Origin of the sequence: Rhodococcus sp. IEGM1428 (assembly GCF_050321865.1) — a bacterium.
Lineage (GTDB): Bacteria > Actinomycetota > Actinomycetes > Mycobacteriales > Mycobacteriaceae > Rhodococcoides.
Genome location: NZ_JBNQFW010000005.1, coordinates 112,487 through 226,152, shown reverse-complemented (window position 1 = coordinate 226,152; position 113,666 = coordinate 112,487). Strand labels below are relative to the sequence as shown.

Genomic DNA, 113,666 nt, shown 5'->3' with positions numbered 1-113,666 from the left:
ATTCTGCCCCCTGCAGCGCAGACCTCGTATTCGATTGTCGAGATGGTCTCGTCAGTGGCGCGATGCAACACCGAGGTGATGGTGACCACCGTCGACCAGTCGAAGCTTCCGGTCACGAAACTCAAGGCCGTCAACGGCATTCGATGCAAACGCTCCGCGACGTCGTGCACCACCGATGCATCGCGACGCGTGCCGGTCATCGTCACGGCCAAGTCGCACAACGCGCCGCGGACCGTCTCGCCCGGATCGCCACCGGCGGCTTCGGCAGCCTCCAGTCGCATCTCGAGTACGTCGCAGTACGCGAGTACGGTCCCGGCCCTGGCAAGGTTCTCGTGGACGCGGTTGAGCGCGATGACGTCGAGAAACCCCGCAATGCAGTCATCGACCGGTGGCGTTTCCGCCACGCCCCACCCCCCGGTATCGAACATGCATTCGATCTTACGAGAGGGGTCCGACAAGAAAATCTCACGCGCATTTGGCGTCAGGATCGGTACGACTACAACGTGGCCCCAGCCTCGGCAATCATGGAGTCACCGAGAAGTAACGTGTGCCGGGTCGGCCGGGACGAACTCTCGCAGGGCAGCCGCGAACCGTTCGGGCTGGTCTTCCGGAATGAGTGTCCACGAGTCATCGATGAGCACCTGACGTGCATCGGCAAACAACTCTTGCAAGCGGCCGGCATGGATGAGCGGCATCATCGTGTCCTCTGTCGCCCAGACCACGAGGACCGGGCGGTCGAACGTCGAGAGCCGAGAGGCCCACGTCAGCAACGTCTTTCGCGATGGTGTGCCGGTGGCGAACTTCCGCAGATCGCGGCGAATCTCCGCGCTGCGCGTTGCAGGCGCGAACCAGTCGTCGAGCACCTCGTCGGGGATCCCGTGCTTGCTGAGCCCGCCCCATGCGCGCTTGTTGTGTCGAACGAACTTCGTGGCCAGCAGTCGCAGAAACAGCGAGGTGCCACCGGGCACTCGGCACAGCACCGCTGCGGGTCGGGCAGGCAGCGGCGGAAAATTGTCGAAGGCCTCGCATGACGCGAGGACCAAACGTCCGACTCGATCGGCGCGGCCGTCGGAGACGATGAATTGTCCGCCGCCGCTGTCGTTGAGCACCAACGTGACATCGGCGAGGTCGAGCGCCTCGAGAAAGTCGGCGATGATCCTGGCGATGCCGCGCTGCGTGAGGTCGGCCTCCGGTTTCATCGGGCTCCGATGTCCGCCCAACGGCAGCGTCGGAGCGATGCAGCGATATCCCCCGAGGAGTGGGATCACTTTGCGCCACTGTGTCTCGTTCATGAGTAGTCCGTGCCCGAAGACGAGCACCGGACCGTCACCGCCGGTGTCGAGGTAGTCGATCGGTCCAGCCGCCAGGTCGATTCGCTTCACAGATCCTCCACTGGATAGATCGTTCTAGTGAATCGGAAGGTACTCTGGGCCTTTCTCGGATGCAAGGACAATTCATGGCCAACGACACTCGCGCGCGAATCCTCGAAGCGACCGCCGAGCTGTACCGGCGTCAAGGTATGACCGCGACCGGACTCAAACAGATCGCCGCGGCGGCAAACGCCCCCTTCGGGTCCATCTATCACCACTTCCCCGGCGGCAAGGAACAGATCAGCGAAGAAGTCATCCATGCCGAGGGCGTGCGCTACGGCCTCCTTGTCGCCCGTCAGCTGGCCGCCGTCACCGATGTGGTGGACGGGATACCCGAGATCTTCGCCTCGGCGGCAACACTGTTGGTCGAGCTCGACTACACCGAGGCGTGCTCCATCGAGACCATCGCACTCGAGGTGGCCAGCACCAACGAACGATTGCGTCTCGCAACGGAAGCCGTGTTCACCGGCTGGATCGACGGCCTCACACAGTGGTTCACCGAAACCGGCCTGCCGGACGAAGTGTGTCGGAGCCTGGCTCTGGGATGCCTGACGAGCCTCGAAGGTGCCTTCGTGTTGTGCCGCAGCTTGCGGTCCACAGAACCGATGATCGCCGCCGGTCTGGCCGTCCAGGATCGAACGCGCGCGGCTGTGCACGCGGGTACCTAGTGCGTACGGGTCAGGGTTGTACGGGTCAGGGTTGTACGGGTCAGGGCTTGACGGGCGGGTTTCTTCTTGGTGTATCCGGATCGAGCTTCTCGGGATTGAGCACGACCTCGGCCACCATCGGCGTTGTCTCGACGGTCGAATCGCCGTAACGAACGGCCACCGTGTTCGGCAGAAACGCCTCGAGAGCCCTCGGGGTCAGCCACCACAACAGCGCAGTGAACAGGATCAGGATGTTGACCCACTGCATGATCGTTGCGGCATTATCGGACGGAATCACTCGATCGAACACCTGAACGTTCATCACCAGACCGTGCACTGCGATCAACACCCACAGCCGTCGGTAGCGATAGAACACCCACACCGCCGCTGCACCCCAGCACAGCGCCCAGAGAAAACCGCCACCGCCGAAGTACAGATAGAGGAAGCCCCGCATCGTCGCCGACAACGCCATGATGGCCCAGATCGGCAACCTGCCGACGAGCAGCAACACCGGCAGCGCCACCAGTATGGGCTCCTCGCGCAGACCGACGGCCAGCGCGGAAACCACTGCAAGCCAATCGGATTCGACCGAAGCCGGAACCGAGAAGCTGAAGCGGAGCACATCCATCCGAGACAGCACGAGCAGCAATGCCGACGCAGCACCGATTGCAGCGCACCAGGTGATCGCCGCCTCGAGCGCAGTACCGCGACGCATCGGCCATACCGCGGGCAACGTGCGACGCCGAACGAAATACACCGCAGCGATAGCCGCCGCCCCGATCGCCACCTGAACCAGACCGACCGCAAGGTCCATCCATTGATCCGACAGTGTGAGTACGGGCGCAGGCGCATTCGGCTCGCGGAAACGCCACAGCGCACCCACCAGACCGATGAAGTAGACGATGCCCCAACCGGCCACCAGAGCCAGAATCGACACGGCCGTGCCGACTGCGGTCAAGCCACGTCGACGCGAGTGAGCCGCGGCATTCGCATCCAGACTGCTCGCCACCAGGTCACCACCATCCAATCAGCACCGCATCGCCTGTCATCGAACAGCTGTCGACCCCCGGACTTGTTTATCATGCGGGGGCCGAAAATTCAGTACCGTCGCAGCGACGTCGGTCACCGTCGACCATCGCGGTCCGGTGTGTCGGTCGGATCCTCGCGTCCGAAAATGTCGTCGCGTAACTCCCCGACAATTCCGCGCCTGTCGGTGGCACGCCGCGAGTCCCATACGTCCACCACAGCGAGGACCATCAGGACACAGCCGAGTGGGCCGCCCTGGAACCAGAACACCCGCAGGTCCCAGAAGAACAGCGCCAACACTGCGCCGACGACAATCATGACGATGCTGCGCGCATCGGTTGCCCGAAATTTTCCTGCACTCATCACGCATCCTTTCCTCGGGTCGACCGGGGCCGACGTCACACCAGGTTCATCTCGACCGCCGCATCTGCGACCAGCAGCGCACCCACGACGATCAGTACCGTTCCCACCACGTCCTGGCTCCAGCGTTCGACGCTGTGCATCAGACGCCACAGAATTGACGAAACCAGTTGCGATGCAGCGACTCTGACGGTGAGGAGAACCAGAGCCGGTAGCAGGGTGACGAGTACGTAGACCGCGAGAATCGCGACCGAGAATGCCCATCCCCGTGCGGATGCGGCCACCGCCTCGATCGCGGCGAAATACGGCAGCATCGTCGACACCTCGACCGCGCCCACTGCAACAGCGAGGAGGACCACCCCTCGCGCACTCGCAGGTGCCCGCATCCACCACGCACCACTCGGGCGTCGACGCCGTCGGTCGCAGACGAGCCCCGCGAGCAGAACGACACCACCCACGGTGATCCGCACCCACGCATGTCCAGGTACGGCATGGGTCATAAGGGCAAAATTCACATCGTTGAACACCGTCAGCAGCGCGATCCCGACTCCGAGATACAGCAGCCCCAGCACGCTCAGGTGCAACAGAACCCCTCGAACCCGGAACGACGGCCGCATCATCATCCACAGCGGGACGACGAGCGTGCCGGCACCGATGCTGTCCACCAGCGCCAGCCCGACCACGTTAAAAAACACAGCTGTACCATAACATTTATTTCACACATCTGTGTCGGAAAAATCCATACGTGCTAGAACAGACCGATGCCGAAGATCGTCGACCACGAAGCTCGCCGAGCGGAGATCGTCGCCGCCGTCTGGCGCGTGATCGAGCGAGCGGGGATGAACGGGGCGACCGTGCGCAGCGTCGCCGCCGAGGCCGGCGTCTCCCCCGGATCACTGCGGTACTACTTCTCCGACCAAGGAGAACTGGTGCTGTTCGCAGCCGAGGCCATGACGCAGCGCATCGTGCATCGGTTGGAAGCACACCCCACCGAGGGTGCCGGACTGGCGCGCGCTGTCCGAGTCCTCGAAGAAATGCTCCCACTCGACGAGAACCGCCGCGTCGAGGCGTCGGTATGGCTCGAGGCGATCGCCCGAGCCCGATTCGACGACCGGTTGGCCGCCCTCAAGACCGCGGGATGGTTCGGGAGCCGGTACCTGTGCCGACTCGCGTGGGCGCACCTACGCGATCTGGATCTGCCGAACTCGCCGCAATTCTCGTTCGGAAGCGACGCGGACGAGTATGCCGTCGCCGAACTACACATCTACGTCGACGGGCTCACGCTGCACGCAGTGACGTATCCCGAACAACTCCCATCCGACGAGGTGCGCCGACTGCTGCGGTACTACCTGACGACGCGGCTCTAGCCGGTCTTCGCAGCCGCGACGAACAAGGCCCGATCCGTTACTCGAGGTAACGTCGATGGGATGCATGTGTCCGACCGTCTCACCGACCACGTTCCCGAGCGATGGCTCGAGCCCCTCGTCAAGCACGCCGAGGCTCTCAAGTTCCTCATTGTCGGAGCGATCACCTTCGTCGTCACCGTCGTACTGTTCTTCGGCCTGAAGTGGACGATCCTGCAGGACAAGCCGGTGACAGCGAACGTTCTGGCCGTGCTGATCGCGACGATCGTGTCGTACATCCTCAACCGGGAATGGTCGTTCACCGCCCGCGGCGGACGTCGCCGTCACCACGAGGCAGCGCTGTTCTTCGCCGTCGCCGGAACCGGCCTGGCAATCAACCAGCTACCGCTGTGGGTGTCCAGTTACATGCTGGATCTGCGCGCTCCGAACGTGTCCTTCCTCACCGAAAACATCGCCGACTTCGTCAGCGGCTCGATCATCGGCACACTGCTGGCGACCGCGTTCCGATGGTGGGCAATGCGCAAGTTCGTCTTCCCGGAACCGGTGAATGTTGTCCCCGATTCTGCGCCTCTGACCGTTTACGGTGGACGGCATGGCGACCTCTAGGACCCTCGTGCTGATGCGGCACGGCAAATCCGGCTACCCCGACGGCGTTCCCGACCACGAGCGACCGTTGGCGCCGCGCGGCGAACGCGAGGCGGGACTTGCCGGAGCCTGGATTGCCAAGCACGTCGGCCGCGTGGACGCAGTGCTGTGTTCGACGGCCCTGCGCACTCGCGAAACCCTGGCCGCCACCGGCCTCGGTGACACACCCACTCGGTTCGAGCGCGACATCTACGGCGGATCCGCAGACGAGATCATCGACGAAATCCGTCTCGCCGACACGTATTTTGACGACGTGACGGTATCGACCTTGCTGGTCGTCGGGCACGAGCCCGGAATCCCTTGGACTGCACTCGAATTGGCGGCAGACGATGACACCGACGTCGCCCGCGAGGTTCGGCACCGCTTCCCCACTTCTGCGATAGCAGTGCTCACCACCGAAAAATCGTGGGCAGAGCTCGCAGCAAGCTCGGCCACGATCACCGAGTTCTGCATCCCGCGCGCAGATCAGTAGTCAGTGTTTATCGGAAGTCAGTGCTTTAGGTAATCAGCGGTTCCTGAGGTACAGGTAGCCGGCACCGCCTGCTGCGATCAGCAGAATCAACGCGGCGGGGAACCCGAGCAGCCACCACACCACTGCCAGCACCACCAGCGCAGGTGCGGCGGCGATCAATGCGATGCCGGGATTTTCACGAACCGTCTCCAACGCGGACTGTGCGTGCACTCTGTCGATCTTCTTGCCTGCCATGGCGGACTCCCTGGTATTGCCTACGTGTCCTGTATGCGTGATTCCACAGTAGCGCGTTCGGCTACGACTTTCGGTGGAGCGCAGGGTCGTACCTTCGGCCGAACCACCAGCTACGACGCCTCCGCGGGGGTATCGCGCGCACGTCGGCTGCGGTGAGATCGGGCAATGAACAATCCGATTCTGATCACGATCGCGGTCTGCGAAGTCGGCTTCTGGGTACTGGTGGTCGGCGGACTGTGCCTGCGCTACCTGGCCCGCATGAGACGCGCCAGCACGATCACGCTCGCCCTCCTCCCGATACTCGACCTAGTCCTCGTCGCGGCGGTGGCCCTGGATCTGCACCGCGGCGGCGAGGTCGAATTCGCCCACCGTCTCGCCGGCATCTACCTCGGCTGGACCGTCGTATTTGCACGCTCCACCGTGGCTTGGCTCGATGTGCGATTCGCGCACCGATTCGCCGGCGGCCCCGCACCGGTGAAGCCTCCCAAGAGCGGCCCGCAGGCCTACCGCAACGAGATCCGAGGATTCGTGAAGTGGCTGTGCGCAGCGGCGATCGCTCTGGTGATCACCTACGGACTCGCGTACACCGTGGCAGACTCGGAGCAGGCAGCAGCGCTGAAGACCGTGATCCAACCGCTCGGCGTCATCACGTTCTTCTGGTTCGTGACCGGACCACTGTGGGTTCTGGGTTCCAAGAACACAGACTCGAAAGATGCGAGCTCGAAAGATACTGCAGGAGAACGGAGTCGACACTGATGCTGGGAGGTTCGCGGGTGCCGGCTGGTTCCACGATGCTGCGCAGGTTCAGACCCGCGTGGCGGCCGCTCAATCCCGCCGTACTGCCGATCGAAATGCTGCTTGCCACCGTTGTCTACGCCGGGTTCCAGCTCTCGACGGGCATGGTCGGTGACACCAGAGACGAACTCGTCGGCAGCCCAGCCCTGATCGCGGTGAGTGTCGTCGCCATCATCGCGATGACTGCTGTGACGTGTGCACGCCGGTCGTTTCCCGTCACGTCCTATCTGACGGTGGTAGCCATCAGTGTCGCGCTGATTATGGTTCTGCCCGACCGCACTCTCGGGTTCACCCCGCTCTACTGGTTTGCCATCGCCGCGTTGGCCATTCGGGTGACCGGGCTACGCCTGTTCGCACCCCTCGCGCTCGGGCTGATCCTCGAAATCGCCGTCAGCGTCGACACCCGCCTATCCTTTCCGGATGCCGCAGCAGGCCCCGGTGGAACGATCGGCGTGGTGGCCGAGCAGGTGGCGAATCTGATCATCAACTACACGGTGCTCATCGCACTCGGAAAATACATCGCGCGCAACCGGACCCAGGAACTCGAGAACGAGGCGGCACTGAGCCGAGCCGAACTGGAACACCGGCAACAACTGGATGCGGCACTGGACAACGAACGAAGAACCATGGCTCGCGAACTCCACGACGTCGCTGCCCACCACCTGACCGGAATGCTCATCCAAGCCAAGGCTTCCAAGACTCTCATCACGAGCGACCCCGAGCAGGCACGCGAACTACTCACCGGCGCAATCGGTCACGGCCAGCGCACCCTCGACAGCCTGCGCCAGATCGTCGGCATCCTGCGCCCGAGCACCACCGACGACGGACATGGGAACAACAGCGCACCGCAGCCGATGATCGCCGACATCCCCGGTCTGATCGAGCAATCACGAATGTCGTTCGCGTCCATCGAGACCGACATCGGGGTAAACACCGCCGGAGACACGGGGGACACCGACAGCAACATCGACACCGACAGCGCTGTGCAATTGACGTGCTACCGCATCGTTCAGGAGGCGTTGTCCAATGCCCGACGCCATGCGCCCCACTGCGATGTGACCGTGCAGGTATCCGATCGTTCGTCGGTCATCGAGGTGACCGTGAGCAACACGATCACCTCGGACGCCTCCGGCCGGAGTGAATCGGCAGGGCAGGGTTTCGGCATCCCGGGAATGCAGGAGCGAGCCGCACTGCTCGGAGGGACCCTCGACGCCGGATTGTCGGCCGACGGAACGGCATGGTCGGTGCGCGCTCGGCTGCCTGTCAACGGAAAGATCTCCCGACCCACAGAGCTGATTGCATGATCGGGGTGCCGGCATGATCACCGTCCTGATCGCCGACGATCAGCCCGTGGTTCGACAGGGATTCGAGCTGTTTCTGGCCGGCCATCCCGACATCCACGTCGTCGGACACGCAACCTCGGGAAAGCATGCCGTGCAACAGGTTACGGCCCTTCGCCCCGACGTCGTACTGATGGACATCAGGATGCCGAACGGAGACGGGCTGACCGCAACACGGGAGATTCTGGCGCGGTTCGACACCATCCGCATCATCGTCGTCACCACGTTCGACCTCGACGAGTACGTGTTCGCGGCGCTCGACAGCGGTGCATCCGGCTTTCTGCTCAAGGACACCGATCCCGACGAGCTCGCCGACGCAGTGGTCACCGTGGCCGGCGGCGGTGCGGTGCTCTCACCCCGCCTGACCCCGCGTCTGATGACGGAGTTCGCCCGCCGGGGCGCGCCGAGTCGACCCACTTCCGTTGCACCACAACATGACCTGAGTCTGCGCGAAATGGAAGTGGTGCAACTGTTGGCGCAGGGCCTGGGCAACAACGACATTGCCCGGGCCCTGCAACTCGAACAGAGCACGGTCAAAACTCACGTCGGGAACATCTGTCGCAAACTCGACGTCAACACCCGAGTCCACGTGGTGATCTGGGCCTACCGCAACGGTCTGGTGAGCAGCTAGGCTGCCTTTCGCTCCTCGTCATCCGCAGTCTCACCGGCGCGCTCGACCAGCGAGGCAGAGTGGTCGGTGTACTGGAAGTGCGGTCGCTTGTCGCCGATGTAGGAGGTCATCCACGACACCACGGCAACATAGCGGTTTCGGAAGCCGACCAGGTACATCAGGTGCACGGCGAGCCACATGAGCCAGGCGATCGGTCCGGACATGTCGACCTTGCCGAACAACCGTGCCACAGCACTGAATCGGCCGACGATCGACATGCTGCCCTTGTCGGTGTACTTGAACGGCGTCCCGGCGTCGACCTTCCCGATGATCATCTTCGCGACGTGCCTGCCCTGCTGCATCGCCACGGGCGACTGTCCGGGGAGCTTGTTCAACGACGTCACGTCGCCGATCGCGTAGATGTCCTTCGCCGAGCCGACCGTCAGATCCTCGTGCACGAGAAGGCGTCCGGCACGGTCGGTTTCGCATCCGGTGCGCTCGGCGATCGTGGCCGCCAACTCGCTCGCCTGAACGCCTGCCGACCAGATGACGGTCTTGGCCGGGTAGGTACGCGACGTCTTGGTGTCGACGTCCTGCACCGTCACGACGTCGTCGGCGATGTCGGTGACCATGGCCCCGGTGACGACGTCGACGCCCGACTTCTCGAGCTTCGTGCGGGCGTACGCGCTGAGCTTGCCGCCGAATGCGGGCAGAACTTCCTTGACACCGTCGACGAGGGTGACCGTGACGTCGCCCGGTTCGATGTCGGGGAACGAGCCGGCGAAGTAGCGGTGCGCGAGATCCCTGATCTGGCCGGCCAATTCGACGCCCGTCGCGCCTGCACCGACGACGACGAAGCTCAGCAGTTCCTTGCGGGCGGCGGGATCGGTCGTCATGTGCGCGGTCTCGTAGCAGCTCAGGATCTGCTCACGGAGCGCAATCGCATCGTCCACGGTCTTGAGCGCGAACGTGCGGTCCTTGAACTCGTCGCGACCGAAGTACGCCTGCGTGGCACCCGTTGCGACGATGAGCCGACCGAAGCCGATGGTGTGGCTCTCCCCGGCACCGATGTAGGTCACCTGGTGTGCCTCGGGATCGACGTCGACGACGCGACCCAGACGGACGTCGGCGGAGTCGTACTGCGCGAGGATGCGTCGGATCGGCGGGGCGATCTCACCCGTCGAGAGCATTCCGGTTGCGGCCTGGTAGAGCAGCGGCTGAAAGAGGTGCTCGGTGGTGCTGGAGATGAGCGAGAACGTCACACCGGCCTTGCCCAGAGACTTGGCAGCAGCCAACGCTCCGAATCCCGATCCCACGATGACGACGTCGTACGTTTTCACAGCACATCCCTTTCTGAGCGCAAGTCCTTTTCCAAACGAAGAACTACCTCCATGAAACTCCGACCTCGGTGGTCTATCAACGCGAAAGTTGGAATAGCATCCATGAGTAGAACTCATGAATGGAGACGCACGTGGAACTGCGACAGCTGAAGTACTTCCTCGCGGTCGGGGAAGAACTGAACTTCTCGCGTGCCGCCGAGCGCTGCTACGTATCGCAATCGGCGATCAGTTTGCAGATCGGCAAGCTGGAACGAGAAATCGGCGAGCCGCTGTTCGAGCGAACCTCACGTGTCGTTCGATTGACCGTTGTGGGAGCACAATTGGTCTCCATCGCGCGGCACATGGTGGAACTCGAGCAAGCCGCTCTGGCGTTGACGGCGCGCCGCCGAAACCAACTACGCCTCACCGGAAACATGACCTTCGCCGCGAACGCCATCGCGGCCATCGTCTCGGTGCGCGAACATCATCCCGACGCCGAGATCGACTTCGTGCTGAAACGATTCGCAGAACAGATCGAAGCGGTGACGTCCGGGGACTGTCAGGTGGCGCTCATTCGCGGCAGCGTCGAACGTTCGGGACTGCACGTGACCGAACTGTGGACCGAGGATCTCGTCGTCGCGCTCGCCGAGGGGCATCCGCTGGCCGGCGAGGACAATCCGAGCCTGCGCCAACTCGCCGACTACCCGCTACTGTTGCCCAAACGCAGCGAGCAGATCCTGCTGCACCGGGTGATCGAACGCGAGATGAAACGCAGCGGGCTTCCACTGACGTTCGGGCCGCCTGTCGCGTCGGATCACACCGCAAGCGCCGAACTGCTCAACCATCCGCAATGCTGGACGATTCTGTACGCCAGCATCGCCGACAGCACGCCCAAGACCGGTCTCGTCTTCCGCACCGAGGCCGACCGAAGACTGCAACTACCGGTCTCGGCGGTGGTCGACGCCACCGAGCCAGTGACCGACGTCCAACGCGACCTCGTGGCAGCCCTGGCGGCGACGGCACCGGTTCAGCCTGTTCAACCCACGGCACCGGCGAGCTGAGCGAAAGCGGCGTCCGCGTCGAACAACTCTGCGCGATCGTACGTCGATGTCGAAGCCATGATCTCGTTCGCGCCCGTGCGATCGATCAACTCCTCCAGCCGCGGGCGCACCTCCCCTGCGGTGCCGAGAATCGTCGACGCGAGCGAGTCCTCGATGCGGCCCCTCGTCCGCGGCGTCCACTGCGAGTCGTCGATGGCCGACGCCGGCTCCAGGGCCGGAAATTCGCCCTCGCGCCGCGACCTGGCCATGGCCCACGCCTCCGGCAATGCGAGCCTGCGCGCGTCGGCGGTATCGGCTGCGATCGTCACGTCGAGCGAGATGATCACGTACGGTTCAGGATTGGCCGGCGAGGGCCGAAAACTTTTGCGATACATCGCCAATGGGTCGGTCTTGTGCAACACCGGTCCACCGACGACCACCGGAAGCCCGGCGCGGGCCGCGACCTCCAGGCCCGCACCGGTCGCGAGAACGAAGACCGGCGGAGACGCGGTGACGGGGCGCGCCGTCACCGGTGCCGAACCGTCCAGATACGAACGCAATTCGGCGATGTCGGCATCGAAGGTATCGGCGTGCTCACTGCGTAGAGCTGCGCGTACCGGTTCGGTGAACCCGAGCGAACGGCCTACCCCGAGATCGATCCGGCCGGGAAAGAGGGACTCCAACATCAGGAATTGCTCGGCCACGATCAGCGGCTGATGGTTGGGCAGCATCACTCCCCCGGATCCGACGCGGATGCGTGAGGTGCGCGACGCCACCGCCGCAGCCAGTACCGCCGGAGCGCCCGACGCGATGCCGGGTACACCGTGATGCTCGGCCACCCAAAACCGATGCAGCCCTATCTTCTCCGCGTGCATCGCCCGTTCGACGGTATGACGCAGCGCCGACGCGTCGTCCGTACCGGATCGAGTGCGGGATCTGTCGAGGAGGGAAAGCAACACAGCCAGGACAACCACGGGAGCGTCGGGCATATTTCTGAGTATGAGTTGGTGGGTGGTAAAGCACGTCGATGCCGAAGGCCCGGCGCTGATCGGGACGATCATGACCGAACGCGGAATCGACTACACGGTGGTCGCGGTGGCGATTGGGGACTCGTTGCCCTCAGCCGATGCGGTCACGGGGTTGGTCGTGCTGGGCGGACCGATGGATGCGTGGGGCGATGTCGCTCACCCTCACGTGCGGGCCGAACGAGACTTGATTGCCGAGTGTCTGCGACGGGACATTCCCGTGCTCGGGGTGTGTCTCGGTGCGCAGCTCCTCGCCGCCTCGCAGGGATGTGCGGTGTACCGGGGTCCTGTCGCGGAGCTGGGCGCCGGAGAGGTGACCGCGACCGATGCCGGTGTATCGCTCTTCGGAGCAGAGTCGGTCTCGGTGGTGCACTGGCACACCGATACGTTCGACCTGCCTGCCGGGGCGGTGCTCCTGGCGAGCTCGAATCTCTACCGGAATCAGGCGTTCCGGTTCGGCAGCGGTCTCGGTCTGCAGTTCCACGTCGAGCTCACACCTGCCGAACAGACGATGCTCGACGCACACATGCCTGCGGGAACGGCACCGAACGCACAGGTCCTCGGTCGCGTCGCCGAGGGCGGGCGAAGAATTCTCGAAACATTCTTCGACGAGGTGTCATAGCGGACCGAATATGTCCGCAATGGCGCTCATCATTGCTTCATGAACCTCACCATGAAGCTCGAACTCGTCACCCTGGCCGTCACCGACGTGGACCGTGCCAAGGACTTCTACGTCTCGATCGGCTTCAACGCCGACCACGATGCTCGCCCCTGGGACGGCATCCGGTACGTCCAGCTCACTCCCCCGGGCTCGGCGTGTTCCATCGCCATCGGCGAGAACATCACCGATGCCGAACCGGGCAAGGGAGCCGGAATCCTGATGGTCGTGGACAGCGTCCAGGACGCCTACGAACACCTCACCGCGGCCGGACTGACCATTGACCCACCCAAGGACGAGGGCTGGGGCACGTTCGTGTACTTCGCCGACCCCGACGGCAACAAGTGGTCGGTGCAGCAGTTGCCCGCGCAGTCCTAATTGGGACCGAAATCCAACCTCGCGAGGATGCCGCGGTGGTCGGAGCCGGGAATCGTCACGGCCTCGACCGAACGAACAGCCATGTCGGCCACCAGAACGTGATCGATGGCAATGACAGGCGGGTGCCAGGTGTGCGCCGGGTACGTCCTGAGCATGCCGGCTCCGGTTGCCACCGCGGCATCGACGAAACGCCCGTCCTGCAGGTCTCGATATCGCCGATGATCCTGCGTCGCATTGAAATCGCCCGCGACCACCACGGGACCGTCGTCTGCGGGAATCTTGGCCAATAGTTGCCGTAGCAGCCCCAGCTCGCGGACCCATTCGGACGGTTCCCGCGGCCACGGCGGCACGGGATGCACCGCGAACACGAGCGGGCGGCCCGGCATCTCCACCCGCGCCGAGAGCAACTCGGTCACGAAGCCGTCGTGGCGCTGCTGGTCCACGAGCGGGAAGCGGCTGTAGATGCCGGTTCCGTCGCCGCCCGCGGCAGCGCTCACGTACGCATGCGGCAACGACCCCGCGAGCCTGGGGCGAAGTTGCGCGTCCGCCTCGGGCGTCAACTCGACGAGGGTGAGCACATCGGGGCGGTGCTCGTCGACCAGCGCGACCAACGCGTCGAGATCGGCCTGCCCCAGCCAGATGTTGGCATGCAGCACTGTCAGAATCGAGGCGTCGGAGTTCGTTGTCGATCTTCGCCGTAGTAGGGGCATCTGCGTTGCGGCGGCGCTCGCCAGTATCGCCGCGCCGGCCGCCACACCCCACCAACCGAACGCGAAACCTGCGACCACGGTGCCGGGCACAGCGGCGAGCATGAGGACATGTGCCAACGCAGCGGCCACGAGCATCCCCTGTCCTCGCGAGTCGAGGAGGTGCGCCGCGATGCCGACCACTGCCGTGACAAGCAACAACAGAGCCACCGAAGCCGAAACCATGAGCGGAAGTCTGACAGGCAAACCTGAGGCCGAGCTGGGAAGCATCCTCGAGACCGACCGAACCGTTCGCTTTCTCGCGGCAAACACGACAGAATCGACAACGCTGTCCGTGAGTCAAGTAGGGGGACTTTCCGTGAACCGAAGGCAATTGCTGCGGTTGGCCGCTGCCGGAATGCTCGGCGCTGCCGCCGCTCCGGCCCTGAGCTCCGCCGGCCTGCCGGGTTCCGCCCCCGCCGGCGCACTCCCCCTCGGTGCCGACCGAATCCGGTCACTCGTTCCCGAACTGTTCGCCGACCCGCCGCGCCCACCGGATCACTCGTCCGTCATCGTGGTCGGCTCCGGATTCGGTGCCAGTGCTGCGGCCCTCCGCATGGCCCAGGCCGGCACCCAGGTGACCGTGCTCGAGCGCGGACTGCGCTGGCCACGAGACCCCTGGCGCGAGATCTTCACCGCCGACATGACCGCCGACGGACGCGGTCTGTGGCAGCAGACCTCGTTCACCAACATCACCGGCATGCCCGTCGGACCGGTCGACCTCTTCGGCGGAGTCCTCGACACCACCCGCTACGAGAACCTCTCGGTGTGGCGCGGAGCGGCCGTCGGCGGCGGCTCGATCGTGTACACCGGTGTGACCATCGCACCGGACAAGAAATTCTTCGACCTCTCCTTCGGCGGACGCCTGAGCTACGACGAGATGGCCGCCACCTGGTACCCCAAGGCCCGTTCGATGCTTCGGCCGTCGACGATGCCCGAGGACGTGTACAACAGCCCGAACTTCGCGCACTCGCGCACCTGGGACGACCACGCCCGACGGGCAGGATTCACCACGGAAGCGGTCGACGGCAACTGGAACTGGAACGTCGTGCGCGACGAGATCGCCGGCCGGTCTCGGCCGTCCGCGACCGTCGGCGCGAGCACGTTCGGCAACTCCAACGGTGCCAAGCACGACCTGACTCAGAACTACATCCCCCAGGCAGAGGCCACCGGCCGCGCGGCCGTCTGCCACAGCCACCGCGTCGCGGCGATCGGCACCGAGTCCGGGGGCCGCTACCGCGTCGAGGTCGAACGCCTCGACCCGTTCGGCAACGTCGTCGAGACCCGCACCGTCACCTGCGACACCCTCGTCCTCGGGGCCGGATCCATCGGTACCACCGAACTGCTGATGCGCGCCCGCACCACCGGAGCGCTGGCGAATCTCAACGAGTTCGTCGGCACCGGCTGGGGCACCAACGGCGACGCCTCGATGACGCGGTCGCTCGGGCCGATGTCTGCCGGACCGCAGGGTGCGCCCTGCGCATCCCGCATCGTCGACGACTCCGGGCTACCCCTGACCGTCGAGAACTGGTACGTGCCGGGCGTTCCCGTGAACCTCGGATTCATCGGATCCCTCGGCATGACCATCGACCCACTGCGCGGAAACTTCGGATTCGATTCCGCCGCAAACAAATTGACCCTGAACTGGCCCAAGGGTGGCAGCCGCGACACCGTCGAAGCCCTACGCGCAGTGCAGAATCGGATGGCGCAGGCCGGCGGCACCATCGTTGCAGCCGAACCGTTCACCCGCGATGTGGACGACACCTTCACCGCCCACCCCCTCGGCGGCGCGGTACTGGGCGACGCCACCGACGACTACGGCCGCGTGAAGGGTCACCCCGGTCTCTACGTCGTCGACGGTGCACTGATCCCGGGAAGCACCGGAGCGGCCAACCCGTCCCTGACGATCACCGCGCTGGCCGAACGCAACGTCGCACAGATCATCGCCGACGGGCGCTGAGGGACGGGCGCTAGCTCAGCTGGATCTCGGGGCGGCCTTCGGGGACGGTGACCGTTGCTGCGGTTCGCACCGATGCGCCCGGTGCGGAAACGCGGTCGAGAACCCTTACCTCCGAACGCCATTCGGTGTTGGTCAGCGTGCTGCGAAGATAGCCGCGACGAGCGTTGCCGTACTTCACATGCGGCGAACCGTCGGCGATGGCAGCTCCGGCGGAGTCGACATCGGCACCGTCCTTGCCCGACGCTATGGACGTGGTCGCGATCTCGACCCCTTGGATCGGCGACACTTGATCCTGGTAATCGCGACGCAGTTCCGACACGATCGTACGGTGAATGTCGCCGACGATCGACGCCACGTTCTTGGTGCCGCGATCCCTGGCTCCGTCGAGGATGCGATGACGCGAGGCCTCGTACCCGCTCCACGGATCCATGCCGACCTTGCGATCGTTGCCCTGTCCCCGAGCAAGATCGGCGATGACCGTCTGGTGCGCCAGGAAGTTCCACTTCGACGGTGATGCGAACCCGTCGAGGATCCATTGTTCCTGTGCCGCACCGGTGATGGTGCGCGACGGATCGGCCGTCTCGGCATCCTGCGCATGCTCACCGTCTCCGTGCGCCTGATCGCTGCGGTACTGCCGGGTATCCAGCACCGAGAAGTCCACCAGATCACCGAACGAGAACCGTCGATAGACCTTCATGTCCGGGCCCACGGGCTTCAGATTCGCGCGCACCGGAGTGTTCTCCCACCATGCCTTGAACGCATCGGCTCTGCGCAACAGGAACTCTCGCGGATCGTCGTCGTCCTGACTGATCTGCGAGGCCCAGTTGTTGTCCACCTCATGGTCGTCGAACGTCGAGACGAACGGTGCCGATGCATGCGCAGCAGCCAGGTTCTCGTCTGCCTTGTACATCGCGTATCGGTCGCGATAGTCGCTGAGCACCATGGTTTCTCGAGCCGCCGACTCGGTGCGCGGCTCACCCTTTCGGGCACCCTCGTCCTTGATCGCGTACTCGTAGATGTAGTCGCCCAGAAAGAACACCACGTCGAGATTCGAGGCCGCCAAGTCCTGGTACGCGCCGAAGAAGCCGTCCTCCCACTTCTGGCACGACGCCCAGGCGAAATCGAGCTTGCTCAGCGGCTGACCCACTGCCGGTGCAGTTTTGGTACGTCCGACCGGGCTCGCGTGTGGGCCGACGAGGAAGCGATAGAAGTATTCGCGGGCCGGCTCCAGCCCGCGGACGTCGACGTGAATCGACCAGCCGTCGAACTCGGTGGCCAGTTCGACGCCCTCACGGCTCATGTGTGCAAAGTGCTCGTCGGTCGCAATCTGCCACCGCACCGGCACCACGCCAGGCGTCATTCCGCCCAGCGGCGCAAAGGGATCGGTGGCGAGCCTGGTCCACAGCACCACCGAGTCGGGCAACGGATCACCGGAGGCCACGCCGAGGCGGAAGGGGTAGTCGGGGGTCACGACGGACTGCGCGTGCGCCGTGGTTCCCGCGAGTCCAGGAGTGAAGGCGAGCGCCCCTACCAACGCACTCCACGTCAGAAACTGTCGGCGCGTGGCCCCCGCCTGCAAGGAGATGTCCTGACCGATCCGAATCTCATTACCCCGTCTCACCATTGGTCGAGACTGTCGTGCCCGGGCAAACTGCGCCCGTCATCGGTTCGACAGCGAGATGAACTCCGGCGATCTTCCCGATCGAGGACCGAAGCCGTCCGCGATCTTCGGAAGACTCACGGTTATGACGAACCTCGACCGCACCGGATCTCAAATCGACCACCTCAACATCGGCGTCGCCGATCTCGCCGCCAGCGCCGAGTTCTACGGCGCTGCCCTCGCACCGCTCGGGATCACCGAGATCATGCGGGTACCGCACACCCCCGAGGCAAACCAGCTCGCCATGATCGCCTTCGGCTGGGCGGAGGTGAAGCCCTTCTTCTGGATCGTCGACGCACCGGGTTCGGCCATCGGACCGCATACCCATCTCGCGTTCAGTGCCCCGGACCGCGCCACGGTCGATGCCTTCCACACCGCAGCGCTGTCGGCAGGAGCGATCGAACTCCGGCCTCCAGCACTACAGCCCGAGTACCACGCGACGTACTACGGATCTTTCGTGCGGGACCTCAACGGCATAGACCTCGAGGCTGTCTGTCACCACGGATGAACGACCTCGTCGTGATCCGAGGTGGAGGTTGTCGCTGCGGTTGGGGCAGTCATTGCGGTTGGGGCAGCGTCCCATTGGTTCGCACATGGTCACGTAGTCGAGTGAGGATCGACTCGAGAGTGGAGACTTCCTCGGGTGCAATCCCGTCGAAGAACAATCGCCGCACCACGTCGACGTGACCTGCTGCCGACGCGTCCAGAGCCGCTCTGCCCGCTTCGGTGAGAACGGCATCCGTGGCGCGCCCGTCGGTGGTCGAGACCGTGCGATCGGTGAGCCCCCGTGCGGACATCCGGGCGAGGTGGTGAGAGGCCCTGCTGCGCTCCCAGCCGATCTCGGCGGCCAGCTCGGTCACCCGGCGACGCCCGTCGGGACTGTCGGCCAGCGCGACGAGCACCGAGTAGTCGGCCAGGGATAGACCGTGATCCTCGGTCAGCTGGCGGTTCATCTCGAAGGTCATCTGCAGCGACAGCCCCATGTAGGCGCGCCACGCCGATTCCTGGGACGGCGTCAGCCAAGGAGAGTCGGCCGTCGACCGATTACGTGACATGTCATGTTCTTTCTGAGAAGCTTGATCCGGGGTGCAGGCGCAGTAGACCCCGACAACCAACCTTAGGGGCACACCATGGATCGCACGTCTCATGCCGAGTTGGTACGCCGCAACGTCGTCGAGGTGTTCAACGCGACCGACGCCGAACGACGACGCGAGCTGATCGAAGCCTTGTACCACCCGGACGCGGTGTTCTACGACGCCGAGAACACCGCGACCGGACGCGAAGCCGTCATCGACGCGATCACCGCGCTCCTCGCGGACTCCGCCGGCCTGTCCTTCTCCGTCACCGTCGAACCCGCCGTGCTGGGCGACGTTGCCCGCATCTCCTGGGCACTCTCGCCGCCTGACGCCCCGGCCGTCGTCACCGGCCAGGACTTCGCCGTCGTCAGGGACGGCACGATCGCCGAGCTGTACACGTTCGTCGATCAGAAACAGCCCGGCTGACCCGTCAGGCTTGTACGACCCACACCGAATTGCCGTCGGGATCTCGCAGCGCAAACATGGGCGGTACGCCGTCCACCTCTTCCATCAAGTCGTCGAGATCGACGCCGCCGATGGCGGTGAGCCGCGCATGCTCGGACGCGACATCGGGCGTCTCGACGCCGATGGACCCACCGCCGGACGTGCCTCCCATCGGCGGGTTGAGGGCGAGCCGCGCGGTCGAACCGGGCGGTGCCACCTCCAGCCACCGGTACTCACCCTCGGGGCCGAATCGCGAATCACCGCGGACCTCGAACCCGAGCACGCGTGAGTAGAAATCGAGAGCCGCATCCTGATCGGCCACGGAGAACATGGCCACGCCGATGTTCACGATAGAGCTGGAAGTTTGGTTGGTCATACCGGTAACGACTCGAGGAGCATCGAAAACTCATCGCTCCCAGAGTCACAACAACAGAGCCCCGCACCGACCGAAGTCGATGCGGGGCTCTGTTTGTCACGCCTTGCCGTCGTGAGCGGAAACTCGTAGTGGGCTACGAGTTTCCGCGCACGTGCGACGAAGTCGCTCTAGCGGTATTCGTTGGAGAAACCGTAGTCGTCGAGCGGCACTGCAGCACCGGTTCCCTGGCCGAAGCCGTCCGGGCTGTAGTACTGATCGTCGTACGACGGCACCGCGTATGCCGCGGCACGCGCCTCTTCGGTCGGCTGCACCGTGATGTTCCGGTACCGGTTGATGCCGGTACCAGCCGGGATGAGCTTACCGATGATGACGTTCTCCTTGAGACCTATGAGCTTGTCGCTGCGGCAGTTGATCGCCGCATCGGTGAGCACACGAGTGGTCTCCTGGAAGGACGCTGCCGACAGCCACGAGTCGGTGGCCAGCGACGCCTTGGTGATACCCATCAGGACCGGACGTCCGGCTGCGGGCTCGCCACCCTCGGAGACGACACGACGGTTGCTCGACTCGAATTCGCTGCGCTCGGTGAGTGAACCGGGCAGGAATTCGGTGGAGCCGCTGTCGATGATCGTCACGCGACGGAGCATCTGGCGCACGATCGTCTCGATGTGCTTGTCGTGAATCGACACACCCTGCGACCGGTACACCTCCTGGACCTCGTTGACGAGGTGGATCTGCACCTGGCGAGGACCCATCACGCGCAGAACCTCGTGCGGATCGGCAGCACCTTCCATGAGCTGCTGGCCGACCTCGACGTGGTCACCGTCCGCCAAGAGGCGCTCGGTGCCGTCGTCGTGCTTGAAGACGCGCAGACGCTGACGCTTGGAGAGCTTGTCGTAGACAACCTCTTCGCCGCCGTCGTCCGGGACGATGGTGATCTTGTAGAAACGATCGCCGTCCTCGAGCTGGATGCGTCCCGACACGTCCGCGATCGGAGCCTTGCCCTTCGGCACACGTGCCTCGAACAGCTCCTGCACGCGAGGCAGACCACCGGTGATGTCATCTCCGGCGACACCACCCTGGTGGAAGGTACGCATGGTCAGCTGGGTTCCGGGCTCACCGATGGACTGTGCGGCAACGATACCGACGGCCTCACCGATGTCGACCAGCTTGCCGGTGGCCATCGAGCGGCCGTAGCAGGTGGCGCAGACGCCGGTTCCGGTGGTGCAGGTGAGCACCGAGCGAACCTTGACCGACGTGATGCCCGCAGCGAGCAGCGCGTCGATGGCCGGGTCACCGAGATCGTGTCCGCGAGCGACGATGACCGTGCCGTTCTCGTCGACAGCGTCGTTCGCCAAGGTGCGGGCGTACGTGCTGGTCTCGACGTGAGCGTCGCGGATCATCTTGCCGTCGGCGGTCTTCTCGGCGATCGTCGTGACGATGCCGCGCTCGGTGCCACAGTCGGTTTCCCGAACGATGACATCCTGCGAGACGTCGACCAGACGACGCGTCAGGTAGCCCGAGTCGGCGGTACGAAGCGCCGTGTCGGCCAGACCCTTACGAGCACCGTGCGTGTTGATGAAGTACTCGAGGACCGTCAGGCCTTCCTTGAAGGAAGACTTGATCGGACGCGGGATGAACTCACCCTTCGGGTTCGTCACCAAGCCCTTCATGCCGGCGAGCGAGCGAACCTGAGTCATGTTTCCGGCTGCGCCGGACTTCACGATCATCGGGATCGGGTTGTCGTCGGGGAAGTGGGCCTCCATGGCCTTACCGACCTGCTCGGTCGCGTCCTGCCAGATCTTGACCAGTGCGGAGTTGCGCTCGACCTTGTCGAGTGCGCCACGCTGGTACTTCTTCTCGATCTGATCGGCCTGAGCCTCGAAGGTCTCCATGATCTGCGGCTTCTCCGGCGGCACGAGGACGTCGGAGATCGAGATGGTGACACCCGAACGCGTGGCCCAGTAGAAGCCTGCGTCCTTGAGCTTGTCGACGGTCTGCGCGACGACGATCATCGGGTAACGCTCGGCGAGATCGTTGATGATGGTCGACTGACGCTTCTTCGGCATCTGCTCGTTGACGAACGGGTAGTCCGCCGGCAGCAGCTCGTTGAAGAGCACGCGTCCCAGAGTGGTTTCCGCGGTCCATGCCTCGCCGCGGTTCCAGCCCTCGGGGAACAGCTCGTTCTCGATCTCACGCGGCGGGCGCTGCGTGGTGAGACGAACCCGAATCTGCGACTGCACCGTGAGCGATCCACGGTCGACGGCCATCTGCGCCTCGGCCGGGGAGGAGTACGCCCCGAACTCTGCGTGATCGGTCTTGGCGTCGGCGCGCTCGCCGACAGCACCGGCATCGAGACGAGTCAGGTGGTACAGACCCGTCACCATGTCCAGACGCGGCATGGCGAGCGGACGGCCCGATGCCGGCGAGAGGATGTTGTTCGACGACAGCATCAGCACGCGTGCCTCGGCCTGAGCCTCGGCGGACAGCGGGAGGTGGACAGCCATCTGGTCACCGTCGAAGTCGGCGTTGAACGCCTCACACACGAGCGGGTGCAGCTGGATGGCCTTGCCCTCGACGAGCTGCGGCTCGAACGCCTGGATGCCCAACCGGTGCAGGGTGGGTGCACGGTTCAGCAGCACGGGGTGCTCGGCGATGACCTCTTCGAGAACGTCCCACACCTGCGGACGCTGACGCTCGACCATGCGCTTGGCCGACTTGATGTTCTGCGCGTGGTTCAGATCCACCAGACGCTTCATCACGAACGGCTTGAACAGCTCGAGAGCCATCAGCTTCGGCAGACCGCACTGGTGCAGCTTGAGCTGCGGGCCGACGACGATGACCGAACGGCCCGAGTAGTCGACGCGCTTGCCGAGGAGGTTCTGACGGAACCGACCCTGCTTGCCCTTGAGCAAGTCGGAGAGCGACTTCAGCGGACGGTTACCCGGTCCGGTGACCGGACGTCCACGACGGCCGTTGTCGAACAGGGCGTCGACCGACTCCTGCAGCATCCGCTTCTCGTTGTTGACGATGATCTCGGGTGCACCGAGATCGATCAGACGCTTGAGGCGGTTGTTGCGGTTGATGACGCGGCGGTACAGGTCGTTGAGGTCGGACGTCGCGAAACGGCCACCGTCGAGCTGCACCATCGGACGAAGCTCCGGTGGGATGACCGGGACAGCGTCCAGGACCATGCCCATCGGCGAGTTACGGCCGGCCTGGAATGCGGCGACGACCTTCAGACGCTTGAGCGCGCGCAGCTTCTTCTGACCCTTGCCACTGCGGATGGTCTCGCGAAGAGATTCCGCCTCGGCATCGATGTCGAAGGTCTGCATGAGCTTCTGGATCGACTCGGCGCCCATGGCACCGGTGAAGTACTCGCCGTACCGGTCGATGAGCTCGCGGTAGATGAGCTCGTCGACGATGAGCTGCTTGGGAGCAAGCTTGATGAACGTGGTCCAGATCTCTTCGAGACGATCGAGCTCACGCTGCGCGCGGTCACGGAGCTGACGCATCTCGCGCTCGCCGCCGTCCTTGACCTTGCGACGCACGTCGGACTTGGCACCCTCGGCTTCGAGCTCGGCGATGTCGGCTTCGAGCTTCTGCGCACGAGCCTCGAGATCGGCGTCGCGCTGATCTGCGACGGCCTTCTTCTCGACCTCCATCTCGGCCTCGAGCGTCGAGAGCTCGTTGTGACGGAGCTCGTCGTCGACCGTGGTGATGACGTAGGCAGCGAAGTAGATGATCTTCTCGAGATCCTTCGGAGCCAGGTCGAGCAGGTAGCCCAGACGCGACGGCACACCCTTGAAGTACCAGATGTGCGTGACCGGAGCGGCCAGTTCGATGTGGCCCATGCGCTCACGACGCACCTTGGCGCGAGTGACCTCGACGCCACAGCGCTCACAGATGATGCCCTTGAAGCGGACGCGCTTGTACTTGCCGCAGTAGCACTCCCAGTCCCGAGTGGGGCCGAAGATCTTCTCGCAGAAGAGGCCGTCCTTCTCGGGCTTGAGCGTGCGGTAGTTGATGGTCTCCGGCTTCTTGACCTCGCCGTAGGACCACTGACGGATGTCGTCCGCAGTGGCAAGGCCAATGCGAAGTTCATCGAAGAAGTTGACGTCGAGCACGTAACTTCCTTTCCCCGTTATGGGTGTTGTGCTGGAAGAGCAAATGAGAAGAACGCCTGCCGGATCCGCTGTGCGCAGATCCGGCAGACCACTGAACTACTGAGCTAGGTCGTCGACCGTTGCAGCTTCGTTGCGGGAGAGGTTGATTCCCAGGTTGGCTGCGGCACGCTCGAGGTCTTCGTCGTCACCGTCGGCCATCGTGATGGCAGCACCGTCCGAGGACAGCACCTCCACGTTGAGGCACAGCGACTGGAGCTCCTTGAGGAGCACCTTGAAGGACTCGGGGATACCGGGCTCCGGGATGTTCTCGCCCTTGACGATCGCCTCGTACACCTTCACGCGGCCGACAACGTCGTCCGACTTGATGGTGAGAAGCTCCTGCAGCGTGTACGCGGCACCGTAGGCCTGCATGGCCCAGCACTCCATCTCACCGAAGCGCTGTCCACCGAACTGAGCCTTACCACCGAGGGGCTGCTGCGTGATCATCGAGTACGGCCCGGTCGAACGAGCGTGGATCTTGTCGTCGACCAAGTGGTGCAGCTTGATGATGTACATGTAGCCCACCGACACCGGGTACGGGAACGGCTCGCCGGAGCGGCCGTCGAACAACGTGGCCTTTCCGTCGGAACCGACCATCTGCTCGCCGTCGCGGTTGGGAATCGTGCTCTCCAGCAGGCCGGCGAGCTGATTCTCCTTGGCACCGTCGAACACCGGGGTGGCGATGTTGCTGTCGGCCGGAGCCGCCAGCATCTCCTCGGGCAGGCGTTCGGCCCAATCGGGCTTGCTGCCGTCCGCGGCGATCTGCACGTTCCAACCGGTCTTGCCGATCCAACCCAGGTGGGTTTCGAGGACCTGACCGATGTTCATACGACGCGGAACACCGTGGGTGTTGAGGATGATGTCGATCGGGGTGCCGTCGGGCAGGAACGGCATGTCCTCCTGCGGGAGGATCTTGCCGATGACGCCCTTGTTGCCGTGCCGGCCGGCGAGCTTGTCGCCGTCCTGGATCTTGCGCTTCTGAGCCACGTAGACGCGGACCAGCTCGTTGACGCCGGGAGGCAGATCGTCGTCGTCGTCGCGCGAGAAGACGCGGATGCCGATCACCTTTCCGTTCTCGCCGTGCGGAACCTTGAGCGAGGTGTCGCGAACTTCGCGAGCCTTCTCACCGAAGATGGCGCGCAGCAGGCGCTCCTCGGGGGTCAGCTCGGTCTCGCCCTTCGGCGTGACCTTTCCGACCAGCACGTCGCCGTCACGAACCTCGGCACCGATACGGATGATGCCGCGCTCGTCGAGGTCTGCGAGGACCTCGTCGGAGACGTTCGGGATGTCGCGAGTGATCTCTTCGGCACCGAGCTTGGTGTCGCGAGCATCGATCTCGTGCTCCTCGATGTGGATCGAGGTGAGAACGTCCTCTTCCACGAGGCGCTGCGACAGGATGATCGCGTCCTCGTAGTTGTGGCCCTCCCACGGCATGATCGCCAGCAGCAGGTTCTTGCCGAGTGCCATCTCACCGTTCTCGGTGCAGGGGCCGTCGGCGAGGACCTGGCCGGACTCGACGCGCTGTCCCTCGTCCACGATCGGACGCTGGTTGGCGCACGTGCCCTGGTTGGAACGCGCGAACTTACGCATCCGGTAGGTCTTGCGCGATCCGTCGTCGGCCATGACCGTGACGTAGTCGGCGGAGACCTCTTCGACGACACCGGTCTTCTCGGTGATGACGACGTCACCGGCGTCGACAGCGGCACGCAGCTCCATGCCGGTACCGACAATCGGAGCCTCGCTGCGCACCAGCGGGACAGCCTGACGCTGCATGTTCGCGCCCATCAGGGCACGGTTGGCATCGTCGTGCTCGAGGAACGGGATCATCGCGGTGGCGACGGACACCATCTGACGAGGCGAGACGTCCATGTAGTCGATGTCGTCGGACGAGACGAACTCGACCTCGCCACCCTTACGACGGACGAGAATCTTGTCCTCGATGAAGTGACCCGAATCGTCGACCGGAGAGTTCGCCTGCGCGAGCGTGTGGCGATCCTCCTCGTCGGCGGTCAGGTAATCGACATCGTCGGTCACCTTGCCGTCGACGACCTTGCGGTACGGGGTCTCGATGAAGCCGAACGGGTTGACGCGTGCGTACACCGAGAGCGATCCGATCAGGCCGATGTTCGGGCCTTCCGGGGTCTCGATGGGGCACATGCGGCCGTAGTGCGAGGGGTGCACGTCGCGGACCTCGAGGCCGGCGCGCTCACGAGAGAGACCGCCGGGTCCCAGTGCCGACAGGCGACGCTTGTGCGTCAGACCCGACAGCGGGTTGTTCTGGTCCATGAACTGCGAGAGCTGGGAGGTTCCGAAGAACTCCTTGATCGCAGCGACGACGGGACGGATGTTGATCAGGGTCTGCGGCGTGATCGCCTCGACGTCCTGAGTCGTCATACGTTCGCGCACGACGCGCTCCATGCGGGACAGGCCCACGCGGATCTGGTTCTGGATGAGCTCGCCGACGGTACGCAGACGACGGTTGCCGAAGTGGTCGATGTCGTCGACCTCGACGGGAACCTCGACGCCCTCGGGTGCGGTCATCGAGGTCTCACCTGCGTGCAGACGCACCAGGTACTCGATGGTCGCGACGATGTCTTCCTCGGTGAGGGTCGACGCCACGATCGGCTGGCCCGAGTTGAGGCCGAGCTTCTTGTTGATCTTGTAGCGACCGACGCGAGCGAGGTCGTAACGCTTGTCCTTGAAGAACAGGTTCTCCAGCAGGGTCTGCGCCGACTCCTTCGTCGGCGGCTCGCCCGGACGCAGCTTGCGGTAGATGTCGAGGAGAGCCTCGTCGGTACCGGCGGTGTTGTCCTTCTCCAGCGTGGCCATGAGGATCTCGGAGAAGCCGAAGCGCTCCGTGATCTGCTCGGTGGACCAGCCGAGAGCCTTCAGCAGCACCGTGACGGGCTGGCGACGCTTGCGGTCGATGCGGACACCGACGGTGTCGCGCTTGTCGACGTCGAACTCGAGCCAAGCACCGCGGCCGGGGATGACCTTGACGCTGTGCAGGTCCTTCTCGGTGGTCTTGTCGATCGAATGGTCGAAGTAGACGCCCGGAGAACGCACCAGCTGCGAGACGACGACACGCTCGGTGCCGTTGATGATGAAGGTGCCCTTGTCGGTCATCATCGGGAAATCACCCATGAAGACCGTCTGGCTCTTGATCTCGCCGGTGTTGTTGTTGATGAACTCGGCGGTGACGAACAGCGGAGCTGCGTACGTCATGTCCTTGTCCTTGCACTCATCGGTCGAGGCCTTGACCTCGTCGAATCGTGGGTCGGAGAAAGACAGCGACATCGAGCCCGAGAAGTCCTCGATCGGAGAGAGCTCGGTCAGGATGTCCTCGAGTCCGCCGGAGACACCACTGTCTCCGCGGGCGGCGGCACGGTCGCGCCAACTCTGCGCACCTACCAGCCATTCGAACGAATCCGTCTGTACATCGAGGAGACCGGGTACCTCCAACGGCTCGCGAATGTTCGCGAACGAAACCCTCCTCGGGGCTCCCGGTGTTCCGACAACTGCCTTGGTCTGGCTAGAGACTGCCAAGATGCGTCCTTCCAGCACCTCACGCGGGTCGCGCCGTTCCGTCGACTGACAGGACCTGTCAGCTGACACGACATGGCGACCGCCGCTGTATCTGTTTGCTATATGTGGGGCGAATTTCGGCTGGTGCAACCAGACCGAATCCCCATCACAGCGGCCCGAAAAAGTGCTTTCGGGTAACAGCGATCGAGAGGTGGACAGGAGGCAGCCAGCGCAACGTCCAAAGGTACCCCAAATGTGCGCAGAGCGCAACGGGGGCATCAAAAGTAGCACCCGGGGTCCATTCGTGCGCTGACTCGACGAAAGCGTGTCGCTTGCCCGATGCCGCTGCCCTTACGAAACCACTGGGGGTGCTCCTGACGACAAGAGTGAACCGTGCTGCCCCCTTCGTCAAGAGGTTCGGCCCGATCCGTTCTCCCCGAGACGGGTTTTTCGACGGACCCGTCCGGTCGGGGGCGAGGACACCGACGCGCCCCGCCCCCTGCTGTTCACCGGTTCATGCCTACCTGTTGGCCTCTTCTCGTTGGCTTCTTACTGTTGGCCACTACTTGCTGGCCACTACTTGCTGCCCTCTACTTGTTGGCCTCGCGCCATCGGGTGGCCTCGGCGAGAGCGAACCCGTGGACGTCGGCCAGCTCACCCAACTTCTCGACGCTGTCTCCGTCGAGACTGGTGCCGATGCTGCGGAGGTCGAATTCACCCGACAACGCGATCAGCATCGTCTCGGCCATGCAGGCGTATGTCAGGCCCGGAGCCAACCCGTAGGTCAAACCGAAATCCGAACCCGACGGCACCCGCACGATGCCGCCGTCGAACACCGTCACGTCCGGCCGCTCACCGCGCACATCGCGGCCGATGTTCGGTGGCTGTGCAACATCGCAGACGATGGCACCGTCCATCAGATCGGTCGGGTCGATCAGTGCGTGCGGTGCCGACGTCGCCGCAATCACGATCAACGAATCCTGCACCGCAGCAACGGGATCGGTGAAAAACTCGATGTGCCCGGACCTGATCAGATCATCCAGGTCACCATGCACCTCGAGTGCAGCACCGGCGAGGTCCCCCGAGCCGAGTCCGCCCGTCGCACTCGCCACCATCTCCTGCGCCGCCGCCCACAACTTCGGCGCGATGACCGAGCCCTCACCCTGCCGACCGACCAGAGCGATACTGCCGACCTCGCCGGCCAGCTGCTTGCCGATGGTCCGCCCGATGGCACCGGCAGCACCGAGAATCGTCACCCTGGCTTGCGCGACGTCGATTCCTCGTTCGCGGCACACGCGTCGAACGGCCCGCAGACTCGCCGCGGCGGTGAACGTGTTGCCGGTGGTGATAGGCCGAGACGTTGCCCCGAGACCCAACCCGTTCCCGGTGATCACCGACGAGTAACCGCCCAACCCCACTACCGTCGCGCCGCGCGAGATCGCGAGTTCGACGGCACCGCCCACCACCCGCAGCGCCTGCTCGGTCGGCAGATGCAGCAACTGCTCCGAGGTGTAGGGCAGCCCGATCAGGTCACCGTGTGCCGTCGCGTCCCCTCCCCCGACGACCCGACCACTGCCGATGACGAACGACGCGGGGTCGAGCTCGGACGTCGATGCAGCGAACCGGTGAAGCAGATCCTGACGTTCGGAATGATCGAACACCTCGAGCGCAGGATCGAAGGCGGCGAAGAACCCCAGATCCAGAGGGTGCGCGATGAACGCGAACCGGCGATCCGTAGAGCGCACGGCGATATCGGGGGTGCGGCCCGGACGTAGTGCGGTGAGCGAGGGTGGGGTGCCGACGGTCGGGCGACCCAGCAGGTGCCCGAACAATCCGTCCAGGTCCCCTACTGCCGCGTAGCCGAGCGCCCGATCCAACGCGGCCACCAGACGTGCACACTGCGCCGCCGATACCGTCAGCGGTGGCTCGATCCGAATCACCCTGGTACCGAACAGCGTCGGAGCAACCCGGATCCCTTCGACATTGAGCAGGTAGGAGCAGATCACCGCAGTCAGATTGTGTTGCTCGGCAATCGAACCCAGTAGCGACTGACGCCCCACGAAGTTCACGTCCGCAGTCAGCTCGATTCCGAGCAACAAGCCGCGTCCGCGAACGTCGGTGACCACGGACGGATACTTCTCGGCCAACGCACCGAGATCCTTCGTCAACTCCCGACCGAGCACGGCCGCGTTCGTCACCACCGCGCAGTCGTCCCTGGTGAGCTCGTCGATGACTGCGATGCCCACCCGAGCCGCCAGCGCGTTGCCCGCGAACGTCGACGTGTGACGCAGTGCGAAGCTCTCGTCCACCAGCTTCGGCGCACACAACACCGCACCCACCGGCACGATGCCGCCACCGAGCGCCTTCGCCACGGTCAGAATGTCGGGCACCACCCCCTCGTGTTCCGCCGCGAACATCCGCCCGGTCCGGCCGAGACCGGTCTGCACCTCGTCGAACGCGAGGAGCACACCGTGCCGATCGCAGACATCCCGCACAGCCCGCAGATAGCCGTCGGGCGGACACACCACTCCACCCTCACCCTGAATCGGTTCCACGAGAAAGACCGCATAGTGATCCGGCGCGGCCGTCAGGGCCGCATCGAGTGCATCCGCGTCGCCGAAGGCGATGTGATCGAAGCCGGCCACAGGTGCCCCGAATCCACTCTGGTACTTGATGTTTCCGGTCGCAGACAGCGCGCCGAGCGTCTTGCCGTGGAAACTGTTGCCGGTGGTCAACACTCCCAGTCGCCCGGTGTGCGCTCGCGCGAGCTTGAGCGCAACCTCGGTGGCCTCGGCACCGCTGTTGACGAACGTCGTTCGCGTCAACCCGTCGGGAGCGATGCGCCCCAACCGATCTGCCAGTTCACCGGCTGCCGTCAGCACCGAGGGCTGCACGAAAATTGCCTCTCCGCTGCACCGAACATCGTTGATCGCCTGCCAGATCGGCGTGGGGCCGTGCCCGAACGGAAGTGCCCCGTACGCACCGGCGAAATCGAGATAACGTCGGCCCGAGGCGTCGAACAAGACGGTCCCGTCGCCGCGCACGTACTCGCGATCCAGATCGAGGGCGGACAACAATCGGTACAGTTCGGGATTGACGTTCTCGGCGAAGCCCGAGCGACCGGACCTCGATTCCAGCACGGATAGATCGATAGTTGTGTCAGTCATGACCAGCATGCTCCGTTTTCATCGGATCCATCCCTGGCTGTCGAGCGTCGAAATGGTTGTCCCGAACAACCAGGGCTCGTCCCAAGCCAGGACGCAAACGCGATGGTAATCCGGTCGTGCGCATGCGACAGATGAGTACACAACGCACGAAAAAGCCCCGTTCGAGCAGGGCTTCTGCATCGAACGGGGCTGAATCGAAGAGCGGGGCCGAATCCCTGAGCGGGACCAGCGGGTACCGGTACTACTGGTCGTCGATGGCCGACAGCTTCCAGGTGCCGTCGACCTTCTCCATGTTGACCGTCAACGGGCCCTCGGCACTACCCGACGCCACCCCGTCCTGCGTGGCACTGATGTTCACGTTGGCGATCAACTCGGCCTTGTCGTCCTCCAGCCGCGAGACGCCGATGTCGGTAACCATGGCCTCGGTTCCCGTCTTCGTTTGCACCACAGCGGATTTGGTGGTGTCCGCGGTGGAGTTGAACTCATCGAGCATCGACTGATTGAGCACCGCACGGGCGGCATCGAAATCGGCATCGATCGTGTCGGCCTTGTAGGTGTACAGAGTCTGAAGCGCGTCGGTCGCCGCCGAGGTGACTTCCTGGGTGGCTGCAGAATCCACCCAGGCAGCATTGTCGATCGTTGCGAACGGCTTGAACGCCGCTACAGCAGCGAATGCACCGAGCACCACGGCGATGATCGCGACGACGATCACGTGCTTGTAACCGATACCCGACCTCGACGCCTCGGGCGAGGTGACAGCTTGGTCCGCGTCCGCGTCGGAAGCCCCTGATGTCGCGGAGTCGAGCGGAGTGGCGGCCTTCTCGGTGGCGGCCTTCTCGGTGGCGTCGGACTTGGTGGACTCGGGCTTGGTGGGCCCGGGCTTGGTGCCCGCCTTGGCCAGCGAGGGCTTCGAAGTCGCGCTCTTGTCGGCAACGGTCTCGTCGGCAACCGTCTTGTCGGCCGCAGGAGTGCTCGGTGCGGGCGTTGTGATCGCGGTCGTCTCGGTCGTGTCCGAATCCTCGGCGGTGGTCGAACCCGCGTCGGACGCTGTGGGCTTACCGGTGCCGGCAACCTTGCGGCGCACCTTGCTGGTAGTGGTGGGTGGGACGATCTTGCGACGCTGGGGAGGCACTACAGAACTCCTTCGAAACTCACTGCACTACAGACGGAAAAGACACTGCCGGGGAACGTCAGTTGCCACCGGAATCCGGCTGTGGGGCCGGCGTCGCTTCCGCGCTGGGGGTAGCCGCATTCGGGTCGGCTGCATTCGGGTCGGTAGCACCCGGTTCGCTCGGTATGACGGGATTGGTGTTGGGGTTGTCCAGCGAGATCCGCGAACCGATGGGGTCGACCTTGTTGGTCTTCCACACCCCGTCGACCTCTTCCATGGCCAGTCGCATGGTGAGCTTGCTTCGCTCGACGCGGTCGGGCCACGTCGTAGTCGTCTTGATGACTACGAGAGCCTCGGCGGTGTTCTCGTCGGTACTGAGCTCCGTCACCGCGGCATGCAATACCTCGGCCTCACTCTTGGCACCGGACTGACGGACCTGATCGGTGATCCCCGAACGCGTCTGCTCGAGGTCGTTGAGCATCAAGTCACCGGTGATGGACGACTTCATGTTGTCGAACGACTGATCGATGTTGGCAGCGTCGACCGTGTTCAGGTTGACCGCCGCCTGCTGGGCACCGGTGAGGGCAGAGTCGCGAGTATCTTCCGTCGGCTTCTGGCTGAACAACGCCGTGCCCCAGCCGTAGCCGAAGAACACTGCCGCTGCGAGAGCAGCCACGGCGATCACCGTGACGACGGCAAGAAGAATTTTCGCTGTCTTGTTCTGCCCTGGAGTCGCTGGGGACTCCAGGGCTTCGGTGCTCGAGTTCACAATTTCACCCTACTACTCGGTAATATCCGGCCGAACCACTCTCGGACCGACGACAGTGCTGAGCAGCAATTCTTCCGATGTCGCTACTTCGGCGTGACGCCGATGAGCGGTGCCAACTGGGTGGCGATGGGGTTGAGGTTGAGCTTCTCGGGATCGACCTTGGGGTTGAGGTCCCACGGCTGCGGCACGTCCGGATCGGCAAAGACGATTCGATTCGCGCTGCGAACGCCCGTCACGCTGCCCTGTGGGGTTGCACAGTTCGCGTCGAGGTTCAGCGGGTAGTTCTCTCGGGTCGGGTCGAAGTTCGGGTTCTTTCGCTTCTCCTCGTCCAGGATCGCCTGCGAGCCCTCGTAGCCGACCGTGCAGGGCGGCGGGTTGTTGACCTCGAGCAGCAGACCCTGATGGATCGTGCCGTCGTTCGGGACGATGGTGGAGATACCTGCACCGAGCGCAGGCAGGAATGTCAGGAACGGCCGAAGAGCGAGATACCGCGGCTCGGCCTGAGCCGCGACAAGCGCAAGGTTGTTGATGTCGGTCGTCAAGGCCGGCCCGGCTTCGGTGATCAGACCACCGAGCTGATCACCCGCAGCGGTTCCGGTGTCGATGAGCCGACGGATGTCGGGATCGCTGGACTTCAGCTGAGCCGTCACCTGATCCAAGCTGGTACTGAACTCGCGGATCAGATCCGACTGCTCGGACTGTGTGTCGAGCACCGGCACCGCGTCGCGCACCAATGCCAGCGTCTGTGGGAGTGCCTCGTTGCCCGCCTCGGAGATATTGCCGAGCGAATCGACGAGCGATTGCAGATCGTTGCCCTTGCCGTCGAACGCCACCCCGAGCTCGTTGACCACCTTGGTCAAGTTCTCCAGCGGTACCGATCTGACCAACGTGTCGGTGTTGGCCAGCACGTCCTGCACCGGAACGGGAGTCGATGTGTTCGCGGCTGCAATCTGGGAGCCGTCGACCAGGAACGGTCCCTGATCGGTCTGCGGCTGCAGATCGACGTACTGCTCGCCGATCGCGGACCTGTTCGCCACGACGGCCTTCGTGTCTGACGGGATGTCGGGACCGCCGTTGTCGAGCTTGAGTTCCACCTGAACGCCGTCCGGCGTCAACTGCAGGCCACCGACGGTACCCACCGGCACCCCGCGGTACGTGACCTCGGCGTTGGTGAAGATTCCACCGGAATCGGCGAGATTGAGCGCCACCTTGTACTGCCCGAACCCGAGCATATTGTCCAGACGAACGTACTTTCCGCCGACGAAGATCAACCCGACGAGGGCGATCACGACGAATACCACCAACTGGTACCGAACGAGCTTCGATCTCACTGGCCAACTCCGAACTGTTCGAGCAGATCATTCAACGGGGCCAACGGGTCGAACGGCGCTGGCTCTGCCGCGGCGGCCTGACCGCTCGGTGCACCCGGCCCGGGAACCGGTGACGGGATGATAGGCGGCAACGGCAGCAACGAGATCGTGGGCCAGCCCGGACGCGGTCCGTTTCCGTTGTAGTACGGATTGGACGGATCCACGACGGGGAGCGTGTTGCCGTACTTCGGCTGGACGTAGACCGGATCTCCCTCGCCGACACCGAAGTTACGAAGCGCAGTTCCGATCGACAGGTCCAGCGACAGGAACAGGTTTGCCGAGTTGCCCTCGATGATCTTCTCCGTGCCGTCGGCGAACGGCAGTGTGGGGATCACCGACAGCGACGTCACCACGTCGTCCGCCGAATCGGCCAGTGCCTGCAGCGTGGGGCGTAGCGCTCGCAGGTCTGCGATCAGATCGTCCTTGGATCGGTTGATGACATCGGTGCCGACCGAGCCGAGACGATCGAGCGCACCGAGCATCTCCGTCAGCTGCGGTCGCTGCTGCTCGAGTACGTCGGTGGCGATCGGCAGATCCTTGAGCACCCCGTCGATCTTGTCGGTCTGCGAGTTGACGCGCCCGCTGAGCGTGTCGAGACCGTCGATGGCACGGGTGATGTCGTCACGCTGCTGATTGAGTCCATCGATCAGCGTGTTCGCCTGTTGCAGAAGCTCTTTGGTCTTGCCTTCACGACCGTCGAACGCAGTACTCAGTTCCTTGACGATGGGCGAGAGCTGACCGACGCCTCCGCCGTTGAGCAGCAGCGAGAGCGCGCCGAGGACCTGTTCGATATCGGTGGCATGGCGAGTTCGATCGAGCGGGATCGTGGCACCGTCTTGCAAACGCGCGGCTTCCTCGTCACCCGGAGGTGCGGACAGCTGCACGAACTTCTCGCCGAGCAGGTTGGTCTGCTGGACCGACGCGATCGCGTTGGCCGGCAGGTCGACGTCGGAGTTCAGGATGACGTTGACGTCGGCGGTCCAACCGTCGTTCGGAACCGTGATCGAGTCGACGCGGCCGACGGCCACACCGTCGACCTTGACGGTCGACTGCGGGACGAGGTCCAGTACATCGTCGAACTGCACCGTCAGGTTGAACGGGTTGTCTCCGACATCGGCACCACCCGGTAGCGGGATGGCGTAGATGCCTGCCGAAGAGCATGCACCGGCAGACAGGGCCACCACGCACAGTCCTGCGCCGAGGGACAACGAACGCTTCACGCGAGCTCGATTCCGATTCACAGAGGTACTCACTGTCCCCCACCTCCGATGTACGACTGCTCCAGACCCGGCATCGAGCTGGTTCCGAGCTTGGGCGAGACAACGCCCGGGACCGTGCCCGGCACGGACTGGTTCTGCTGGATGTCGTTGGTGAGAACACCGAACGGCAGCACAATCCGGTTCTGGTCGGCGAGAGGCACCTGAATCATGGTCGTGATGTTGGCGCACTGATCGATGATCGGCTGAATCTGCGCTCCCAGAGCCTCGAAGCGCGGATCACCGGGTACCAACTTGCCCAGGTCCATCAACCGGCAGACGGTGCCGAGAGGATCCTGGGTCTCGTTCTGCAGATTGGCGCGCGAGGCGAGCGTGCCCGACTCGGCGTCGTACGCATTGACCAGGTTGCTGATCGCCAGTGGCAGCAACGTCAAGGTCTGCACCAGCTGCTCACGGTTGTCGGCCAGGGTTTGAGTGGGCTGTACGAGCCCGTTGGCCGCGTCGGTCAGTTCGGTGCGGTTGTCCGCGACGAACGTAGCGACGTCACCGAGCGACACCGAGAGTTGCTGCAGCGCAGCACCGAGATCCTCACGCTGACCGGACAGGAAACCGGTCAGGTCGGCCAACTGGGTGTTGAAGTTGCGCACCTGCTGATCGTTCACGGACAGAGCACTGACGAAGGTCTGCAGATTCTTGATCGTGTCGAACACGTCGGTACGCGAGTCGCTCAGGGTCCGACCGGCCGCCGATAGCTGAGTGATGCTGTTGCCCAGCGCTTCACCGTTGCCCTCGAGGTTGGCGGCACCGGTGTTCACGAAGTCCGTGAGCGCGCCGTCCTTGTTGGCCCCGTCGGGTCCGAGAGCTTTGGACAGGTCGTTGATCGACGAGTAGAGCTCGTCGACCTCGACAGGTGTGGCCGTGCGATCGCGACCGATGGTCGTTCCGCTGGCCATGGTGTCGCCGCCGGTGTACGCGGGTGCGAGCTGAACATAGCGATCGGCGACGAGCGACGGGGTGACCTGGACGGCCTTCGCATCGGCCGGGATATCGATGCCCCGGTCGACTCGGAGGACGACCTCGACGTCGTCGCCCATCGGGGTGACGGAATCGACGGTACCGACCTTGACGCCGAGTACACGCACCTCGGAACCCGAATAGATGCCGACCGACTTGTCGAAGTAAGCGGTGATCTTGGTTGTTCCGGCCCTGGTGAACAGCCACCAACCGGCGACCGCTACGACCAGTGCCACCACCACGACGACCGCGATGATTGCGAGCTTGTTCTTGTTTCGCGGCGCTGCCTGAGTGTCTGTCATCAGTTCCCCGCCAACTTGTCGACCGAGGGCTCGCGGTAACCAGGTATCAACGGAACTCCGGGTGGTGTGAGGTTGGCCAGGACGATATCGAGCCACCGGCCGTTACCGGTCACGTTGGTGTAGAGGCGAATGAACGGCTCGTACAACTTGAGTGCCCGGTCCAGATTGTCGTTGTTGCGCTGCAGGATCTCGATGACTCCGTTGAGCTGCTGCAGCATCGGGTTGATGGTGGCCTCGTTGTCGCGGACCAGACCGGTCAGCTCCTGAGATACGCGCTGCGTGCCGGTGAGGAGCTGCGAAATGGCCTGCTGCCGGTTGTTGAGCTCTTCGAGCAACGGGCCTGCATCGGTGATCAACTTGTTGAACTGCTCGTTGCGGTCGGCCAGCACCTTCGAGGTCTCGCCGGTAGCGGCGAACAGCTTCTTCAGTTCCTCGTCGCGGCTTGCCACCGTCTGAGACAACCGAGTCACGCCGTCCAAGGACGCACGAATGTTCGCCGGCGTCTCCGAGAACGCCTCGGACAGGGTTCGCATGCTGTTCGCGAGTTGATCGGTGTCGATGTCGTTGATCGTCGATGCCGCCGCCGAGAACGCATCGATGACGTCGTACGGAGACGTGGTGCGATCGAGTGGAATCGTGTCCTTGGGGCTCAACGTGTCCGAGCCGCTGGGATCGAGGGCCAGGTATTTCTGACCCAGGAGCGTCTTGATGGCGATGGCCGCCCGTGACTCGTTGCCGACCCAGGCGTCCTGCACCGTGAAGTCCACGAGTACCCGGTCGCCTTCGAGACGCACATCGGTCACCTTGCCGACCTTGACACCCGCGATACGGACCTCGTTGGACGGCTTGAGACCTGCTGCTTCGCTGAACTCTGCGGTGTACACCGATCCTGCACCGATGATCGGAAGCCGGTCGAGAAAGAAGACAGACATCGTGGCGAGCAGGATGATGGCGATTCCCAGCGCACCGATGGTTGCCGGACTACGACGAGATTTCATTGCTTGATCCCCCCAGCTTTGCAGCGCTCTGCCGAGTTCGTGTACAGCGGCTGGTTTACGGTCGGAAGCCCGGTCGGCAAGTTCAGGTTCGGCGAATACCCCGGTCCGGCAACGATGTCGATGCCGCAGAGGTAGAACGTGAACCAGGATCCCTGCTGGGCTGTGCGGATGAGCTTGTCCAGCTTGTTCGGCAGAATTCCGAGGACCTTGTCGACGTCGTCGCTGCGGCGGTTGACCGTCTCCGACAGCGTGTTCAGTGCCGTCACCGATCCCTGGATCGACGGCCTCGTCGGCTCGAGCAGGTCGGCCGTTGCGTTGGTCAGACCGGCCAACGACGTGACCGCCGAACCCACGACATCACGATCGGCCGACAGTCCGGAGACGAGCTTCTGGGTGTTGACGATGAGACTGTCGAGCTGGCCGTCGTTCTGATTGACCGTCGCCAGCACGTTGTTGAGATTGGTGATGACCTGGCCGATGACCTGATCCTTGTCTGCGACCGTGTTCGTCAGACTCGCAGTGTTGGTCACCAGCTCGTTGATGGTGCCCGACTCCCCCTGGAACACCTGAATGATCTGGTAGGACAGCTTGTTGACGTCGTCTGCACTGAGCGTGGTGAACAGCGGCCGGAAGCCGTCGAACAGCGTGGTCAGGTTCACGGCAGGCTTGGTCCGCTCCAGCGGGATCGTCGCACCCCCGTTGATCTTCTGACCTTGGTCCCCCGAGCCCTGCTCGATGGCGATGTAGCGCTGACCCACCAGGTTTCGGAAACGGATCGTCGCCGTCGAACTCGCGGGCAGCCAGTCGCGGCTGCTGAGCGTGAAGTCCACCTTCGCTTCGCGCTCGTTGGCGATCTCGATGTTGTCCACCTGGCCGACGCGAACGCCTGCGATCCGAACTTCGTCGCCCTTGTTGAGGGAGGTGACGTCGGTGAACATCGCCGAGAACGTGGTGCCGCCGCCGCCACTCGAATTGGCGATGGTGAAGGCAAGGGTGGCCGTGGCGAGGATCGTGACCACAGCGAACACGACCAACTTGATGATCGGCGCGAGAAGGCCTCTCATTTCACGCTCACCTCCGCTCCTCTCAATGCCGGAGCGCCGATAGCGGCTGCCCACGACGGAATGCTGTCCGGTGCAACGCCACTCGCCTGTCCGTAGATCACGGCAAGTGTGTCGCGCTCGAAGTCCGAGCCCTCGTAGCTCGCCGGCTCTGCGGATTCCGCGATGGCCGGAACGATCGAACTCTGAGCCGACTTGGGCGGTCCCTGTCCGGGGATCACCTGCGGACCCGGGTTGCGGGTCGGGACCTGGTATGAACCGTCGTTGATCGAGCCTCCCGGGTACTGCGGGAAGAACTCGCCGGGTGCTGCAGGCTCGAAGCACGTGGCTCCGCGATCGTCGAACAAGCGCGGCTCGTCCTGGTTCGGCAAGTAACGGCCCTTCGGGTTCACGAACGATGCGGAGACGTTGATGCCGGGGTACTCGTCGCCCTCGCCGAGCACAACCGCGCCGCGCCTTGCACCTTCGGCGAACTGAGTGAAGGTGCAGCCGAACGTCGGCGAGAACTCGGCAAGCAGTTCGAGAGCCTCACGGGAATTCGCGGCCAAGCTGATCAGATTCTCGGAGTTCGCCTGCAGGAAGTCCGCGGTGACGTTCGACGCCGACGTGAGCGAGCCGTACAGCGTTTCGAGACCGGACTGACGCTCGACGACGGTGTTGCCCGTCGTCCGCAGATTGTCCAGAGCCGAGATCAGCTCCGGTGCCGCGTCCGCGTAGGTCTGGGAGAAATCCGCGAGACCGACGAGGGTCTGCTGAATGTTCGGCAGCTCCGTGTTCAGACCCGACACGATGTTCGTCAGATTGTCGATGGTCTGCCCCAGTTGCTCGCCGCGCCCGCTGAGACCCTGAGCCAGTGACCCGAGGGTATTGGCCAGATCCTGCGGCGGAATCGCCTGCAGCAGCGGGAGCAAGCCGTCGAGCAGCTGCCCGACCTCGATCGCGTTTCCGCTCGTGTCCTGACGCAGAACCGTGCCGTCGGTGATCGGCGACGCCGAATCGTTCTCGGGCACGATCAGCGAGACGTAACGCTCGCCGAACAGAGTCTTCGGAAGCAGCCGAGCCGTCGCGTTCGACGGAATCAGCGGTGCCTTGTCGGGATCGATCGCCAGCTGCGAGGTGACGACACCGTCGACGCTCGACGCCGATCGCACCTCGCCCACGATCATTCCGCGCACCTTGACGTCCGCGTTCATCGGCAGAGAGTTTCCGACCGAGTCGGTTTCGAGGCTCACGTTCACCACGGACTTGAACGTCTTGTTGTAGGAGGTGATGCTCCATCCGAGAAACAGGATGAGCACCAGGAAGAATGCAAGTCCGAGCAGTACTCGCTGCAGTCGCGACGGCGAGTCGATCATCCGGCAACCCTCACTGTGGTGGTCGTGCCCCAGATGGCGAGGCTCAGGAAGAAGTCCAATACGGCGATCGTGACGATTGCCGTACGCACGGCGCGGCCCACTGCCACACCGACGCCAGCCGGTCCGCCCGAGGCGTGATAGCCGTAGTAGCAGTGGATCATGATCAGCACGAAAGCGAAGATGAGCACCTTGAGGAAGGAATACAACACGTCTTCCGGGGGCAGGAACAGATTGAAGTAGTGGTCGTACGACCCCGACGACTGGCCGTTGAAGATCGTGCTGATCCCCCTGGACGCGACGTAGGACGCAAGCAGACCGACGATGTAGAGCGGGATGACCGCGACGAAGCCGGCGATCATGCGGGTGGTGACGAGGAACGGCACGCTCGGCACAGCCATGACCTCGAGCGCATCGATCTCCTCGGAGATCCGCATGGCACCGAGCTGAGCGGTGAAGCCACAGCCGACGGTTGCCGAGAGCGCCAGGCCCGCGACGATCGGTGCGATTTCACGGGTGTTGACGTACGCGGACAGGAACCCGGTGAGCACGGAGCTTCCGAGCTGTTCGAGCGCTGCGTAGCCCTGCAGGCCGACGACGATGCCGGTGAAGCCCGACATCATCACGATCACGCCGATGGTGCCACCGATGACGGCCAGCGCGCCGCTGCCGAAGGTGACCTCCGCCAGCAGGCGGAGCACCTCCTTCTTGTAGTGCACTGCAGTCTTGGGAATCCACCCGATCGCCCGCAGGTAGAACGACATCTGCTCGCCTGCGCGATCGAGCACGTTGAGAGGAGCATTGCCGACGCGCTTGACGCGCATCAGTGTGCGGTCACCGCGACCTCTTGCGATAGTCATCGCGGTTACGCTCCCTTCGCTGGAACGACCTGGAGGTACACCAGGGTCAGAATGAGGTTGGCGAAGAAGAGCAGCAGGAACGTGATGACCACGGTCTGATTCACTGCCTCACCGACGCCCTTGGGTCCGGGATTGGGGTTGAGACCCTTGTACGAGGCGATGATGCCCGCAATGAGACCGAAGATCGCCGCTTTCGCTTCTGCCACATAGAGATCCGGAAGCTGTGCCAGCGCCGAGAACGATGCCAGGTACGCACCGGGGGTACCGCCCTGGAGGATCACGTTGAAGAAGTAGCCACCCGCGATGCCGACGACCGAAACCAGGCCGTTGAGCAACAGCGCGATGAGGATCATGGCCAGCACACGCGGAACGATCAAGCGGTGCACCGGGTCGATACCCAGAACACGCATCGCGTCGATCTCCTCGCGAATTGTCCGTGAGCCCAGGTCGGCGGTGACAGCCGAGCCCGCGGCACCGGCAACGAGAAGGGCCGTGACCAGGGGTGAACCCTGCTGGATGACCGCGAGCACGCTGGCTGCACCGGTGAACGATTCGGCACCGAGCTGCTTGATGAGCGATCCGGTCTGCAGCGAGACCACAGCGCCGAAAGGAATGGCGACGAGCGCAGTCGGCAAAATCGTCACACTGGCGATGAACCAGGCCTGCTCGATGAACTCACGGAACTGGAACGGCCTCCGAAAGGTGTTCCGAACGACCTCGACCAGAAGTTCGACGATATTGCCGGCTTGTGTCAGAGCGGCGTTCGCCGGAGCGAACGTGGACTTCTTCGATCCCCCCATGTCTGCTATTGACCCCGACCTTGCGTAGGAGCTTGGTAGCCCTGTTGATCATGACCTTGCCCGCCGTAGCCCTGCTGGTCGTACCCCTGCTGGTCGTACCCCTGCTGGTTGTAGCCCTGCTGGTCGTAACCCTGCTGGTCGTACCCCTGCTGGCCGGCGTAGGCGGGGTACTGCTGCCCGGGGTCGGTGGTATCGAGGCTCTCCTGGATGGCGACCTGCGCGTTGTGCGGCAACGTGTGCATGATCTGACGGACCCGCTCCTGCCTGCGTCCGACAGCCTGCCGCACGGGGGTGCCGGGAGTGGCCTTCATCTGCGGCACGATGCCTTCCACGTCGTCGACGCCACCGGCGTGGTGCCCGGCGTCGACGAGGGCCTGCTCGTGCGCCATCTGCGCCTCGTCCTTCTCCTCCGACATGCCGATCGGACCGATCATGGTGCCGTTGAGGAACTGCTTGACCACCGGCTCGTCGCTGGTGAGGAGTACCTCGCGTGGGCCGAACATGACCAGCTGACGACGGAAGAGCATGCCGATGTTGTCGGGCACCGTTCGAGCGAGGTTGATGTTGTGCGAGACGATCAGGATCGTGGCATCGATGTTGGCGTTGATGTCGATCAGAGTCTGCGAGATGTACGTGGTGCGAACGGGATCGAGGCCGGAGTCGGGCTCGTCGACCAGAATGATCTCGGGATCGAGCACGAGAGCGCGGGCAAGGCCGGCGCGCTTGCGCATACCACCGGAAATCTCGCCGGGCAGCTTGTCTTCTGCGCCGAGCAGACCTGTCAGCTCGAGCTTCTCCATGACGATCTTGCGGATGTCGGACTCGGACTTCTTCGTGTGCTCGCGAAGCGGGAACGCGACGTTGTCGTAGAGGTTCATCGAGCCGAACAGCGCGCCGTCCTGGAACAGCACCCCGAACAGCTTCCTGATCTCGTAGAGCTCACGGGAGGAGCACTGCAGGATGTCGGTTCCGTCGATGAAAATCTTGCCCTGTTCGGGACGCAGCAGGCCGATCAAGGACTTCAGGAAGACCGACTTGCCGGTACCGGAAGGACCGAGGAGCGCACTGACTTCACCCTTCGGCAGGGTCAACGTCACGTCCTGCCAAATCTTCTGTACACCGAAAGACTTGGTCAATCCTTCGACCGAAACCTCGACTCCCACGCTGACCTCCACAATTCGTACACATCGACCCGGATGTGGGTTGCGTCACTGTATCCCATGCAGGTGTCCGCACCGACACAGGAGCTTACCGCCCAGTAAGAACTTCCCCGAGTCAGGCTGTAGAGCTTGCATCAGTGTGGCTCATCTCACGCGACACGGTCGGCAACTCGCCAGAACTGTGACAAGTACCAGTGGCGAAATGCTGTGACACACCACAAGTGAACCCAACCGAAACCCTTCGACGTGCTTCAGACTTCGGCGAGGTCGAGTAAACAGGGGCCGAATCGGGGTGTCACGCGATCCGGCAGAGTCAGTGATCGATCACAACGATGCACCCGATACAACGCCTGGAACACAGAAGAGGGCAGGGCTCGAAACACAGAAAAGGGGCCGCTCCCACCGAGGTGAGAACGGCCCCTTCTGCGCTCGTGCGATCAGAGCGCGAAGTACGACTGCAAAGAAGCGGTCTTACTTGACGGAGATCTTTGCGCCGGCAGCTTCCAGCTTCTCCTTGGCAGCCTCGGCTGCGTCCTTGGCGACCTTCTCCAGGATGGCCTTCGGAGCGCTCTCGACGAGGTCCTTGGCTTCCTTCAGGCCGAGGCCGGAGACGACCTCACGGACGACCTTGATGACCTGGATCTTCTTGTCGCCGGCCGACTCGAGGACGACGTCGAACTCGTCCTGCTCTTCGGCAGCCTCAGCCGGAGCACCGGCTGCGCCTGCTGCTGCGACGGCGACGGGAGCGGCTGCGGTGACCTCGAAGGTCTCCTCGAATGCCTTCACGAACTCGCTGAGCTCGAGGAGGGTGAGCTCCTTGAACTGGTCGAGCAATTCTTCGGTGCTGAGCTTCGCCATGGTGGCGGGTCCTTCCTGTAAGTACCTGGTCGCTGATCCGCGACTTGGTGTTGGTGGTGTGGAGCTGAGCTGTTCGCCAATACCAGCGGATCAGCTTTCGGCGGGAGCTTCCGCCGGTGCTTCTGCTTCTGCAGGTGCCTCGGCTGCGGCGGGTGCGCCGGCAGCCTTCTTCTCCTGCAACGCGAACGCCAAACGCGCGAACTGCGATGCGGGAGCGTTGAACAGGCCTGCAGCCTTCGACAAGTTGCCCTTCATGGCGCCGGCGAGCTTGGCCAACAGGATTTCGCGCGACTCGAGGTCTGCGATCTTGTTGATCTCGTCCACGGACAGCGTTGCGCCGTCCATGTAGCCGCCCTTGACGATCAAGGCCTTGTTGTCCTTTGCGAAGGCCTTGATGGCCTTCGCAGCGTCGACCGGCTCGCCCTTGATGAATGCAATGGCGGTCGGTCCGACGAACAAATCGTCGAGGCCGGTGATACCGGCTTCGGCAGCTGCGCGCTTGACCAGGGTGTTCTTGGCGACGGAGTACGTGGCACCTTCGCCGAGCGCACGCCGGAGCTGAGTCAGACCGGACACCGACAGGCCACGGTATTCCGTGACGACGGCAGCCGTCGAACCCTTGAACTGTTCGGTGATCTCCGATACTGCTGAGACCTTTTCGGGCTTTGCCATACTTCGCCTCCTCTCGTGGGAAGTTGTGTCGATCGCGAGAGGGCCGGAAAACGACGAACGCCCCGGCGCAAGAAGCACACGGGGCGTGAACGAGCGGGCAACCGCGAGGGCTGCATACAGGTTCCCTACCTCGTTCTCCTGCGTGGGCCGTCCGAAGCGATCTCGGACCTTCAACCGCGCAACTCCCGGAAGCGAATCCTTCGAGAAGGCGGTGACCAACGGTCTTGGGTAGAACTTGATTGGGCGATCTGGATCGGAGTGCGAGCACTCGTGATCCGAACCGTCGACCAGACTACAACACTCTCGGTGTCAACTCCAAAACGCCGCTTCCACCGAATCCACCCGCTACTGCCGCACCCCGTACACAACCAGGTTCCGCTCGTAGCTGCCCACGGACCTATCGAAGTCACCCGAGCACGTGATCAATCGGATCTCGTCGGCAGCCACCGCTCCGAAGACGAGGGCCGTCGGGAACTCCGCTTTGCCGTAGTCGCCGATCCGATCGACACGGTAGTCGGCTCGACCACCCGTCTCGTCTGCCACCGTGACGACATCTCCCGGTCGCAGCTCGGACAATCGATCGAACACCGCGGGGCCGGTCGTGGAATCGACATGGCCGGCGAGCACTGTCGGACTCCCGATCACGCCGGGCCGACCGCCGCCGGTGAACCATCCGACGCCGTCGTAGTCGCTCGGTACCTGCATCTGCCCGTCCCCGGTGAGACCGAGGCCGATCAGAGGCTCGTCGAGTTCGATGGTCTGGGCGCTCAACCGTGCCGGGGCAGGCCACACCGAGTCCACCACGGGGGAGGGAGTGGACATGCCGGACGACGGCTGCGAGGAAACGGGCACAGCCGGCGGTGGTGGAGCGGCAGGTGGTGATGGTTCGGCGGTACAGCCCGTCACCACCACCACTGCCGTCAGAGCAACCAGATGCCGGTATCTCAGCTGCGTGCCGTCCCGTTGCGGCGAGCTACCAACGTCACTCCCGCGATCGCCGTTGCACCCAGGACTACTGCACCCAGGACTACTGCGCCGAGGGCTACCGCGCCGACGAGGGGCACTGTGGAACTGGTCGCGGAATCGGATGCCGCCAGCGCGGAACCGCCACCTCCGGTCGCGACGGATCCGACCGGAATCTGGGTCAGCTGTCCGCGCACGGCCCCGGCCGAGAAGTCGACGGTGTGGGTGTCGGCGGCGAAGCCCGCCGGGTTGGCTTCGATCTGGTCCAGAGTGAATCCGGTACCGCTGTCGGCGCTGGCCCCGGCCGGCGTCAGACCGGTGGTGAACGGTCCCTGCATGCAGCCACTGCTGGTTCGTGGGCCGTCACCGATCGGAGTCGGGTTCGGGAAGGCCAGCCGCGGCGGCCCGGCGGCACCCGTTGCAGCCTGGTGAAGGTGGGTAGAGGTCTTGGCCGGGCTCATGTAGTCGCCGGTGACGCCGTCGAGCGCGATGTCGTAACACACGATGTCGAGGTCGGAATTGACACGCAGCGTGAAGGTTCCCGTTGCGCCAGGCTGACCCGGAGTGGCCACACCCTCGCCGTTGAGGACCTGTTCGGGGGTTGCCATTGCAGTGAAGGCACTGGTGAACGAATCCGGTTCGGCAACAGGGGTATCGGCACCGGCCGGGGCGGCGGTGAACAGCATCAGCGCGGCGGCCGTGCCACCGACGACTGCGGTGGAGGTGCCGCGGACGGACAGTGCCGGGCGGGTGATCGAGCGTCTGGTCATCTCGTGTGCCTTCCGTGGGAGTATCGGGCAAGCGAGCCCGTGCAGAGGAGTACGACCGCTGATGCCACGATGTTCAAAGCTCGGTAAAGAAATATTCCAGTCCCGGATATGACGCCCGGGTGTCCGGCCGGGCGACATCGTCCCGCTGACCGAGGGGCTCCGATGGACCGCAGATGCCGGTCTCGTCGAGTCACGAGCCTGCGTCACTCGGAGCGGCCGCACCTTCTCGATGTCGTTGCTGCCGCAACAGCGTCCAGGTGCCGGACCTTGTCAGATGGATGTTGGTGACGACCTGTGGCGCCACCAGGGTGACGATCCAGAGGATGCCCGACAGGGCCGGCACCCGGTCGATCGGCAACATGACCGCCATCAGCATTCGGATCATCGCGTCGAAGAACAGAGCACCCGCCCAGATCAACGACGTCACCCGCCAGGCACGTCGGAACCCAGGCTCGTTTTCCCACAACGCTTCCCAGCGGCCAGGATCACCACTCCCGGTCACGTCAGTCGCGCTGGGATGGACGGACCGGTCGAGCAACGGACGGGTCAACCGGTAACTCAGCGGGCGTCGGGCGCGCACGCTGACCAGAAACCAGCAGCCCCACGCAGCCGTCAGTAGCGCGTCCTTGAACAGGAGGATGCGCGGATCGCCGGAAAACTCCTCGGCCGCAGCACTCACCACGAGCACCACCAGGACCGAGCTGCCGAGCGCGTCGATCCGGCGGTGCCGGACGGCCCGGACGGCCCGGACGAGCACCGAGACAGCCGGGATAACAGCACCTGCCAACAACGCGGTTCCGGTGTCGGATCCCCAGTGCCGCAACAAGTAGTACATCGCGATCGGGGCGAGGAGATCAGCGAGCACGGCGACCGACGGAGCTACGGCCGGCGGTCTGTAGCGCCGGAGCAGCACCAGCACGCCGACCGCGAGGCCGATCAGGAGTCCGGTGCCGTGATCGTCCCGCATCATCGTCATCACCACGGCGGCGACAACGACTACCGGCCCACCGATCCGGACGATGCCGTCCGCGCCCAGAGCACGCCGCCCTACCGCAACGGCGACGATCGAGAGGTTCCCGGCGATCACCGATGCTGTCACCCCGCCCAGATCCAAAGCGGTCAGGTAGACGCTGAAGAAGATCGCGTACCAGTGGGCGAACTCGACGGGACGTTGCGGTGGCGCATCGGTCCGGGACGTCAGGACCAAGACCCCGATCAGGGCCGCGACGGCAGCGGAGGAGCCGCCTCCGGTGTCGGTCGGATGCCAGGCGCTGTAGATGGCCACGCTTGCCACACCGCCGACGAGGTAGGCGGACAGCCAGGACATCGCGCCGACTCGACGCTGCACAGCCGTGCCGACCAGAACGATGCCGACCAGGTTGAAGGCGAGCTGTCCCCAACCGTCCGGTTGCACCAGGATCGGGCTCACGGCTCGCCACCACTGGCCCGCCAGCAGCTGCGGCCGATCACGGACGAGTAGGTCCATCAACCCCGGGGAGAGTTGGGCGACGAGGCTGATCAGCAGCGTCACTCCGGCCACGATCGCGGTGAGTACCGGGAAGCCAGGCTGCCGTGGTGCCTCGGGGGTCACGGGGCTGGTCACGACTCTCGCCAGTCGGTTCGGTCGGCCCTGAGTGCGGTTTCGAAAAACTCCGTCATATCGCGGGCATAAGCCACCAGATCGACATCCGGCTCGTGCCGCAGCAGGTGCGGGACCGCTTCGATCGACTGCTGGATGACGGTGGCGGCGACCCGCGGATCGCTCGTGTAGAGCTCGCCGGATCGACATCCGTCATCGATGATCTGTTGCAGCGCTTCGATTCCCGAGGGCCGGGAGCCTGCAGGAACATGCAGCGCACCGGCACCGAGCAGGATAGTGAGCGCGACCATCTCGGCTCGATGATCGGCCATATGCGCCAAGTTTGCCTCGATATAGGCGCGGACAGCGGTCGTCTTCGTCGTTGCCGCGCGGACTCGCTCGGCGACAGCGTGACCGAGATCGGTGATGACGGTGAGCGCGACCTGCGTCATCAACTCGGCGCGATCCTCGAAGTGATACGAGATCATTCGGGTGCTGCTCAGCCCACCACGCCGCACGATGGCCGCGAACGAAGTCCCGTCGTATCCGACCTCGGCGAGCGTGCGGATGGTCGCTTCGATGATCTGGGCCCGACGGCCGCTTGCCCGGTCCGACAGTTTTACTCGCATGAGTAAATACTAGACTCCATCCCTCCTGCCTGCCCGGGCTATTGGATCGGGGGTCCTGCCTGATGTCGACCACAGTGCGGCAGTGTGGATCTCAACCGTAGGCAGAAAATCTGCCGACCTTTCCGGGTTCGACGATCTCGAACTGCTTGGTCAGATCGGTGTGCTCGAGCAGTTCGATCTGCTCGGCGAACTGGTCGCTGACAACGAAGACCGCGGTGCTCAGCTTCCATTCCCCCATCAGCCAGGCGCGCAGCACGTCGAGCAACTTCGAGTCCATACCCGTCTGCATACGCGACTTGCGAACCCAGAAGTAGACAACGACATCGACGGAATCCCACCCGCCCTCACCGGTAGGCGTCACGGTGGCCTTCGTCAGGAACGTCGCATCTGTGGGGAACAAGTAGACGCAGCCCAGGCATTCGTCGGTAACTGGATCGACGACGGTGTAGGTGAAGGCCCGATGCGCTGCATGGCGCTCCTCGAGGCCGACGAGGTCTTCTCGGTTGGCTTCGACGCTGAAGTCATCCTCGGGCCACGTCGCCTGCTCCCAACGCCTCAGCTGTTCCCGCGTCTCCATCAGCGCTGCGTGATCGGCGGGCGCGTCAGCTGGGGTGATCGGGCGGAGCAGGAACTGGTCGGTCCGCAGGATAGTCGGAACCGGCGCGGCCGGATCGGTGAACGACATAGGTGCACCTTTCGTGGACTCGATCCACACGCTAGTCGCGTCCGTCGAACAAATATTCCGAGTCGGGCAGCCCGATCACAAGAGTAGTTGTACTCGCGGTAGGCACTGTTCGAGGCGCGCGCCAGGCACCCCTCTCGGTGGACTACGACCGTTGATGCCACGATGTTCAAAGCTCGGTAAAGAAATATCCCAGTCCCGGATATGAACGCCCGGGCGTCCGTCGACGTAGTCACTGTCATGAGCATCGGGAGCGTGATCGAACTGGACTTCGACGTCGCTGCCGCGTACGACGAGCACGCGTCGGCCATGCTCGGTTTCGCCGTCAATGCACTACGTGACCGAACGCTCGCCGAGGATTGCGTCCAGGAGACGTTCCTTCGCGCGTGGCGAGCGCGATCCCGCTTCGAGCCAGGTCGAGGATCGCTGCGCACGTGGTTGTTCGCCATCGAACGCAACGTCATCGTCGACGTCCAACGGTCGTTGAGCAGAATGCCCAAGTCGGCGTCGGAACGGATCGAGGACGTCGACCGGCAATCGGTTGCGATCTCGCGGGACACCAGCCCCGACGTCGACGAGCGGCTGCGCATCATCGCCGCGCTGGCGCTGCTCTCCCCCGACCACCGACAGGTCGTCGTCGCCGTGCACCTGGCCGGAACGACCTACGCGGAGCTCTCCGAGTCGACGGGAGTGGCCGTACGAACACTGCGCACCCGTGCCTTCTACGCATTGAGGGCGCTCCGAGACCATCTCGCCGGACAGGAGGAAGCATGAACGCCCGAGACGATCGCCGAGCCGAGCTGATCGCCGCTGCCGTCGCCGACGACCTCGACGACACCGAGACCGCAGAACTGCGCGAGCTCGCAGCGTCGGATCCCACCGTTGACACCGACATCGCCGAACTACGCGCGCTGACCGAGACTCTCGGTTCTCGCGGTCCGACCGGACCATGGCTCGAATTTTCGACGTCGCCCGACCTGCGCGAGCGAGTCCTGGGTACGACGGGCGACTCGGCGTGGCGGTCACCTCGTGAAAAGGACGCGCCGCGGTTCGGTGGGCGGCGCAGGTCAGCCGCTCTGGTGGCTGCAGCCGCACTGGTGGGACTGGTGGTCGGCAGTGGCGTCGTACTCGGCGTCGACGCCTTTCGGCCGAAACCTGCGGAGCCGCCTGCCGCGATCACCGGCCCACCGGGGACCCTCGGTGCCTACGAGCAGGTCGCCTTCACCACGAGCGTGCCGAACGTGGACATCGAAGGCGGCCTCGTCGCCCACACGTGGGGCACCGAGACCGTCCTCGACATGGACGGCATCTCCGATCGGGGCCCGTACGAGGTCGTTCTCGTCGATCGGTCGGGCACCGAACTGACGTCCGGCACGTTTCTCGGCAGCGACGTCACTATCGAGTGCCGCATGAATGCAGCCGTTCTTCGCGGCGACGTCACCGAGATCGAGATCCGCAGTTCCGACGGCTCCGTGCTGGCGTCGGCTCAGTTGCCGACCACCTGACGATCTCGCGAACCGGGCCACCAGTTTCGAGCGCCGAACAGCTTCATCATCGCGGGCACCATCATCATCCGAACCAACACGGCATCGAACAGCACGGCCACCGCAAGTGCGAAGCCGAACTGTTGCAACTCGAGCACGTCGGCGGTGAGGAAGCTCGCGAACACCGCGATCATGATCGCTGCTGCCGCGGTGATCGGCCTGGCAGTGTGTTCCAGCCCGTCGACGATCGCACTGTCGTTGGCCCTGTCGGTGTCGGATCTGTCGTTGCGCACGAACACTTCTCGCATGCGCCCGATGAGGAACACCTCGTAGTCCATCGAGAGCCCGAAGACGACTGCGAAGACGGTGACCGGAAGGTACACCTGAATGTAGCCCGGGCTCTCGAATCCGAGGAGCGACGAACCCCACCCCCACTGGAACACCGCCACCGTGGCTCCCAACGCGGCACCGGTCACCAGCACGTTCATGGCCACTGCCTTCACCGGAATCACCACGCTTCGGAAGACGATGCCCAGATACACCAGAGAGAAGGCCAGGACTGCGGCGACGACCCAGAGAAATTTGCTCGATATCTCCGCAGAGGCGTCGACCACCAGCGCGGTGGTCCCACCGACGGACACGTTCGTCCCGTCACGTTCCGCCGCCAGCAGCGCCTGCGATCTGATCGACGTGACCAGGTCGGAAGCGTCGGTCGAATCGATCGGCACCGACGGAACCACGATCAGCAGCGTCCGACCACCGTCCTGCTGGGCGAGTGCGTATTCGACGCGACCATCGGAGCGAACGTGGTCGGCGAACGACGCGACCGTTGCCGTCTGGACCGGATCGAGTGCGCGGTCGTCCTCGCCGGTGAACACGATGGTGATGGGCGAGATGGTGCCGGGAGCGAACTTGTCGGTCAGGACCGCGTTGGCTTTGCCACTCGGTTCGGCGCTCAGCGCGTCGGCTCCGAGATCGACGCCGTACTGAATGGAACCGATCGGTGCGAGGCAGGCGAACAGGACGGCCGCGGTGACGGCGGTGTAGCGCCAGGGCCGTTCGATGACGTGCCGAGCCCATCTCGACCACCACGTGGGGACGGCTGCAGCGTGTTCACCGACCGACGGTGGTTGAAACCGCTGTGGGAGCGACAATCCGGAGATTCTCGAACCCAGGACCGCCAGGATGGCGGGCAGCAGAGTCCACGCCACGACGACGACACACGCCACCGTGAGGGCGACGACGAATGAAATACTCTGCACCGCAGGAACATCGACGATAGCCAACGCGCCGAGAGCAATGAGTACCACCAAGCCCGAGATGACGATCGTGTGCCCGGCCGTTCCCATCGCGGCACCGACGGCCGCGTCCGTGCGGGCACGGCCATCGGGCTCACCCGGAACTGCTCGGTCCATCTCCTCGCGGAATCGGCTGACGATGAACAGCGCGTAGTCGATGCCGAGGCCGAGCCCGAACATCGACGCCACCGTCGTCACCAGCACGTCGAATGTCATGACGTTGGACAGGAGTGCAAAAACTCCGAAGGCGGCCAGCACTCCGATTCCGGTGGTGACGAGCGGAACGATGCCGGCGACCACCGAACCCAGAGCCAGGACCAGCAACACGAATGCGAGGGGCAGTCCGATGCTCTCGGCGCGCACGGCGTCGTCGGATTCGACCTTCGTCAGGTCCACCGTCATCGGGGAATAGCCGGTGACCGCCACCTCGATGCCGTCGCGGGATGCGCCGCCGATCAGCTCCTGGATTCGTTCGGCCACGGCGATGCGATCACGCGGATCGCCGCCGACGCCGACGAACGCCAGCGCCGACGTCCCGTCCGCGGAGATCGTCGGGACGAATCCGGCGCTCTCGTAAGGATCGACGACACGCAATACATCCGGTGACTGCCGCAGCGAGGAGACGACCTCCCCTACCCGTTCGCGAAAGGCCGGGTTCCGGCTGTCGACCGTATCGGAGGTGAACGTGACGACGAGCTGTTCGGACCCGAAGGACGCGAAGTGCTGTTCGACGAGTCGGTCGGCGCGGCTGGATTCGGTTCCGGGTACGGAGAAGTTGGCGCCCACCAACGAGTTCTGCAGCGCGGGATACATAATTGCGGACCCCACTGCGAGCAGCAGCCAGACGGCCAGCACCGCCCACCGATGACGCGCAACCGTTCGGCCCCAACGGTCGCCGATACTGCGCCGGCGTCGGTTGGATTCCAGCACTGCCGACCCGGTCATGTCTGCGGGAGCTCGCGGCTGAAGATTCGGTAGGTCCGGTGCGGTGATTGCTCCATCCGAGTGAGCACCGAACCTTTCATCCAGGGACTGTCGTCGAGTACCGGCGCGGCCTCGACCCTGGTGAATCCGAGATCGCGCATCCGCACCGACATCTCCATGATGAGCAGCGACGACACGGCTCGGTCGGGGCAATCGGGATCGACGAACAACATATCCACACGGACCCCGTCGATCACGTCGGTTCGACCGGGCCGTTTGACGTGCCAGAGCGTCACCAGGTCTCGCAGCCACCTGGACTTCAGGTGCGCCGCCTTGGCCGCGGCCTGATTCACGTCCGGAATGCCCATCAGGAATCCGACGGGCTTACCGTCCAACTCCGCCAGGAGAGTGAGGCGGCGATCGAGGACGGGCAACATCATCTTCAACAGCTCGAACAGTTCGACGAACGACAGCGGCGAGTAGCCCCAGAAGTTCACGAACGTCTTGTTGTAGAGGTCCCGCACGATGCGTGCGTCGCGGCGCAGCGTCCGATACTTCATCGACCGGAACGTGACCTCGGACCGTGCCTTGATCTTCTCGAAAATCTGCATGTGCCTGGCGTATTCGGGACGGTTGTAGATGACGCACGGATCGTCGAACAGGTAGCTGTAGAAGTCCTTGATGCCCACCAGACCCCACTTCTCGAAGTGAGCGGCGTAGTACAGCGGGTTGTGCGGCATTCCCACCAGTGGCAGGACGGGTACTTCGTCGACGACGATGCCCGCGCTGTAGAACATCGACGGCCCGAACGGCCCGGATACGGTGGCCAACCCGCGCGCGGACAACCACGCCGCTGCGGCATCGAGCAGACCTGCCGCGATCTCGTGGTCGTCGATCGCCTCGTAGAACCCGAAGAATCCGATCGACTCACCCGTGTACTCGGTGAAGCTCTTGTCGTGAATGGCCACCACCCGTCCGACAGCGACGCCGTCCTCACGGGCGACGAAAGCACAGGTGTCTCGCGTTTGTGCGATGGCGGCGGGCGGCGAGATCAGGATGCGATCGAGATCCATCGGCTCGTCGGGCAGTCGGTGCGGGTCACCCCGGTACACCAGATCGGCGACGGCCTCGAACTCTTTCCAGTCTTTTCCTGATACGACCTGTTCGACGGTGATCATCGTTCCTTCTCACGAGATGGTGTGTCGGACACGGAAATCGGCGAGCGAGCTACGACGGACTCCCCCGCGAACACGTACTGCCCCGGCCTGGCGGAGATGCTCTCGACGAGTGCGTCCGGCACGAACACGTCGCACTGAGAACCGAATTTGATCATCCCGTACTGCTCGCCGCGTTCGACGGTGTCGCCTACCGCGATGTGCGCGACGATGCGGTTGACCCACAGGTCGGCTATCTGCGTCACCGTCACCACGGCTCCGGACGCATGCTCGACCGACACGGTGAGACGCTCGTTGGTGAGCAGGTAGTCGCAGCCCTCGTCGTACGGAGTTCGCCGCGTCAACAGATTGGCTCCGACCCGGGCCATCGACTTGTTGAACGGTGCCGCCGACCGGTGGCGGCGCATCCCGACGGTGCCCGAGATGGGAATTCGATTGCGGTGCACCGAGTATTCGGACATGTAGATGCCGATGAGATAGCCGCTGTCGGCTGCAGCGACACCGGCGATCTCGTCGAGGGCGATGGTTCGCCCCTTCTTGACTGCGAACGCGGTACTGCCTGCCTCCACCCGTTTCACGTACGTGACGAAGCCGTCTGCAGGAGCGACGACCGCCCGCGGATCGGCGGGCGGTACGCGATGCGGATCGCGAAAGAAGAACCGCGTGCGCCAGTAGACGAACACCGCGAACGGAAGAGCCGTCACCGTAGCGACACCGCCGACCCATCGAGCGACCGACATCAGGTGTGCCGCTGTTCGTCGATGCTTTCCGACCAGCCCACGAACGCGTCGGCCGCTCTCGTTCTCGCTGCGCCGGGCAAGAGTCCGATGAGACCGCAGACGACGTAGAAGCCCAGCGAGAGAACACCATTGGTCACCTCGCGGTGCATCGACACGTCTCGCAGACGTACCGACGTCGGCTCGAATCCGTCCGCCACGTCAGTGAGCGACAGCGGGCGTGAGCGTCTTGAGCTGCGCCTTCTCGAAGTACAGCTCGAACAGTCGGCGGTGATCGCACCACGAGATGTCGTGATCGACAGGCAGAATGGCCTCGGGCTTGTGCACCAGGCGCATCAGCTGATCTATGTTGTCGGCCAGCATCGTCTCGGCGAATCGAGGCGAAATTCGAGAACTGACGCGCTCTTTGAACTCGTCCCAGCTCACCAGGTCGAGTCCGAGCAGCTCGGCGTAGAGGTCGTGTCCGTAACCGGTGGGGTTGCTCGGCAGTAGCCGCGTCAGAGGGTGACTGCGCAGCGCATTGCCGGCCATGACATCGCACATCACGTCCACCGGAACGTAGTTCATTCCCGGGCCGTCCCAGATGGCACCGGCGGCGATGGCCAGTTCGATGATGCGCCAGAAGCTGTACACCCGTCCGGGATCACGGCCGAGTTCGGTACTGCCGAGAATGTAGGGGGCCTCGCACAGGGTGACGGAGTAGGTGTCCGACATCGAGAGCCACCCGAGAAGCGTTGCGTTGACCCACTTCATCTGCGCGTAGCCGGAGTACCACCACGAATCCGGTCGGCGGAAATCCTCGGGCTTCTGGTAGAGGTGAGCACCGATGCTGCCCACGTAGGTGAGGTGCTTGCGCGTGGAGGTGATGCTGAATTCGAGGATGCGTAGCACGCTGACGAACCAATCGTCGCGCAGATCGGCATAACTCTCGGTGTAGTCGGTCGAGCTGGCGCAGTTGAAGATCTGCCCTACTCCCGCTGCCAGATCGAAATAGGCAGCCTTGTCGAGACCGAAACGGAATGCCGTCGGGGTGCCTTCGACGATGCGAATCTTGTCGGTGTCCACCGCGATCTCGTACTGGTCGAACGTGCGCTGAAGACGCTCGAGAGCAGACTCCTCCTCGGTGGGGCGCACCATCGCGTAGACGACCTCCACCGCCGCATCACGCGTCAGTCGACCGATCAGGTGGGCACCGAGAAAGCCGTTGGCACCGAACACCAGCGCGGTCTCGGTGACCGGAGGTGCCATCGCCGCTACCCGGCGGCGGGTTTCCTCGTCGATGTAGGGCCGAAGCGCAGTAGGGTCGCCGTTGCTCAGGGCGACGACGTCCGCGTACTTACCGCCGAAGCGAAGCCCCGGGCATTCATTGGTGATCAGTGCATCTGCGTGCGGCCAGATCGGACGCAAAGATCCGTCTCCGAACAGTGCTTCTACGTGCATTCGCGCTCCCCTGCAACGATCGGTGTCCCATGTCACTTCGGACGGGCTGACGTTAGCAATCGCGCGGGTCACTGACTCGATGACCAGAAAAGTCTGGTACGCCCCATAACGTCGCTCAACTTATGTTGAGAGGGTTCCCAACAAAACACAGGACCGCGCTCGTTTTGTTGGAGCTGATGACGACCGATCGGTGTTCCTCGAGACAAATGGGGTCGTTCGAGGGTCTAATCGACTTTCATGACTGCCGTGGCGCCCCACCCCCTCCTGCAACCCGTACGCGATCCCAGCGGCGGCGACGCAGCAGCGGCGTGGGCGGAAATAGTGCGCGAGCAACCGCGCTTTCCGAAGGTCTCCATCTCGGCGAACGTTCGTATCCCGATGAGCGACGGCACTGCGCTGCGTGCGTACGTCATCCGCCCCGCGGACGCCGCGGGGCAGGCGGTGGAGGGCAGGTTTCCCACCGTCCTGAACCTCACGCCCTACAACAAACTGCTGATCAAGGGAATCGACACGATCCTCGAGACACCTGTTCTCGGCCGTACCATCAGAGCCTTCTCGGCCGCATTCGATCTCACCGGAACGAGTTTCGACGGCATCACCGAAATCACCCGAGTGGTCGCCGGCGGGGCGGCCGATCTGCTCTTGGTCAACCGCCACCTGGTGCGCAGCGGGTACGTGCAGATGATCGTCGACGTCCGCGGCACCGGTAGTTCCTCGGGCACCTGGGACGTGCTGGGCACCAGGGAACAACTCGACTCGCTCGAGGTGATCGAGTGGGCCCGACGCCAGTATTGGTGCAACGGCAGGGTGGGAATGGCCGGGATCTCGTACTCCGCGATCAATGCGCTGCAGGCCGCGGCCAAGCAACCCGCCGGGCTCGACGCGATCTTCGCCGTCGAGGGCTCGGTGGACATCGTGCGTGAAATCTTCGCCACCGGAGGGGCCACCTCGGCGTTCATCCCGCTGTGGCTCGCCGCCGTCAACGGATTGAAATGGGCACCGGCCATCGGCGGAGTCGATACGTTCACCTGGCTCCGCGATCGCGCTCGATCCCCCGCCACCAACATGTTCGATCTGGCCAAAGGCTTCGTCACAGGCCAGGATCCGCGAATCTACGACAACGAGTACTACGACACCATCGACGCCGTCATCGAGGACATCTCGGTTCCGACCTTCCTGTACGGCTGCTGGCACGACATCTTCGGCGGATCCGCTCCCGACATCTACAACCGGCTCCCACTCGAACGTGGATCGAAGCAATTGCTCGTCGGCGACGGATACCACGGCAACCCCGGCATCGGGTTCGGCGAGCCCGGATTTCCACCACGCCTCGACGTGCTCGAGCGAGCCTGGTTCGACAAGTGGCTGCGCGACGTCGACAACGGGATCGAGAACTACGGTCCCGTGACACTGCGTCAACAGGGCGGCAATTGGACTGCGCACGGACGCTTTCCGGCTCCGCAGGCGCAGCCCCGGAGGCTGTACCTGTCGGCTGAGCCCTCGGGCACCGCAGCCCATGCCGTCGCCGACGGCAGCCTCACCGCCGCACCCGCCACGGACCGCAACGTCCTGACGGTGCGGCCCTCGTTGCGGGCCGTCGTCTCGCGAGACACCACCCAGGTGCTCGCCGGCGTGACGGCCGTGTTGGGTGGTGGATTCACCTACGACAACCGATTCGCCGAAGGTGCCGCCGTCACCTTCACCACTGGTCCAGCCGAGTCGGACGCCGTCGTGTCCGGTCCGATGAACCTGCACCTACGCGTGGTCTGCCACGCGCGGGAAGCATTGTGGGCCATCATGATCTGCGACGTCGCTCCGGACGGGACTTCGACGGTGCTCAGCAACGGCGCACTTCTCGCCTCGCGCCGGGCCGTGGACGACGAGCGTTCGCTGTTCGCCCCGAACGGCGACTACACCCGGCCGTACCACCCGCTCACCGAGGCGGCGCTACTTCCGGTGCCCGTCGGCAAACCCATAGTTCTCGACATCGACATCCTGACCACCGAGGCCGTCATCGCCGCGCGGCACCGACTGAGAGTCGACGTATTCGCCACCGACACACCACGGTTCATCCCGATCTTGCCCGACCTACTGCGTACACGGCTACGCAAGCAGGACATCAGCATCGACCCGGAGAGTCCGAGCTACCTGGTGGTGCCGATACTCGGCGAGCCGGGCTGGTAGGAACGACATCATGAGAATCGAACAAGGCATCGCGCCGGCGAACTCCGTCGAGATCGCGTACGAGGACATGGGTTCCGTCGAGGATCCCGCGGTCCTGCTGATCATGGGCCTGTCCGCTCAATTGACGTTGTGGCCCATGGACTTCTGTACCCGCCTCGTCGATGCGGGATACCGAGTGATCCGGATCGACAACCGCGACATCGGACTGTCCACGAAGATGACCGGGCAGAAGGTGCGGGGATCCCAGATCCTTCGGATGATCCGACACGAGCTCGGGATGTCCTCGGACGTGCCGTACACGATCGTAGACATGGCCTCCGACGCCGTCGGAGTACTCGATCACCTCGGGATCGACACCGTGCACGTCGTCGGTGCGTCGATGGGCGGGATGATCACTCAGGTCTTCGCCGGTAGCTACCCCGAACGAACGGAATCGGTGGGCATTCTCTTCTCGAGCACCAACGAGCCGTTCCTGCCTCCGCCGGACCCACGCGCCCTGCTGCCCCTGCTCGGTGGCGTCGGGAAGGACGCCACGAAAGAGCAGATCATCGCGCATTCGGCAAAGACGCTGTCCACCATCGGCTCTCCCGGTTTCCGCACTCCACTCGAAGAGCAACTGGAGATCGCGCAGGTGATGTACGAGCGCAACTACAACCCGTCGGGCGTCGTACGTCAGATGGCTGCGATCACCGGCACCGGAAGCCTGCGGCCATACGCGAAGAAGATCACCGCACCGACCACCGTCATCCACGGCACCGCCGACAGACTGGTCCGACCGTCCTGCGGCAAGGCCATCGCCCGCGCCGTCCCCGGTGCCGAACTGACGCTGATCGACGGCATGGCCCACGATCTACCGGCCGCGTTGCTCGACCGCATCAGCGGCATCATCCTGGCCAACTTCGCTCGCGCGAACGCGGCCTAGATCTTCGGCGAGACATACGACGAAGGCCGACCTCCCACAGGGAGACCGGCCTTCGTTCGGAGCTGAAAGAATTACGCGTTCGCGTCGTCCTCGAGGAGGTTGCGCGTACGGTTCGGATCGACCTGGACGCCGGGTCCGGTGGTGGTCGAGACGGTGACCTTCTTGACGTAACGACCCTTGGCCGACGACGGCTTCGCACGAAGGATCTCGTCCAGCGCTGCGCCGTAGTTCTCCACCAGCTTGGTCTCGTCGAACGAGGCCTTGCCGATGACGAAGTGCAGGTTGGCCTGCTTGTCGACGCGGAAGTTGATCTTGCCGCCCTTGATGTCGTTGACAGCCTTGGTCACGTCGTTGGTGACCGTGCCCGTCTTCGGGTTCGGCATCAGGCCACGCGGTCCGAGGACGCGGGCGATGCGGCCGACCTTGGCCATCTGATCGGGGGTGGCGATCGCAGCGTCGAAGTCCAGGAATCCGCCCTGGATGCGCTCGATCAGATCTTCTGCTCCGACGACGTCGGCTCCTGCTGCCTCGGCCTCTGCGGCCTTCTCACCAGCGGCGAAAACAATAACCCGAGCGGTCTTGCCGGTGCCGTGGGGAAGGTTGACGGTGCTGCGCACCATCTGATCCGCCTTGCGGGGATCGACGCCGAGTCGCACTGCAACCTCGACGGTGGGGTCGAACTTGCTCGACGCGGTCTCCTTGGCCAGCTTTGCGGCTTCGAGAGGCGAGTAGAGGTTGTCCTGGTCGATCTTTGCGGCCTGCTTGAGGTAAGCCTTGCTGCGCTTTGCCATGTCTTGCTGTCCTTCGTTCGAGTTCAGTGTGGTTGACGAGCCTGGCCGGCTCTCCCACGTGTGTTGCTGTTACTGCTGAGGGCTGAAAATCAGCCTTCGACGGTGATGCCCATCGAGCGAGCAGTGCCGGCGATGATCTTCGCGGCCTGATCGATGTCGTTGGCGTTGAGGTCTTCCTGCTTGGTCTTGGCGATCTCGCGCACCTGATCCATGGTCACCTTGGCGACCTTGGTCTTGTGCGGCTCGCCGGAGCCCTTTGCCACGCCTGCGGCCTTGAGCAGCAGCTTGGCAGCGGGAGGAGTCTTGAGCTTGAAGTCGAACGTGCGGTCTTCGTAGACCGAGATCTCGACCGGCACGACGTTGCCGCGCTGCGACTCCGTCGCGGCGTTGTACGCCTTGCAGAACTCCATGATGTTGACGCCGTGCTGGCCCAATGCGGGGCCGACGGGCGGTGCCGGGTTGGCGGCACCGGCCTGGATCTGAAGCTTGATGATCCCGGCTAGCTTCTTCTTCTTCGGGGGCATTTCTTTTTCCTTGTATTCGCTCGGGTTTCTTGCGGTTGCTACTGCAAGTCTGTGCGCGCGGCTTCTAGATCTTGGAGACCTGGGTGAAGCCGAGCTCGACCGGGGTTTCACGGCCGAAGATCGATACCAACACCTTGAGCTTCTGCTGCTCTGCGTTGACCTCGCTGATGCTGGCGGGGAGAGTCGCGAACGGGCCGTCCATGACGGTGACCGACTCGCCGACCTCGAAGTCGACCTCGATGGTCGGCTTCGACGTGGTGTCGCCGCTCTGGTCGCTTGCGCCCGCGGTCGCTTTCGCGTCCTTCTTGGCACCTTCCTGCGGCATGAGGAACTTGACGACCTCGTTGATGGTCAACGGTGACGGACGCGACGTCGCACCGACGAATCCGGTGACGCCGGGGGTGTTGCGCACCGCGCCCCATGACTCGTCGTTGAGTTCCATGCGGACCAGGATGTAGCCGGGCAGAACCTTGCGGTTCACCTGCTTGCGCTGACCGTTCTTGATCTCGGTGACCTCTTCGGTGGGAACTTCCACCTGGAAGATGTAGTCGCCGACGTCGAGGTTCTGAACACGGGTCTCGAGGTTGGCCTTGACCTTGTTCTCGTATCCGGCGTACGAGTGGATGACGTACCAGTCGCCGGGAGCGCGGCGCAGAGCCGCCTTCATCTCGGCGACGGGATCCTCGGGCTCTGCCGTGACGTCGGCGTCAGCTGCGGCATCGGCCGCCTCGTCACCTTCGGCGGGAACGTCGTCCCCGGCGGCAGCGGCCACATCGGCCTTGATTGCTTCGTCGGTCTCGCGGTCCTGAGCGGCCTGCTCCGCTTCGAGGCCCTGCTTGGTCGCCTCGACATCGGCGTCGAATGCGGCCACTTCGGTGGCGTCGTTGTGCGGCGTGCTCACGTCAGCACCCTTTCTCTAGTTTCCTGCTCGGTTCGATCGTCGAAAAGTCAGCCGTGTCGGTCAGCCGAACAGCCAGCCGACGCCCTTGAGGAACAACACGTCGAGACCGCTGATGTACGCGACCATGAACGCCAGGAAGACGAGCACGACGGTGGTGTACGTGACCATCTGCTTCTTGTTCGGCCAGATGACCTTGCGCAGCTCGGCAACGACCTCGCGGAAGAACTGCAGCAGCCGAAGAAAAACGTTGGGACGCTTGTCTGCCTTGGTCTTGCCCGAACGTCCCTTGCCGGACTTGGCTTTCGCCGGCGTGGTGGGAGCCTTCGTCATCGACACCGCGGCACTGCTGCGCGACCTGCTCGACGATCGTTTACCGGTGGGCACCACTGCATCTGCAGCGGATTCACCGGCGGACGTATCAGCATCGGAGAGACGGCCCTCGGAGCCAGGTACGACGTCGTCTGGGGTCGAAGAGTCCTCGAACTCCCCCGATCGACCGTCGCGCTTACCGCGCTCCTCGCTCACGTCGTTCCTCTCAGTTGCTGACACCTTGGGCAGGGGCGACAGGACTTGAACCTGCAACCTACGGTTTTGGAGACCGTTGCTCTACCAATTGAGCTACGCCCCTTCGGCCGAAACTTCTCGGCCGCTCTGGTGTCCATCCGACCCACGCGTAGGCCCACGACCCTCAGGAAGAGGACGCGGGCAGCGCAGAGCGCCGGATTACCCCAGAAATCTCAGTGTACTGCACACCCTTCGGAACAGATAAATCCCGTCGTCCCGGCCACGAACTGCCTCAGCCGGATCGACGTGCTCAGGCCAAACGTACCGTTGCGGTCGCTCGCCCGAAAATCTTCTTGCCCGCGGACTTCGCGACGATGGCAACGGTCGCAGTTCGCGCGTCGGCGTCCATCGATTTGATCTTGCCGTTGAACTCGACCTTCGCTGCGGAATCTGCCGAGACGTATACCGGGGTGGAGAAGCGCACGTTGTACTCGATGACCGCACCCGGATCGCCGAGCCACGATGTGACGAAGCCTGCGCCGAGACCCATCGTGAGCATGCCGTGCGCGATCACGTTGTCCAGTCCGGCCATCTCGACTACTTCGTCGCTCCAGTGGATCGGGTTGGGATCGCCGGACACACCGGCATAGTTCACCAGGTCGCCACGGGTCAGAGACACGATCCGCTCGGGCAGGTCGTCGCCCACCGAGACGTCGTCGAAGCTACGAAGCGCCATGCCTGATCACTTCCTTGACCGCGTGAGCGATGTTCTCGTCGATCTCTCCACCGGTACGAGCCACAATGGTCGTCCACGTGGTCTGCACGAGGTCGCCATTCTGGTCGGTGATGATGTTCTTTGTGGTCATGATGTCGCTGCCGCTCATCTGCCGGAACGACTCGAGATACACGTCGCAGAAGATCCGATCGCCGACCTGGAGCGGTCGATGGAATTCCAGCCGCTGATCGGTCTGCAGGATCTGGCTGGGGTCGTATCCGGTGATGACCTCTTGCAACATCCGGGTCTGCGACATGATGCCGAGCAGCGAAACGAAGGTCAAGGGCGCGAGGAGACCGTCGTAACCGAGGCCCTTCGCTGCGTCCTCGTCGTGGTGCGCGGGATGAGAATCTTGGACGGCACGCGCATACTCACGAATCTTCTCGCGGCCGACCTCGTAGAAGTCGTCGACGCGGAAATGAGAACCGACCATGGACGCCGCGTGTGCGGACGCATCCATGGTCGGGACGTCATGTGGAGCTTGTGACACGGTGGAGACCTTTTCTACCCTGGACGCAAGAGCCGTTAGGGGAAGAAAATGCGACCTAACGCCGGGCGCCGATTAGAGATCGGAACTGCGAACCAGCGAGCCGTGCAATCTAGCGAGATTCGCGGTGAGCCCGGTGCGTTCCGCAGTTGGAGCAGAACTTCTTCAGCTCGATACGGTCGGGGTCGTTCCGACGGTTCTTCTTGGTGATGTAGTTGCGGTGCTTGCAAACCTCGCAGGCCAAGGTGATCTTGGGCCGCACATCGGTGGAGGAGGCCACTGGACGCCTACTTTCGGGTAAATCTGATCTGGGTCAATCAGGACTGTTCATGGGTGCTACTGGTCGTGCTTGCCTACTGTGTAGCGGTGACCGGACTTGAACCGGCGACGCAACGATTATGAGTCGTTTGCTCTACCAACTGAGCTACACCGCCTCAGGTGCTCATCGTCTACCATCCCACGTGAGGAACGCGACGTCGAGCAATCCAATCCAGCGAGCCCCCTAACGGAATCGAACCGTTGACCTTTTCCTTACCATGGAAACGCTCTACCGACTGAGCTAAGGGGGCGGGTGACTGCGGGGATCTGTCGTTCCGCAGGCTGCACTCCTGCACACGTTGCCGTGCGCTGAAGCCTTCAAGAGGTTACACATTCCGAGCGCTCAGTACCAAATTGCGTGGTCAGCGACCCATCCATGTCCTCTTCACATGGAAACCCCAGCGAGAGAAACACTCGCCGGGGTTCCAGGTGTGGCAGATGTAGGATTCGAACCTACGTAGGCATAAGCCGACGGATTTACAGTCCGCTCCCATTGGCCGCTCGGGCAATCTGCCGTGCTGCGATCGAAGCTCGTACTGCTCTTCGGCGCGGTGAGAAGAATACAACGAACGTCCCCCCGGAACGCAAACCGGGTGGATACGGTCGGTAGCGGGCCGATAAAGTCCCTGCAGGATGTGGGCCGACACCATCGCCACATCAAATATTTCGATTCGACTGGAGAGTGTGAGAAGTGGCTGATTCGTCCTTCGACGTAGTGAGCAAAGTCGACCGCCAGGAAGTGGACAACGCTCTGGGACAGGCCGCGAAGGAGCTGGCGACCCGCTTCGACTTCCGCGGCTCCGACACCAGCATCGAATGGTCCGGCAGCGGCGAGTCCGAGACCATCGTCATCACGTCCGAATCCGAGGAGAAGGTCAAAGCTGCTCTGGACGTGTTCAAGGAGAAGCTGATTCGACGCGACGTCTCGCTCAAGGCCTTCGAGACCAACGATCCTGCCGCGTCGGGCAAGGTCTACAAGGTCACCGGCAAGCTCGTACAGGGCATCAGCACCGAGAACGCCAAGAAGATCTCGAAGAAGATCCGCGACGACGGCCCCAAGGGCGTCAAAGCGCAGATTCAGGGCGACGAGCTGCGCGTGAGCAGCAAGAAGCGCGACGACCTGCAGGCCATCCAGCAGTTGCTCAAGAACGAGGACTTCGGCATCGCTCTGCAGTTCGTCAACTACCGATAGAGCGACTTCGTCGCATGTGAGTACAAGTTCTTAGCAGGGGTCGAAGTTTCGCTCACATGCGGCGCAGCCGCTCAATACGGCCGGTGGCCGGCCATCCGTTCGAGTCGCTCGATGCGGTCGGCCATCGGCGGGTGGGTGGCGAATAGCGCGCCCGCCTTGTCGCCGATCCGGAACGGGTTGGCGATCATCAGATGTGACTCCGCTGCCAGCCGCGGCTCCGGCGGCAGCGGTGCCAACTGCACACCCTGCTCGAGCTTGCGCAGCGCCGACGCCAGCGCCAGCGGATCGCCGGTCAGCTCGGCACCGGACTGGTCGGCCTGATACTCACGCGAGCGAGAGACCGCCAGGCGAACCAGGCTGGCCGCAATGGGCCCCAGCATCGACACCAGCAGCAGCGCGAACGGGTTCGCTCCCCCGTTGCCGCGTCCGCCGAAGACGTTGGCGAAGAAGGCCAGGTTCGCCAGACCCGAGATGACCGACGCCATCGCACCGGCAACCGACGAGATCAGGATGTCGCGGTTGTAGACGTGCGAGAGCTCGTGGCCGAGCACCGCACGTAGTTCCCGCTCGTCGAGGATCCGCAGAATGCCCTCGGTGCAGCACACGGCCGCGTTGCGCGGGTTTCGCCCGGTGGCGAAAGCGTTGGGATTGTTGGTCGGGCTCACGTACAACGCGGGCATCGGCTGATGAGCGGCCGTCGCCAACTCGCGCACGATGCGATACATCGCCGGCTGCTCGAGCTCGGTCACCGGCACCGCATGCATCGACCGCAAGGCCATCTTCGCGCTGTTGAAATACGCATAGCCGTTGACCCCGACGGCCAGGACGATCGAGCCGATCAGAATGGTCGCGTTACCGAACAGCGATCCGATGAAGACGATGAGTGCAGACATTCCGACCAGCAGGCCGAAAGTCTTCGCGCCGTTCGCATAACCGTTCATGTCTGAAATGCCTCCTCGTACCGGGTGTTACTACCCGATTCAACGAAAAGACCCCGAGCTGCGGTTCCCGGGCCTTGCCCAGGTCGTCAGCCCACGCGTTCGACGGTGTAGTTCACCAACCGTCCGAGTGCATCGTTGGCCGGCCCCTGCGGCAGCTGCGCGAGCTCTGCGTGGGCCCGAGCTGCGTATTCACCCAGCGTCTTCTTGGCCGAGACCATTCCCGGCGAGCGCTGCAACAGCTCGAGGGCCTCGGTGACCAAGTCGTCCTCGGTGACCGGGCCGGCCAGGATTTCGCGCAGCCGGTCGCCGTCCGCACCCTCCTCGCGCAGCGCGAAGAGCACCGGGAGAGTGTGTACGCCCTCCCTCAGATCGGTGCCGGGGGTCTTGCCGGACTGCTCGGTGGCCGAGGAGATGTCGATGATGTCGTCGGAGATCTGGAAGGCGGTGCCGACTGCGTCACCGAGGCGCTCGAGGCGTCCCACGTGCTCGGCGTCGCCGCCACTGAACGTTCCGCCGAAGCGTCCGCACGACGCGATCAGCGATCCGGTCTTCTCCCACACGACCTTCAGGTAGTGCGCGACGGGATCCTCGGTGCCCTTGGCTCCGATCGTCTCGCGCATCTGACCGGTGACGAGCTCGGCGAAGGTCTCGGCGATGATGCGAACGGCGTCGGGACCGAGGGTGGACACCAGCCGCGACGCATGTGCGAACAGGTAGTCGCCCGCGAGAATCGCCACACTGTTGCCCCAGCGTGAGTTCGCGCTCTCCGCACCTCGGCGCATCGACGCCTCGTCCATGACATCGTCGTGATAGAGCGTCGCGAGATGAACCAGTTCGACGACCGTGGCGGCGGTGACGATCGCGGGGTCTGTCGGTGACGGTCCCAGCTGGCCGGTGAGCACCGTGAACAGGGGCCGGAACCGCTTTCCGCCGGCCTTGGCCAGGTGCAGCGCGGCCTCGGTCAGGAACTCTTCTCCATCGGAGAGTTCGCTGATCATCAGCTCTTCGACGCGTGCGAGGCCGTCGGCGACGGATCGCGCGAGCTCCGGGTCACCCAGGTCGACTCCGGCAACGACCGTTGCTACGGCAGCGTCGTCTGTACTCACGATGTTGGTCCCTGTCCTGTCGTCGACATGCCGGCGGCAGCGGCTTCAGCGCCGCTGCTCGCCTTCTACCGTAGTGAACCTAGCGTGCACACCGGTGCGACGGTGTCACCGACCACAGGTGACGCTTCACTCACCGAGATTGCCGGAAATGACTTCGAGCGTGGCGGCCATCGCTGCGGACGCCTTGTCTCCCAACGCGTCGGTCAGCGCGGCCATCAGCCCCTCGAGCAGGATCACGTGCGGAATCCGGCTGGTGACAGCAAGTTCGCGCTGAAAACTCAGATCTCGCATGCCCACCACCAAGGCGATGTCCGACGCGGCCGCGAGGGTCGAGCGAGCGAACGACGTCACCGACACCACGGTGGCTCCCCGCTCCCGCGCGGCCTGAGCGGCCTTGGTCGATGCACTCGTCGCGCCGGACCCACTGATGATCAGGGCGACATCACGGTCGGTGAGAAGCCGGACGGCAACCTGCTGGGCGATGGAGTCGGTGGGAGCGTGCGAGCGCAGACCCAACGAGCGCATCCGGGCGTCGGTATCGGCGGCCAGCGCAGCCGAGAGTCCGTTCCCGATGACCACGATGGACTCGGCACCGGCGAGGGTGGACACGGCCCGCGTGACGTCCTCGGTGGTGAGTAGGGCCGTCATCGCCGCGATGGACTCACCGACGTGGGCGAATGTCTCCGTGACGATCGCGAAGGGGCCGTCGGCCGAACGCTCCTGGGTGGGCAGCGCGCGCGCCGCGTCACGCGCGAGAAGCACCCGCAACTGCTGATACCCGCCGAAGCCGAGACTCTGGCAGGTACGCACCACCGAGGCCCGCGAAGCGCCCGCCGCGTCGGCGACCTGCTGCGAGGACATCTCGACGATGTCGGCGGGACGTTCGAGAAAGACCTCGGCGACGGCCCGCTCGGCCGGCAGCAACGACGGAATGATCGATCGGATGTGCGGGACGACTCCACCCGGCGCGAGATCCATGCTCATATCTTGCTCATACTTTTCCCCGCCGGCCCCAGTGTCCGTCGATGATGCGGCGACGCACCCGTCCGGAGATCTGATCGATGATCACGGTGATGACCACGACGACGATCAGCAGCATGCCCACAGCACCCCACTGCCGGTACTGCACGTTGTCGACCAGCATGCTGCCGATACCGCCTGCACCGATCAAACCCAGGATGGCCGACGCACGAACATTGATCTCGAAGCGATAGAGCCAGAACGCGAACACCTCGGGGGCAACATCGGTCCACAGTCCCCAGCGCACGATCTGCGCCGTCGAACCACCCGCAGCCCGAGCCGCTTCGATCGGACCGTTCTCGGCACCTTCGATGGCCTCGTATCCCCATTTGCCGAGGGTGCCCACCGAACCGATGGCAATGGCGAGCGCTCCGGTGAACGCGGTGAGCCCGGTGACCGACAGGATGAGAATCGCGATGACCACCTCGGGCACCGCCCTGATGACGGCGAACACCACGCGCAGCGGCCATCGCAGCCAGAGCGGCCCGATGTTCGCGGCCGCGAGGAAGCTGAGCGGAAACGACACGACTATGCCGAGCACCGTTCCGAACCACGCCATCTGCACTGACTCGATGGTGGCCGAGACGGCCTTGCCCAGCGCGGAGACGTCCGGCGGGACGAACATCAGACCGGCGTAGCGCAACAGGTTCTGCGGTAGCTCCAGTAGCCTATCCCAGCGAATCTCGATGCCGTACAACGACAGTGCGAACAGTGCGACGATGCCGACCCACACCGCGGTGCGTAGGGGGTTGCGTGGTTTCCGCGGCCGAGCCGGGGTGACGCGGGTGGTGCGGTCGATGACGCTCATCCGACCAACTTTCGACGGGCCCAGGAAGAGATCAGTTCCAGCGCCAGGACGATGACGAGAATCTCGAGGATGATGAGGCTGAGCTGGTGATACTTGTAGAAGGTGCGGACGTTGTCGATGAGCATGCCGAGGCCACCTGCGCCGACGAGTCCGATGACCGCCGAGGCGCGGACGTTCAGCTCCAACGTGTAGAGACTCTGCGAGACGAACGCCGGAAAGATCTGCGGCGCAACAGCACTGCGATCGGCCGCGAGCCAGGTGCCTCCGGCAGCGAGGGCCGCTTCCTGCGGACCGCGATCGACGGAGTCGAGTGCCTCGGAGACGAGCTTGACGATGATGCCGACGTTGAACACGATCAGCGCCAGAATTCCCGACAACGCTCCGGTGCCGACCACCGCGACCAACACCGCCGCGTACAGCAGATCCGGCACGGCGCGAACGACATTCATGATTCCGCGCACGACCGTCAACAATGGTCGATTCGGATTGGTGACATGTGAAGCCGCAAAACTGAGCGGAAATGAGATCGCGGCTCCGATCGCCGTCGCGATGACGGCCATCTGCAGCGTCTCGAGGATGGCGTCGACGGTGTCGGGAAAGAACCAGTAGTCGGGCTGCATCAGCTGCACGAGTTTGCCGGTCGCGTTGCCCCAGTTGTCGATGATGTCGCCCACGTCGGCACCGACACCGATCCCGGCCCAGACAGTGATGCCGGCGATAATGGCGAATGCCACAACGGTTTTCCAGGCCGACCGCGGCTTGACCGGGCGAGTTGCCAGCGGCGCACTCACAGTTCGGCCTTGGCTTCCAGCACGTCCTCGGCGGTCAGCGACCGGCCGTAGATACTCTCGAACACTGCTTCGTCGGCGTCGCGGCCATGGCCGTCGAACACGACCTTGCCGTCGCGCAGTCCGATCAACCTGTCGCCGTAGCGCCTGGCCAGATCGAGGAAGTGCAGGTTGACCACCACGGTGATGCCGAGATCTGCGTTGATGCGCTGCAGGTCTCGCATGACGACGTGCGAGGTCGGCGGATCGAGCGAGGCCACCGGTTCATCCGCGAGGATCACCCGCGGTTGCTGTGCCAGTGCTCGCGCGATCGCGACCCGTTGCTGCTGACCACCGGAGAGGGACGACGCCTTCTGGTACGCCTTGCCGACGATCTCGACTCGTTCGAGCGCCTGCATTCCCAATTCGGTGTCTTCGGCGGACCACGCACCGAGCAGCGTTCGCCACATCGGCGAGCTGTGCAGCCGGCCCATCATCACGTTGTTCAACACGCTGGTGCGCTTGGCGAGGTTGAAGCCCTGGAAGATCATTCCGATGTCGCCGCGCAGATCCCGTAAACCTTTGTTGCTCAAACTGTTCACAGCGCGATCACCGACGGTCACCGTGCCGGAGGTGGCTGGAACGAGGCCGTTGATGGTGCGAATCAGCGTGGACTTTCCTGCGCCCGACAGCCCGACGACAGCAACCATCTGGCCCGCCGGAATCTCCAACGTCACGCCGTCGAGCGCGGTGTGGCCGCCCGCATAGGTGACCGAGACGTCGTCGAATGCGATGCTGTCGCCGCTCATCCGAATCAGTTCCCCAGGCCGATGGAGTCCGCCTCGGTCTGCGCCTGCTGGAGCGCAGCGGGATCGGCCTTGTCGAGTCCGGTGATCTGGTAGATCGCCGTCAGAGCCTCGACACCTTCGGGGGTGGACGCGTAATCCTCCATCGCGTCCGAGATGCGCTGCTGTAGATCAGGGCTGAGCGAACTGCTGATCGAGACACCGTCGTTGGGGATCTCGTTGGTCAGCGCGAAGACCACCAGATTCTTCGCCACATCAGGGGTGTCCTTGACGACGGTTTCGCGGGCGTCCCAGAACGACACACCCACCTCGTCGTCGCCGTTGTTCACCGACAGCACCGCCGCCGGGTGCGAGGTGACCTGCGTCAGGTCGAGGTCGGTGGTGGAGTCGATGCCCACCGCCTTCAGCGCGGCGGAGGGAAAGACGAATCCGGCCGAGGACGCGGACTGCAGCATGACGGTCTTGGCATCCTTCATCTTGCTCAGCGAGTCCAGTCCTGCTGGGCCCGTGCCACCTTCGGTTCCGTTGCAGTACAGCAGGCCGTTGGCTCCCGTGACGGGTGCGTCGTCGCAGTACTTGTCGGGGTTGTTGGTGTAGAACTGCGCCGCGTACGTGGTCTTGCCCTTACGCACCGTCTGCAGAGCCGGCTCGGCACCGTACTTGTTGCAGGCCTGCACCATCTGCAGCGGTGGCAGCATGCCGATCTGCGCCTGGTTTGCACCGATGGCCTCCACCGCCGCCTGGTAGTCCTGGGTGATGACGCCGCGGACGGGGATGCCGAGGCGCTCGGTGAGTGCGTCCTGCAGGGGCTTGACGGTTTCGACGAGCTTGTTGGCATCCCCTGAGGGGACGAGTGCGAGCGTCAGCTCGGACGGGTCGGCAGCGTCTGCAGCGCTGGACCCGGTGCAGGGCGACGCAGCCGAGGACTCGGTGGTGGACTCGTCGCGGGCACCGCACCCGGCGAGCGAGGCAGTGAGCAGTCCGGTGGCAACCACCGCGAGCAAGGGCGTACGAATTCTCATGACTGTCCTTCATGGGTGAGTGCGAATGCTGCTGGATCGGTGGACCATTCGAGGAGTTCGTCGTACATCTCCTGAAACGTCGAGGCGCAGAACGTCGCCTCCGGCCGGGGATGACCGTGACGGTCGATGTAGGCGGTGACGGCACCGCGACGATGCGGCGCGTCGAGATCGTTGCGCCAGATGTCGCCGACGCTGGCCAGCAGGTGCGGTGGCCGCGTGTCCAGTAGCGACTCCACCAGCTCGGGCATTTTCTCGGGCTTACCTGCATCGGTGAACACACGGTCCATGAGCCCGGTCAGACCGAGACGCTCGAGGGTTTCCAGCACGCCGCGCTGTGGGGCATTGGTAGCCAGCACGACCTCGGCGGACACTCGGCCGAGGAATGCCGCGAGCCCGGCGGGAGCCCACACCTCGAGCTCGCCCGCCGCCAGGCGTTCGCGGGAGTGCGCGTACGCAGCGGCAAGGGTGGCAGCATCGACGCCCATCGACAGGTGCTGGACGGCGGAGTAGCCGTCGAGATACTCCCCCGCACCGGTCTCGAGGAAGGCCGTCAACCCGGCGCGCAGTGTTTCGGCAGAGGCCGTGTCGAGGCCGTCGGCGACAGCGTCGGCATACGCCCGCACGGGGTCGTCGCCGAGGCAGACGGTGCCGTCGAAATCGAGTAGGAGGATCGGTCGGTGCACGTGAGAGACGCTAGACCCGTCATGAACGATCCGTCCATAGATTCTGAATCTATGAAACAAGCGTTCACACGGCGTTAACCGGAGGCCCTCGACGCACCCGGTCGTGTAAATCCGGATACTGGAGCACGTGAGCACTCCCCAGCCGGCCCCTCCCACCTCGACCGATGTTCTGGTCGTGGGCGCGGGCCCTGCAGGATCGTCCGCGGCGGCATGGGCAGCACGATCGGGCCGCGATGTCGTCCTCGTCGACGCAGCCGTCTTTCCTCGGGACAAGACCTGCGGCGACGGCCTGACGCCTCGCGCCGTCGCCGAACTCGATCGGCTCGGCCTGGGCGACTGGGTGCGCGCCAAAGCACGCAATCGCGGTCTGCGGTTGAGCGGATTCGGCCAGGAACTGCAGCTCGAGTGGCCGAGCAAATCCCTGCCCACCGTCGGAAGTGCCGTTCCCCGAACCGAATTGGACGACCGAATTCGCGCGGTTGCCGTCGAATCCGGGGCGGTCATGGCCGAGGGAGCCAAGGCTGTTGCCGTCACCCGCGAGGGAAACTCGGTCCGCTCGGTGACCCTGCAGACCGCGGCAAGAACCCACCAGATCTCCTGCCGCACACTGATCGTCGCCGACGGCGTTCGCTCCACCCTGGGCAAGCAACTCGGGCGGCAGTGGCATCGGGACACCGCATTCGGCGTCGCCGCTCGCGCGTACATCACCTCGGGCCGCAGCGACGACGAGTGGATCAGCTCGCACCTCGAATTACGTGATGCCGCAGGCACTCTGCAGCCCGGCTACGGCTGGGTCTTCCCGCTGAACGACGGGAACATCAACATCGGCGTCGGAACCCTGGCCACGGCCAAGAAACCGGCACCCGGAGCCTTGCGCCCCTTGCTCGACCTATACACCCAGCAGCGGCGTCCGGAATGGGCGCTGACGGGCGAACTGCGTGCGGTGGCATCGGCGCTGCTGCCGATGGGCGGCGCAGTCTCCGGAGTCGCGGGCACCAACTGGGCCATCATCGGCGACGCCGCAGCGTGTGTGAACCCACTCAACGGCGAGGGCATCGACTACGGACTCGAAGGCGGCCGGATGGTGATCGACCTGCTCGATCACCCCGACCTCACCGACGCCTGGCCGACCCTGCTGCGCGAGCACTACGGACAGGCGTTCTCCATCGCGCGACGCCTCGCCGGACTGTTGACCGTGCCGAGATTCCTGCCCGCAGCGGGACCGGTGGGCATGCGCTCGCGGGCCCTGATGAAAGTTGCCGTCCGCTGCATGGGCAACCTGATCACCGAGGCCGACAGTGACCTCGTCGCCCGCACCTGGCGGGCATCGGGAACCGGTTCACTGAAAATCGACTCCCGACCGCCCTTTTCGTGAACCGCTCTACGGTCGAGTCGCCTTGTGCAGCGCCACGATTCCACCGGTGAGGTTGCGCCACTGCACATCCGTCCAGCCGGCGTCGGCGATGCGCTGTGCCAACTGTTCCTGCGTGGGCCAGGCACGGATGGACTCGGCGAGGTAGACGTACGCATCGGGGTTACTGCTCACGGCGCGAGCGACTTTCGGCAACGCCTTCATCAGGTACTCCATGTACACGGTGCGGAACGGGCCGAACACCGGGGTGGAGAACTCCGACACCACAAGGCGTCCACCAGGTTTGGTGACGCGGGCGATCTCGCGCAGTCCGGCGTCGAAATCCGAGACGTTCCGGAGGCCGAAAGAGATGGTGGCGGCATCGAAGCTGGCGTCGGCGTAAGGCAGTGCCATCGCGTCACCTGCGACCATCGGAACGCCCCGTTGCAGTCCCGCCTGCAACATGCCCTTGGAGAAGTCGGTGGCCACGCACCAGGCTCCGCTGCGTCCGAGCTCGACGGTCGAGACGCCGGTGCCTGCGGCGAGGTCGAGCACCCGCTCGCCGGGTTCGAGAGCCAACGCTCGACGAGTGAGCTTGCGCCAACTGCGGTCCTGCCCGAACGACAGAACCGTATTGGTGATGTCGTAGCGGCGGGCGACGCCGTCGAACATCGACGCCACCTCGTGGGGCTCTTTTGCCAGGGTTGCGCGTGATGTCTGGGCCACGAGGTCCAGACTACTCAAGCAATCTTCTGCACCCGCGGCGCTGTGATGCCTTGCACGTCGTAGTAATGCGCGATCAGCTCGTCGCAGATGGCCGGCCAGGTGCGGTGCAGTACCGACTTGCGGGCGGCGTCGCCGAAGCGGGCGCGAGTGGTGGGTTCGGCGAGGGCTCCGACGGCGCTGGGCAGCAATTCGGTGAACTTGTCCACCGGCAGCAGGTAGCCGTTGCGGCAGTGCGAGACCAGATCGCGCGGGCCGCCGGCATCGGGCCCGATGACGGGGACGCCGCTGGCGAGTGCTTCCTGTACTGCTTGGCAGAAGGTTTCGTGTTCGCCGGGGTGGACGAAGATGTCGAAGCTGGCGTAGGCCTGCGCGAGTTCGACGCCACCGAGTTGGCCGGTGAAGATGGCGTTCGGCATCAGCGCCTGCAAAGTTGCCGTGTCGGGTCCGCCGCCGACGATCACCAGCTGGATCGACGGATCCGTGGCCAGGACGGCAAGCCGCTCGACGTGCTTCTCGGGGGCGAGCCTGCCGACGAAGCCGACGATCAGCTTCTCGTCTGCTCCCCACTGGCTTCTGAGCGTCTGCGACTTGGCAGAGGGTGCGAAGCGGACGGCGTCCACTCCCCTGGCCCACCGATGGACGCGCGGGATGCCGTGCAGCTCCAGTGCGTCGACGGCCGACGTCGACGGTGCCAGGGTGCGGGCCGCGCCGCGGTGCAGTCTCCTGGTCCAGCGCCACGCAGCCTTGGACGTCAGCGCCAGGCCGTAACTCGCGGCGAAACCGGCGACATCGGTCTGATAGACGGCAACAGCAGGCACGTCCAATCGGTTGGCGGCGGCCAGGCCGCCTGCCCCGAGCAGGAACGGCGAGGCCAGATGGACGACGTCGGGGGCGAACGCGCGCAGCGCCGACACCATCCCGAGCCCCGGCACACCGACGGGCAACGAGCTCACCTTCGGAACCATCACGGACGGCACCCGGCGCACCGGAACGTCGTCGTGCCACGTTGAGGCCTTCGGGCCGGACGGATTGTCCGGGGCGATGACGATGGCCTCGTGCCCGGTCTTGTCGAGGTGTTCGAGGACACGGATCACCGAGTGGGTGACGCCGTTCATGTTGGGTAAGAACGATTCCGCAACGATGGCTACTCGCACGATCCTCAGTGTGGGTGGCCTCGCCGTCGATCAGATGTGGACAGCGTTACGTGTGGGCCAACGTCACACGAATTGCGTGAGCACCCATGACGGATCGGGGTTGGTGCGGTGCTCGGACGCGGCGAACACAGTCGGGACCGTCTCGTTGCCGTCATTGACCGACCGAACCCGTGCTGCCGCAGCAGAATCCTGGCGGATGCTCGTCCACACCGCTTTCTTCCCGCGTAGCAGCAGCGCCACTCGCAGCCGCAGGCAGAAGATGCAGCCCGGGCGCCAGTAGACGAGCGGCACCGACTTCTCTGCCGCGAGCACTCGCGAGGCGTTGTCCGACAGAGAACGCGGATACAGCACCGGAGTGGTCAGCACGAGAAAGAACGCCACGACCAGCACCATCACGACGATCGACGAGGCGATGTTGCCGAAGTTCACCAACGCGAACCCGGCCACCGCGGCGAGAGCGGCGATGCCCCACTGCTTGGCGTTACGCATACTTCGCCTCCTTGCGACGGAGCCAGAACAACACAGGCCCGGCTATCAACCACGTGACGACGATGACCGATCCGGCCGGAACGACGGCGACGGTGGCGTCACGGCCTGCGACCCGCACCAGCAATTCGACGTCGTCGGGGTCGGCCTTGTAGTACTCGACCTCGATGCGTTGGCCCGCGACGAGGTTGGTGGGATACAGAACGCCGAGCGCCGGGTTGTGCGTAACGCCGTCCGGCGTGATGAAACTGACGGCCGACCGCAGCTTGCCTGCCGACAGTACCTCGGCGGTGGCGGTGCCCTTGTCGGAATCGATGGTGACGTCGTTTCGCCAGGCTCCGACCACCAGCAACACCGCCAGCACCGAAATCGAAGTGGCGACCACGAGCACGATGAGCCGGGTTCTGCGCAGCGTTCGGCTGCCTCGGGCTGTATCGGTCACGTCCACAGATTACTTCGCAGCCGATCGGGCTCGGCTCGGGTAGCGTCTGCTCTCATGTCTCGCAGCTTCGAACACACACTCCGCGCGTCCAATCCTCCCGCTGAAGTGCACGCAGCATTGACCAGTGAGGACCAGTGGATGGCACGCTTCGCCAAAGCGAAGAAGACGGACGGGTACGAGCTGACCAAGCACGCCGACGGCGGCCTGACGGTCGACATCTCCGAAGAGGTCGGCACCAACGAGCTCCCCGGATTCGTCACCAAGGTCATCAAAGGCAAGCTGATCGTCTCCCGCACCGATTACTGGGGTCCGCTCGAGGGCGACCACGCCGAAGGAACGCTGACCGGTAGCACCACCGGCCTACCGGCCAAGATCACCGGCACGTTGTCTCTGCAGCCCGACGGCACCGGCGCGAAGTTGATCATCGTGGGTGAATCGACGGTCAAGATCCCACTCGTCGGCGGCAAGATCGAGGACCTGATCAACAAGATGATCAAGGACATGATCGATCAGGAGACCGGCGAAACTCTCGAATGGGTTGCGGCGCAACAGAGCTAGCGAATGCCGATGCCCGAAGCCTTGTGGGCGTAGAAGACCATCTCTCGACCCGGCCGGTCGGGCGCGTCGCGGATATCGGCGACCGTGAATCCGTGCTCGACGAGCGCGCTTTCGAGCTCCTCGCGCTCGCGGAAACGCACCGTCGAATTCGACGTCAGGACCTCGCCGTCTCCGGCGAAGACGTACGTCCACCGAAAGCTGACGAGGGGGCCGTCGACCGCGGTGGTCTCCACCCAGCTTTCGACCCGGCCGACACCCGCAATATCGCGCACTGCGAAGGAGTCTCGCCTGTTCCATTCGGTCCAGGCCGCGCGGGCGGGAATGCGAGTCTCGAACACCAGACAGCCGTCCGGTCTCAGTACCTGGTGGATTCGCGTCAGCGTGCGCGACCACTCGTCGTCGTCGACGATGGCCTGCGCCACGTTGCCCGTCATCGTCACCAGGTCGACCTCGAGTGGCGGCACGTCCGCGGCGTACCTGTGGATCCACCGAACCTGCTCGGCACCCGGCTTACGTCGGGCCACGTCCAGTGATCCGGCCGCCGGATCCAGTGCGATCACCGCTAGTCCACGAGAGGCCAGGATCAGCGCCAAAGCCCCTGTTCCGCAGCCGATATCGAGCACGTCGCGAGCATTGACATCCTGGGCCGCCGACACGTACACGCCCAGATCGGAGCGATCGCCTTCGAGCGCATCGTAAATGGCCGTCAGCCGGGGATGCTCGAACATCCGATCGGGCACGCTCTCTCGCCCCTACTACAACCGGGCGCGAATTGCCGCGTGCAGATCCCGCAATCCCGATCGCTCCGTGGTCACTTCCAAGACCCTGACTCCCGCGGCATGCGCGGTGAGTTCGGTTGCCAGCTCGGACAACTCGACCAAGCGATGCTCCACACGGTAGGCCGCGCACAACGCTCCGAGATCCATTCCGTGTGGCGTACCGAATACTCGCTCGAACACGCCCGCATACTGCGGATCCCCCTGCTCGAGCAGCTCGAAGATGCCGCCGCCGTCGTCGTTGGCGACGACGATCGTCAGACCGTCGGGACGCGGCTCGCCGGTTCCGATGAGCATGCCCGCTGCGTCGTGCAGAAACGTCAGGTCCCCAAGAAGCGCTATGGTGCGCCGCTTTCCGGCCATCGCGGCACCGATGGCCGTCGAGACGGTGCCGTCGATGCCGGCAACGCCGCGATTGGAGAGGACCTTCACGCCCGGGATCGGAGTCGAGACCAGGGCTGCGTCGCGCACAGGGTTGGACGCTCCGAGCACCAGCTGATCGCCGGGCTGCAGCGCAGACATCACGACGTCGGCCACGTGCAGCCCGGTTGGCTTGGGATGCTCTCGAAGTTGTTCGTGCACAGCCAGTTCGGCCCTGTCGGACAGAGCAGCGCAGCGAGCGATCCAGGCGGGATCGGGCGCACCGGTGGTGACCGCACGGGTGCCGGTGGCCAACACGTTGCCCGAGACGTCGGGCCAACGCGGCCCGGTGGTGAGCGCGATGACGTCGACGGCGGGGTCGGCCAGCAGCGCCGAGACCTGACGGTGCAGTGTCGGACGACCGGTGATGACGGCCTGACGCGGCTTCAACTGCGCCAGAGCCAAGGGATGCAACGCAATTCCGTGCAGCGGCGCGGTCGGCTCGGCGACGGTCGGCAAGCCCGCGAGCTCAGGACGAACGGCACCGCCGTGTCCGGAGACGACCACGGTGTCGATTGTCAGGTCCAGCTCGACCGGCACGTCCAGCGTCGCCTGGGTGGTCGACGTCCACGGCATCCCGTCGGGACGCCCTTCGGGTCGCGCCCCCGGATCGCCGAGGGCGGGAACCAGAGGTTCCCGCAATGGAATATCGAAGTGCACGGGCCCGGCGTTGCCCGAGCGAGCCCCGCGCGCCGCAGCGATGACGCGCGAAACCGCGCTGCGCCACTGACTGTTCTGTTTCGGCCCCTCCTCGGCGAGCCCGAGGCTGATGGTTGCGCGAACCTGGGATCCGAACAGGCCGAGCTGCTCGATGGTCTGGTTTGCTCCGGTACCGAGCATCTCGTACGGCCGGTTGGCACTGATGACGATCAGCGGGATGCGGGCGTAGTTCGCTTCGAGTACGGCGGGCCCGAGGTTGGCCACCGCCGTTCCCGACGTCATCACCACCGGGACGGGTTGGCCGCTGCCCAGGCTCAGTCCGATGGCCAGAAATCCGGCGGTTCGCTCGTCGATACGCATGTGCAACCGCAGACGTCCGGCCGCATCGGCTTCCTGCAACGCGAACGCCAACGGGGCATTACGCGAGCCGGGACAGAGCACGACGTCTTCGATCCCGCTGCGCGCCAGTTCGTCGACGACAGCAGTGGCCTGAGCGGTGGACGGGTTCACGGTTTCCAGAGTGTCAGATGCTCCGGTCGGCCGCCGCAGCCGGGCTTTGACAGTATTGAGGGGTGCGTACAGTCTTCCGACCCGATGAGGTCACCCCACGTCGCTTCTACCAGCTCCTGACTGCGTCGGTGGTGCCCAGGCCCATCGCGTGGGTGTCCACCGTGTCCGCCGACGGTGTGGCGAACCTCGCGCCCTACAGCTTCTTCACGGTCTCGTCGGTGGAGCCGCCGGTCGTGCAGTTCACGTCGGTGAGCCGAAAGGACAGCCTGCGCAACATCGAGGCCACCGGTGAGTTCGTCGTCAATCTGGCGACAGCACCGTTGGTCGATCAGGTCAACGACAGCTCGGCGAGCTTCGATCACGGCGTCAGCGAGTTCGAGGCGGTCGGCATCGAGAGCGAGCCCAGTGCGATCGTGACGCCGCCGCGAGTGGCGGCCGCACCGATCGCCATCGAGGCGACGCTGCATCGCGTCGTCGAGGTGGGCAACTGCTTCGTCGTCATGGGCACCGTCGTCGCGCTGTCGGTACGACCCGAATTCCTCGCCGAGGACGGCCTCCCCGAGTTCGAGTCGATTGCCCCGCTCAGTCGCCTCGGCCGTACCGAGTGGGGATTGCCGCCCGAGGTTCGTGAGATCGAGCGACCTTCTTGATTCGCTGGCTGCTGCTGATAGCCGTCACGGTCGGACTGACCGTCGGAGCCGATGCGCTCGGTGTGCCGTCGGCGGCATTGTTCGTTGCGTTGTTGGTGGCCGTGGTGTTCGCACTCGCCGGTTGGGCTCCGACAACGGGCACCGAACGGGCCCCGCTGCCGCGCCGACTCGGGATGGCGGCGCAGGCAATACTCGGCGTCGAAATCGGAACACTGGTGCAGCGTGAGACCCTGAGCTCGCTGGGCGATACGTGGCTGCCGGTACTGCTGGCGTGCATCGGCACCCTGCTGCTGTCGATCGCGGCAGGAGCACTGCTCGGACTTCGCAAAGATATCGATTCGCTGACCGGTTCTCTGGCCCTGGTCGCGGGCGGAGCGTCGGGACTGGTGGCGATCACGCAGGAGCTCGGCGGCGACGAACGAGTCGTGGCGGTGGTGCAGTACCTCCGCGTCGTGCTGGTGACCACTACGCTGCCATTGGTAGCGACCCTGGTGTTTCGCGCCCAGCCCGGACAATCGACGGTCACCGCCGACGTGCACGAGGCGCTCTGGATCGATCTCACATTCGTCGTGATCTGCGGCGTCATCGGCGTGGTGCTGGCTCGCGCGATCCGGCTGCCCGCCCCCGCCCTGCTCGGCCCTCTGATCATGGCCACGCTCGCCGATGTACTCGGCGTCTCGTTCGACGCATCCGTCCCGACGCTGTTGCTGTGGGCGGCGTACATCGTGATCGGCTGGCAGGCCGGACTGCGCTTCACCGTCGCCAGCCTCAAGTCCATCTCACGGGTGCTGCCCGCATCGCTGATGTTGATCATCGCCGTCACGGTCGGCTGCGCGATGCTCGGATTGTGGTTGGCGTCGGCAACCGGAACGAGCGGGTACGAGGGCTACCTCGCGACCACGCCGGGCGGGGTCTATGCGGTACTTGCCATCGCGGCCTCGACCGGCGCGAACGTGACTTTCGTCGTGGCTGCCCAGGTCATCCGGGTGTTCATGATGTTGTTCGCCGTGCCCGTCGGAGCCAAGGTGGTCCAGCGATACCGCCGCGGCCGGCCCGACTGAGACATCGACGCAACCCCATCGGTGATTAGGGTCGGCTAACCTCTGCGACATGAGCAAGTACCTCAAGCCGGACAAGCCCGCTTTCTACCGCCTCACCGTGCTCGAGAGCGACCGAATCAGCCCCAGCTTCATCAGGGTCACCCTCGGCGGCGATTCGTTGTCGAACTTCCGATACATGGGCTACGACCATTGGTTTCGCCTGTTTCTGCCGCAGCCGGGCCAGGACGAGCCGCGCATCCCCAGCACCACCTCGATGCTCTGGTACGCGCAGTATCTGGCGTTCTCCAAGGACACCAAGCCGGTGGTTCGCAACTACACCATCAGCCGGTACCGGGCTGCGGGACAGGGCACGCACGGCGACGGCCCGGAGCTGGACGTGGACTTCGTGGTGCACGGGAGTGGAGCCGGCGGAACGACCCAGAAAGACGGGAGTGGAGCCGGCGGACCTGGTGGCCACAGTGGCCCGGCGTCGGTGTGGGCGCAGAAGGCCGCTCCAGGCGACCGTGTCGCGATTCTCGACGAAGGGCGCATCTACACCCACGACGGACGATCGAGCTGGCAGTTGCTCGTCGGTGACGAGAGTGCGGCCCCGGCCATTCTCGGCATTCTGCGGTCGTCACGGGAGGACGTTCGGGTCAAGGCCTTCATCGAAGTTCCCACCGAGGCCGACATCCAGAAACAGGACGTGCAGGCAGGCGTCGAGATCCAATGGATCGTGCGCCCCAACGACCTTGCCAAGCCGGGCGAGGCCGCGTTGGCCGCGGTGCAGAAGGCCGAGCTGCCGGACGGCGATCCCTACGTCTACGTGGCAGGGGAACAGGGACTGGCTACGGGCCTGCGCCGATACCTGGTGAACGAGCGTTCCGTGCCCAAGTCGCAGATCTGCTTCACCGGATACTGGAAGTTCGGTAAAGCCGCCCCGTAGCGCTCGATTAGTGTGATCTCACATGTCCGGCTCCGTAAAAGGTCACACCGTCGTCACCGATTCGGTAGGGGTCGACGGCGCACCGTACGCATCACTGCGCGCTCGGCCGCTCCCCCGGGCCGAGCGGTACGAACTGGGTCGACGCCTGCGCGAAAAGGTGCCGATCGCCTCGCTCGGCGAGTGGACAGCGCCGCCGGATCGCCCCGACCCGGTCAAGCAGATCGAGTACTCGCACCAGGGCCGAATCGAATGGTTGATTCCCACGCGCCTCGAGCGGATGGTCGAATCCCCCTACGGATTTCTGCGCGGAACGGCCATCGTCATGGCTCGGGACGTCGCAATGCTGCCCTCGACCGGGATCAACCCGGTGATCAGCGGCGACGCCCACCTCGGCAATTTCGGCTTCTACGCCTCGCCGGAACGTGACCTCGTCATCGACCTCAACGATTTCGACGAGGCGCATCCGGGAGCCTGGGAGTGGGATCTACGACGCCTCGCCGCCAGCATCTGGGTGGCCGGGCGGCAGAACGGACGCAGCGAGGATCAGTGCCGCGATGCCGTCACCGCCTGTGTGTCCTCGTATCGGATCGAGGTGGCCAGGCTGGCGGACGAGCCGCTGATGTCGCGTTCGTTCCAGCGTCTGACGGCGGAGAAACTGCAACGGGACGCCACCGCCGGATCGTTGCGCAAGGAGATCAAGCGCGCCACCAAGAAAGCGCGTCGACGCACCAGTGACCGCGTGTTACCTCGATTCACCGAGGAGCACGAGGGCAAGCGCAGGATCGTAGAGGAGCCGCCGATCACCACACGTATCTCGGCGAAGGACGAAGAGCTCCTCGCCGTCGGGCTGGACGAATACCTGCTCACCCTCACCCCGCATTGGCGTCGGGTGCTGGGGGGATACACGCTGATCGACGTGGCGCATCGCGTCGTCGGAGTCGGCAGTGTCGGGCTTCGGGCGTACGTCGCGCTCCTCGAGGGCACCAGCGAGGACGATGTGGTGTTTCTGCAGCTCAAGCAGGCCAGACGGTCGGTGCTGGCACCGTACGTGCACGGTGAATCGGCGTGGCACGACCATCAGGGACAACGCGTCGTGGAGTACCAACAGGATCTGCAGACGGTGAGCGATCCGCTGCTGGGCTGGACCACCATCGCCGGACGGCAGTACTACGTGCGGCAGTTCCGCAACATGAAGGGGACGATCGATCTCTCGTCGATCGATGCACCGGCCCTGGTGGACTACGCGCGGGTGGTGGGACGCCTCCTGGCCAAGGGACATGCCCGCACCAGCGGCGCGTCGATGATCTCGGGATACACGGGCGATTCCGATGAGCTCGACGTCGCTCTGGGCCGATTCGCGCGGCTGTACGCAGATCAGACCGAGGCCGATTGGGAGCGATTGAGCGCTACGCGCATGTGAGCGGAAACTCGTAGCAGGGTACGAGTTTCTGCTCACATGCGGCGAAGCCGCTCAGGCGTGCTTGGTGACCAGGTCACCCACCCGAGGCAGTGCCTCGGTGACGTTCTTCTTGGCCGAGCCACGCAGGCTGCCGTAGAACTTCTTGACGACGGACTTGTCGGTTTCCTCGATGCGCGCATCGGTGACCGAGAGCAATGCATCGGATGCGGCGTCGCCGTTCGCGGCGAGGTACTCACCGAACGTGCCCTGCGGGGCAGCGTTGTACGACTGCCAGAACGGGTCGAGCTTGTCCACGAAATCGGGCCACAGAGCCGAGACCGCACTGTCGATGTACGACGGCCCGACCTTCTTCACTGCGCCGTATCCCCCCTTGACCGCGAGCCCGCTCGCGCCCTTCTTGTCCGCAACCTCGGCGTCGATCAGAGCCAGGACATCGACGCGCAGCGCGTCGGCCTTCGACTCGTCGAGCAGCGAATCCTTCAGTGCAGCAACCACTTCGAAGTTCCTCCCAGATGTGTAGCGGCCCAACGCGGACCGGGCGCAAGACTACCGCAGAAGGGCGTGGCAGCGCCGAACTCGATCGATCCACCACTGCGTGCGCTCGGCGTCGGCACCGAGTTCGATCAGGGCCTGCGCATCCGGTTCGACGCGCGCGGCCGGATACGTTCCGTCGACCACGTCCGGTGCCGGGGCGACGTCACGGACGAACAGGCTGCCCGTCCCCAATCCGCACGCGAATTCGAGATGCGGCAGCGCAGCGGCTGCGGCCAACCCGGCCGAGATACCGACCGCGGAATCGAGCGCACTCGACACCACCACCGGCACGCCGTACTCCCCCAGTTCGCCGGCCAGTTCGAGCACCGCCCGCATCCCGCCCAGCGGAGCGACCTTCAGCACCGCGATGTCGGCTCCGCCGGCTCGCACGACCTTCATCGGGTCCTCGGCTCGGCGGATGCTCTCGTCGGCGGCCACCCGTATCCCCGGTGTTCGACGCCGCAGTTCGACGAGCTCGGCAACGGTGGCGCACGGTTGCTCGGCGTACTCGAGCGGACCGTCGGCAGTCAGGGCTGCCAGCGCCGCCACCGCCTCGTCGACGGTCCAGCCGCCGTTGGCGTCGATTCGGACCCGCGGCACCAGCTCGCGCACTGCGCGGACGCGAGCGACGTCGTCGGCGAGGGTATGCCCTTTCTCGGCCACCTTCACCTTCGCCGTCTCGGCCCCGGGAGACCGACTCAGCACCGACGCCACCTCGGAGGCAGGCACCGCTGGAACCGTCGCGTTCACCGGGATGCGTCGACGCAGTGGGCTCGGCGGGCCCTCCCACGCAGCCTCGATCGCCGACGCCAACCAGGGAGCCGATTCACCGTCGTCGTACTCGGTGAACGGCGAGAACTCACCCCATCCGGCGGGCCCCTGAATCAACAGCACCTCGCGGGTGGTGATGCCGCGGAATTTCGTCCGCATCGGCATCGAGAGCACGTGTGCACCGTCGAGCAGATCGTCGACCGCCGGGATCATTGCTGCCCCGGAAGCAACTGCACCATCAACGCCTCGCAGTCGGCCAACAGGTTGCCGTCCAGATCGGTGAGCCGAGCGTTGATGAACGTCTTACGTCCTTCCACCCTGTCCACTGCACCCTCGACGACCAGCTCGGTGTTCAGCGGCGTCACCTTGCGGTAGTTGATGTGCAGGTACGCCGTCCGGCTGATGGGCCTGCCGTAGGCGTGCTGGATCAGGCCGAAGAGGTCGTCGAACAGCAGTGGCAGCGTGCCGCCGTGCGCGGCGGAGTTACCACCGAGATGGAAACGCCGGAACATGCCCCGGCTGCGGACGCCGTCTGCGTCGATCTTTTCGATGATCCAGGGCATCAGCAACAGCGAGCCTCGGCCCGGCAGACGCGGAACTCGCCCGGCCGTCTGACGGCCCTCGGCCACCACGTGCGGCGTCAACAGCTCGATCAATTCTCGGGCCTTGCCTGCGGCTGTCCCGGCTACCTCGGCAGGCAGCGAGGTGGACACCGCGAGGTCCTGCACCGTGCGCAAGGCCTCGAGCAGCTGCCCGTATTCCGGGCCCACCTTCGCCGGCACGAAACGCGGGAAGCCTCCGTGATGGTCGTAATCGCGGTCGAGCTGCTTCGGATCGGTCATGACTGCACGCTAGCTGCACCGACCGGTCGGCACGGATGCAACCCCGACCACCGTTAAGCTGACGTCCGTGACCTTCACTCCCGAGCTGTGGCTCCCCGTTCCCGGTTTCGAAGATCTGACCGACATCACCTATCACCGCCACGTGTCCGACGCGACCGTGCGGGTGGCGTTCGATCGTCCCGAGATTCGCAACGCTTTTCGGCCGCACACCGTCGACGAGCTGTACCGCGCGCTCGAACACGCTCGCGTGAGCTCCGACGTGGGAACGGTGCTGCTCACCGGAAACGGGCCGAGCAGCAAGGACGGCGGCTGGGCCTTCTGCTCCGGCGGCGATCAGCGCATTCGTGGACGAAGTGGCTACCAGTATGCGGACGGCGAAACGGCCGAGACGGTCGACAAGGCTCGCGCCGGTCGCCTGCACATCCTGGAAGTGCAGCGGTTGATCAGATTCATGCCCAAGGTCGTCATCTGTCTGGTCAACGGCTGGGCAGCGGGCGGAGGCCACAGCCTGCACGTGGTGTGCGATCTGACGCTGGCGAGCCGCGAACACGCTCGGTTCAAGCAGACCGACGCCGATGTCGGCAGCTTCGACGGTGGCTACGGCAGCGCGTACCTGGCCAAGATGGTCGGTCAGAAGTTCGCCCGAGAGATCTTCTTCCTCGGCGAAACGTACTCGGCCGAGGAGATGCACCGCATGGGCGCGGTGAACAAGGTGGTCGATCACGCCGAGCTCGAGAACACGGCCATCGAGTGGGCCGCGAAGATCAACGCGAAGTCCCCCCAGGCGCAACGGATGCTCAAGTATGCGTTCAACCTGCAGGACGACGGCCTGGTGGGCCAGCAGTTGTTCGCCGGTGAAGCGACTCGCCTGGCGTACATGACGGACGAGGCCGTGGAGGGGCGCGATTCGTTCCTGGAGAAGCGCGAGCCCGACTGGTCGCCCTTCCCTCGTTATTTCTGACCCGCTCGTGAACTCCCCAGGCGGCTCTCGGAACGCACTCGTGCGGTGGTTTCTGCAGCCGTTCGACTACGCCTGGATGGCGGATTTTCAGAACTCGCGTCCCACCGGACGACTCATCCGCTGGGTGATGGCCGTTCTGACGCTCAACTACGGTGCTCTTGCGGTGGTGTCCCTCTTTTCCGTCGACACCTCGCGGAGTGTCGTCGCGATCGGCTGGAAAGCCGTTTTGCTCGTCATGGTCGTGGTGGTCGCAGCCGCGTGGATCACCAGGCCGTTCCCCGGCCGATTGGGGGTGGTGGCATTCGCTGTGTTCGCCGACCTGGGCACAGCGTCCGCACTTCTGATCAACCCGATCGTGGACGCGATTCTCACGTGCGCACTGTTCGCCGTGATCGGTACCTTCTGTACGTTCTTCCTCAGCCCGCGCTGGCTGGTGGCTCATTTGGTCTTCGCAGTGGCGTGCACGGTCGCGGCCGCAGTGGCGACCCACGCCGCTGACGACGTGGATATCGCATCGTTGATCTTCCGGACCAATGTGGTGCTGTTGGCGATCGCCGGGGTTCCGCTGACCTCGCACCTGCTGGTGACCGTCCTGACCGAGGACGCTCGAAGTTCGTTTCTCGATCCGCTCACCGGGCTGCTCAATCGCCGCGGACTCGATGCGGCCGTGGACGACGTGTGGCTGCTCGGGCGGGACCAGGATCGATGCGTGGCTGTACTGGTGGTGGACATCGACCGCTTCAAAGCCGTCAACGACCGCTACGGGCACGAGGAAGGAGACGCGGTCATCGTGCGCGTCGCCGAGCGGCTCGGATCCCACCTCGGCGAGTACGGGGTGCTCGCCCGCACCGGCGGTGAGGAGTACCTCGCCGTGGTGTCGACGTCACGATTGCACATCGACGCGCTGATCCATGGAGTGCGCCGAGCCCTACGCGACCCGGCCGACTCCGTCTCGGTGACCGTCAGCATCGGGGCAGCCATCGTGTACTGGGATTCGGCGCTGTGGGATCAGGACGTCGACATCGTCACGCGCGCAACACGGGTGGCGGACTCGATAATGTACGAGGCCAAGGCTGCGGGCGGCGATCGGGTGATCAAGAGCGTGCTGTGAGTCGCCGAGTGGAGCCCGCGGAACGACCACGATCCGGAACGACCACACGTGAGCGTGGTATCCATGCGGGGTGGACATCCTCGCTTCTCGGACAATTCTGCGGCCGGCCGACTATCGGAAGACCCTCGAGTTCTATCGCGATGGCCTCTCTCTTGCCGTGTTTCGGGAGTATCCCGGCGGCACGGTGTTGTTCGTGGGCCAGGGTTTGCTCGAGATCGCGTCGCATCATCGCGGCGACGAGCCAGGAACGTTCTCCGGCGCACTGTGGCTACAAGTACGCGACATCGATTCGGCAACCGAGGAATTGGAATCAGCGGGGATTCCGATCGTGCGCGAGGCGCGAACGGAACCGTGGGGCCTGATCGAAATGTGGATCGAGGATCCGGACGGGATTCGGATCGTGCTGGTGCAGATCCCGCGGGATCACCCGCTCCGACGAGACAACCGCTAACCGCTGCCCACGCTGTCGGCGATCGTACGCAGTACCGACTGCGCCGACTGCGGCCGCGACCACAGGTACCCCTGTGCCAGGGTGCACCCGAGTTCGAGTGCAGCGTCGGCCTGTTCGCGGCTTTCGATGCCTTCGACGATCATCGTCAGATCGAGGTCCTTCGCGACTCCGGCCAGCGACCTGATCATCGCCCGTCCGGCGACGGTATCGACGAACCGTGTCAGGTGACCGTCGATCTTGATGCCGTCGGGCTGCAATGTCACCAACCGTTCGAGCGAGGACCAGCCCGAACCGAAATCGTCGAGCAGCACCCGGAAGCCCAGCCGATGCACGTCGTCGATGTGCCGGCGCAGCAACGGGCCCGGTGTCACGGCGGTGGTTTCGGTGAGTTCGAGCGAGATCGACGACGGGGACACTCCGGACGACGCGATGGCGCGTTCGAGGTGGCTGACGCCGTCGGGGTGGGCGAGGTGGCGTCCGGAAATGTTGACTGTCAGCCGAAGGTCGGGACGGTGGACGTGCCACTTCTTCATCTCGGCGGCGGCCTGGGTGAGCACACTGAGGTCGACGTCGATGATCAGTTCGCTGGCCTCGGCGAACGGGACGAAATCCGCCGGTACCACCATCCCACGGGTGGGGTGGTGCCAGCGCGCCAACGCCTCGAAGCCGACGATCTCCTCGGTCCGCAGATCCACGATCGACTGGAACCAGGGCACGATGTGACCGTCGGCAATGGAGTCGGCGATGTCGTTGTCGCTGCCCAAGCGGATGACGCCGGATCCGACGCGGCGATGCAGATCGAGTTGCTCCTCGAGCACCGACGCGAACTGTTCGAGTTCCTGCATCTGCTCACCCGAGAGTGATCGCGGCGTGCGATCGAGCAGGCACAGGGTGCCGATGACCAGACCTTCTCGACCGCGCAACGGAACGGAGGCGTAGGACGCGATGCCGTTGTCGTCGAGGATGGCGCGCTGCCGGGTGGTGGCGTGCACGCGCCCGAGCGCGACGACTGCGGGGTCCCCGGTTCGCACCACGTCGTCGCACAGCGTGTCGGCTCGGTCGACGGTGGACACCGGCGGCCCGCCCACGTTGACCAGCGTGTACTGAGTGTCTTCGTCGAGCACGTTGAGCTGGGCGATGGCGAATCCGACGCTGCGAGCGGCGAATTCGACCGTCGAACGCAACGCTGGAGTGGTCGCCTCGAAATCGAGATATCGACGAGCGGAGTCGCTCTGTCGGCGAGACTGGGAGCGCGCGGTGTCCGCGACCTCACCGTCCACCGGCATCTCCTCACCCAAGACCGGGCCCGTTCTGGAACCGGATCCACGTGAGCTTAACCGGGCGAGTTCGGCAGATTCGACCGATAGCCCAACTCGGAGTGGTCACAACGACGGATAGCGCGTGTGAAGAAGACGGTGCCGCAGTACCGCAGCTGCGAGCCGCTTGCCTTCTTCGGTCGCGACCGATCCGGCAGTGTGCGATCCGGACGTACGATCGCCTTCCGAGAACTCGACTGCTCCGAGTGCGCTCAGCTCGGCCACCAAGGTCCTGGCCAGGGGTTCGGCATGCTCGGGAGACGGAGCCTCGCCTGCGTGGGTCCATCCTTCGGCACGCAACAGTCGCGCCAGGTCGTCGGCGCTCGTCTCCACGTCGGAGACGTCCTGACCGACGATCATGCGAGCAAGAATCACCTCCGCGGCAATCGTGTCCGGGTGATATCCAGTGCCGACGATACCGCCGGTGAGCACACGCCACAGTCCGTCGGAGCTGAGCTGCCGGGTGCGGGCGGTGGGCACCAACCGTCCGGCGGATCGACGCAGCAGACGCACCCGCATGAGCAGGCGTCGGAGCACGAGAATCTTCTCCGTGTCGAGTTCACGACCGACATGCTGATCTTCTGGGTCATTCCGCAGGCTCCACTCCCGCGCACGCTCGTTCGGGGGGAAAACGGTGTTCGCGATGGTTGCCACGAGCTCGTCGGGCAAGTAGCCGGCATCGGTCAAGGCGACACCGTCGCCGATGCATCGGATGAAGGTCTCCAGCCTGCGCACGCAGCCGTACATCGGCTCGACGGCATCGTGCAGCGCGTCGCGCAGCCCCAGATAGAGCTCGGCCCGCGGTGCGCTGTAACCACTCCAGAGTTCGATGCGGTGGTCGAGCAGTTGCTCCAGCAGAACGGCCTCGGAGTGGTCCCTCCCGCGATCGGAGGTCAGCACCGCGTCGGTGACGCCGCGTCGTCGCATGGCCCGCGCGTTGGCGCCGAGAGGTCTACCACCCGGCCTCGACGGTTCGAACTCGCCGGCGATGGTCGCCACTTCCAGTGTCTCGCCGATCTTTTCGACGATGACCCGCTCGATGCCGGTGGGGGCGTCCTGCCAGGTGACCAGTTCGGTGTCGAGGGCACCGATGCCCGACTGATCGGTGGCCGCGCGGTACTTCTGCAACCAGGCCGCATCGTCGAGCGTTCGGACGAGCTCCTCGGTGACCGCGCTGCGCGCGATGTCTGCGTATCCGACGCGGCCGAGTCGGTCGAGCAACTCGCCGAGCGCACGAGCGATGTCGACGCCGCGATCGGGACCCTCCGCGGCGTGCCGCAGATAGACCCAGAGAAAGGACTGCACAGAATGTTGAGTGGGGCCCGCAGGCGGAGACACGCCCATCAGACCGTCCCACCCCAGACGCGCATCGGCAGCGAGCGCAGGATCGACGGAATCGAAATACGACAGAGCGGCCGACACCGCGTCGTCCATGCTCGATCCCTTCACGGTTTCCACTGTTCCACAACGGCTCGGTTCGAGGCGACGACCGCCGTGTGCTGCGACACAGCAAAACTGGACATATAAGGCAAAAAGGTGAACGGAAGATGAACTGCGGGCGACTTCACAGCGCCCAAGAAGAACACTTCGCAAGAAATTTCCGCGAAACAACGTTCATGTCCCACACTTTCCACCGTGAGCGCTGAATTCCTCGTACTTCTCGTGGTGGTCGTGACGGCATTGGCCTTCGACTTCACCAACGGTTTCCACGACACCGCCAACGCCATGGCGACGTCGATCGCGACAGGGGCACTGAAGCCCAAGGTCGCGGTCACCCTGTCTGCCGTCCTCAACCTGGTCGGCGCCTTCCTGTCCGTAGAGGTGGCTGCCACCGTCGCGAAAGGCATCGTCAACCTCGGCGACACCGGCGGCCAAGCCCTACTGACCATCATCTTCGCCGGCCTCGTCGGCGGCATCCTGTGGAACCTCGCAACCTGGCTGCTCGGCATCCCGTCGAGCAGCTCGCACGCTCTGTTCGGCGGCCTCATCGGTGCCACCATGGCGGGGCTGGGAACCAGCGGTGTCGTGTGGGACGGGGTGTGGAGCAAGATCGTCTTGCCCGCCGTGCTCGCCCCCATCGTCGCCGGCCTCGTCGCCACCGTCGGAACCTGGATCATCTACCGCATCACCGACGCAGTTCCCGAGAAGTCGAAGGAGCGCGGATTCCGCTGGGGCCAGATCGGTTCGGCCTCGCTCGTCTCGCTCGCGCACGGCACCAACGACGCCCAGAAGACGATGGGCGTGATCTTCCTGGCGCTCGTTGCCTACGGCACCGTCTCACCCGATGCCGAGATGCCCCTGTGGGTCAAGGTCACCTGTGCACTCGCCATCGCGTTGGGCACCTACCTCGGTGGCTGGCGCGTCATCCGCACCCTGGGCAAGGGCCTGGTCGAGATCGCATCTCCGCAGGGCATGGCCGCCGAATCATCTTCTGCAGCAATTATTCTGACGTCGAGCCACCTCGGCCTCCCGCTCTCGACCACCCAGGTTGCCACCGGCTCGATCCTCGGATCGGGACTCGGCAAGCCCGGTGCCGCAGTGCGATGGAACGTCGCAGGCCGCATGGCCGTCGCCTGGGTCATCACCCTGCCGCTCGCCGGAGTGGTCGGTGCCGCGTGCTGGCTGCTCGCACACACGATCGGCGGTCTGCCCGGCATCCTCGTGGTCTTCGCCATCCTCGTCGGCCTGGCCACAGTCATGTACATCCGCTCGCGCCGCGAACCCGTCGATCCGGACAACGTGAACGCCGAGTGGGACGGCGGACTCGTTCCCGCCGCCACCGAAGCCGACTCCCCCGCGAAGGTCTGAAGACACCATGGAAACCCTCAAGCACACGCTCGATTCGCTCTGGCAGGTAGTTCTCGTCGGACTCCTGCTCGGTGCCGGACTGCCCGCGATCTTCGCTTTCGGACTCAAGGCACTCTCGGTCGGTGAGCCCTCGGACGAGGCCACCGCCGCAGGAACCACCCGGGTGGCCCGGCCGGCCGTCGCCACTGCCGCGGCCGTCCTCTGTTTCGCAGTCGTCGTCGTCGCAATCGTGGCCGGAATCCTCTTCATCATGAAGAACTTCCTCGACAGCACATTCGGCATCTCCGTCTTCTGACACCCGAGAAGGGGTACAGCTCTCATGACAGACTCCACCAAGACCGCATTTCCGGCCTCGGTGCTCGAATGGCTCCGAGCCGGATATCCCGAGGGCGTTCCGCCCAAGGACCGCTTCCCGCTCGTCGCGCTCCTGCGCCGCGCCGCACTCACCGACGCTCAGGTGCAGGAGATAGTTCTCGAACTCGTCTCTCCCGCCAACGGCGCACTCGACGACGGTGCCATTTCGACCGACGAGATCGCGACGTACATCCGCGAACAGATCGACGCCGAGCCGACGGCCGAGGACATCTCTCGGGTCTCGGCGCGGCTGGCAGCCGGTGGTTGGCCGCTCGCGGATCCGGCGGCCCTGTAAGTCCATGTCGGTCCCGTCGTTCCTCCACTCGATAGTCGGGTGGCTTCGCGGTGGGTATCCCGACGGGGTACCCGAAGCGGATTACGTTCCCCTCCTTGCTCTTCTGAATCGGCGACTGTCCGACGACGAAGTGCAGTCGGTGATGGATGCCCTCATCGCCGACGGTCAGCTGCCTGCCGACAAAGCAGGTATTTCCGTCACCATCACCAAGGTCACCAACGAGATGCCCCGGGAAGAGGACGTCAACCGAGTACGCGCGAACCTCGCCGCCGGTGGCTGGCCACTGGCCGACCCGTTCACGCTGCGCCGCGAGGACTAACCTCGCACGTGTGCTCGAGAGCGTTCCCATTCCGACCGGACCGGCCGCGGCAGACATCCTGCCGCGGCTGAGCCGTGTGCTGGCCGGTGACGGACCGGCCCTACTTCCTGTTCCCGCCGACGACCCGCGCGAGATCCGACGCCTGCACGACGCCCTGGCACCCGGCACTCCTGTCGACGACGGCGTCGCACTGGTCGTCGCAACGTCCGGCACAACGGGAATACCCAAGGGTGCCATGCTGTCTGCGTCCGCTCTGGTCGCGTCGGCGACGGCCACCGAGGAGCGGCTCGGCGGGCCTGGCTCGTGGCTGCTGGCGCTGCCCGCACACCACATCGCCGGGATGCAGGTCTTGCTGCGCAGCGTGCTCGCCGGAACCTCGCCGGTGATCATGGATGTGTCCCACGGATTCGACCCGGTCGCCCTGATCGAGTCCGTGGGCCGAATGTCGGGTCCCCTGCGCTACACGTCACTGGTTCCCGGCCAGTTGGTGAAGGCATTCGAGAACCCCGAGGCCGTGGCTGCATTGGCCTCGCTCGATGCGGTGCTACTGGGCGGGGCGGCAACGCCGATTCCGTTGCGGGAGAAGGCACATGCGGCAGGGATCCGCCTGGTTCGTACGTACGGCATGAGCGAAACCGCAGGCGGCTGCGTGTACGACGGAGTTCCGCTGCGCAACACGGTGGTGCGCATCGACGAGGGCCGGGTCGTGTTGGGCGGAAGAACCCTGGCCTCGGGGTATCGCGGATTACCCGAGCACCCGGCGTTCGCCGAGCCGGGATGGTTCCGCACGGACGACGCGGGAACGCTGGTCGACGGGGTATTGAGCATTACCGGCCGACTCGACGAGGCCATCTCGACGGGTGGCTTGACCGTCGTACCGCAGGTCGTCGAAGCGGCGCTGGCAACGCATCCCGCAGTCCGAGAGTGCGCGGTCGTCGGATTGCCGGACGAGCGCCTCGGCCAGAAAGTGGTGGTCGCGGTGGTCGCCTCTGCGCCGGTGACGTTGGCGGAGTTACGCTCTCACGTCGCATCGTCGTTGGACATCACGGCCGCGCCACGTGAATTGTTTCTGGTCGAATCACTGCCGACCCGAGGCCCGGGAAAACTGAATCGAGCAAAATTGCGGGCGGTGCTCGGGAAGCGCTGAGCGGGCCGCTGCTCGGCTCGTTCGGGCGCAAACGCGAGCGCGTTTGTCAGGTGCGCGCGAGATAGTCGGCGAACCCGCGCGCGTTCGGCAAACGCGAGCGCGTTTGCGGCGGTCAGTTCAGCGGCGTGCCTTGATGGTGCACCAACTCCCATCCCGACTCGATGCGACGCCACAGCGAGGTTCGACGAGCTCGCAATTCGTAAGTCTTCGAAATCCAATGCACCAGAACGAGATCGGCACTGATTGCTCGCCCACTCAGTTCGAGCACCTCGATCTCCACAGAATCTTCACTGCTCAGTAGGTCGAGGATCGACGCCTTGTCCCACACCGCACCCGAGGCTCCCACTTCGGTGAAGTCGTCGGCGAGCAGACTGACCAGCCGCCCGCGGTTGCGTCGACATTCCGGGGTCTGCAACTCTCGCTCGAGCGCCAGAGCAGTCGCAAGATCGGGGTCGAACTCGGTACGACCGGCCTCGTTGGGCGACATGAGTCACTGTCTCACGCTGAGTCACTGTCTCACGCACGAACGCGAGCGCATTCGCCAGGTGCGCGCGAAATGGTCAGCGAACCCGCGCGCGTCTGGCGAACGCGCTCGCGTTTGCGCTCGATCTGGATCAGGATCAGCTCAACCCGCCATTTTCTCGTACAGTCGCTCCACGTCGGCGTCCGTCCAGCCGGGCGGATCGAGGATGTCGGCCCACATCCGCACCGCGTCGGCTCCGTAGCTGTGGCCGTGACCGTCGTCGACGTCGGTGGAGAAGACCTGATCGAAGGTCAACTGCCAGAACGTGACGAACGGGAACCACTGCACTCCCGGGTCGACGTCGGTGCCACGCGGTTCGTTCAGCCAGTCGGGTCGGCCCAGGATAAGATCGGGTGACCACCACACGATGGGGTCGGATGCGTGCTGCCAGTACACGATTCGCGGCTCCTCCCACGGTCCGCCGATGTCGAGGTCACCGGAAGACCCGGCGAAACGGACGTGTTCGCCGCCGTCGATGACAGGCAGGATCTCGCGGGAACCGGCGTCGCGTCCACCGGTGATGCGGGCCCATTGTGGAGTGAAGTTCGGGTTGCCGACCCACAGGGCACCGTCGATGCGCGCAATCATGTCCTGTGCACCGCTGAATGCGTCCTGCCCGCCGTAGGCACCGAGGCTCTCGCCGAACAGCACCAACTTGGGTCGTGAATCTTCCGGAAGTTCGCTCCACACCGCGTAGATCGCCTCGAAGAGTGCTCGTCCGGCATCCTGCGGGGTCTGACGGTCGGCCAGAAATGCCATCGGGCTCGGCAGGAACGAGTACTGCATCGACGCTATTGCCGAATTACCGTCGTACAGATACTCGAGGGGGCCGGCCACGGATTCGTTGACCCACCCACGTCCGGTGGTGGTCGCTACACCGAGCACGGCACGCGAGAATGCGCCGGTACGTTCGAGTTCGGCCACCACCCGATCTGCGACGCCCTCGACGGTGTCGGCCGACTCGACACCGGCGTACGCGCGGATCGGTTGCACTGCAGGTCTCCCGGTGAATTCGCTGATCTCGTCGGGCGATGCTCCCGAAACGACAAACCGTCGACCCTCCTGTCCCAGCGAATCCCATTCCTCGTTCGAGGTATCCGAACCCGAAAGCTCCTCCGCCGTTGGCTTTTCCACCCCATCGTGGTTGCCGCGATCGGCAGTCGATGCGGACTTCTCCGCGACGGCCACGATTCCCCGAATCAATGCGCCATTGACAGCGAACACCACCAGCAGGGCAACCACGATCACGCTGGCGATCCTCGCCACCGGCCTCGGTACGTACTGCTTGCCCCAGCGCGTCAGTGCCCGAGTCGCTCTGCGCAGCAGGCGTCCTAGAGCAAGCACGGCCACCGCCACCACCAACGAGAGCACCAGCACCGCGACATACAGCGGCCGGCCGGGGTCTTCCAGGCCGACCAGCTTGCGGACGATCTGCTGCCACCAGGATCCGAGGATCAGGAACAGCGGAATCACCACCATCGCAGCCGCGGCCAGCGCCCACCACCCACGTCGACGCCACTGCTGCGACCAGTCCGGTGACACTCCGCAGAGCCGGACCACCCAGGCAATGAGGCATCCCACGCCGTAACCGATCGCGACACTGATACCGGTGGCCACCGCCTGCAGGTACCACGCACGGGGCAGCAGAGAAGGAGTCATCGACAGCGCGTAGAACACGAGCGCGAAAAAGATCCCGACGGGATGTAGTGCGCGGCAGTACCGATCCGCTCGTGAATCCCGCCAGTACGAACGTATCGAGGACGACCGCTGTGTGGTCACCCGACGATCGTATTGGCCCGCCGACTGGGCTGTACCCACTTCGACGTGCAAGCATTCAACGCATGAGTGTTCTGGTCTGCTTCCATGCACATCCCGACGACGAAGTGTTCGGCACCGGCGGGGTGATGCGTCTGGCTGCCGATGCCGGCCATCGCGTCGTTCTCGTCACGGCAACCGACGGTGCCCTCGGAGAGTTTCCGGACGGAATCCTCACCGACGGCGAGACACTGGCAGAGCGCCGACGCACCGAGCTGGATCGTTCGGCCGCCGTTCTGGGAGTGGACCGCATCGTTCGGTTGCACTACGCCGATTCCGGAATGGCGGGCACTCCGGAAAATGCCAATCCGGAGGCCTTCTGCAACGTCGACGTCGACACCGCGGCGCGGCGATTGGCCGACGTGCTGCTCGAAGAGCAGGCCGACGTCGTCACCATTTACGACCCGAACGGTGGATACGGCCATCCCGACCACATTCAGGTGCACGTGGTCGGCAAGCGCGCCACCGAGATCGCCGAGACCAGGTACGTGTACGAAACCACGACCAACCGCGATCACATGCGCCGACTGATGGAGGCAAATCCGCACTGGGGCGAGGAGGCGTCACCGCCGGACATGGAGACGTTCGGACTGCCGGAAACCGAGATCACCACGGTGGTCGACGTGTCCAGCGTGATCGCGGCGAAGCGAGCAGCCATGGAAGCGCACGAGACCCAGGTCGGCGATTTCGGTCCGTTTCTGCAGATGCCCATCGAACAACTCACCACCGCCTTCGGCACCGAATGGTTCAGGAAGTTGCGCGGGACCGGTGGCGTCGGCCTGACGGAGACCTCGCTGCCACTGTGACACCACGCAAGAGGTGACACCACGCGGCACATGAAAGGTGACGCAAGCGCGACGTACGCGTCGTGCAAGCGGTCGGGGCGATCGTTGTCCCATGACCACACCAGCTATCGAGGCCGACGGCCTCGTCAAGACATTCGGTAAGCAACGCGCGGTCGACGGTGTCAGCCTGACCGTCCCCACCGGGGCGGTCTACGGAGTCCTCGGCCCCAACGGCGCGGGCAAGACCACAACGGTCCGCATGCTCGCCACCCTCCTTCGACCCGACGGCGGCTCGGCCCGAGTTTTCGGCCGAGACGTCGTCGCCGACGCCACCGCGGTCCGGTCGCTCGTCGGCGTCACCGGCCAGTACGCATCGGTGGACGAGGATCTCACCGCAACCGAGAATCTCGTCATCTTCTCCCGGCTGCTCGGCCTGAGTCGACGCGACAGCAAAGCCAAAGCCGTCGAACTCCTCGAGGAATTCGGGTTGACGGACGCAGCGTCGCGACCGTTGAAGTTGTTCTCCGGTGGCATGCGGCGGCGCCTCGATCTGGCCGCGAGCCTGATCTCGGCACCGCCGCTGCTGTTCCTCGACGAGCCGACCACCGGGCTCGACCCCCGCACCCGAGCCCAGATGTGGGACACCATCCGTCGGCTCGTCGCGCAGGGCTCTACCGTTCTACTGACCACCCAGTACCTCGACGAGGCCGACCAACTGTGCGATCGCATCGCCGTCATCGATCACGGCCGCGTGATCGCCGACGACACTGCCGACGGGCTCAAGTCCTCGGTAGGCACCTCCGCGCTGTCACTGACTCTTTCGGACCGAAACCAGATCGACGACGCCCGAGCTCTGGTCGCGAAGCAACTGGGCACAGAAGTGTCGGTCAGCCCAGAGTCCGCTCGTCTGACCGCACCCATGACCGACACATCGATCACCCCCGACATCTTGATTCGCTTGCGCGACTTCGGCATCGACGTCAGCGAAATCACCGTCACCAAACCCAGCCTGGACGAGGTCTTCCTGACCCTCACCGGCAAGAGCGCAGACGAGGACGCAGCATGACCACTACTCTCACTCCGCAGACGTCGACGTACATCGACCCCGCCGACCGTCCGGTCGTCCGACACATCGGCCTGGCCCGCACCGCCGCCCAGTCCGTCACCATGGGATATCGCGGGCTGCTCAAGCTCCGACACAACCCCGAACAACTCACCGATGTGGTGCTGCTACCGGTGATCTTCACCCTGATGTTCAGCTACATCTTCGGCGGTGCGGTTGCCGGCGACGTCACGTCCTACCTGCCGATGATCGTGCCCGGAATCCTGGTGCAAACGGTGATCACCGGTTCCGTCGTCACCGGCACACAGCTGCGAGAAGACATGGACAAGGGTGTCTTCGACCGATTCCGATCTCTGCCGATCGCCCGAATCTCGCCACTTGCAGGAGCATTGATGGCCGACGTCATCCGCTACCTGATCGCCGCGGTCGTCTGTTTCCTCACCGGGTTCGCGATGGGCTACCACCCCGCAGGTGGAGCACTCGGCCTCGTCGGAGCCGTCCTGCTGGTGATGTTCTGCGCCTGGGCGATCAGCTGGATCTTTGCGCTCCTCGGCACCGTGATGAACAAAGCCTCTTCGGTGCAGGGCATCTCGATGCTGGTGCTGTTCCCGCTGACGTTCCTGTCCAACGCCTTCGTCGACACCTCCACGATGCCGAGCTGGCTGCGAGCGTTTGCCGACATCAACCCCGTCTCACACCTGGTGACGGCGGTCCGAGAGCTGGCGAACAACGGGCACTTCGGTATTCACGTCGTGTACTCGCTCGTCGGAGCCGTGGTCATCGTCGCCATCTTCGCCCCACTGACCGTGAAGTCGTACATGCGCAAGGCCTAGGACACGGGAAGCGAACTCAAGATCTCTTGCAGTGCAGCATGTCTGGTGGTACCAGCAGCCCGCGCGATACCGGCGTCGACCGTAGGGTCACCGACAATCGCGCGGGCTGCGGCCACGTGCCGATCGATGCGCATCGACGGAAAATCCTGGCGACCCACCGCCCGGTCCGACGCGGCCAGCAACCGAACTCCACGTTCGCGGTCCCCGCACTGCACCTCGAACGAACCCACTGCGCACGCAACAGCACCGAGCATCGGAATATCGTAGAAACCGCCAGGCACCAACGCATTCCACGGCGTGCGCACCAGCTCCCCCACCGCTTCGCGCATCTCCGCCGCACGACCGTGCAATACATGCGCTCCGACGGCCGCGCACACCAGAATCGTCATGAACGGATCGCTCGCGTCCTGCGACGGCCAGCCTCCGATGGCCAGTGCTTCCCGAAATTGCGCCAAACCTCGTTCGACGTGACCGTCTTCCACGTCCGCCGCTGCCCGAGCCGCAGTCAACGACGCAGACGTAGACTGCTGCTGCGCACGATCCCACCGAGCGCCGGAATCGTGGGCGGGCCCCGGATCAGCAGTGTCACCGGAATGGCCCGGGCTCCAGTCCTGCGCCATACCTCCCGACGCCAATTCCTCCACCAGCGCCCGCCCCTCGTCCACCCGACCCGCGCCGATCAGGGCCATTGCCAGGAAGGTTCGGGTCTGCATGCTCTCCTCGTAGGCATGCATCGTCCACATGACATCGGCGGAGGTTCGGTAGTACTCGGCGGCCGTGGCTTGATCGCCTGCCAGACCGTAGGAGCTGGCAAGTGTTTGCGAGGTGGACCCCACTGCCCACAGATCACCACGACTACGCGCGATGCCGAGAGCGCGCTCACCGTCTCGAATCGACTCGTGCAATCGCCCCGAATTCTGAGCCAGCATCGCGCGAACCACGTACGCGTTGCAGCGAACGTCGCCGTATTCGGAGCGAGTGGCGAGAGCCAGTTTTCTGGCCAACCCCCGCCCTCCGATGTGGTGCACGAGCACCTCCGCATTGAACCGCAACCCCGGTGCGATGTCGGTTCTGTGGCGCAACAGATTTCGTAGATCGACTCGAACTCGGGCTACCCGGCGCAGTTGTCGTCCGTAGGCGAAATGCGCCGCAAGAACCAGCATGCACATGACGGCGTTGTCGTCGGGTGTTTCTGCGATTCCGCGGCGGATACTGCTCTGCACCCTGTCGGCCCAGTTCAGCACCTCGGAATGCGCGCCGCGCATGGCCCAGAAGTAGCCCAGTACCGAGAAGAGCGTGCAGACGTGCTCCGAAACGTCATGTGCGAAAGAATGTCTCATCATGGAGAGCAGGTTGTCGTGCTCCTCCTCGAGCAGCAGAACCATCTCGGCCGGACGCCCGCCGGCATAGCCTGCGGAAATCCTCGTCGACACCGCAGTCGACCAGGCGCGCAGGCGTAGTGCAACCTGCTCTTCCTCCCCGCTCGCGTCCAATTGCTCCTCGCCGTACTCGCGGACGGTCTCGAGCATGTGGTACCGCACGCCCGTAGACGTCTCGGCAACTGTGAGCATGGACTGGTTCACCAGACCGTCGAGCGCAAACGACACATCCTCGACCTCGGACCATTCCGCCACCGTTCGCGCCGCGTCGAGATCGAAGCCCGCAGGAAAGCGGCAGAGCCGGCGAAGAGTTGCCTGCTCTGTGCCGTCGAGCAGATTCCAACTCCAGTCGATGACCGCGTGCAAGGTTCGATGTCGTTCCGGACGGGTTCGGTCCGTCGATCGCAGCAGCGCGAATCGTTTGTCCAACCGAGTGCCGATGTCTTCCACACTCATCGATTTCACTCGCGCTGCTGCCAACTCGATGGCCAGGGGTAGGCCGTCCAAGGTGTGACACAGTGCCGCGACTGCGTCGGGATCGAGTCGCACGGACGGGCGAACTGCACGGGCTCTGACGCAAAAAAGTTCTGTCGCAGGCGAATTCGGGCCAAGCATGCCGAGAGAGGGCAGCGGAAACACCGATTCGGCCGTCGACCCTATCGGCGAACGGGAGGTCGCCAATACCGTCACCAGATCCGTCGCAGCCACGAGCTCGTCCACGACTGCAGCCACCTCGTCGATCACATGCTCGCAGTTGTCGAGGATCAACAAACCTCGGCGGGTCGAGAAGACGTCGACCAGACGCTCGTGAATCGAGTGCACCCGGGCGACCTGAAGACTGCCGACAGTGAAATCCGCCTCGGTCAATCCGAGGGTGGCTCCGATCGCCGAGGCGACGTCCTCGCCACTGCGCAGCGATGCCAGTTCGACGAACGCCACCGGCATCGAATCGGCAGCTCGATGACCCAGGGCGTGTGCGATGCGTGTCTTGCCCGCGCCGCCAGGACCGAGGACGGTGGTGACGCGAGAGGTGTGCAGCAACTCCTCGATAGCATCGATGTCGTCGCCTCGACCGATCAAGGCATTGGGTGCGGCACGAAGCCCGATGGTCTGCAGCACCTTCGGTGCGTCGTGACCGAGAATTTCGGCATTCAGTGCAGTCGTCGCGGGCGAAGGATCCGTTCCCAACCGCTGGGCCAGATCGTTGCGCAATTCCGCGAACACCGTGAGCGCGTCGTTGGGTCGACCCACACCATGCAGCGCGCGCATGAGGTCGGCGGCAGCACGCTCGTCGGCTGGATCCTCGGCCGCGCGGGCCTGCGCATACGGCAGAGCGTCGCCGTATCTTCTCATACCGAGGAGGGCCGCGACCTGCAGCGACTTCAGAGTCGTCCCAACCGCGTCGGCCTCGACCCGAACGGAGTCGATGGGCTCACCGCGCCACAGACCGAGGGCTTCGACGACCAGGTCGAGTGCATCCTGGAAGTGCCCCTGAGCGAGGCGACCCTCCGCGCCGCGGGTCAGAGCACGGGCCCGTCCGAGATCGATGTCCTCGGCATTCAGAACCAACCGATATCCCCCGGGCCCACTCTCGAGCGCGCCGCTGGGCAGCGCCGATCGCAGCCGAGAGATCTGTGTCTGCAGAGCATTCTTCGGTGATCGGGGAGGCTCGTCGGGCCACACCTCCTCGATGAGCCCCTGCGAGGACCGCGCCCGCCCCGGATCCAGCGCCAACGCCACCAGCAGGGCCTGCGCCCGCGTACCCGATACCGGCACGGGACTGCCGTCGACCACGGTCGTCACGACGCCGAGGATCCCCACCACCGGAAGTTCGGCCGTGAGGTGCGTCGTCTCGGGATCCGCGATGTCGTGGGGCACTGTCCTCAGATCGTAGGCCGCGCAGCCGAACGCTTCGAATTGACGTTTGGATTGTTTTGAGACCCTAACCAAACCGTGAGACGGTAGAGTGACCTCGTCGCCTGACTCGAGGGCGCGCAATTTACACCTGAATCCCGTCATCGAATCGGAGAGGCCGGAGAAGCGATGCGTTCGTCCGTGGGTGTGTCACTGGGCACGTGCGGCATCCGCACGGCCCGGACCACCGAAGACGGCACGTGGAGCGACGGCACCCCGTTCGACGACTGGCAGCTCTCCCCCTCCGCCGAGGACGTCGCGCGAGTGGTCCGCGGCATCGTCGATCGGCCCGACGCACCGCAGTCCTTGGGCGTCGCCCACCGCACCCCCGTGGAGCGGGCACAGATTGCCGCCGCCCTGGCCGAGGAGTACGTCTCCGACGTGCACCTCATCGACGAAACCGGCGCGGCACTGGAATACCTGCGGCCCGGACTGCCGTCACACCACCGAACGATCGCACTGTTCGACGCCGGAGACACGGGCGTCGGCGTCGACATCGTGGACGTCGAATCCGGCCGCTCCTACGGATCGACGCGCACCACCGCCATCAGCGGTCGCGCGTTCGACGCCGTCGTCCGCGAGCACATCCTCGGTCTCGGCATCGTGCGCCCGCCGCAGTCTCCCGACGAAGAGAGTGCACTGACGGCCTTCTGCCGAGGAATCAAGGAAGCGCTGTCCACGCACCAGACCACCAGCACACCCGACGGCGAGCACGTCCTCCTCGAGCGCCACATCTTCGAGTTGTCCATTGCGCGCTCCACCGAGCAGGCCGCCGCAACGGTTCGCCAACTCGGTCTCGAAGCCGAGTTCTATCCCGATGCCGTCGTCGCCATCGGTGGAACGTCCAATGTTCCGTTGGTCCGGGCCACGCTGGAACGCTTTCTGCAGCTGCCGGTCATCGTCCCGGATCGGCCGGAGCTGGTGGTCGCCGGCGGAGCGGCGGTGCACGCCACCCACGTGGACGCGGCCCGTGTGCCGCCCCTCGTCTCACACCGACCGGCACTGACACGGCTGGGAATGATCGCGCTGCCGATCGCAGGCGTCATCGCGGCCATCGGGCTGTTCACCGCTATCGGGTCCAGCGAGGGAGACCAACCGCTGAGCACCCCCGCCAGCGTGGGCGAGCGCGTTTCGCAGACCACAACGCCTGTGGCCGGCACTACGACGACCTCGACGACGGCACCCACACCCGACGTCCCGCCGCCGGCCCCAACGACGACCTCCGCGCCGCCGCCTGCTGCCGACCCGGCACCCTATGTTCAGTACCAACCGCACTACAACCCACCGGCACCTGCGCCGGCACCGACGGTCCCGCTGCCACAGATTCCCGGCGTCCAGATGCCCGTCATCCCACTACCGGTGTTGCCGCGCCTGCCGTTCTGACCGGCCGCGTTCTCACCCGTCGAACAGATACGGAAAGATCGTCGCTCATGGCCACCACTGCGCAATGGATCGAAGGCGCGCGACCGCGCACACTCCCGAACGCGATTGCTCCCGTCCTCGTCGGTACCGGTGCAGCCGTGTCCCTGGACGCCGGGGTGTGGTGGAAGGCGCTGCTGGCCTTGATCGTCTCGCTGGCCCTGATCGTCGGCGTCAATTTCGCCAACGACTACTCGGACGGAATCCGCGGCACCGACGACGATCGTGTCGGGCCCTTGCGCCTGGTCGGTTCCAAGGCGGCCTCCGCAGGCGCGGTCAAGAGGGCCGCCATCGGCTGCTTCGCCGTCGGAGCCGTGGCCGGATTGGCGTTGGCTGCCACCAGTGCCTGGTGGTTGGTCATCGTAGGCCTGGTCTGCATAGCCGGCGCCTGGTATTACACCGGCGGCTCGAAGCCGTACGGCTACAGCGGATTCGGCGAGATCGCGGTATTCGTGTTCTTCGGACTCGTCGCGGTTCTCGGCACGCAGTTCGTGCAAGCAGAGCAGATAGATTGGGCCGGAGTGTTGGCCGCGGTGGCCGTCGGATCGTTCTCGAGTGCAGTGCTCGTCGCCAACAATCTGCGGGACATCCCCACCGACACCGAGTCCGGAAAGCTCACGCTCGCAGTGCGATTGGGCGATGCCCGCACTCGCTACCTGCATCTAGCATTGCTGGTGGTGCCGTTCGCGATGACGGTGGTTCTGATTGCCCGAACTCCGTGGGCACTGGTGGGCCTGCTGGCACTCCCCTTCGCTGCTCGCGCGAACTCCCCGGTACGCAAGGGTGCGCACGGATTCGAATTGATTCCCGCACTGCGCGATTCAGGCTTGGCGATGCTCGTCTGGGGAGCGAGCACCGGCGTTGCGTTGGCCTTCGCCTAACGCTTGTCGGGCACGAACGCGCCGAGCAGGAAGTTCACGATCGAGATGATGATCGCGCCCCAGAACGCAGCCGCGAATCCCACGATCTCGAGGCCGTAGCCGGTCTGCGACGACAACCAGCCCGTCAACAGCAGCATCAGCGCATTGATCACGAGCGTGAACAGTCCGAGAGTCAGAATCAGCAACGGCAGCGAGAGCAGCTTGACCATCGGCTTGATGAACGCGTTGACGATGGTGAGAACGGCTGCGATACCGAGCAGCACCACGATGTCCCACCCGTCACCGCGACCCGAACTGGTGACGGTGATCCCGTCGACGAATTCCTTGGCGACCCAAATGGCAACAGCGTTGATCACGAGCCGAATCAGAAAGTTCATGGCCGCCATCGTAGGGTTCGCAGCGTCGGGCGGCTACGGTGTCCGAACCAGCAGGACCGTCGACCGCAGTTCTTCGAGCGAACAATGCCGCTGAACCAGTTCGGTGAACCATGGATCGGCACCTCGAACCAAACCGAGAAGAACATGTTCGACGCCTATCTCGCGATCGTGTCGTTCGACGGCTTCCTTCAGCGACAGCTTCAATACTTCCTTGGCCGACGGCGCGAACGGTATGTGATTCGGGCCGTCTGGCTGCGCCCCGTCGACGGCGTGCGGACCCAGGGCTGCGTCGACGGTGGTCATGACGGCGTCCAGGTCGATCCCGAGTGAACGCAGCGCACGCGCGTCCTGGGACTGTGCATCCTCGAATACTCCGTCGACGGTGAATCCGGCCTCGGCGAGCGCGTTCTTCAGCGGCTCTTCGGCGACCGCGAGCGCACCGAGGAACAGATGGGTTGGCTGGATACGTGGTGATTGCAGTGCCCGCGCTCGACCCTGGGCGCCGAGTACGACTGCTCTGGCGGACGTGGTGAATCGCTCGAACATGGCTGTCTACCTTCCTTTTCCGCCGTGCTTCTTGTGGACCGCCTGCCTGCTGACGCCCAGCGAGTCCGCTATCGCCTGCCATGACCACCCCCGATTGCGGGCGGTGCGAACCTGAACGGCTTCCAGCCGCTCGAGCAACCGTCGAAGAGCCGCTACCGCACGCAGCCCCTCACCCGGATCGGGACTGGCGGCTGCGGCTGCAAGTGCAGTGGCTTCGGTCATGGTTGTCAATGTAGGTTGACGGACCGACTGCTGTCAACCTTGATTGACGAGTAGGAGTTTGGATCCAGCACTCCGGACAGGGTTCGGGCGGCGCTCAGCGATCCACGGCGATGTCGACGAACACTCGCCCGCGATCGTCGCGGGTCGCCGTCGCGAGGCCTGTGTACTGAACACCGCCGAGATCGACGTCGACGCGACCGCCGTCGTTCGTGAAGTTTCGCCACCAGTTCTTCTTGTCCGGCATCGCCACCCTGACTTTCAGGTGGTCACCTTTCCGGTCGATAGCCAGCGGTAGTGAAATCTTCTTGCCGGATTTTCGGCCGGTGTAGGTCAGGATGCCCATCGACCGTCCGAGCACCCTGTCGAGCACGGGCGCTTTCATCACGACCATGAAAACCCTGTTGAACGCTGCCGCCGACTTCTGAAATGTGTTCATCGTGTGCTCCTCCGAGCTCGCTCCCGCACCTGCTCGCGAGCGTAGCCCTCAAGCAGGTCGACCGAGCAGTCACAGCGATGACGCACCGTCCTCCATCGACTCGGCGAGGGTGGCCAGAGCGTCGAGAACACGCGACCGTTGCGCACCCAATGCGTCGAACAGCCGTCCGTGAGCGTCGAGCTCGCGAGGAAAGACCTCGTCGACAACGCGCTTTCCCCGATCGGTCAGGGTGATCGAAGCAGACCGTCGATCCTCGGCGCTGGGCACTCGATCCACGAATCCGCGGCGTTCGAGTTTGGCGAGTGCCTTGCTCACCCCGGCGCGAGTCATGCCGAGCAACTCCGCCAACCGCACCGCTGTCACCTGCTCGACTGCATAACGCAGGGGCACCATCAACTCCACCTCGGCGACGGAGACATCGGCGGCGGCGTATATCGGCTCGACGGCCAGATCGAGCAGCGCGACGATCCGTTTGATCTGGGCCACCACCTGCATCGGCGACGTATCCAGTTCCGGATTGAACTCGGTCCACCGTGCGCAGGTCAGCTCACGGAGCGAGGCATCGGTCATTGTCACCACCAATATTGTTAACCAGTTGACAGTTCTGCTACGTTCGGATCTTAGCCCATCGACTTCGAGGAGCCTCTTGACGTACGACACCGTGGTGATCGGCGGCGGACCCGCCGGGCTCAGTGCCGCAACCCTTTTGGCGCGGGCCCGCAGGCGCGTGATCGTCGTCGACGCCGGAGAGCCGCGCAACGCTCCTGCCGACCATGTTCACAACTTTCTCTCCCGCGACGGTTCCGCACCTGGGGACTTGCGTGAGACCGGACGCCAGGAGGTTCTCCGGTACGACGGAGAGATTCTGCAGGGCAACGTAACTCGAATCGAGAACGGCTTCGAGATTCACCTCGGTGATGGCACGGTCCTGACTTCCCGATCGGTATTGGTGGCCACCGGGCTTCGCGACGAACTACCCGACATCCCCGGCGTCCGAGAGCAGTGGGGTTCGGGGGTTCTGCATTGCCCGTACTGCCACGGCTACGAGGTACGGGATCAGCCCCTTGCCGTTGTCGGCGGGCCCAACCGGCCGTTCACGGTCCATCAGGCGTCTTTGATTCGACAGTGGTCGGAGGACGTCGTCTTCTTCACCAACGGCATCGAACTGAGCGACGACGAACGCCTCCGACTCGACGCTCGCTCCGTCGATATCGTCGACGCGCCCGTTGCCCGAGTCGTCGTGCGGGATGGTCGCGTCGTCGGCATCGAGCTGTCCGACGGGACCGTCGTTCCTCGAACAGTCGTGTTCGTCGGCCCGACGTTCGTCCCGAACGACATGCTGCTGACTCCGATCGGGTGCTCCCGCCTCGACGACGGGTGGATTGCTACCGACCCGACCGGACTCACCAGCGTCGACGGCCTGTGGACTGCAGGGAACGTCTCGGATTCTCCCGCCCAACTGATCAATTCGGCAGCAGCAGGATCGAAGGCAGCGATCGCCATCAATCACTACCTCCTCGAACTCGATGTGACTCGCGCCGTCAGCGCGCTCTGAGAGCCTTCCACCAGGGCCGGGGAATGTGTCGGTGCCCTGGTTTACCCTTGTTGCAACGAGGTCGAATACGTGTTCGATCTCCGGTCGCTGGGGGGTGACATGGGGCTACGAAAAGCGGCGTGGACGACGGACGATCATTCCGCGCTCGCCGATGTTCTGGGCGCGCGTCGGAGGATCAACGCTGCCGTCGCGTCGGAACTTGCCCTCATGGACCACTATGTCCGAAATCGAACGGCATGCGCATCACCGTGGGACACCGGGGTGACCGAGAAAGATCTGTACAGCTCGGCAATCTGCGAACTGGCGGCGGCACTGTCGTCCACCTTCGCCGCTGTGAACAACAAGCTGCTGATGTGGCGTCAACTGCGCCCTCTCGTGCGTCAGGGTTTCATCGACGGCACGCTCGACCTGGAGCGAGTCAGGACGATCCACGATCATCTGCTTCATGCCCGGCCGGAGACGGTCGTCGCTCTCGAGCCCGAAATTCTCAAAGCCGCCCGGGAGATGGCTCCGAGTACCTTGGGTCGCGAGATCGACCGACTGCTCATCGAGGCCGACGCCGACTGGGACCGCGCAGTGCGCAAGCGTGCCGCTCGCACCGAAAAGCGAATCCGCCTTCGCCGCCGGGCACGGGGACTGTCGAGCCTGACCACACTGATGACCGACGGCGAAGCCGACGAACAGCTTTCGCGGATCGACGCCGAGGTCACGCGTCTGCACCCGGAGGATCCACGTTCGGACGACCAGTGTCGAGCCGACGCCCAGACTGCATTGATGCGCGGCGAGGCACTGCGGTGCGAGTGCCCCACGTGCGTGGTGTCTCGCGAGGATGTGACGGATCCGGAGGCCCCTGATACCCACGGGTCACCCGAGATCGGTGGTCCGAGTCCGGAGACAACCGAGCCCTCGGACACGAACTCCGAGGCAACTGGTGAAACATTCAGCGGCTGTTCGAGTTCCGGTCCGGACACGATGCCAACGGCCGCACCGCCACCCGCGCCAGGCACACCGGTGCCCGACACACCGCCGCCCGATACAGGGCCGCCCGATGCAGTGCCGCGATCGCGGCCGGGCGGAGGAACGCTGATCGAACGGTGGCGTGGCATCGTCGGGCACGACCCCATCGGCGTCCACGCCTTGTATCCCGACGGCCACGGGGGCATGAAACTCCCGCCTCCGGGTGCACTGAGCTACACGCCCAGTCGATCTCTCGCGGCGCGAGTTCGTGCCGAACAGCCGTACTGCCTCCATCCTGGCTGCAACGTGCCTTCGGAACGATGCGACCTCGACCACATCGTCGAATTCGACCGACGACAACCCGAGAAAGGCGGCTGGACGATTCCCACGAACATCGGTCCGCGATGCCGGCTCCACCACAACCTCAAAACGCAGAAGCTGTGGCGCACCGAACTACTCCCGGAAGGAGTCCTACATATCGTCGATCCACTCGGAAATCACTACTTCACCCCACCCGCCCTGTGAAAACGAATCACCTAGGGTTGGTTCGGTGAGCACCGCAAATCTGACCCGGACCGAAACTCGCAGGCGATCGCGACACATCGACGGGGTGAAGTATCTCGTCCATCTGGATCTCCTGCGGGCCGAGGACATGGATGTCGATACCTTCGAGACGGTCACGACCATCGAATTCGACGCCACCACCGCAGCGACATGGGTCGACTTCATCGGTGCCGCTGTCGACGAGGTCACCGTCAACGGCACCGACGCTCAGGTCGATTACGACGGCGCTCGCATCCAACTGGTCGGACTCACCGAGCACAACATCGTTCGGATACGTGCACGCGGGCGATACAGCAGGTCGGGGGAAGGACTGCACCGCTTCGTCGACCCCGTCGACGACAGTGTCTACCTCTACACCCAGTACGAGCCGGCCGATGCCCGACGGGTATTCGCAAACTTCGAGCAACCGGACCTCAAGGCCTCGTTCACGCTGACGGTGACGGCACCATCGGCGTGGACGGTCTTGTCCAACCGCGCGGGGGTCACCGACGACACGGTCACTATTTTTGCCCCGACCCTGCCCATATCGACCTACATCACCGCGGTTGCGGCCGGCCCTTATCACGGCGTCGAATCATCATGGACGCGAGGCGAACTGACCGTTCCTCTCGGCGCATATTGCCGAGCCTCGCTCGCCGAGCATTTCGACGCCGAGGACATCTTCGACATCACGAAGCGGGGCCTGGACTTCTTCCACGACAAGTTCGACTATCCGTACCCGTTCGGTAAGTACGACCAGATCTTCGTCCCCGAGTACAACCTCGGTGCGATGGAGAACCCCGGTCTCGTCACGTTCACCGAATCGTACGTATTCCGTTCGGCGGCAACCGAAGCCCAGTACGAGGCTCGCGCCAACACGATCTTGCACGAGATGGCACACATGTGGTTCGGCGACCTCGTCACGATGCAGTGGTGGGACGATCTGTGGCTCAAGGAGTCGTTCGCGGACTACATGGGTGCGTACGCATCGGCCGAGGCCACCCGATTCACCGATGCCTGGGTCAGTTTCGCGAACCGCCGAAAAGCGTGGGCCTATCTACAGGATCAACTCCCCACCACTCATCCGATCGTTGCCGACATCACCGATCTCGAGGCCGCCAAGCTCAACTTCGACGGCATCACCTACGCCAAGGGCGCAAGCGTGCTCAAGCAGCTGGGGGCATTCGTCGGTGCCGACGCCTTCTTCGCGTCCTCCCGCAACTACTTTCGCACCCATGCCTTCGGTAACACGACTCTGACGGACCTGTTGAGCGAGATGTCCACCGCCAGCGGACGCGATCTCGACACCTGGGCGGCCGCGTGGTTGCAGACCACCGGCGTGTCCACACTGTCCTTCACGGGTGATGCCATCGAGCAGACGGATCCGCGTCCGCACCGCATCGCCGTCGGACTCTACGATCTGAACGAGGACGGGAATCTGACGAGAACCCACCGCCGAGAACTCGACATCACAGAAGCGCGAACACCGGTCGACTTCGAGGATGCCGCACTGGTTCTGCTCAACGACGACGATCTGACCTACGCCAAGATCCGATTCGACGAGCGCTCCACCGCCACCGTGCGGGCCTACCTCGACCGCATCGTCGACCCGCTCGCGCGAGGGCTCGTGTGGTCCGCGCTGTGGAACTCCACCCGGGACGCCGAGCTCTCTGCACGCGAATACATCGATGTCGCAACAAGATTTGCGCCCAACGAGCCCAAGATCGGCCTTCTCTCCGCGGTGACGGCCAACGTGGCGTTCACGCTCGGGCACTATCTTGGCGACGAGCGGCGGGACGAACCCACCCGGCAATGGCTGAATGCGTCGTGGATGCAACTGCAGTCGAGCGAACCCGGGAGCGACGCACAGTTGGTGTGGGCGCGTGCGGTCGCATCGACTGCGCAGCTGGACGACTTCCTGGCGGAGGATCTGCGCTCGCTGCTCGATGGCACTCGCACCATCGCGGGGCTGCGACTCGATCCTGATCTCCGCTGGGCATTCTGGCTGGCACTTGCCGCCACCGGCCACGCGACTTCCCACGACCTCGATGGCGAACTGGCATCGGACGACACCCTGTCGGGTCGCACCGCTCATACTGCGGCGTCGACGGCGATACCCGACGCCGCAGTCAAGGCGAGGGCGTGGGCCGCCGTCACCGAACGCGAGGACATCTCCAACGATGTACTCGACGCATTCATCACCGGCTTCGGTGCGGGTCACCGACCGGACCTCACTGCGCCCTACGACAACCGATATTTCGAATCCATCTCGTCATTGTGGACCTCACGCAGTATCGAGATCGCACGGCGAATCGTCGTTCGCCTCTTTCCGCAGCAGTCGTCCACCGACACCGCAGACTCGTGGCTCGCCGACCACGAGTGGGCACCGGCAGCACTACGGCGCTTGGTGATCGAGCAGCGAGACCACCTGGCCCGGAGTCTGCGTGTCCAGGCCCGGCTAGGGTGACGAACATGCCTGACCACGATGCTCGACGCTCGATCACCACCTCCGCCCTGGCCGCCGGTGGCTTGCTCGGCGGCTTCGCTGTTGCCCGGCAATCGGGCAATCGGCAACTCGGCGGAGCAGTCCTAGCGGCAGTCGGCGTTGCGTGCACAGCGCAGTGGCAGAAATCCTCGGGCTCGGCTCGCGCCGGCGCTCTGCTCGGGACCTACCTCGTCGCGTTCGGCGCTTCGCACCCGCTTGCGAAGAAGATCGGTGCGTGGCCGGCTGTCGGCACGGTCGCCGGTGCAACTGCGGTAGCGTCGCTGATTGTGAGCAGGTAGGTCTGCCAGAAGGGCCCAGTCAGAACGCCCCGGTACGAATGAACTTCCCGAGAGCGGCGGTTGGTTCTTCGAGATTCATGCCCTGGTCCGCGACCCAGGTGTCGTCGAAGTATGTCTGCGAGTACCGATCTCCGCCGTCACACAGCAACGTCACCACGCTGCCGCGTCGGCCTGCGGCGATCATCTCCGAGATCAATCCGAAGGCTCCCCAGATGTTGGTGCCCGTCGATCCGCCCACCCGCTTTCCGAGTGCCTCCGAGGTGAATCTCGCGGCGGCGACCGACGCGGCATCGGGAACAGCGATCATTCTGTCGATCACCTGGCCGACGAACGACGGTTCGACGCGCGGTCGTCCGATGCCCTCGATGCGGGAGGACAAGCCGGTCTCGAATCCCGCGTCCCCGGTCTCGTAGCCACCGATGAACGCCGAATTCTCTGGGTCCACCACAGCCAATTGCGTTGCGTGCCTACGATATCGGATGTAACGGCCGATCGTGGCGCTGGTTCCACCGGTCCCCGCGCCCACCACCACCCAGTCGGGAATGGGGCATTCCTCCAGCCGGAGTTGATCGAAGATCGACTCGGCGATGTTGTTGTTGCCGCGCCAGTCGGTAGCTCGCTCGGCATGGGTGAACTGGTCCATGTAGTGGCAGTCGGGTTCGGCTGAGAGCCTGTGCGCCTCGGTGTACATCTCGCCCGGCCGATCGACGAAATGGCAACTCCCACCGTGGGACTCGATGAGCGCAACCTTGGCCGGGCTGGTGCTCCGCGGCATCACTGCGACGAACTTCAGGCCCAGCAGTCGAGCGAAATACGCCTCGCTGACGGCGGTGGAGCCCGACGATGCCTCGATCACCGTCGTACGCTCGGTGACCCACCCGTTGCAGATCGCGTAGAGGAACAGCGACCGAGCCAGCCGATGCTTCAGGCTGCCGGTGATGTGCGTGGACTCGTCTTTGAGGTAGAGCGAAATCCCCCAGGCTGCAGGAAGGGGGTAACGCAACAAGTGCGTGTCGGCGCTGCGCTGCGAATCGGCCTCGATCAGCCGGACGGCATTGTCGACCCAGGTCCGTGATCCCGAGTGATCGACCGATGCGGTCATTTCTTGCCGTCTTCACCGCGCAGTTTCGACTGCAGGTCCGCACGCGCGGTGCGCCGGTCCTCGTCGACTGCCGCGATGGATTCGTTGACGCGGATCCGCATCTTCTTGAACAGGAGCAGCGACAGTGGCAATGAGATGAGCACTGCGAAAATCGCGGCGACGAGAACCGGAACCTCTACGCCGAACAGTAAACCGACGCCCACGATGACGGCAGCGATCACGATGACGAGCGCCAGCCGCGCAAAGGTGTAGACGCCGAGGTTCACGGCGAGGGACTTCTTGGCCGACCTACCCGGAACGGCATTTCCGCTGGTCGGTTCGCTGCTGTCGGCATTCGTCGCTTCACTCACGGCCTCCAGGTTACCGGGCTCACCGGGCATTCGGACCCGCCCCCGCGGTGACCGATTTGTCCATTACCTCCCCTTTACCAACCTTGTATCAGTCGAGTACCTAGGGGTTCGAGTGCAACCATGGGTTCCGAACGCAGCAGACCGATATCTCCGGTTCGACGCAAATGCACCGAACCGCATCGTAGGAGGACACGACAGATGAGCGCACCCACATTCCAGAAGGCTCAGGACTCACTGCTCACGCCGGGTCAGGTAGCCGCGCTTTTTCACGTCGACCCCAAGACCGTGACTCGCTGGGCACACGCCGGACGCCTCGGATCGCTCCGCACTCCCGGTGGACACCGTCGGTTCCGTGAGACCGAGGTCATGCAGCTGCTGACCTCTCTGACGACCGAAGCCGGCGTACACCACTGAGTCGGACGCGATACCGAAGTATGCGCAGACTCCGCACCCGTACGAACTCATCGAACATTCTCAGGAATCTTCGACGCTCGACGGGTGCGGAGGTTGTTGCATCGCGGCTACCCTCGTAGTAGGAGGTGCGTCGTGATCTATCTATTGGCGTTGATCGGCTTGGTGGCAGTGGTGGTTCTGTTCTGGAAGGCCTTCGGACCCAGCGCAGGTGCTGCACCCACCCGCACAGTCGGACCAGATGACGATCCCGATTTTCTGTGGCGAATCAATCGAGAAGCTCGCCGCGGCGGGAAAGACGGAACCGAGGCCGGCACCGAACCGACCGAGTAGGGTTCGGCAGCTTC

At 64.5% G+C, this 113,666-nt stretch carries 116 protein-coding genes, 4 tRNA genes and 1 pseudogene (1 of these 121 cut by a window edge); 43 read left to right on the top strand and 78 right to left on the bottom strand.

The genetic code is table 11. The annotated features are described in order from the left end of the window. Positions 1 to 428: the 5' end (the start) of a DUF222 domain-containing protein gene (locus ACQR3T_RS22270; RefSeq protein WP_428694851.1), read on the bottom strand. Its footprint begins 1,804 nt before the window's first position; the window shows 428 of its 2,232 coding nt (coding positions 1-428); it begins with the start codon at positions 426 to 428; the stop codon falls past the left edge of the window. A 102-nt stretch (positions 429 to 530) separates the two neighbouring features. Then, positions 531 to 1,382: an alpha/beta fold hydrolase gene (locus tag ACQR3T_RS22265; RefSeq protein WP_032380486.1), complete on the bottom strand. Its 852-nt coding sequence runs from the start codon at positions 1,380 to 1,382 to the stop codon at positions 531 to 533. A gap of 74 nt (positions 1,383 to 1,456) precedes the next feature. Here ACQR3T_RS22265 and ACQR3T_RS22260 point away from each other — a divergent pair, with 74 nt between their 5' ends. After that, on the top strand, positions 1,457 to 2,038 hold the full coding sequence (locus tag ACQR3T_RS22260; RefSeq protein ID WP_032380825.1) for a TetR/AcrR family transcriptional regulator: 582 nt from the start codon (positions 1,457 to 1,459) through the stop codon (positions 2,036 to 2,038). A gap of 40 nt (positions 2,039 to 2,078) precedes the next feature. Here the strand turns inward: ACQR3T_RS22260 and ACQR3T_RS22255 are convergent, their stop codons facing one another. From ACQR3T_RS22255 to ACQR3T_RS22245, 3 genes are all read right to left on the bottom strand, one after another. After that, positions 2,079 to 3,026 (bottom strand): CPBP family intramembrane glutamic endopeptidase, encoded by a 948-nt coding sequence (locus tag ACQR3T_RS22255; protein ID WP_052064898.1) that lies wholly within the window; start codon positions 3,024 to 3,026, stop codon positions 2,079 to 2,081. A gap of 113 nt (positions 3,027 to 3,139) precedes the next feature. Next, the gene (locus tag ACQR3T_RS22250; RefSeq protein WP_052070962.1) at positions 3,140 to 3,406 is read right to left on the bottom strand and encodes a hypothetical protein; all 267 of its coding nucleotides are present in this window, start codon (positions 3,404 to 3,406) and stop codon (positions 3,140 to 3,142) included. A gap of 35 nt (positions 3,407 to 3,441) precedes the next feature. After that, positions 3,442 to 4,098 carry a GAP family protein gene (locus tag ACQR3T_RS22245; protein ID WP_428694850.1) on the bottom strand — a complete coding sequence of 219 codons (657 nt, stop codon included), beginning with the start codon at positions 4,096 to 4,098 and terminating at the stop codon, positions 3,442 to 3,444. Positions 4,099 to 4,164: 66 nt separating this feature from the next. Between ACQR3T_RS22245 and ACQR3T_RS22240 the strand changes: the two genes are divergently transcribed. Genes ACQR3T_RS22240 through ACQR3T_RS22230 form a run of 3 tightly spaced genes read left to right on the top strand, consistent with a single transcriptional unit; the run spans position 4,165 to position 5,884 of the window. Further along, positions 4,165 to 4,770, top strand: a complete 606-nt coding sequence (locus ACQR3T_RS22240; RefSeq protein ID WP_428694849.1) for a TetR/AcrR family transcriptional regulator — start codon at positions 4,165 to 4,167, stop codon at positions 4,768 to 4,770. Positions 4,771 to 4,830: 60 nt separating this feature from the next. Then, positions 4,831 to 5,373: a GtrA family protein gene (locus ACQR3T_RS22235; protein ID WP_032380483.1), complete on the top strand. Its 543-nt coding sequence runs from the start codon at positions 4,831 to 4,833 to the stop codon at positions 5,371 to 5,373. Further along, complete coding sequence (locus ACQR3T_RS22230; protein ID WP_428694848.1) at positions 5,360 to 5,884, top strand: SixA phosphatase family protein; 525 nt, start codon at positions 5,360 to 5,362, stop codon at positions 5,882 to 5,884. The genes ACQR3T_RS22235 and ACQR3T_RS22230 overlap by 14 nt, the downstream gene beginning before the upstream one ends. Before the next feature lie 33 nt (positions 5,885 to 5,917). Here ACQR3T_RS22230 and ACQR3T_RS22225 read toward each other — a convergent pair whose 3' ends face one another. Next, a complete protein-coding gene (locus ACQR3T_RS22225; protein ID WP_027498199.1) occupies positions 5,918 to 6,118 on the bottom strand; it encodes a membrane protein in 201 nt (66 codons plus the stop codon). 165 nt (positions 6,119 to 6,283) lie between these two features. On the opposite strand from ACQR3T_RS22225, the gene ACQR3T_RS22220 reads away from it, so the two are divergent. The 3 genes from ACQR3T_RS22220 to ACQR3T_RS22210 are packed head-to-tail and all read left to right on the top strand — an operon-like array spanning position 6,284 to position 8,884. Continuing rightward, entirely contained in the window at positions 6,284 to 6,874 is a 591-nt protein-coding gene (locus tag ACQR3T_RS22220; protein ID WP_428694847.1) for a hypothetical protein, read from the top strand. Positions 6,875 to 6,891: 17 nt separating this feature from the next. Further along, the gene (locus ACQR3T_RS22215; RefSeq protein ID WP_428694846.1) at positions 6,892 to 8,217 is read left to right on the top strand and encodes a sensor histidine kinase; all 1,326 of its coding nucleotides are present in this window, start codon (positions 6,892 to 6,894) and stop codon (positions 8,215 to 8,217) included. A 13-nt stretch (positions 8,218 to 8,230) separates the two neighbouring features. Then, a complete protein-coding gene (locus ACQR3T_RS22210) occupies positions 8,231 to 8,884 on the top strand; it encodes a response regulator (RefSeq protein ID WP_428694845.1) in 654 nt (217 codons plus the stop codon). On the opposite strand, the gene ACQR3T_RS22205 is transcribed toward ACQR3T_RS22210, so the two are convergent. Next, the gene (locus ACQR3T_RS22205; RefSeq protein WP_037171714.1) at positions 8,881 to 10,203 is read right to left on the bottom strand and encodes an NAD(P)/FAD-dependent oxidoreductase; all 1,323 of its coding nucleotides are present in this window, start codon (positions 10,201 to 10,203) and stop codon (positions 8,881 to 8,883) included. The genes ACQR3T_RS22210 and ACQR3T_RS22205 overlap by 4 nt on opposite strands. A gap of 131 nt (positions 10,204 to 10,334) precedes the next feature. Here ACQR3T_RS22205 and ACQR3T_RS22200 point away from each other — a divergent pair, with 131 nt between their 5' ends. Further along, positions 10,335 to 11,243 (top strand): LysR family transcriptional regulator, encoded by a 909-nt coding sequence (locus ACQR3T_RS22200; RefSeq protein WP_428694844.1) that lies wholly within the window; start codon positions 10,335 to 10,337, stop codon positions 11,241 to 11,243. Here ACQR3T_RS22200 and ACQR3T_RS22195 read toward each other — a convergent pair. Then, on the bottom strand, positions 11,219 to 12,211 hold the full coding sequence (locus ACQR3T_RS22195; protein WP_428694843.1) for an MsnO8 family LLM class oxidoreductase: 993 nt from the start codon (positions 12,209 to 12,211) through the stop codon (positions 11,219 to 11,221). The two genes, ACQR3T_RS22200 and ACQR3T_RS22195, sit on opposite strands and share 25 nt — an antisense overlap. Before the next feature lie 10 nt (positions 12,212 to 12,221). On the opposite strand from ACQR3T_RS22195, the gene ACQR3T_RS22190 reads away from it, so the two are divergent. Then, the gene (locus ACQR3T_RS22190; RefSeq protein WP_428694842.1) at positions 12,222 to 12,869 is read left to right on the top strand and encodes a type 1 glutamine amidotransferase; all 648 of its coding nucleotides are present in this window, start codon (positions 12,222 to 12,224) and stop codon (positions 12,867 to 12,869) included. A 39-nt stretch (positions 12,870 to 12,908) separates the two neighbouring features. Further along, a complete protein-coding gene (locus ACQR3T_RS22185; protein ID WP_037171721.1) occupies positions 12,909 to 13,283 on the top strand; it encodes a VOC family protein in 375 nt (124 codons plus the stop codon). Here ACQR3T_RS22185 and ACQR3T_RS22180 read toward each other — a convergent pair. Beyond that, entirely contained in the window at positions 13,280 to 14,215 is a 936-nt protein-coding gene (locus ACQR3T_RS22180) for an endonuclease/exonuclease/phosphatase family protein (protein WP_428694841.1), read from the bottom strand. The genes ACQR3T_RS22185 and ACQR3T_RS22180 overlap by 4 nt on opposite strands. Positions 14,216 to 14,348: 133 nt before the next feature. Here ACQR3T_RS22180 and ACQR3T_RS22175 point away from each other — a divergent pair, with 133 nt between their 5' ends. Further along, a complete protein-coding gene (locus ACQR3T_RS22175; RefSeq protein WP_428694840.1) occupies positions 14,349 to 15,989 on the top strand; it encodes a GMC oxidoreductase in 1,641 nt (546 codons plus the stop codon). 10 nt (positions 15,990 to 15,999) lie between these two features. On the opposite strand, the gene ACQR3T_RS22170 is transcribed toward ACQR3T_RS22175, so the two are convergent. Next, on the bottom strand, positions 16,000 to 17,613 hold the full coding sequence (locus ACQR3T_RS22170; RefSeq protein WP_428694839.1) for an alkaline phosphatase D family protein: 1,614 nt from the start codon (positions 17,611 to 17,613) through the stop codon (positions 16,000 to 16,002). A gap of 121 nt (positions 17,614 to 17,734) precedes the next feature. Here ACQR3T_RS22170 and ACQR3T_RS22165 point away from each other — a divergent pair, with 121 nt between their 5' ends. Beyond that, positions 17,735 to 18,157 carry a VOC family protein gene (locus ACQR3T_RS22165; RefSeq protein ID WP_032380818.1) on the top strand — a complete coding sequence of 141 codons (423 nt, stop codon included), beginning with the start codon at positions 17,735 to 17,737 and terminating at the stop codon, positions 18,155 to 18,157. A 49-nt stretch (positions 18,158 to 18,206) separates the two neighbouring features. On the opposite strand, the gene ACQR3T_RS22160 is transcribed toward ACQR3T_RS22165, so the two are convergent. Continuing rightward, positions 18,207 to 18,704, bottom strand: coding sequence for a MarR family winged helix-turn-helix transcriptional regulator (locus ACQR3T_RS22160; RefSeq protein WP_428694838.1), 498 nt, complete (start codon positions 18,702 to 18,704; stop codon positions 18,207 to 18,209). Between the two features lie 75 nt (positions 18,705 to 18,779). Here ACQR3T_RS22160 and ACQR3T_RS22155 point away from each other — a divergent pair, with 75 nt between their 5' ends. Further along, positions 18,780 to 19,151 (top strand): nuclear transport factor 2 family protein, encoded by a 372-nt coding sequence (locus tag ACQR3T_RS22155; RefSeq protein WP_032380473.1) that lies wholly within the window; start codon positions 18,780 to 18,782, stop codon positions 19,149 to 19,151. A 4-nt stretch (positions 19,152 to 19,155) separates the two neighbouring features. Here ACQR3T_RS22155 and ACQR3T_RS22150 read toward each other — a convergent pair whose 3' ends face one another. The 22 genes from ACQR3T_RS22150 to ACQR3T_RS22045 form a co-directional block, all read right to left on the bottom strand. Then, positions 19,156 to 19,545 (bottom strand): VOC family protein, encoded by a 390-nt coding sequence (locus ACQR3T_RS22150; protein ID WP_032380472.1) that lies wholly within the window; start codon positions 19,543 to 19,545, stop codon positions 19,156 to 19,158. A gap of 167 nt (positions 19,546 to 19,712) precedes the next feature. Beyond that, positions 19,713 to 23,669: a DNA-directed RNA polymerase subunit beta' gene (locus ACQR3T_RS22145; protein ID WP_428694837.1), complete on the bottom strand. Its 3,957-nt coding sequence runs from the start codon at positions 23,667 to 23,669 to the stop codon at positions 19,713 to 19,715. A gap of 96 nt (positions 23,670 to 23,765) precedes the next feature. Further along, a complete protein-coding gene (gene rpoB / locus ACQR3T_RS22140) occupies positions 23,766 to 27,272 on the bottom strand; it encodes a DNA-directed RNA polymerase subunit beta (RefSeq protein ID WP_027498214.1) in 3,507 nt (1,168 codons plus the stop codon). A gap of 551 nt (positions 27,273 to 27,823) precedes the next feature. Beyond that, positions 27,824 to 30,400, bottom strand: a complete 2,577-nt coding sequence (locus ACQR3T_RS22135; RefSeq protein WP_428694836.1) for an aminotransferase class III-fold pyridoxal phosphate-dependent enzyme — start codon at positions 30,398 to 30,400, stop codon at positions 27,824 to 27,826. A gap of 241 nt (positions 30,401 to 30,641) precedes the next feature. Beyond that, positions 30,642 to 31,532: a hypothetical protein gene (locus ACQR3T_RS22130; protein ID WP_428694835.1), complete on the bottom strand. Its 891-nt coding sequence runs from the start codon at positions 31,530 to 31,532 to the stop codon at positions 30,642 to 30,644. Positions 31,533 to 31,590: 58 nt separating this feature from the next. Beyond that, the gene (locus tag ACQR3T_RS22125; RefSeq protein WP_032380469.1) at positions 31,591 to 32,280 is read right to left on the bottom strand and encodes a hypothetical protein; all 690 of its coding nucleotides are present in this window, start codon (positions 32,278 to 32,280) and stop codon (positions 31,591 to 31,593) included. 83 nt (positions 32,281 to 32,363) lie between these two features. Beyond that, on the bottom strand, positions 32,364 to 33,611 hold the full coding sequence (locus ACQR3T_RS22120) for an MCE family protein (protein WP_032380468.1): 1,248 nt from the start codon (positions 33,609 to 33,611) through the stop codon (positions 32,364 to 32,366). Then, on the bottom strand, positions 33,608 to 34,870 hold the full coding sequence (locus ACQR3T_RS22115; protein WP_155290861.1) for an MCE family protein: 1,263 nt from the start codon (positions 34,868 to 34,870) through the stop codon (positions 33,608 to 33,610). The genes ACQR3T_RS22120 and ACQR3T_RS22115 overlap by 4 nt, the downstream gene beginning before the upstream one ends. Positions 34,871 to 34,899: 29 nt before the next feature. After that, on the bottom strand, positions 34,900 to 36,183 hold the full coding sequence (locus ACQR3T_RS22110) for an MCE family protein (RefSeq protein ID WP_428694834.1): 1,284 nt from the start codon (positions 36,181 to 36,183) through the stop codon (positions 34,900 to 34,902). Beyond that, a complete protein-coding gene (locus ACQR3T_RS22105) occupies positions 36,183 to 37,181 on the bottom strand; it encodes an MCE family protein (protein WP_032380465.1) in 999 nt (332 codons plus the stop codon). Before ACQR3T_RS22105 ends, ACQR3T_RS22110 begins: the two co-directional genes overlap by 1 nt. Further along, entirely contained in the window at positions 37,178 to 38,245 is a 1,068-nt protein-coding gene (locus ACQR3T_RS22100) for an MCE family protein (RefSeq protein WP_032380464.1), read from the bottom strand. Before ACQR3T_RS22100 ends, ACQR3T_RS22105 begins: the two co-directional genes overlap by 4 nt. After that, positions 38,242 to 39,597: an MCE family protein gene (locus ACQR3T_RS22095; RefSeq protein WP_032380463.1), complete on the bottom strand. Its 1,356-nt coding sequence runs from the start codon at positions 39,595 to 39,597 to the stop codon at positions 38,242 to 38,244. Before ACQR3T_RS22095 ends, ACQR3T_RS22100 begins: the two co-directional genes overlap by 4 nt. Continuing rightward, the gene (locus ACQR3T_RS22090) at positions 39,594 to 40,454 is read right to left on the bottom strand and encodes an MlaE family ABC transporter permease (protein ID WP_032365270.1); all 861 of its coding nucleotides are present in this window, start codon (positions 40,452 to 40,454) and stop codon (positions 39,594 to 39,596) included. The genes ACQR3T_RS22095 and ACQR3T_RS22090 overlap by 4 nt, the downstream gene beginning before the upstream one ends. 5 nt (positions 40,455 to 40,459) lie before the next feature. Next, a complete protein-coding gene (locus tag ACQR3T_RS22085) occupies positions 40,460 to 41,254 on the bottom strand; it encodes an MlaE family ABC transporter permease (RefSeq protein WP_032380462.1) in 795 nt (264 codons plus the stop codon). A gap of 5 nt (positions 41,255 to 41,259) precedes the next feature. Next, the gene (locus tag ACQR3T_RS22080) at positions 41,260 to 42,417 is read right to left on the bottom strand and encodes an ATP-binding cassette domain-containing protein (RefSeq protein ID WP_207309252.1); all 1,158 of its coding nucleotides are present in this window, start codon (positions 42,415 to 42,417) and stop codon (positions 41,260 to 41,262) included. Positions 42,418 to 42,885: 468 nt separating this feature from the next. Then, positions 42,886 to 43,272: a 50S ribosomal protein L7/L12 gene (rplL, locus tag ACQR3T_RS22075; protein ID WP_032380460.1), complete on the bottom strand. Its 387-nt coding sequence runs from the start codon at positions 43,270 to 43,272 to the stop codon at positions 42,886 to 42,888. Between the two features lie 90 nt (positions 43,273 to 43,362). Next, positions 43,363 to 43,944, bottom strand: coding sequence for a 50S ribosomal protein L10 (rplJ, locus tag ACQR3T_RS22070; RefSeq protein ID WP_032380459.1), 582 nt, complete (start codon positions 43,942 to 43,944; stop codon positions 43,363 to 43,365). 345 nt (positions 43,945 to 44,289) lie between these two features. Beyond that, positions 44,290 to 44,766 (bottom strand): class F sortase, encoded by a 477-nt coding sequence (locus tag ACQR3T_RS22065; protein WP_428694833.1) that lies wholly within the window; start codon positions 44,764 to 44,766, stop codon positions 44,290 to 44,292. 122 nt (positions 44,767 to 44,888) lie between these two features. After that, positions 44,889 to 45,677 carry a CHRD domain-containing protein gene (locus tag ACQR3T_RS22060; RefSeq protein ID WP_428694832.1) on the bottom strand — a complete coding sequence of 263 codons (789 nt, stop codon included), beginning with the start codon at positions 45,675 to 45,677 and terminating at the stop codon, positions 44,889 to 44,891. A 190-nt stretch (positions 45,678 to 45,867) separates the two neighbouring features. Further along, positions 45,868 to 47,280, bottom strand: a complete 1,413-nt coding sequence (locus tag ACQR3T_RS22055) for a VC0807 family protein (protein WP_428694831.1) — start codon at positions 47,278 to 47,280, stop codon at positions 45,868 to 45,870. After that, positions 47,277 to 47,885 (bottom strand): TetR/AcrR family transcriptional regulator, encoded by a 609-nt coding sequence (locus tag ACQR3T_RS22050; RefSeq protein ID WP_428694830.1) that lies wholly within the window; start codon positions 47,883 to 47,885, stop codon positions 47,277 to 47,279. Before ACQR3T_RS22050 ends, ACQR3T_RS22055 begins: the two co-directional genes overlap by 4 nt. Positions 47,886 to 47,976: 91 nt before the next feature. Continuing rightward, positions 47,977 to 48,570 carry a GNAT family N-acetyltransferase gene (locus ACQR3T_RS22045; protein ID WP_057475497.1) on the bottom strand — a complete coding sequence of 198 codons (594 nt, stop codon included), beginning with the start codon at positions 48,568 to 48,570 and terminating at the stop codon, positions 47,977 to 47,979. Positions 48,571 to 48,807: 237 nt separating this feature from the next. Between ACQR3T_RS22045 and ACQR3T_RS22040 the strand changes: the two genes are divergently transcribed. Further along, positions 48,808 to 49,341, top strand: coding sequence for an RNA polymerase sigma factor (locus ACQR3T_RS22040; RefSeq protein ID WP_428694829.1), 534 nt, complete (start codon positions 48,808 to 48,810; stop codon positions 49,339 to 49,341). Further along, positions 49,338 to 50,072 (top strand): hypothetical protein, encoded by a 735-nt coding sequence (locus tag ACQR3T_RS22035; RefSeq protein ID WP_428694828.1) that lies wholly within the window; start codon positions 49,338 to 49,340, stop codon positions 50,070 to 50,072. The genes ACQR3T_RS22040 and ACQR3T_RS22035 overlap by 4 nt, the downstream gene beginning before the upstream one ends. Here ACQR3T_RS22035 and ACQR3T_RS22030 read toward each other — a convergent pair. The 5 genes from ACQR3T_RS22030 to ACQR3T_RS22010 are packed head-to-tail and all read right to left on the bottom strand — an operon-like array spanning position 50,054 to position 55,625. Next, positions 50,054 to 52,294, bottom strand: coding sequence for an MMPL family transporter (locus ACQR3T_RS22030; protein ID WP_428694827.1), 2,241 nt, complete (start codon positions 52,292 to 52,294; stop codon positions 50,054 to 50,056). The genes ACQR3T_RS22035 and ACQR3T_RS22030 overlap by 19 nt on opposite strands. Beyond that, positions 52,291 to 53,451: a hypothetical protein gene (locus ACQR3T_RS22025; protein ID WP_428694826.1), complete on the bottom strand. Its 1,161-nt coding sequence runs from the start codon at positions 53,449 to 53,451 to the stop codon at positions 52,291 to 52,293. The genes ACQR3T_RS22030 and ACQR3T_RS22025 overlap by 4 nt, the downstream gene beginning before the upstream one ends. Then, a complete protein-coding gene (locus ACQR3T_RS22020; RefSeq protein WP_428694825.1) occupies positions 53,448 to 54,152 on the bottom strand; it encodes a phosphatidylserine decarboxylase in 705 nt (234 codons plus the stop codon). Before ACQR3T_RS22020 ends, ACQR3T_RS22025 begins: the two co-directional genes overlap by 4 nt. Before the next feature lie 35 nt (positions 54,153 to 54,187). Next, entirely contained in the window at positions 54,188 to 54,385 is a 198-nt protein-coding gene (locus tag ACQR3T_RS22015) for a hypothetical protein (RefSeq protein ID WP_032380451.1), read from the bottom strand. A 1-nt stretch (position 54,386) separates the two neighbouring features. Beyond that, complete coding sequence (locus ACQR3T_RS22010) at positions 54,387 to 55,625, bottom strand: SDR family oxidoreductase (protein ID WP_037171751.1); 1,239 nt, start codon at positions 55,623 to 55,625, stop codon at positions 54,387 to 54,389. 237 nt (positions 55,626 to 55,862) lie between these two features. Here ACQR3T_RS22010 and ACQR3T_RS22005 point away from each other — a divergent pair, with 237 nt between their 5' ends. Then, on the top strand, positions 55,863 to 57,809 hold the full coding sequence (locus ACQR3T_RS22005) for a CocE/NonD family hydrolase (protein WP_428694824.1): 1,947 nt from the start codon (positions 55,863 to 55,865) through the stop codon (positions 57,807 to 57,809). Between the two features lie 10 nt (positions 57,810 to 57,819). Then, entirely contained in the window at positions 57,820 to 58,731 is a 912-nt protein-coding gene (locus tag ACQR3T_RS22000) for an alpha/beta fold hydrolase (protein ID WP_032380448.1), read from the top strand. A 71-nt stretch (positions 58,732 to 58,802) separates the two neighbouring features. Here ACQR3T_RS22000 and rplA read toward each other — a convergent pair whose 3' ends face one another. The 11 genes from rplA to ACQR3T_RS21945 form a co-directional block, all read right to left on the bottom strand. Continuing rightward, positions 58,803 to 59,522, bottom strand: a complete 720-nt coding sequence (gene rplA, locus ACQR3T_RS21995) for a 50S ribosomal protein L1 (protein ID WP_428694823.1) — start codon at positions 59,520 to 59,522, stop codon at positions 58,803 to 58,805. 89 nt (positions 59,523 to 59,611) lie between these two features. Next, entirely contained in the window at positions 59,612 to 60,046 is a 435-nt protein-coding gene (gene rplK, locus ACQR3T_RS21990) for a 50S ribosomal protein L11 (RefSeq protein ID WP_008713829.1), read from the bottom strand. Between the two features lie 64 nt (positions 60,047 to 60,110). Beyond that, positions 60,111 to 60,947, bottom strand: coding sequence for a transcription termination/antitermination protein NusG (gene nusG, locus ACQR3T_RS21985; protein ID WP_032380447.1), 837 nt, complete (start codon positions 60,945 to 60,947; stop codon positions 60,111 to 60,113). Positions 60,948 to 61,007: 60 nt separating this feature from the next. Beyond that, entirely contained in the window at positions 61,008 to 61,472 is a 465-nt protein-coding gene (gene secE / locus ACQR3T_RS21980) for a preprotein translocase subunit SecE (protein WP_428694822.1), read from the bottom strand. Between the two features lie 30 nt (positions 61,473 to 61,502). Continuing rightward, positions 61,503 to 61,575 (bottom strand) — tRNA-Trp (locus ACQR3T_RS21975). 186 nt (positions 61,576 to 61,761) lie between these two features. After that, entirely contained in the window at positions 61,762 to 62,187 is a 426-nt protein-coding gene (gene hadB / locus ACQR3T_RS21970) for a (3R)-hydroxyacyl-ACP dehydratase subunit HadB (RefSeq protein ID WP_428694821.1), read from the bottom strand. Next, on the bottom strand, positions 62,174 to 62,686 hold the full coding sequence (hadA, locus tag ACQR3T_RS21965) for a (3R)-hydroxyacyl-ACP dehydratase subunit HadA (RefSeq protein ID WP_052058666.1): 513 nt from the start codon (positions 62,684 to 62,686) through the stop codon (positions 62,174 to 62,176). Before hadA ends, hadB begins: the two co-directional genes overlap by 14 nt. A 139-nt stretch (positions 62,687 to 62,825) precedes the next feature. Next, a complete protein-coding gene (gene rpmG / locus ACQR3T_RS21960; RefSeq protein ID WP_027498281.1) occupies positions 62,826 to 62,993 on the bottom strand; it encodes a 50S ribosomal protein L33 in 168 nt (55 codons plus the stop codon). 81 nt (positions 62,994 to 63,074) lie between these two features. Continuing rightward, a tRNA-Met gene (locus tag ACQR3T_RS21955) sits at positions 63,075 to 63,147 on the bottom strand. A gap of 62 nt (positions 63,148 to 63,209) precedes the next feature. Beyond that, positions 63,210 to 63,282 (bottom strand) — tRNA-Thr (locus tag ACQR3T_RS21950). Positions 63,283 to 63,463: 181 nt separating this feature from the next. Then, a tRNA-Tyr gene (locus tag ACQR3T_RS21945) sits at positions 63,464 to 63,546 on the bottom strand. Positions 63,547 to 63,722: 176 nt separating this feature from the next. Here ACQR3T_RS21945 and ACQR3T_RS21940 point away from each other — a divergent pair. Further along, complete coding sequence (locus ACQR3T_RS21940; RefSeq protein WP_027498282.1) at positions 63,723 to 64,223, top strand: YajQ family cyclic di-GMP-binding protein; 501 nt, start codon at positions 63,723 to 63,725, stop codon at positions 64,221 to 64,223. Positions 64,224 to 64,294: 71 nt separating this feature from the next. Here ACQR3T_RS21940 and htpX read toward each other — a convergent pair whose 3' ends face one another. From htpX to ACQR3T_RS21900, 8 genes are all read right to left on the bottom strand, one after another. Next, a complete protein-coding gene (gene htpX, locus ACQR3T_RS21935; RefSeq protein ID WP_428694820.1) occupies positions 64,295 to 65,164 on the bottom strand; it encodes a zinc metalloprotease HtpX in 870 nt (289 codons plus the stop codon). A gap of 86 nt (positions 65,165 to 65,250) precedes the next feature. Continuing rightward, positions 65,251 to 66,270, bottom strand: coding sequence for a polyprenyl synthetase family protein (locus ACQR3T_RS21930; protein WP_428694819.1), 1,020 nt, complete (start codon positions 66,268 to 66,270; stop codon positions 65,251 to 65,253). Positions 66,271 to 66,396: 126 nt separating this feature from the next. After that, positions 66,397 to 67,254, bottom strand: coding sequence for a MurR/RpiR family transcriptional regulator (locus ACQR3T_RS21925; protein WP_037171758.1), 858 nt, complete (start codon positions 67,252 to 67,254; stop codon positions 66,397 to 66,399). 7 nt (positions 67,255 to 67,261) lie between these two features. Beyond that, on the bottom strand, positions 67,262 to 68,098 hold the full coding sequence (gene phnE / locus ACQR3T_RS21920) for a phosphonate ABC transporter, permease protein PhnE (protein WP_428694818.1): 837 nt from the start codon (positions 68,096 to 68,098) through the stop codon (positions 67,262 to 67,264). Further along, positions 68,095 to 68,832 (bottom strand): phosphonate ABC transporter, permease protein PhnE, encoded by a 738-nt coding sequence (phnE, locus tag ACQR3T_RS21915; RefSeq protein ID WP_428694817.1) that lies wholly within the window; start codon positions 68,830 to 68,832, stop codon positions 68,095 to 68,097. Before phnE (ACQR3T_RS21915) ends, phnE (ACQR3T_RS21920) begins: the two co-directional genes overlap by 4 nt. A gap of 53 nt (positions 68,833 to 68,885) precedes the next feature. Next, positions 68,886 to 69,674 carry a phosphonate ABC transporter ATP-binding protein gene (phnC, locus tag ACQR3T_RS21910; protein WP_428694816.1) on the bottom strand — a complete coding sequence of 263 codons (789 nt, stop codon included), beginning with the start codon at positions 69,672 to 69,674 and terminating at the stop codon, positions 68,886 to 68,888. 5 nt (positions 69,675 to 69,679) lie between these two features. After that, positions 69,680 to 70,693, bottom strand: coding sequence for a phosphate/phosphite/phosphonate ABC transporter substrate-binding protein (gene phnD / locus ACQR3T_RS21905; RefSeq protein ID WP_032401918.1), 1,014 nt, complete (start codon positions 70,691 to 70,693; stop codon positions 69,680 to 69,682). Further along, complete coding sequence (locus ACQR3T_RS21900; protein WP_428694815.1) at positions 70,690 to 71,376, bottom strand: HAD family hydrolase; 687 nt, start codon at positions 71,374 to 71,376, stop codon at positions 70,690 to 70,692. The genes phnD and ACQR3T_RS21900 overlap by 4 nt, the downstream gene beginning before the upstream one ends. Before the next feature lie 127 nt (positions 71,377 to 71,503). Between ACQR3T_RS21900 and ACQR3T_RS21895 the strand changes: the two genes are divergently transcribed. Further along, positions 71,504 to 72,751, top strand: a complete 1,248-nt coding sequence (locus ACQR3T_RS21895; protein WP_428694814.1) for a geranylgeranyl reductase family protein — start codon at positions 71,504 to 71,506, stop codon at positions 72,749 to 72,751. 6 nt (positions 72,752 to 72,757) lie between these two features. Here ACQR3T_RS21895 and ACQR3T_RS21890 read toward each other — a convergent pair whose 3' ends face one another. The 4 genes from ACQR3T_RS21890 to ACQR3T_RS21875 form a co-directional block, all read right to left on the bottom strand. Continuing rightward, complete coding sequence (locus tag ACQR3T_RS21890) at positions 72,758 to 73,453, bottom strand: demethylmenaquinone methyltransferase (protein WP_052058671.1); 696 nt, start codon at positions 73,451 to 73,453, stop codon at positions 72,758 to 72,760. Between the two features lie 14 nt (positions 73,454 to 73,467). Continuing rightward, positions 73,468 to 74,607 carry a glycosyltransferase family 4 protein gene (locus ACQR3T_RS21885; protein ID WP_428694813.1) on the bottom strand — a complete coding sequence of 380 codons (1,140 nt, stop codon included), beginning with the start codon at positions 74,605 to 74,607 and terminating at the stop codon, positions 73,468 to 73,470. Positions 74,608 to 74,670: 63 nt separating this feature from the next. Beyond that, the gene (locus ACQR3T_RS21880) at positions 74,671 to 75,096 is read right to left on the bottom strand and encodes a glutaredoxin domain-containing protein (RefSeq protein WP_428694812.1); all 426 of its coding nucleotides are present in this window, start codon (positions 75,094 to 75,096) and stop codon (positions 74,671 to 74,673) included. Beyond that, the gene (locus tag ACQR3T_RS21875; protein ID WP_428694811.1) at positions 75,089 to 75,535 is read right to left on the bottom strand and encodes a DUF3592 domain-containing protein; all 447 of its coding nucleotides are present in this window, start codon (positions 75,533 to 75,535) and stop codon (positions 75,089 to 75,091) included. The genes ACQR3T_RS21880 and ACQR3T_RS21875 overlap by 8 nt, the downstream gene beginning before the upstream one ends. Before the next feature lie 54 nt (positions 75,536 to 75,589). Between ACQR3T_RS21875 and ACQR3T_RS21870 the strand changes: the two genes are divergently transcribed. Further along, positions 75,590 to 76,093, top strand: a complete 504-nt coding sequence (locus ACQR3T_RS21870) for a DUF2505 domain-containing protein (protein ID WP_032380436.1) — start codon at positions 75,590 to 75,592, stop codon at positions 76,091 to 76,093. Here ACQR3T_RS21870 and ACQR3T_RS21865 read toward each other — a convergent pair. Next, complete coding sequence (locus ACQR3T_RS21865) at positions 76,090 to 76,833, bottom strand: class I SAM-dependent methyltransferase (RefSeq protein ID WP_428694810.1); 744 nt, start codon at positions 76,831 to 76,833, stop codon at positions 76,090 to 76,092. The two genes, ACQR3T_RS21870 and ACQR3T_RS21865, sit on opposite strands and share 4 nt — an antisense overlap. A 15-nt stretch (positions 76,834 to 76,848) precedes the next feature. After that, positions 76,849 to 78,459 (bottom strand): 2-succinyl-5-enolpyruvyl-6-hydroxy-3-cyclohexene-1-carboxylic-acid synthase, encoded by a 1,611-nt coding sequence (menD, locus tag ACQR3T_RS21860; protein WP_428694809.1) that lies wholly within the window; start codon positions 78,457 to 78,459, stop codon positions 76,849 to 76,851. A 62-nt stretch (positions 78,460 to 78,521) separates the two neighbouring features. Here menD and ACQR3T_RS21855 point away from each other — a divergent pair, with 62 nt between their 5' ends. From ACQR3T_RS21855 to ACQR3T_RS21840, 4 genes are read left to right on the top strand one after another with little or no spacing between them, the layout of a single operon-like run. Continuing rightward, positions 78,522 to 79,109, top strand: coding sequence for a flavin reductase family protein (locus ACQR3T_RS21855; RefSeq protein WP_032380433.1), 588 nt, complete (start codon positions 78,522 to 78,524; stop codon positions 79,107 to 79,109). Beyond that, positions 79,106 to 80,170, top strand: a complete 1,065-nt coding sequence (locus ACQR3T_RS21850; protein WP_428694808.1) for an AbrB family transcriptional regulator — start codon at positions 79,106 to 79,108, stop codon at positions 80,168 to 80,170. The genes ACQR3T_RS21855 and ACQR3T_RS21850 overlap by 4 nt, the downstream gene beginning before the upstream one ends. Before the next feature lie 49 nt (positions 80,171 to 80,219). Then, a complete protein-coding gene (locus ACQR3T_RS21845) occupies positions 80,220 to 81,095 on the top strand; it encodes a siderophore-interacting protein (protein ID WP_428694807.1) in 876 nt (291 codons plus the stop codon). Positions 81,096 to 81,117: 22 nt separating this feature from the next. Beyond that, positions 81,118 to 82,515, top strand: a complete 1,398-nt coding sequence (locus ACQR3T_RS21840; protein WP_032380430.1) for a DUF2252 domain-containing protein — start codon at positions 81,118 to 81,120, stop codon at positions 82,513 to 82,515. 51 nt (positions 82,516 to 82,566) lie between these two features. On the opposite strand, the gene ACQR3T_RS21835 is transcribed toward ACQR3T_RS21840, so the two are convergent. The 3 genes from ACQR3T_RS21835 to ACQR3T_RS21825 are packed head-to-tail and all read right to left on the bottom strand — an operon-like array spanning position 82,567 to position 84,662. Beyond that, on the bottom strand, positions 82,567 to 83,010 hold the full coding sequence (locus ACQR3T_RS21835) for a DUF6918 family protein (protein ID WP_032380429.1): 444 nt from the start codon (positions 83,008 to 83,010) through the stop codon (positions 82,567 to 82,569). A 51-nt stretch (positions 83,011 to 83,061) separates the two neighbouring features. Beyond that, the gene (locus tag ACQR3T_RS21830; protein WP_428694806.1) at positions 83,062 to 84,033 is read right to left on the bottom strand and encodes an o-succinylbenzoate synthase; all 972 of its coding nucleotides are present in this window, start codon (positions 84,031 to 84,033) and stop codon (positions 83,062 to 83,064) included. Further along, positions 84,030 to 84,662: a PaaI family thioesterase gene (locus ACQR3T_RS21825; RefSeq protein WP_428694805.1), complete on the bottom strand. Its 633-nt coding sequence runs from the start codon at positions 84,660 to 84,662 to the stop codon at positions 84,030 to 84,032. Before ACQR3T_RS21825 ends, ACQR3T_RS21830 begins: the two co-directional genes overlap by 4 nt. Before the next feature lie 67 nt (positions 84,663 to 84,729). On the opposite strand from ACQR3T_RS21825, the gene ACQR3T_RS21820 reads away from it, so the two are divergent. The 3 genes from ACQR3T_RS21820 (at position 84,730) to ACQR3T_RS21810 (ending at position 87,185) form a co-directional block, all read left to right on the top strand. After that, on the top strand, positions 84,730 to 85,623 hold the full coding sequence (locus ACQR3T_RS21820) for a 1,4-dihydroxy-2-naphthoyl-CoA synthase (RefSeq protein WP_032401906.1): 894 nt from the start codon (positions 84,730 to 84,732) through the stop codon (positions 85,621 to 85,623). A 40-nt stretch (positions 85,624 to 85,663) separates the two neighbouring features. Further along, positions 85,664 to 86,734, top strand: coding sequence for a diguanylate cyclase domain-containing protein (locus tag ACQR3T_RS21815; protein ID WP_428694804.1), 1,071 nt, complete (start codon positions 85,664 to 85,666; stop codon positions 86,732 to 86,734). A gap of 70 nt (positions 86,735 to 86,804) precedes the next feature. Then, a complete protein-coding gene (locus ACQR3T_RS21810; protein ID WP_032401905.1) occupies positions 86,805 to 87,185 on the top strand; it encodes a VOC family protein in 381 nt (126 codons plus the stop codon). On the opposite strand, the gene ACQR3T_RS21805 is transcribed toward ACQR3T_RS21810, so the two are convergent. Together ACQR3T_RS21805 and ACQR3T_RS21800 are read right to left on the bottom strand one after the other, a co-directional pair. After that, entirely contained in the window at positions 87,182 to 88,465 is a 1,284-nt protein-coding gene (locus ACQR3T_RS21805; RefSeq protein ID WP_242459141.1) for a sensor domain-containing phosphodiesterase, read from the bottom strand. The two genes, ACQR3T_RS21810 and ACQR3T_RS21805, sit on opposite strands and share 4 nt — an antisense overlap. Positions 88,466 to 88,567: 102 nt before the next feature. Further along, positions 88,568 to 89,950 carry a hypothetical protein gene (locus ACQR3T_RS21800; protein WP_428694803.1) on the bottom strand — a complete coding sequence of 461 codons (1,383 nt, stop codon included), beginning with the start codon at positions 89,948 to 89,950 and terminating at the stop codon, positions 88,568 to 88,570. Between the two features lie 186 nt (positions 89,951 to 90,136). Here ACQR3T_RS21800 and ACQR3T_RS21795 point away from each other — a divergent pair, with 186 nt between their 5' ends. Genes ACQR3T_RS21795 through menE form a run of 5 tightly spaced genes read left to right on the top strand, consistent with a single transcriptional unit; the run spans position 90,137 to position 93,424 of the window. Continuing rightward, positions 90,137 to 91,309 (top strand): inorganic phosphate transporter, encoded by a 1,173-nt coding sequence (locus ACQR3T_RS21795; RefSeq protein ID WP_032380423.1) that lies wholly within the window; start codon positions 90,137 to 90,139, stop codon positions 91,307 to 91,309. Positions 91,310 to 91,316: 7 nt separating this feature from the next. Further along, entirely contained in the window at positions 91,317 to 91,604 is a 288-nt protein-coding gene (locus ACQR3T_RS21790) for a hypothetical protein (RefSeq protein WP_032380422.1), read from the top strand. A gap of 24 nt (positions 91,605 to 91,628) precedes the next feature. Then, positions 91,629 to 91,958 carry a DUF3349 domain-containing protein gene (locus ACQR3T_RS21785; RefSeq protein ID WP_037171792.1) on the top strand — a complete coding sequence of 110 codons (330 nt, stop codon included), beginning with the start codon at positions 91,629 to 91,631 and terminating at the stop codon, positions 91,956 to 91,958. Between the two features lie 4 nt (positions 91,959 to 91,962). Beyond that, positions 91,963 to 92,277 (top strand): DUF3349 domain-containing protein, encoded by a 315-nt coding sequence (locus tag ACQR3T_RS21780; RefSeq protein WP_032380420.1) that lies wholly within the window; start codon positions 91,963 to 91,965, stop codon positions 92,275 to 92,277. Positions 92,278 to 92,287: 10 nt separating this feature from the next. Further along, positions 92,288 to 93,424, top strand: a complete 1,137-nt coding sequence (gene menE, locus ACQR3T_RS21775; protein WP_428694802.1) for an o-succinylbenzoate--CoA ligase — start codon at positions 92,288 to 92,290, stop codon at positions 93,422 to 93,424. 112 nt (positions 93,425 to 93,536) lie between these two features. Here the strand turns inward: menE and ACQR3T_RS21770 are convergent, their stop codons facing one another. Both ACQR3T_RS21770 and ACQR3T_RS21765 read right to left on the bottom strand, forming a co-directional pair. Beyond that, complete coding sequence (locus tag ACQR3T_RS21770; protein WP_428694801.1) at positions 93,537 to 93,911, bottom strand: DUF4440 domain-containing protein; 375 nt, start codon at positions 93,909 to 93,911, stop codon at positions 93,537 to 93,539. Between the two features lie 138 nt (positions 93,912 to 94,049). Next, on the bottom strand, positions 94,050 to 95,726 hold the full coding sequence (locus ACQR3T_RS21765) for an alpha/beta hydrolase (protein ID WP_428694800.1): 1,677 nt from the start codon (positions 95,724 to 95,726) through the stop codon (positions 94,050 to 94,052). Between the two features lie 62 nt (positions 95,727 to 95,788). Here ACQR3T_RS21765 and ACQR3T_RS21760 point away from each other — a divergent pair, with 62 nt between their 5' ends. The 3 genes and pseudogenes from ACQR3T_RS21760 to ACQR3T_RS21750 all read left to right on the top strand — a co-directional run bounded on the left by ACQR3T_RS21760 (position 95,789) and on the right by ACQR3T_RS21750 (position 98,443). Continuing rightward, entirely contained in the window at positions 95,789 to 96,568 is a 780-nt protein-coding gene (locus tag ACQR3T_RS21760; protein ID WP_428694799.1) for a PIG-L family deacetylase, read from the top strand. 148 nt (positions 96,569 to 96,716) lie between these two features. After that, a pseudogene (locus tag ACQR3T_RS21755) lies at positions 96,717 to 97,613 on the top strand (ATP-binding cassette domain-containing protein); the annotation flags it as partial. Beyond that, positions 97,610 to 98,443 (top strand): ABC transporter permease, encoded by an 834-nt coding sequence (locus ACQR3T_RS21750; RefSeq protein WP_428694798.1) that lies wholly within the window; start codon positions 97,610 to 97,612, stop codon positions 98,441 to 98,443. The pseudogene ACQR3T_RS21755 and the gene ACQR3T_RS21750, both read left to right, overlap by 4 nt. Here the strand turns inward: ACQR3T_RS21750 and ACQR3T_RS21745 are convergent. Beyond that, positions 98,440 to 101,700: a BTAD domain-containing putative transcriptional regulator gene (locus tag ACQR3T_RS21745; protein ID WP_428694797.1), complete on the bottom strand. Its 3,261-nt coding sequence runs from the start codon at positions 101,698 to 101,700 to the stop codon at positions 98,440 to 98,442. The two genes, ACQR3T_RS21750 and ACQR3T_RS21745, sit on opposite strands and share 4 nt — an antisense overlap. 165 nt (positions 101,701 to 101,865) lie before the next feature. Between ACQR3T_RS21745 and ACQR3T_RS21740 the strand changes: the two genes are divergently transcribed. Further along, a complete protein-coding gene (locus ACQR3T_RS21740) occupies positions 101,866 to 103,119 on the top strand; it encodes an Hsp70 family protein (protein ID WP_032380415.1) in 1,254 nt (417 codons plus the stop codon). A 47-nt stretch (positions 103,120 to 103,166) separates the two neighbouring features. After that, complete coding sequence (locus ACQR3T_RS21735; RefSeq protein WP_037171804.1) at positions 103,167 to 104,036, top strand: 1,4-dihydroxy-2-naphthoate polyprenyltransferase; 870 nt, start codon at positions 103,167 to 103,169, stop codon at positions 104,034 to 104,036. Here the strand turns inward: ACQR3T_RS21735 and ACQR3T_RS21730 are convergent. The 5 genes from ACQR3T_RS21730 to ACQR3T_RS21710 all read right to left on the bottom strand — a co-directional run bounded on the left by ACQR3T_RS21730 (position 104,033) and on the right by ACQR3T_RS21710 (position 106,187). Next, on the bottom strand, positions 104,033 to 104,413 hold the full coding sequence (locus ACQR3T_RS21730) for a phage holin family protein (protein WP_032380413.1): 381 nt from the start codon (positions 104,411 to 104,413) through the stop codon (positions 104,033 to 104,035). The genes ACQR3T_RS21735 and ACQR3T_RS21730 overlap by 4 nt on opposite strands. Positions 104,414 to 104,446: 33 nt before the next feature. Continuing rightward, a complete protein-coding gene (locus ACQR3T_RS21725; protein ID WP_428694796.1) occupies positions 104,447 to 104,959 on the bottom strand; it encodes a Clp protease N-terminal domain-containing protein in 513 nt (170 codons plus the stop codon). Positions 104,960 to 104,965: 6 nt separating this feature from the next. Next, a complete protein-coding gene (locus ACQR3T_RS21720; protein WP_428694795.1) occupies positions 104,966 to 105,181 on the bottom strand; it encodes a helix-turn-helix domain-containing protein in 216 nt (71 codons plus the stop codon). Between the two features lie 94 nt (positions 105,182 to 105,275). Next, positions 105,276 to 105,617, bottom strand: coding sequence for a nitroreductase/quinone reductase family protein (locus tag ACQR3T_RS21715; RefSeq protein WP_428694794.1), 342 nt, complete (start codon positions 105,615 to 105,617; stop codon positions 105,276 to 105,278). Positions 105,618 to 105,686: 69 nt separating this feature from the next. Next, complete coding sequence (locus ACQR3T_RS21710; protein ID WP_428694967.1) at positions 105,687 to 106,187, bottom strand: MarR family winged helix-turn-helix transcriptional regulator; 501 nt, start codon at positions 106,185 to 106,187, stop codon at positions 105,687 to 105,689. Positions 106,188 to 106,263: 76 nt separating this feature from the next. Here ACQR3T_RS21710 and ACQR3T_RS21705 point away from each other — a divergent pair, with 76 nt between their 5' ends. The 4 genes from ACQR3T_RS21705 to ACQR3T_RS21690 all read left to right on the top strand — a co-directional run bounded on the left by ACQR3T_RS21705 (position 106,264) and on the right by ACQR3T_RS21690 (position 111,456). Next, positions 106,264 to 107,172, top strand: a complete 909-nt coding sequence (locus ACQR3T_RS21705) for an NAD(P)/FAD-dependent oxidoreductase (RefSeq protein ID WP_428694793.1) — start codon at positions 106,264 to 106,266, stop codon at positions 107,170 to 107,172. Positions 107,173 to 107,241: 69 nt separating this feature from the next. Further along, positions 107,242 to 108,654, top strand: a complete 1,413-nt coding sequence (locus tag ACQR3T_RS21700; protein ID WP_428694792.1) for a hypothetical protein — start codon at positions 107,242 to 107,244, stop codon at positions 108,652 to 108,654. Positions 108,655 to 108,679: 25 nt separating this feature from the next. Further along, positions 108,680 to 111,139 (top strand): aminopeptidase N, encoded by a 2,460-nt coding sequence (pepN, locus tag ACQR3T_RS21695; protein WP_428694791.1) that lies wholly within the window; start codon positions 108,680 to 108,682, stop codon positions 111,137 to 111,139. A gap of 5 nt (positions 111,140 to 111,144) precedes the next feature. Next, positions 111,145 to 111,456 carry a hypothetical protein gene (locus tag ACQR3T_RS21690; RefSeq protein WP_032380804.1) on the top strand — a complete coding sequence of 104 codons (312 nt, stop codon included), beginning with the start codon at positions 111,145 to 111,147 and terminating at the stop codon, positions 111,454 to 111,456. Positions 111,457 to 111,475: 19 nt separating this feature from the next. Here ACQR3T_RS21690 and ACQR3T_RS21685 read toward each other — a convergent pair whose 3' ends face one another. After that, positions 111,476 to 112,558, bottom strand: coding sequence for a PLP-dependent cysteine synthase family protein (locus tag ACQR3T_RS21685; protein WP_428694790.1), 1,083 nt, complete (start codon positions 112,556 to 112,558; stop codon positions 111,476 to 111,478). After that, positions 112,555 to 112,938, bottom strand: coding sequence for a DUF4229 domain-containing protein (locus tag ACQR3T_RS21680; RefSeq protein WP_080730732.1), 384 nt, complete (start codon positions 112,936 to 112,938; stop codon positions 112,555 to 112,557). Before ACQR3T_RS21680 ends, ACQR3T_RS21685 begins: the two co-directional genes overlap by 4 nt. Positions 112,939 to 113,106: 168 nt before the next feature. Between ACQR3T_RS21680 and ACQR3T_RS21675 the strand changes: the two genes are divergently transcribed. Together ACQR3T_RS21675 and ACQR3T_RS21670 are read left to right on the top strand one after the other, a co-directional pair. Then, complete coding sequence (locus ACQR3T_RS21675) at positions 113,107 to 113,322, top strand: BldC family transcriptional regulator (protein WP_032380406.1); 216 nt, start codon at positions 113,107 to 113,109, stop codon at positions 113,320 to 113,322. A gap of 132 nt (positions 113,323 to 113,454) precedes the next feature. Beyond that, on the top strand, positions 113,455 to 113,652 hold the full coding sequence (locus ACQR3T_RS21670) for a hypothetical protein (RefSeq protein WP_032380405.1): 198 nt from the start codon (positions 113,455 to 113,457) through the stop codon (positions 113,650 to 113,652). Positions 113,653 to 113,666 lie beyond the last annotated feature (14 nt).

Bases quoted from the DNA above. Each gene is read 5' to 3' on its own strand.
- ACQR3T_RS22260 (WP_032380825.1), top strand. From the start codon at position 1,457: ATGGCCAACGACACTCGCGCGCGAATCCTCGAAGCGACCGCCGAGCTG.
- ACQR3T_RS22250 (WP_052070962.1), bottom strand. From the start codon at position 3,406: ATGAGTGCAGGAAAATTTCGGGCAACCGATGCGCGCAGCATCGTCATG.
- ACQR3T_RS22240 (WP_428694849.1), top strand. From the start codon at position 4,165: ATGCCGAAGATCGTCGACCACGAAGCTCGCCGAGCGGAGATCGTCGCC.
- ACQR3T_RS22235 (WP_032380483.1), top strand. From the start codon at position 4,831: ATGCATGTGTCCGACCGTCTCACCGACCACGTTCCCGAGCGATGGCTC.
- ACQR3T_RS22230 (WP_428694848.1), top strand. From the start codon at position 5,360: ATGGCGACCTCTAGGACCCTCGTGCTGATGCGGCACGGCAAATCCGGC.
- ACQR3T_RS22225 (WP_027498199.1), bottom strand. From the start codon at position 6,118: ATGGCAGGCAAGAAGATCGACAGAGTGCACGCACAGTCCGCGTTGGAG.
- ACQR3T_RS22220 (WP_428694847.1), top strand. From the start codon at position 6,284: ATGAACAATCCGATTCTGATCACGATCGCGGTCTGCGAAGTCGGCTTC.
- ACQR3T_RS22210 (WP_428694845.1), top strand. From the start codon at position 8,231: ATGATCACCGTCCTGATCGCCGACGATCAGCCCGTGGTTCGACAGGGA.
- ACQR3T_RS22195 (WP_428694843.1), bottom strand. From the start codon at position 12,211: ATGCCCGACGCTCCCGTGGTTGTCCTGGCTGTGTTGCTTTCCCTCCTC.
- ACQR3T_RS22190 (WP_428694842.1), top strand. From the start codon at position 12,222: ATGAGTTGGTGGGTGGTAAAGCACGTCGATGCCGAAGGCCCGGCGCTG.
- ACQR3T_RS22185 (WP_037171721.1), top strand. From the start codon at position 12,909: ATGAACCTCACCATGAAGCTCGAACTCGTCACCCTGGCCGTCACCGAC.
- ACQR3T_RS22180 (WP_428694841.1), bottom strand. From the start codon at position 14,215: ATGGTTTCGGCTTCGGTGGCTCTGTTGTTGCTTGTCACGGCAGTGGTC.
- ACQR3T_RS22170 (WP_428694839.1), bottom strand. From the start codon at position 17,613: ATGGTGAGACGGGGTAATGAGATTCGGATCGGTCAGGACATCTCCTTG.
- ACQR3T_RS22165 (WP_032380818.1), top strand. From the start codon at position 17,735: ATGACGAACCTCGACCGCACCGGATCTCAAATCGACCACCTCAACATC.
- ACQR3T_RS22160 (WP_428694838.1), bottom strand. From the start codon at position 18,704: ATGTCACGTAATCGGTCGACGGCCGACTCTCCTTGGCTGACGCCGTCC.
- ACQR3T_RS22155 (WP_032380473.1), top strand. From the start codon at position 18,780: ATGGATCGCACGTCTCATGCCGAGTTGGTACGCCGCAACGTCGTCGAG.
- ACQR3T_RS22150 (WP_032380472.1), bottom strand. From the start codon at position 19,545: ATGACCAACCAAACTTCCAGCTCTATCGTGAACATCGGCGTGGCCATG.
- ACQR3T_RS22135 (WP_428694836.1), bottom strand. From the start codon at position 30,400: ATGACTGACACAACTATCGATCTATCCGTGCTGGAATCGAGGTCCGGT.
- ACQR3T_RS22110 (WP_428694834.1), bottom strand. From the start codon at position 36,183: ATGACAGACACTCAGGCAGCGCCGCGAAACAAGAACAAGCTCGCAATC.
- ACQR3T_RS22105 (WP_032380465.1), bottom strand. From the start codon at position 37,181: ATGAAATCTCGTCGTAGTCCGGCAACCATCGGTGCGCTGGGAATCGCC.
- ACQR3T_RS22100 (WP_032380464.1), bottom strand. From the start codon at position 38,245: ATGAGAGGCCTTCTCGCGCCGATCATCAAGTTGGTCGTGTTCGCTGTG.
- ACQR3T_RS22095 (WP_032380463.1), bottom strand. From the start codon at position 39,597: ATGATCGACTCGCCGTCGCGACTGCAGCGAGTACTGCTCGGACTTGCA.
- ACQR3T_RS22090 (WP_032365270.1), bottom strand. From the start codon at position 40,454: ATGACTATCGCAAGAGGTCGCGGTGACCGCACACTGATGCGCGTCAAG.
- ACQR3T_RS22085 (WP_032380462.1), bottom strand. From the start codon at position 41,254: ATGGGGGGATCGAAGAAGTCCACGTTCGCTCCGGCGAACGCCGCTCTG.
- rplL (WP_032380460.1), bottom strand. From the start codon at position 43,272: ATGGCGAAGCTCAGCACCGAAGAATTGCTCGACCAGTTCAAGGAGCTC.
- rplJ (WP_032380459.1), bottom strand. From the start codon at position 43,944: ATGGCAAAGCCCGAAAAGGTCTCAGCAGTATCGGAGATCACCGAACAG.
- ACQR3T_RS22065 (WP_428694833.1), bottom strand. From the start codon at position 44,766: ATGTCCACTCCCTCCCCCGTGGTGGACTCGGTGTGGCCTGCCCCGGCA.
- ACQR3T_RS22060 (WP_428694832.1), bottom strand. From the start codon at position 45,677: ATGACCAGACGCTCGATCACCCGCCCGGCACTGTCCGTCCGCGGCACC.
- ACQR3T_RS22050 (WP_428694830.1), bottom strand. From the start codon at position 47,885: ATGCGAGTAAAACTGTCGGACCGGGCAAGCGGCCGTCGGGCCCAGATC.
- ACQR3T_RS22045 (WP_057475497.1), bottom strand. From the start codon at position 48,570: ATGTCGTTCACCGATCCGGCCGCGCCGGTTCCGACTATCCTGCGGACC.
- ACQR3T_RS22040 (WP_428694829.1), top strand. From the start codon at position 48,808: ATGAGCATCGGGAGCGTGATCGAACTGGACTTCGACGTCGCTGCCGCG.
- ACQR3T_RS22035 (WP_428694828.1), top strand. From the start codon at position 49,338: ATGAACGCCCGAGACGATCGCCGAGCCGAGCTGATCGCCGCTGCCGTC.
- ACQR3T_RS22030 (WP_428694827.1), bottom strand. From the start codon at position 52,294: ATGACCGGGTCGGCAGTGCTGGAATCCAACCGACGCCGGCGCAGTATC.
- ACQR3T_RS22025 (WP_428694826.1), bottom strand. From the start codon at position 53,451: ATGATCACCGTCGAACAGGTCGTATCAGGAAAAGACTGGAAAGAGTTC.
- ACQR3T_RS22010 (WP_037171751.1), bottom strand. From the start codon at position 55,625: ATGCACGTAGAAGCACTGTTCGGAGACGGATCTTTGCGTCCGATCTGG.
- ACQR3T_RS22005 (WP_428694824.1), top strand. From the start codon at position 55,863: ATGACTGCCGTGGCGCCCCACCCCCTCCTGCAACCCGTACGCGATCCC.
- ACQR3T_RS22000 (WP_032380448.1), top strand. From the start codon at position 57,820: ATGAGAATCGAACAAGGCATCGCGCCGGCGAACTCCGTCGAGATCGCG.
- rplA (WP_428694823.1), bottom strand. From the start codon at position 59,522: ATGGCAAAGCGCAGCAAGGCTTACCTCAAGCAGGCCGCAAAGATCGAC.
- rplK (WP_008713829.1), bottom strand. From the start codon at position 60,046: ATGCCCCCGAAGAAGAAGAAGCTAGCCGGGATCATCAAGCTTCAGATC.
- hadB (WP_428694821.1), bottom strand. From the start codon at position 62,187: ATGGCGCTTCGTAGCTTCGACGACGTCTCGGTGGGCGACGACCTGCCC.
- hadA (WP_052058666.1), bottom strand. From the start codon at position 62,686: ATGGATGCGTCCGCACACGCGGCGTCCATGGTCGGTTCTCATTTCCGC.
- htpX (WP_428694820.1), bottom strand. From the start codon at position 65,164: ATGAACGGTTATGCGAACGGCGCGAAGACTTTCGGCCTGCTGGTCGGA.
- ACQR3T_RS21925 (WP_037171758.1), bottom strand. From the start codon at position 67,254: ATGAGCATGGATCTCGCGCCGGGTGGAGTCGTCCCGCACATCCGATCG.
- phnE (WP_428694818.1), bottom strand. From the start codon at position 68,098: ATGAGCGTCATCGACCGCACCACCCGCGTCACCCCGGCTCGGCCGCGG.
- phnC (WP_428694816.1), bottom strand. From the start codon at position 69,674: ATGAGCGGCGACAGCATCGCATTCGACGACGTCTCGGTCACCTATGCG.
- phnD (WP_032401918.1), bottom strand. From the start codon at position 70,693: ATGAGAATTCGTACGCCCTTGCTCGCGGTGGTTGCCACCGGACTGCTC.
- ACQR3T_RS21880 (WP_428694812.1), bottom strand. From the start codon at position 75,096: ATGCGTAACGCCAAGCAGTGGGGCATCGCCGCTCTCGCCGCGGTGGCC.
- ACQR3T_RS21870 (WP_032380436.1), top strand. From the start codon at position 75,590: ATGTCTCGCAGCTTCGAACACACACTCCGCGCGTCCAATCCTCCCGCT.
- ACQR3T_RS21845 (WP_428694807.1), top strand. From the start codon at position 80,220: ATGAGCAAGTACCTCAAGCCGGACAAGCCCGCTTTCTACCGCCTCACC.
- ACQR3T_RS21840 (WP_032380430.1), top strand. From the start codon at position 81,118: ATGTCCGGCTCCGTAAAAGGTCACACCGTCGTCACCGATTCGGTAGGG.
- ACQR3T_RS21830 (WP_428694806.1), bottom strand. From the start codon at position 84,033: ATGATCCCGGCGGTCGACGATCTGCTCGACGGTGCACACGTGCTCTCG.
- ACQR3T_RS21825 (WP_428694805.1), bottom strand. From the start codon at position 84,662: ATGACCGATCCGAAGCAGCTCGACCGCGATTACGACCATCACGGAGGC.
- ACQR3T_RS21790 (WP_032380422.1), top strand. From the start codon at position 91,317: ATGGAAACCCTCAAGCACACGCTCGATTCGCTCTGGCAGGTAGTTCTC.
- ACQR3T_RS21785 (WP_037171792.1), top strand. From the start codon at position 91,629: ATGACAGACTCCACCAAGACCGCATTTCCGGCCTCGGTGCTCGAATGG.
- ACQR3T_RS21780 (WP_032380420.1), top strand. From the start codon at position 91,963: ATGTCGGTCCCGTCGTTCCTCCACTCGATAGTCGGGTGGCTTCGCGGT.
- ACQR3T_RS21770 (WP_428694801.1), bottom strand. From the start codon at position 93,911: ATGTCGCCCAACGAGGCCGGTCGTACCGAGTTCGACCCCGATCTTGCG.
- ACQR3T_RS21760 (WP_428694799.1), top strand. From the start codon at position 95,789: ATGAGTGTTCTGGTCTGCTTCCATGCACATCCCGACGACGAAGTGTTC.
- ACQR3T_RS21750 (WP_428694798.1), top strand. From the start codon at position 97,610: ATGACCACTACTCTCACTCCGCAGACGTCGACGTACATCGACCCCGCC.
- ACQR3T_RS21740 (WP_032380415.1), top strand. From the start codon at position 101,866: ATGCGTTCGTCCGTGGGTGTGTCACTGGGCACGTGCGGCATCCGCACG.
- ACQR3T_RS21735 (WP_037171804.1), top strand. From the start codon at position 103,167: ATGGCCACCACTGCGCAATGGATCGAAGGCGCGCGACCGCGCACACTC.
- ACQR3T_RS21730 (WP_032380413.1), bottom strand. From the start codon at position 104,413: ATGAACTTTCTGATTCGGCTCGTGATCAACGCTGTTGCCATTTGGGTC.
- ACQR3T_RS21725 (WP_428694796.1), bottom strand. From the start codon at position 104,959: ATGTTCGAGCGATTCACCACGTCCGCCAGAGCAGTCGTACTCGGCGCC.
- ACQR3T_RS21720 (WP_428694795.1), bottom strand. From the start codon at position 105,181: ATGACCGAAGCCACTGCACTTGCAGCCGCAGCCGCCAGTCCCGATCCG.
- ACQR3T_RS21715 (WP_428694794.1), bottom strand. From the start codon at position 105,617: ATGAACACATTTCAGAAGTCGGCGGCAGCGTTCAACAGGGTTTTCATG.
- ACQR3T_RS21710 (WP_428694967.1), bottom strand. From the start codon at position 106,187: ATGACCGATGCCTCGCTCCGTGAGCTGACCTGCGCACGGTGGACCGAG.
- ACQR3T_RS21690 (WP_032380804.1), top strand. From the start codon at position 111,145: ATGCCTGACCACGATGCTCGACGCTCGATCACCACCTCCGCCCTGGCC.
- ACQR3T_RS21685 (WP_428694790.1), bottom strand. From the start codon at position 112,558: ATGACCGCATCGGTCGATCACTCGGGATCACGGACCTGGGTCGACAAT.
- ACQR3T_RS21680 (WP_080730732.1), bottom strand. From the start codon at position 112,938: ATGCCCGGTGAGCCCGGTAACCTGGAGGCCGTGAGTGAAGCGACGAAT.
- ACQR3T_RS21675 (WP_032380406.1), top strand. From the start codon at position 113,107: ATGAGCGCACCCACATTCCAGAAGGCTCAGGACTCACTGCTCACGCCG.